Here is a 115343-nt window from a genome sequence, read left to right as displayed (position 1 = left end):
ATGAACAAATCAGCAAAGCAGGCGTGAAACATGTCAACTGATACTCTGACCAACCATAGCGCAGCCCATGCCGAGCATGGGCACCACGACGCAGGAGAAACCAAGGTCTTCGGATTCTGGGTTTACCTGATGAGCGACTGTATTTTGTTTGCGAGCTTGTTCGCAACCTATGCAGTACTGGTGAACGGGACCGCGGGCGGTCCCACTGGGAAAGATATCTTCGACCTGAATTTTGTACTGGTTGAAACTTTCCTCCTGCTGTTCAGCTCCATCACCTACGGTATGGCGATGATCGGCATGAACAAGGGTAAGGTAAGCAGCGTTAACACCTGGCTGTTCCTGACCTTCCTGTTTGGCGTCGGCTTCGTGGCGATGGAGATCTATGAATTCCATCACCTGATCGCCGAAGGTTACGGCCCAGACCGCAGTGCGTTCCTCTCCAGCTTCTTTGCCCTGGTAGGTACTCACGGTCTGCACGTAACCACCGGTCTGATCTGGATCATCATCATGATGATTCAGGTGAGCAAGCGTGGCCTGAACCCAACCAATAAAACCCGTCTGATGTGTCTGAGCCTGTTCTGGCACTTCCTGGACGTGGTCTGGATCTGCGTATTTACCGTTGTCTACCTGCTGGGGGTAATGTAAATGAGCCATTCATCCCATGATACCTCTCACGGCGGCGCAAGCCACGGTAGCGTGAAGTCATATCTGACCGGCTTTATCCTGTCGGTCATCCTGACGGTAATTCCATTTGCGATGGTGATGAGCGGCAGCGCCTCTCACTCCACCATCCTGGCGGTCGTGGTCGGCATGGCAGTTATCCAGGTGATCGTTCACCTGGTTTACTTCCTGCATATGAACACCTCATCGGAAGAGCGCTGGAACCTGGTGGCATTGCTGTTCACCGCTATGATCATCGGTATCGTTGTTGTGGGTTCACTCTGGATTATGTACAACCTCAACATCAACATGATGGTCGATTAAGAGCAGAGCTGGACGTGATGATTAAGCAATACCTGCAAGTAACTAAACCAGGAATTATTTTCGGTAATTTAATTTCTGTCGTCGGGGGATTCCTGCTCGCTTCCAAAGGGAGCATCGACTATCCCCTGTTTCTCGCCACCCTGTTAGGGGTCTCGTTGGTGGTTGCCTCGGGCTGTGTATTTAACAACTACATTGACCGCGACATCGACAAGAAAATGGAGAGAACGAAGAACCGGGTGCTGGTAAAAGGCCTGATCGCGCCGAGTGTGAGCCTGGTTTACGCTACCTTGCTGGGTATTGCTGGTTTTGCACTGCTGTATATCGCGGCCAACCCGCTGGCCATGTGGCTGGCGGTGATGGGCTTTGTGGTTTATGTCGGCGTTTACAGCCTGTACATGAAACGCCACTCGGTATACGGCACGCTGATCGGCAGCCTGTCTGGAGCTGCGCCACCGGTTATTGGCTACTGCGCGGTCACTAACGAGTTTGATGCTGGTGCATTGATCCTGCTGGCTATCTTTAGCCTGTGGCAGATGCCGCATTCTTATGCGATTGCCATCTTCCGATTTAAAGATTACCAGGCAGCCAATATCCCGGTGCTGCCGGTGGTGAAAGGCATCTCCGTTGCCAAAAACCACATTACGCTCTACATCCTGGCGTTTATGATCGCCACGCTGATGTTGACCCTGGGCGGTTATGCCGGCTACAAATACCTGATCGTCGCAGCGGCGGTGAGCGTGTGGTGGTTAGGCATGGCGTTACGCGGCTACAAAGCGGAAAATGACAGCGTCTGGGCGCGCAAACTGTTTGTGTTCTCAATCGTGGCCATTACTTCACTCAGCGTAATGATGTCGATCGATTTCAGTGCCAGTGCCACACCGGAAACCCTGTTAACCTACGCTTGGTAAAACAGCGGTTATCTGCGAATGGGCCGCTTAGCGGCCCATTTTATTTGTTTCGGAGAAAAGCACGCCAACTGTAATATCTGTTAAACAACATTCGATTTACCCTCCCTGCCCTACGCACTAGAATGACGCAACTTTGCCGAGGCTATTCCAACTGGCTAAGTCCCCCGCTTAACCTGTTGGAATAGGTTCGATACCCTATGAATTTCAAGTTGCAGCTAGGCGACAAGCTTGCTCATCCCCAGGAGCTTACTTTTGTAAGTGACTGGGGTGAGCAAGTGCAGCTAACAACGCTGCAACTTGAAAGGCGACGGGTTAACTGAGGTTTACATGAACGACAATATTATGACGCCCCAAGAACGCCGCGCAACCTGGGGCTTGGGTACCGTCTTTTCCCTACGCATGCTCGGCATGTTTATGGTGTTACCAGTCCTGACCACCTATGGGATGGCGCTGCACGGTGCCAGCGAGGCACTGATCGGCCTGGCTATCGGTATTTATGGTCTGGCGCAGGCGGTATTTCAGATCCCCTTCGGCCTGATTTCCGACCGCGTTGGCCGTAAGCCACTGATCGTCGGCGGGCTGTTGATCTTCGCCCTTGGCAGCGTTATCGCGGCCTTAAGTGACTCCATTTGGGGCATCATTCTTGGGCGTGCATTGCAAGGTTCCGGGGCGATAGCTGCTGCGGTAATGGCGCTGCTGTCGGATTTGACTCGCGAGCAGAACCGAACCAAGGCGATGGCGTTTATCGGCGTCAGCTTCGGTATCACTTTTGCTATCGCCATGGTGGTGGGCCCGATAGTGACCCATGCCTTCGGTTTGCATGCGTTGTTCTGGATGATTGCCGTGCTGTCATTAGCCGGTATCGCGATTACCTTGCTGGTCGTCCCTTCTGCCGACGAACACGTGCTGAACCGGGAATCGAGCATCGTACGGGGCAGTTTCAGCAAGGTGCTGAACAATTCGCGGCTGTTGAAACTCAATTTTGGCATCCTGTGCCTGCATATCCTGCTGATGTCCAGCTTCGTCGCCCTGCCGCTGGCAATGGAAAAAGCTGGGCTGGCCGCTGCGGACCACTGGAAAGTCTATCTGGTCACCATGTTGGTTTCCTTCATTGCCGTAGTGCCATTTATCATCTATGCAGAAAAATATCGCCGCATGAAGCAGGTCTTTATGGGCTGCGTAGCGGTTCTGTTTTGCGCCGAGGTGGTGCTGTGGTTTTCTGGCCAGCATCTATGGGGCATCATTGCCGGGGTGCAGCTGTTCTTTATGGCGTTTAACGTCATGGAAGCCATCCTGCCTTCGCTGATCAGCAAAGAGTCCCCTGCGGGTTATAAAGGCACGGCGATGGGCGTTTACTCCACCAGCCAGTTTATTGGCGTGGCCATCGGCGGCAGCGTGGGCGGCTGGTTATATGGTTTTCAGGGAGCAGGATTGGTCTTTATCGCCGGTGCGGTACTTGCCGCCGTCTGGTTTGTGGTCAGCAGCACCATGAAAGAACCCCCTTACGTCAGCAGCCTGCGTATCACGTTGTCTGAACTGGCGGTAAAAGATTCGGCGTTACAAAGCCGCTTGCTGGCTCAGCCGGGCGTAGCGGAAGCGGTTGTGGTTCCCGAGGAGCGCAGCGCTTACGTGAAGGTAGATACCAAACAGACCAATCGCGGTCAGTTGGAAGCCCTGATCGCAGCGCTTTAAGGATACCCATCTACTTTGGCTTGATCGTCTGTTGTTCCCCCTCACCCCAAAAGGAGAGGGAGCTGGTACGGCATTATAGTCAGGCACAACACTCTGCCTGTAGCATGTTCAGTAGAATATTTGACGCGGGGCTGCAGACAGGAACAGACGTAAAGTTGTAGCACGATCGGTCCCCTCTCCCTGTGGGAGAGGGTTAGGGTGAGGGGCTATCCCCCCAGATCGGCACTACTTAATCGCGGAAGTTTTTAAACTGGAACGGCTGCCCCAGATCGGCACCACGGATCAGCGCCATCACGCTTTGCAGATCGTCACGCGCCTTACCGGTAACGCGGATTTCATCACCCTGGATCTGCGCCTGTACCTTCAGCTTGCTGTCTTTGATCAGCTTGACGATCTTCTTCGCCATTGAGCTTTCGATCCCCTGCTTGAGCTTGGCATCCACGCTGTAGGTTTTGCCACTGTGGGTCAGTTCTTCCGGGATCTCCAGCGCGCCGCCTTCAATGCTGCGTTTCATCAGTTTTTCGCGCAGGATATCCAGCAGTTGCTGCACCTGGAAGTCAGACTCGCTGGCGACCTTAATGCTTTCGTCTTTCTCGTTCAGCTCAAAGCTGGCCGGTACGTTACGGAAATCCCAACGGGTGCTGAGATCGCGGGTAGCGTTATCAACGGCGTTGCGAACTTCCTGCATATCAATTTCGGAAACGATGTCGAAAGATGGCATACTTCTCTTCCTCCTGAATGGGTGCTGTATGATTTCGTTGCCGTGCATGATACCCGCTTTGCGGTTTCAGGCAAAATTCAGATATACGCCTGAACAAGACGTTCAACAACAGAAAAGCCTATAATCAAAAGGATGCATCAGTGGTCTTTCCGAAAACCAGGGAGATGAAATGAAAATAACCATTCTTGGTTGCGGCGCGCTCGGACAACTGTGGCTAGCCAAACTCTATCAGCAGGGCCACGATGTACAGGGATGGTTACGGGTGCCCCAGCCATTTTGCGCGGTCAACGTCATTGAACCCGACGGCACATCATTTAACCGTAATTTGCCCACCAACGATCCCGAACACCTGCGACACAGTGAGTTACTGCTGGTCACGCTGAAAGCCTGGCAGGTTTCCAGCGCGGTGACGGCATTGCTGCCCAAATTAAACCCTCGCTGTGCCATTTTGCTGCTGCATAACGGCATAGGGACTCAAGAGGAGTTGCCACCGCACAGCCAGCCGGTGCTACAGGGCATCACCACCCATGCTGCACGCCATGATGGTAACACCATTGTGCACGTCGCCAACGGCACCACCCATATCGGCCCAACAACCCAGCAAGCGACCCATCTCAGCCATCTGGCAGAGATTCTGCATCAAGCCCTGCCAGACGTTGCCTGGCATAACAATATTGCTTCGGCCAGTTGGCGCAAGCTGGCGGTCAACTGCGTCATCAACCCGCTAACCGTACTGTATGACTGCCGTAATGGCGATCTGCAACGCTATCCTGAGCAGATAGAGCTTATCTGCCGTGAAGTGGCTAGCGTGATGGAGATGGAAGGTCACCACACCTCGTGCGAAAGCCTGATGTTCTATGTGATGCAGGTGATCCAGTCAACGGCGGACAACACCTCCTCGATGCTGCAGGATATCCGTTCTCAACGGCACACCGAAATCGACTACATTACCGGTTATTTGCTGCGTCGCGGACGCAGCCACGGCATTCCCCTGCCAGAAAATACCCGGCTGTTCGAAATCATTAAACGCAAGGAAAATAGCTATGAGCGCATCGGCATTGGTCTGCCTCGCACCTGGTAGTGAAGAAACCGAGGCAGTAACCACCATCGACCTGCTGGTTCGCGCCGGAGTCAAAGTAACGACCGCCAGCGTTGCCAGTGACGGTGACCTGACCATCGTCTGCTCACGCGGCGTGAAACTGCTGGCAGACGCCCCCTTGGTGGCGATTGTTGACGACCACTTTGACGCCATCGTCTTACCTGGCGGTATCAAGGGTGCTGAATGTTTTCGCGATAGCCCATTGCTGGTGGAAAAAGTCCGCCAGATGCATCTGCAAGGCAATATTGTCGCCGCCATCTGTGCAGCACCGGCCTTGGTATTGCAGCATCACCAACTGTTCCCGATCGGCAACATGACCGGCTTCCCCGGCCTGAAAGAGCAGATCCCGGAAGGGCAATGGATGGAAAGACGCGTCGTGTTCGATCCACGCGTCAACCTGCTCACCAGTCAAGGGCCTGGCACCTCGATGGAGTTTGCCCTGAAACTGATCGATTTGCTGTTGGGTAAGGCCAAAGCGGCTGAGATAGCGGCACAGCTGGTACTGATCCCCGGCATGTACGACTTCCGCGATTGAATCAATATCGGCAGGCCGGCTGGCCTGCCAATGGCTTATTCGCTGATGGTAAAGGTCAGCGTTGAAAGCAACACGGATTCATCACATTTCGCCTTATCCACATAAGGCAGTTTATGTTCGGTTTCGACAACCCAATATCCCGCTTTCAGCGGGTAAACATTGACTTTGCCCTTGCCGTCGGTCTGATTCAAAAAGGCTTTGGCATGACTATGAGTATGCCCGTGGTGCTCATGTTGGTCGCCAAAACCGGCAAACGTCGCCGTCACATCGGCATTCTTTAGCGGTTTCCCGTCATACAATACCTGTATTGGCAACGGCTGCCCTGCCTTGATGGTGGCCGGGTTGGCTAACGGGATAATTTCCAGCTGCAACCCCTGCGGCTGGCTGATGACGGCGGTCTCTGTCGCACCATCGATATTCACAATGGTTTTGCCAAACATGGAAGCCCGCTCGCAGTAGAGCGCGTCTGGCATTTCCGTCCTGCTCTGCTGTTGCCATCCCGCTTTATTTTTCGACCAATAGGTGGGTTTATAGATAGCGATAGCGGCATAGCTGCCCTTGGCTAACGGTTTTTCCGTCACGAACTGGTAATTCTCTTTACCAGGCTTCAGCAACAGATCCCCATTTTTTCCGATCAGCTGTGCTGGCGCGAAAATGTGCAGGCGATCTTCAGGGATCGCTTCTGCGGTAGGGAACTCATCTCCATAACCGAGCTCTATCGTGCTCTGTCCACCCGCAGCGGGTAGCGCATTAACCCATAAAGAATGGGCCTGAGAATGGCTGACAAACCAAAAAGGCAGTATCACCACCAACTTTTTTAACTGCATTAACCTGCTCCTTTCCCAACCAATAAAAAGATATGTTATAACGTAACAATAAATAAACCAAAGTAAGCCACTCTGTCAAAGTTATTCGAGGGGAAAGAGAAAAAAGGAGGGTCAAACAGGGGAAGTGGTTAAGGATAGCAACACCAGAGAAACGGCATTGCTACCCTGCAACACAGATTACGGGCGGTAGACTTTAACGTTAGCGTAGCCCTGCTCCAGCAGGTACAGCGCTTGCAAACGGCTCATCACTCCGCGCTCACAGTACAGCAGATAGGTTTTGCTCTGATCGAGATCGGCAAACTGCGTGCCTAACTTGTAGAACGGCAGCAGTTTGACTTCCACCTGCGCCAGTTGCAGCGGCTTCTCTTCCTGCTCGTCCGCCGAGCGGATATCCAGGATCACTTCGTCAGCGCTGAATTCAGCCACGGTTTCTACTTCGGCGACCTGCTGACTGGTTTCTTCTGCGATTGTGCGGATATCGACGTTACGCGCTTCGCGCACCACGCGATCGAGGATCTCGAAGTCAAAGTGCCCTTCTTCCTCTTCAATCCTGGTTTTGATTGCCTTGACCGTCGGGCTTTTTGAGATCACGCCACAATACTCTGGCATGGTCTTGGCGAAGTCTTCAGTGCCGATTTCACGCGCCACGTTGATGATGTGCTCTTTATCATGCGAGATCAGCGGACGCAGGATCAGGGTATCGGAGGCGTTATCAATCAGGCGCAGGTTGGTCAGGGTCTGGCTGGAAACCTGGCCCAGCGCTTCGCCGGTCACCAAAGCCTGTACGCCATAACGTTCAGCAACCTGGGAAGCGGCACGCACCATCATACGCTTGAGCACCACGCCCATCTGGCCGTCATCGACCTTTTCCAGGATCTCACCGACTACCGGTTCGAAATCGATCGCCACAAAGCGCACCTTGTGTGAGCTGCCGAAGCGGTTCCACAGATAGTAGGCAACCTGCTTGACGCCAATTTCATGCGCCGCGCCACCCAGATTAAAGAAGCAATAATGTACGCGACAGCCACGGCGCATCAGCATATAGCTGGAAACACCGGAGTCAAAACCGCCGGAAATCAGTGACAGCACATCTTCCTGGGTGCCGATCGGGTAGCCGCCAATGCCTTCGCGGCGCGCCTTGACCAACATCAGCTTGTCGTCATCGATCTCCAGGTTCACCGTGACCTGAGGGCGAGAAAGTTTGACGCGTGCGCTTTCAATATGCTGGTTCAAACCGCCACCTACGTAGCGCTCAACATCCTGCGAGCTGAACTCATGCTTGCCACGGCGTTTCACCCGTACGCAGAAGGTCTTGCCTTCCAGTTGCTCGCGGTAGGTTTCCAGCGTCTGCTCAAAGATGTGGTGGACATCGGTATAGGCGCGATCTTCCACCTCCAGGATATGGTGAATGCCGGGAATACGCGTCAGGGCATCGGCAATCACCGGGCGCTGATCTTCATCTTTGGCACGCACCTCGATAAAATCCCAGTGACGGACAACCGCCAGAGTTTCATCATACTGCTTCAGGACGTTACGGATGTTGGTAGTCAGGATCTTAATAAAGCGCAAGCGCACAGATTGACTCTTGATGGTGATTTCCGGGAACAATTTAATGATAAACTTCATGGCGGTCTTTATAGTCTGATGAAAATTAGGCAATACCTCTGCCCTACGGGGTTCAGCGGCGGCGGTTAGCTGCCACTGCAAGGCTATTAGGTATACAATGGCGATAAGATTGATAAAATCGCGGGCTGGCCGGGCTTTTATCAATCTTATCTGGGCGCGAAGTATATCACTATCTGCACGCGCGCCGTGCACAAAACCACATAGACGTGCCATGATTTGCTAATCAAGATCCGCTAGGATAGGCTCGGGCCCCACTGTTCACATGATGATGTAAAAAGAAAACTATGGCGAAAAAACCTGCACAATCAGACAGTAAAGAGCAAAGCATCAGCTTTGAGAATTCTCTGAGCGAACTTGAGAGTATCGTAACCCGTTTGGAATCCGGCGAGCTGCCGCTGGAAGATGCGCTCAATGAGTTTGAACGTGGCGTCCAATTGGCTCGCCAAGGCCAACAAAAGCTTCAACAGGCTGAGCAGCGCGTACAGATCCTGCTCAACGACCATAACGACGATGCTGCACTGACCCCTTTTACCCCGGACGCTGAGTAATTACGATGTCTGAGTTCCACGATCAGTTACAGGCCTTCCATCAGCGCAGCGATCGCGCACTGCTTGGTTATATCGCTCCGCTGCCGTTCAATGATGGCAAAATGGTTGAGGCGATGCGTCACGGTGCCTTGCTGGGCGGTAAACGGCTACGGCCTTTCCTGGTTTACGCCACCGGGCAAATGTTTGGCCTGAGCCTGGAGAATCTGGATGCCCCAGCGGCAGCGGTGGAGTGCATCCATGCCTATTCGCTGATCCATGACGACCTGCCAGCGATGGATGACGACGATCTGCGCCGTGGCCAGCCAACCTGCCATATCAAATTTGGCGAAGCCAACGCGATTCTGGCGGGCGATGCCCTGCAAACGCTGGCTTTCTCGATCCTGGCTGACGCCGACATGCCCGATGTGGCACTGCGCGATCGGCTGGCGATGATTTCCGAACTGGCCAAAGCCAGCGGCGTTGCCGGTATGTGCGGTGGCCAGTCGCTGGATCTGGAAGCCGAAGGCAAGCAGATCGATCTACAGGCACTAGAACAGATCCATCGCCATAAAACCGGCGCGCTGATCCGTGCTGCGGTTCGCTTGGGGGCATTGGCCGCCGGTGAACCGGGCCGTGCTGCACTCCCTGAACTTGACCGTTACGCGGCCGCCATTGGCCTGGCGTTTCAGGTGCAGGACGATATTCTTGACGTCGTGGGCGAAACCGAAAAAATCGGTAAACGCCAAGGCTCCGACCAACAGCTTGGCAAGAGTACCTACCCGGCCCTACTTGGGCTTGACAGCGCCAAGTTAAAAGCGTGGGATCTCTATCAGGAAGCCTTGGCCGCATTAGACTCGTTGGCCACACAATCTTATAACACCGCACCATTACGTGCATTGGCCAACTTCATTATTGAACGCGACAATTAACTCCTCTGATATGAGTACTGAATGAGTCTTGATATAGCCAAATACCCGACCTTGGCCTTAGCGGAAAATCCTGAAGAACTCCGCTCGTTGCCAAAAGAAAGCCTGCCGAAGTTGTGTGATGAACTGCGGCAATACCTGCTGGACAGCGTCAGCCGCTCCAGTGGCCACTTTGCGTCTGGGCTGGGTACCGTCGAGCTGACGGTGGCACTGCATTACGTCTACAACACCCCTTTCGATCACCTGGTTTGGGACGTTGGCCATCAGGCTTACCCACACAAAATCCTGACAGGTCGGCGTGACCGCATCTCGACCATTCGCCAGAAAAACGGCCTGCATCCATTCCCGTGGCGCGCCGAAAGTGAATATGACGTGTTGTCCGTTGGCCACTCTTCAACCTCGATCAGCGCGGGTCTTGGCATGGCCGTGGCCGCCGCCCGTGAGGGCAAAAACCGCCGCACCGTATGCGTGATTGGCGACGGTGCCATCACCGCAGGCATGGCGTTCGAAGCCATGAACCATGCCGGCGACATCACCCCGGATATGCTGGTGGTGCTGAACGACAACGAAATGTCGATCTCCGAAAACGTCGGGGCGTTGAATAATCATCTGGCGCAACTGCTGTCTGGCAAGCTCTACTCCACGCTGCGTGAAGGCGGCAAGAAGGTGCTCTCCGGCGTACCTCCGATCAAAGAACTGCTCAAGCGTACCGAAGAACACCTCAAAGGCATGGTAGTCCCCGGCACGCTGTTTGAAGAGCTGGGCTTTAACTACATTGGCCCGGTAGACGGGCACGACGTGCAGGGATTGGCCGCTACGCTAAAAAACATGCGTGACCTGAAAGGCCCACAGTTACTGCATATCATGACCAAAAAAGGCCGTGGTTATGCTCCGGCAGAAAAGGATCCGATCAGCTTCCACGCGGTGCCGAAATTCGATCCGGCCAGCGGCACCCTGCCAAAAAGTGCTGGCGGCCTGCCAACCTATTCCAAGATCTTTGGTGAATGGCTGTGTGAAACGGCGGCCAAAGACAGCCAACTGATGGCGATCACCCCAGCCATGCGCGAAGGTTCCGGCATGGTGCAGTTCTCACGCGACTATCCGCAGCAATATTTCGACGTGGCGATCGCCGAGCAGCATGCGGTGACTTTCGCCGCCGGGTTGGCGATCGGCGGTTACAAGCCGGTGGTGGCAATCTACTCCACCTTCCTGCAGCGCGCCTACGATCAGGTGATCCACGACGTGGCGATCCAGCAGTTGCCGGTGATGTTTGCCATCGATCGCGGCGGCATTGTCGGTGCCGACGGCCAGACCCACCAGGGCGCCTTTGATATTTCGTTCCTGCGCTGTATCCCGAACATGGTGATCATGACGCCGAGCGACGAAAACGAATGCCGCCAGATGCTGTACACCGGTTATCACCATAACGCTGGCCCAAGTGCGGTACGCTACCCACGGGGCAACGGTACGGGGGCAACGCTGGAACCTCTGGCCGCACTGCCGCTCGGTAAGGGCATCGTACGCCGCGAAGGGGAAAAGATTGCCATCCTCAACTTTGGTACCCTGTTGGCGGAAGCCGCTCAGGTCGCCGAAGCGATGAACGCTACGCTGGTGGACATGCGCTTTGTCAAACCACTGGACGAACAGCTGGTGCTGGAAATGGCCGCCAGCCACGAAGTGTTGGTGACGCTGGAAGAAAACGCCATTATGGGCGGCGCTGGCAGTGGGGTTAACGAATTGCTGATGGCCAAACGCCGTGTAGTGCCCGTACTGAACATTGGCCTGCCGGATTACTTTATCCCACAGGGCGGCCAGGAAGAGATCCGCAGCGATCTGGGCCTGGATGCGGCCGGTATTCAGCGCCAGATCGAAACCTGGTTGGCATAAACTAGCTAGGGGCGCCGCACTGGGCGCCCTTATCAATCCCACCCTTCAACGCCACGCCCATCATTTCTGCATCATTTTCCGCTACAGTTATTTTTTGAACGGTACACAGGAGAGAGGCATGAAATATCTACAGCTAGGTAACACCGATCTCAACATTTCCCGCATCTGTTTGGGTTGCATGACCTATGGTGAGCCCTCACGTGGCAACCATGCCTGGACGCTGCCGGAGGAAAGCAGCCGTCCGTTGATCAAGCAGGCGCTGGATGCGGGCATCAACTTCTTTGATACCTCCAACAACTATTCCGATGGCAGCAGCGAGGAGATCGTTGGCCGGGCACTGCGCGACTATGCTCGCCGCGACGAGGTGGTGATCGCCACCAAAGTCTATAACGCCATGAGCAACTTGGAACGTGGCCTGTCACGGCCCAAGATCATGCAGTCGATCGACGACAGTCTGCGGCGTTTGGGTACCGACTACGTCGATTTACTGCAAATCCACCGTTGGGACTATGAAACCCCGATCGAAGAGACGCTGGAAGCCCTGCATGACGTAGTAAAATCGGGTAAGGCACGCTATATCGGGGCTTCCTCTATGTACGCCTGGCAGTTTGCCAAGGCGCTGTACACCGCCGATCTGCACGGCTGGACACGCTTTGCCAGCATGCAGGATCAGTACAACCTGATCCAACGGGAAGAAGAGCGCGAAATGCACCCGCTCTGCGTCGCCGAAGGGATTGCGGTACTTCCCTGGAGCCCGCTGGCACGTGGCAGGCTGACACGCCCCTGGGGCGAAACCACAGCGCGTCTGGTCAGCGACCAATATGGCAAAACCTTGTATGACGCTACCGAAGGGGTTGATGCTCTGATTGCCGAGCGAGTAGCTACTATTGCTGAAGAGCGCGGCGTTTCGCGAGCGCAAATCGCCCTCGCATGGCTGCTGAGTAAACCGGTGGTTACCGCGCCGATTATTGGTGCTTCACGCAGCGAACATTTGATCGATGCCGTAGCCGCCATTGATCTGGAGCTTACATCACAGGAAATTGCAGAATTAGAAACGGCCTATGTGCCGCATCATGTGGTCGGCTTTGAATAGCAGCCAAGCGTAGCCAAAAATACAAAAACCCGACTGCTGAGGTCGGGTTTTTAGGTTTCGGCCAATAACTCAGGCCGGAATAGAGCCATCTCTTACTAGCAGGATCAGTATGAGCCCAAAAAGACTCATACCGCCATACTGATGGCTATTGAGCGCTCCCGAAGTGATCGTAACCACTCCAAGGCAGTTCAACTTCTTGCTGATCGCGGTAGAACTTCATCCCTTCAGACTGCGGGCCAATCTGGCCAATACAGGTGTAATCCGCACCTAAATGGCTTAATGCCACTTCCAGTGCACCCCGATTGATCTCTGGCACGGTGAAGCACAGTTCATAATCTTCACCGCCGGTCAGCGCCCAACGCAGCGCCTGATCAGCCTCGGTATTGCTGGTCAGCGTCTGCGACAGCGGCAACTCATCCAGTTCAATACGGGCACCGCACTCAGAGGCGTTCAGCACGTGTCTCAGATCGGAAATCAGACCGTCGGAGATATCGATCGCCGAACTGGCCAAATCACGCAGCGCCTGGCCTTGCAGCACACGCGGATGCGGACGCAGATGGCGCCCCAATAGATATTCTTGAGCAGCCCGATCGCTCACTTGCAAACGATCCTGCAGGATTGCCAGCCCGGCGGCGCTGTCGCCCAGCGTACCGGTCACGTAAATCCAGTCGCCAATGCGTGCACCGCTGCGGGTTAGCGCCCGACCGACCGGGATATGGCCGTGGATCGTCAACGTCATGCTCAGCGGGCCACGGGTGGTGTCGCCGCCAATCAGCTGCATGCCGTAGTAATTCATCTGTTCGAACAGGCTATCGCTGAACGCCTTGAGCCACTCTTCGTTCACTTCCGGCAACGTCAACGCCAGCGAAAGCCACGCGGGATCGGCGCCCATTGCAGCGAGGTCGCTCAGGTTAACCGCTAGGGCCTTATAGCCGAGATCGGCGGGATCGATATCCGCCAGGAAGTGAATACCCGAAACCAGGGTATCGGTACTGATGGCTAAAAGCTGTTTTTCCGGCACTGTAAGCAGTGCGCAGTCATCGCCAATGCCGAGCTGTACGTCGCGGCGCACACTTTTGAACCGGTCAAAATAGCGGGCAATGAGATCAAATTCGCCACATGCCATAATTCGTCTTCCAAAGAAGTAAGGCCGGTTTCCCGGCCTTATATTTTATTTTTTCCTACGGATGCTGGGGGCTGCTTTATCCAGCACGCCATTTACAAACTTGTGGCTATCTTCTGCGCCGAAGGTTTTCGCCAGTTCGATCGCTTCGTTGATGGCCACTTTGTAAGGGACGTCTTCACGCATTTTCAGCTCGAACAGCGCAATGCGCAGCACGGCTCTTTCCACCTGGCCCAATTCTTCGAGCTGGCGCGACAGGAAGGGGGCCATCAGGCCATCCAGCATACCTGCGTTGACTGCCACACCGGACAGCAGCTCACGAAAATAGGCGACGTCAACATCTTTGACATCCTGCTCCGTCAGGAACTGGTGTTCAACATCGGCAATGTCATTTTTAGACAACTGCCAAGAGTAAATCGCTTGAACAGCGCACTCACGAGCGCGACGACGAGCAGCAGGTTTCACGGAATTCCCCTTAAACTAAATTCAGGCTTTAATAGCTTTGATTACATTAATCATTTCAAGTGCGGTCAGGGCGGCTTCTGCGCCTTTGTTGCCCGCTTTGGTGCCAGCACGCTCGATCGCTTGTTCGATGCTTTCGGTGGTCAGCACGCCAAAGGCAACCGGGATCTCGGTATTCATAGAGACTTGGCCCAGACCGGAGCTGGCTTCGCCCGCCACATATTCGAAGTGCGCGGTGCCCCCACGGATCACCGTACCCAGAGCAATCACCGCATCGTATTTACCGGTGTTAGCCAGCACGCGTGCGGTTAATGGCAGCTCGTAAGCGCCTGGGACCCAAACAACGGTGATGTTGTCATCAGCAACCTGGCCGATACGCTTCAGTGCATCAATGGCACCTTGCAGCAGGCTGTCGTTGATGAAATTGTTAAAACGTGCAATTGCGATCGCCACACGGGCATTTGGAGTAGCAACAACACCTTCGATAACTTTCATGGGCTTTCCTTAAAAATGGGTTCAATACCCCGCAGGGGGGCGGATTCTATCATATTCTTTGCCCGGCTGCGCGGCGCTTTTGTAAAACGCGGCTGCACCGGCAGGCAAAGGTTACATTCTCTATTTGGCGGTTAACCGCAGGCGCAGATCGGGGCCAATCTGGCGTACCTCGCTAAAGACAAACTCAGGCGCATCGGCCAAGTGCGTCAGCCCCGGTAGCTGGCACAGCCCACGGGCATTATCCCCCAATAGTTTGGGCGCGATGTACAAGACGAGCTCATCCACCAGCCCGGCCTGCAGCAGCGCACCGGCAAGCTGTGCGCCAGCCTCGACCCAGATGCTGTTCACCTGGCGCTTGGCCAGTTGCATCATCATTACCACCAGATCGATACCGCCGCCGTGCAGTGGGAAAGATAATTGCTCCACCCCTGCTGGCCAAACCCGATCGTCTGGCTGCTGGCGTGCCAACCAAGTCATACCCGGTTGCTGCACAACCCGGTGCTGAGGCGTGACCCGGTTCTGGCTGTCCAGAATAATCCGTAGCGGCTGGCGCAGGCTGTCACGCGGGTAAATCTGCTGGGTTTCACTGCTCAGTTCATCCCAGCGCACCGTTAGCGAAGGATCGTCGGCCAACACGGTTGCACTGGTGCTGAGGATCGCCGAACTGGCCGCCCGCAACTCCTGCACATCCCGCCGGGCCTGCGGTGAGGTGATCCACTGGCTTTCCCCTGAGGCCATCGCCGTACGGCCATCCAGTGAAGCGCCCAGCTTGAGCTGCACATAGGGAAACCCGGTGCGCATACGCTTGAGGAACCCCAGATTGACCGCTTCCGCCTCTGCCAGCATGACGCCGTGGCGCACTTCGATGCCCGCCTGTTGCAGCTTGTATAGCCCACGCCCGGCAACCTGTGGATTGGGATCTTGCATGGCAGCCACCACGCGGCTGACACCAGCCTCGATCAAAGCGTCCGCGCAGGGTGGCGTACGGCCATGGTGGCTACAAGGTTCCAGCGTGACATAAGCCGTTGCCCCTCGCGCCTTTTCCCCCGCCATGCGCAAAGCGTGTACTTCCGCATGAGGCTCACCGGCCCGCAAATGGAAACCTTCACCCACGATGCTACCATCGCGCACGATCACGCAGCCCACGTTCGGGTTCGGCGTGGTAGTGAAACGCCCCAGACGCGCTAGCTCAAAGGCGCGCGCCATATAAAATTCGTCGTTTTGCATGCGGATCCCGTTAATCCTGCAGTTTGGCGATCTCTTCGCCGAATTCGCGAATGTCTTCAAAACTGCGATACACCGAAGCGAAGCGGATATACGCGACCTTATCCAGCTTTTTCAACGCATCCATCACCAGATTGCCGACCATTTTGGTGGGTACTTCACGCTCGCCGGTGGCGCGCAACTGGGACTTGATGTGGTTGATGGCGTTTTCTACGTCGTCGGAGCTGACCGGGCGTTTTTCCAGCGCTTTCAGCATGCCACGGCGCAGTTTATCTTCGTTGAACGGTTCGCGAACCTCATCACTTTTGATCACCCGCGGCATCACCAGCTCGGCCACTTCAAAAGTGGTAAAACGTTCATTACAGACCAGACATTGGCGACGACGGCGCACCTGCGATCCATCACCCACCAGGCGGGAATCAATCACTTTGGTATCAACGGCAGCGCAGAAAGGGCAATGCATAACTCGTCCTGATAAGCGTTTACATAGTTGGGCACAGTTTACCCCGAACTAACGCCACAACAAAGACCGCCGGGCATTTGTTGCGAATTGCTTCCACGATTGCGCAATAAAGCAGCCATACTTAGTGGTAGACATGACTTTGGCCAGCGATCGGGCTAAGCTGGGAGCCAGTGTTATTGAAGAGGAAATTGCCGTTATGACAATCCGTTATCGCCAGGTTTGTCTGCTCACCGCCATGATCCTGCTGGCCGGTTGCGCACAGAACCGCGAAGTGCCGAAACTCACCAACCAGGTGGTTGAGCTGAAACAGGTGCTGGGGGAGTTGACCGAGCAGGCTACCGCCCTGGAGCGCCAAAACAGGCTTAACCAAAGCTCAACCAGCGGCGTCTACCTGCTGCCCGCAGCCAATAACGCCGCCAGATTACACAGCAGCGTGGGTGAACTGAGCCTATCGCTCAACTATGTGAAGAGCGAGGCCAACGGCAGCCAGGCAATACTGTATGTGCGCACGCTCTCAGGCCAATATCTGCCAGGCTTTACCGCTACGTTGGAGTGGGGCCAGTTGGATGCCGCGACCGGTATGCCTCTGACCGCGCAGGCGCAGTCGCAACAAATTCAGAGCGCCAGCTCACTGCTGCCAAAAACCGAGCAAATCTTTGAACTGCGACTGAGTGGCGTAACGCCATCGCAGCTGGGCTATGTCCGTGTGCATAGCGTCGAGCCCATCGCTCAACGTTGATGCGCTGAATGCTCCCCCCCGGTGTCAGGATTGGGGAATCAGATTGCTGACAAACCAGCCACTTGAGATCGCACATATTCCACCGTAGGGGCGCCGCATGCTGCGCCCGTTTTAAAGGATCTCAGCTATCCCAAGCGCTGCAACTTCGCTGGTAACCCCTGCCGTACCGCCGCCCCGCTAACCCAGTCCAGCCAGCTATTGCCGACTTCGCGAGTCGGATCGGCCAGCCCCAGATCGTTGAGGTTGATCCCTGCGGCAATGCGTGGATCCGCCGCCAAAGCCTGCCCATCCAGCGAATGAACCCGAGCCCCCATTTCACGATGCCCATAGCCGTGTTCAATGGCAATTACGCCCGGCATGACCCCATCGAGCAAGCTGATTTGCGCTTCCACGCTGCCGCCTGGCGTCTGCAACCTGACACGGTCACCATGTTGTAGACCATAGCGCTCGGCATCTATCGGGTTGAGTGCGACCAGATTAACCGCCTTCACGGCCCGCAAACGCTCGATAGGGGCGGTAGAGCTGCTCATCAGGTGCGACTTGAACGACATCAGCCGGAACGGCCACGCTTCGCTCGGATAGTGCTGCGCCACGTCGGAACCGTCGGCAAAACGCGGTGGATAATAGGTTGGGCAGCCGCTATAGCGCTCCCCGGTCATAGCATGGCGGTGGCGTGCTACCTCCTCGTTCCAGATATTCAGCCCCTGCTTCCACTGCGGGCCGGTCGCCTCCCCTTGCCAAGCCTGCTCATGGGGCGCGAAACGACCACCACGCGCCAGCATATAGCCCACCCGCAGCCGCTCATCCGGTTTTAATACCTGATTCAGCGCCGGTTGCAGACGATCGACACCGGTCAGGCGTAACTCACTCTCCGTCGCCTCAGGCACTGGCTCACCGGCAAATGCCACGTTGGCTGCTGCGCGCAGGTAGTAATCTTCGGCACAATGCAGCCCGCAAGGGTTACCTTGCGCATCCTGCAACGCCCCGTCGCCGAAGCCCGGCAACCCCATGGCCTTCGAGAGCGCAATAACAAAGCTCTCCAGCGCGATCGGCTGCCCATCCGCCGTCTTGGCTGTGCGCGCCGGCACCACTGGCCAACGAGCGGTACTTGCCTTGACCATTACGCCAGACCAGGGGGAGGTGAATCCCCAGCTTTCAAAGTTGTGGGTATCCGGCACGATATAGTCCGCCAACGCGCTGGTTTCGTTAATAAAGGCGTCAACGGAAATAAACAGCGGCAGATGCTGCGGATCCTTCAGCCTGCTCTCCACCACGTCACGCAACCCAGCGACACCGTAGAGCGGGTTGCCCATGTGATTGATCCAGGCTTTCAGCGGATAAGGGTATCCCATCAGCGCCGGAGCCAGCTGCTCGGTAAACTGACCAGCCACAAAGGGATACCACGGTCCCCGCGCCGGATAAGGATTGACACCTTGTTCCACCTTGCGACGATATTCGTCTGACTTTTCATACGCCTGCTTACTACGCGACAGCACCAATCCTTTCGGCTTCACCATCTCAGGGAAGGTCGCGAGGTTATAGCGTGGCCCTTCGGCAAACTCCTTGAACTTGCCGCCGCCAACCGAGACGCCTCCCTTGAGATTAAGGTTACCGATCAGCGCATTGAGCATCATCACCGCCCAGCTACTGTAGAAACCGTTGCCACTCATCATGCCGCCATGGGAGATCACTGCCGCCTGCCGCTGGTAGGACGTAAACTCCTTAGCCAGCGCCGCAATGGTTTCAGCACTGACGCCACATTGGGCGCTGTATTCCGCCAGCGTAAAGCGTTGTGCTGCCAGTTGCAGACAACGGAAGCTTGAGCGCACCTGCACCGGTGAGCCATCCGCCAGTTGAACCCGCTGCTCAACCAGCAGTTGCCCACGCATGGCCTCGGTGGCGGGCAGTGGTTCGCCTCGCTGTGCGTCCCACACCAAAGCAGGGCTTTCCTCATCACCGCCAGCCCCACCTAACAGATGTGACTTACGCAGGAACTGCCCACAGAGGGGATGATCGTCATCGATCACCACCAGATGGGTGGCATTCGACCAGCTTTTTTCACCGGCCGCCTGCATGGCCGCCTCGCCAGGTAACGCCAGATAATCGGCGTTATAACGCTCCTGGTCGATAATCCAGCGGATCATACCCATCGCCAGCGCGGAGTCCGTTCCCGGCAGTACCGGCACCCAGCGGTTGTGATCGTTGGCCAGCGTGGTGGTTAACGGCAATGCAGGGGCCACCACAACGTAGCGGAACTCATCGCGCAGGCGGGCATTGGCTAACTGACGCCCCTGCCGTTTGAACGGATTACCGGACTGTGCGGGTGACGTCCCCAGAAACAGTGCAAAACGCAGATGATCCCAGTCGGGTTTCACATGGGCGTTTTTGTCCAGATCGCCCATCAGCGCCCCGGAACCTGCCCGGTAGGCTAGACCACAGTAAGCGCCGTGATGGCCGAAGTTGCGCGTGCCGAAGGCGTTTTGCGCAAAACGTTTGATAAAGGTATCCCGCCCCTCATCACCTGCGTTGGTGACCAGCAGCTGGTTAGCCTTAGGCCCAAGCGTTGGCTGTGCCGGATCGAGCGGCGTTTGCAGATCGCGGATGGCCCGTAATCCCTCCACTGGCCCTTCACCAAACAGATCGCCGCCTTCAACCACTTCCGTGATCAGTTGTTCAAAACTGATGCGCTGCCACTGCCCGCTACCGCGCGGCCCTACCCGCTTCATCGGTTCAAGCACCCGGTACGGGCTGGTCAGCCCTTCCAGCAGAGTAGCACCGCGAGCACAGGCGGTTGAGCGCTGTTCCAAACCGGCATCACCGCCTAGGCGGTTGAGTGCATCACTCACTGGCAAACAATAAGGAAAATGGTGATCGTGCGACAGCGGGTGATAAGGGTTGCCCGCCACGCGCAGTATCTGATTGCTGTCACGATCGACCCGCACCCGCAGGCCGCACAGCGTCCAGCAGCCAAAACATTGCGTCATGGAAACGGCCTGCTGCGGATTGGCCTGCCAGCCTTCGGGATGTTGGCGGCCTTCTGGCGGTAACGCATTGGCACTGATCCGATCCAGCGTCAGTTTTCCACTGCTGCCATCACGCAGGCCGGTAAACACCTTCTGCACCATTTCGCTGTAGCTGGCACCAAACACGGCCAGCCCACCCAAAGCGAGCCCGCCTTTCAACCACTGACGACGCGTTGACTTAGCCATAGCGTTTTTTCTCCATCAACCCATGCTGTAATTCACGAACCCCGATGATTAATGCCAGCCACAGCCCAAAAGTGCCGAGAATGGCCAATAGCCCCTCGCTGCCGAGCGGTAACACATAGGGGTTGAGCAATATAGTGAACTTGGGCAGCGTCTGGGTTTGCATCAGCAGCATCCAGCGCACGCCCCAACAGAGCAGCAACGCAGCCAAGCATTGTGCTAACAGGCCTGTCGCCCCTAGCGCCCTACGACGCGATCGCCAAGCCGAAACTATCAACAGCAGGATCAAAACGGCAAATGCGCTGCCAACCAGAGACCAGGCGCTCCCCTGAACAGGCAACTGACGCAGCGCAGCGGCGGAGTCACTGCCGTCCAACCACCAGCCCAGGCTGGAGAGGCACAACAGCAGCAGAGAGATCCCTTGATAGCGTGCCAAGCGCGATTGCCAGTGAGGTTCATGGCGTAACCAATAGGCCAGCATTGGCGGAACGGCCTGCATAGCAGTAAGCAGCAATAGCCAAGGTAACCACAGGCTGTGCCACAGCGGTTGTGAACGCAGCACGGACACTTCGCGGCCGGTATAGAGCAAGATGCTGACGGCTGAAAGCAGCGTGGCTAATGCCACCCAACGTAACCATTTCTGCTCTTGCCATGCGGGCCAGATTTGTAACCAGCGCGCCCAGAATGGCAGGGCTTTTGCCCTCAGTTGGCAACGCAGCAGCAAAATGAAATAGGCCACTACCAGCAGGGTAAACAGCGGTAAAAACAGCGAGCCAAGAGACATCCACGACCAAGGTGCGAAATGGGCATAGAAGTGCCAGATTCGAGCGGGCTGATGTAAATCCGCACTCAGGGCCAACGGGGCCACGGTGCCGCTCACCACCGCCAGCGAAACGGCTGCCAGCTCCAGCCTAGATGCCTCAGACGCTGAACGCCAGCGTAGCCAGGCCGCAATAGCAACACTGCTACATGCCAGACCGATGAAAAAGAAATACTGTACCGCCCAGGGCAACCAGGCGATCTCCTGCGGGCGAGCCATCACTTCGCGGATCATGAGTGTACCTCCTGCCACAGCGCCGGTTGTCCCCGGACATGGCTGACAAATGCCTCATCCAGCCCCAGATAAAACACCTGTGGGTGCGTCCCCTGCTCGGGTTTCAGCACCTTTAGCTCCCCACGATGCTGCTCCAGCGTGCGCCTCAAGGTGCCTTGTTCATCGTTAAGATCGCCGATCATGCGCGCACCGCCGACACAGGATTCAACGCAGGCAGGCAACAGCCCGGCATCCAGGCGGTGGACGCAGAAGGTGCATTTATCCGCGGTTTGGGTTTCATGGTTAATAAAGCGCGCCTCATAGGGGCAGGCTTGCACACAGTAGGCGCAGCCGACGCAGCGGGTGTTATCAATCACCACAATGCCGTCCTGACGCTGGAAGGTCGCCTGAACCGGGCAGACCGGTACGCAAGGCGGGTTATCGCAGTGATTGCACAGGCGCGGTAGCAGCACGTTGGTGGGGATGCGCTGGCTATCCGTGACGACCTGATACTGCAGTACAGTGGTGCGAAACTGCCCCTGCGGCAGCTGATTCTCTACCGCGCAGCTAACCGTGCAGGCCTGGCAGCCAATACAGCGGCGCAGATCGATCAACATCGCCATACGCTTTTTGCCGTCGCCTTCACGCCGCTCGGGTTGCAGCTGCCAGCCGGAGTGCGCCAGCGGCACCAACGCGGCACCCGCCGTCAGGACACCGAGGCGTTGTAAAAATTGCCGTTTTCCACTATCCATTGATTTCTCCCAAAAAGTATCAACCGGGGAGCTGATACAAAGGAGTGTAAAAGTGGCGTACGACCGCCCATATTGTGGTTTACCACATTCCCTACTGCGGCTTGATCCAGGACAATTCTGGCGGGCGATCGAGATCATAAAAATGGAGATGATGTGAAAAAAGCAGTGCTGATGATCTTGCTATGCGGCTGGTTGAGCCCGGTCTGGGCAGGGCAATGGACCATCGCCGTGCTGGCATTACGCGGCGATACACATGCCCTGGCCCAATGGCAGCCGTTAATTAACCATCTCAATCGTCAGTTCCCAGACGAAAGCTTTCAACTGTTGCCGCTGAACCTGGCCGATATGGGGGAAGCCGTCAGCAACGGCCAGGTCGATTTTCTGCTCACCAACCCGGCGCAGTATATTCAGTTGGATAATAGTTACCCGTTACGCTGGTTAGTATCCTTACGCTCCAGCAAAAATCAGCAGAATGCCTCAAACAACGTGATAGGCAGCGTGATATTGGTACGCCGCGATAGCACCGTAACCAAGGCTACTCAGCTCACCGGTAAAAAAGTGGGCGCGGTCTCCCCTGACGCTTTTGGCGGCTATCTGCTGGGCTATAAGGAGCTACTGGCCGCTGGCGTACATCCGGAAAAAGATCTGCAATTGCACTTCAGCGGTTATCCCGTGGACGCCCTGCTTTATCTGCTGCGCGATCGGGCGCTGGACGCGGCCATAGTGCCGGTTTGCCTGCTGGAAGAGATGGAGAAAGAGGGATTACTAAAGGCCAGTGATTACCGTGCCCTGCTGGCCAAACCCAGCACGCAGCCCTGCCTGACCAGCAGCGTGCTTTATCCCAACTGGTCATTTGCCGCCTTGAACCACGTGCCCGATCCCCTGGTCGATGAGCTGACCCGCCAACTGTTGCAAATGAATACCCCAGATCTCCCAGCCTGGGGCGCTCCCGCCTCATCCCGCCAGGTGGACCTTCTGCTGCGCGATCTGGATCGCCATCCAGCACAGCGTTCACTCTGGCAAGAGATACACAGTTGGGCATTGCAACATCTGCTCCTGCTTGGCGCGCTCGCCGGGGGCATGCTACTACTTGGCGCTAACCATCTGTGGATCGGCCACCTGGTACGCCAGCGTGGGCGCGAGCTAGAACAAATGCATATGACGTTGCGGGCCAGAGAATCGGCGCTAGCCCGGGCGCAACGCCTCAGCACCCTGGGAGAGATGGCTTCCGGCTTTGCTCACGAACTTAACCAGCCTCTGGCGGCAATACGCCACTACGCCGAAGGCTGCCGTATTCGCCTTGAGCGCAGCGATCCGCAGCACGAGCTGTTACCGATCCTCGAACAGATTGGCCAGCAGGCGCAGCGAGGGGCTGAAACCATCGTCAATCTGCGCCAATGGGTCAGCAAAACGCCACACCATGAAAGCGCACAATGGCTAATGCTGCGCCCCCTGGTGGAAAACGTTATCAAGCTGATGCGCATCGAACAGCATTACCCTCAGTGCCGTTTGGTCGTCATCATCGCCCCGAAAAGCCAGTTGTATAGCCAGGCCACGCTGTTGGAGCAGGTGCTCACCAACTTGTTAAGTAACAGCCTGCAGGCCGGTTCCCAGCAGATCACCCTGCGGCTGGAAACCGATGGCGATCGGCAGACGCTGATACTGGAAGACGATGGCGGCGGCCTCAGCGCCGAACAGCTAGCGCAGCCGTTCGTGCCTTTTCGCAGCACTAAATCGGAGGGACTTGGCCTGGGACTGGTGATCTGCCAGCGGCTGCTAAGGAGCCAACAGGGTGAACTGACGCTGGAAAATTATTCGATATCGCCACAACGGCAGGGGCTACGCGTTACCCTGCACTTCCCTGGGATCAAGAAGGAAACAAGCCATGGCGCTGATACATCTGGTCGATGACGATCTGGCGGTCACCGACGCCAGCCGCTTTTTACTTGAAGGGCTGGACTATCGGGTGAAGATCTGGAACGACAGCCAAACCTTTATCGACCAAGTCGCCCCTTACCAATGCGGCGTCGTAATGCTGGATATTCGCATGCCGGGAATCGATGGGCAGCAAATCCATCAGCGGCTACGCGAGTGTGAAAGTACGCTGGCAGTAGTGATCGTTACCGGTCATGGCGATATCGCTATGGCGGTAGCGGAGATGAAATTGGGAGCGTTGGATTTCCTGCAAAAGCCGATTGCTACCGCACCGCTGATCGACGCACTGGAACGGGGGATCGCCCATTCTCAACGTCAGGTGGAGCGCTACCAGTTACAACAGCGTTTCAGTACGCTGACCTCACGCGAGCGTGATATCGCCTGCGCCGTTGCCGCCGGTATGACCAACAAGGCCATCGCCGATCGTTACTTCGTCGCCGTACGTACCGTAGAGGTACACCGCTCTAAAGTGATGGAGAAGATGCAGGCCACCAGCCTGGCGGAATTGGTAAGCTCGCTGAACCTGTTGGCGGCGCAGGAGCAAAAAAAATGCCGGGCAGAGTAAACTGACCGGCATCTGGTTCAGACGGTGCGTGGCTTATTCAGCCACACACAGGGCAATCACGGCAGGATCGAAGGCTGATCGGCGCCCTCTTTCTCCACTTTCTGCTGCAGCATGTGTTCGCGTTTCATACCCAGTTTCAACGCCAGCGCAGAGGCGACGTAGATAGAGGATATGGTACCGATAGACACACCGATCAGCATGGTCAGGGAGAAGCCCTGCAGCATCGCGCCGCCGAAGATGTACAGCATCAGAACCACCATCAGCGTAGTGGCGGAGGTCATGATGGTACGGCTCAGCGTCTGCGTCAGCGAGACGTTCATGATTTCATAAGGCGTACCGCGGCGGATCTTGCGGAAGTTCTCACGAATACGGTCAGATACCACGATACTGTCGTTCAGCGAGTAACCGATCACCGACATCAAGGATGCCACGATGGTCAGGTCAATCTCGATATGGAACAGCGACAGCACGCCCATGGTGATGACCACGTCGTGCGCCAGAGCGATAACGGCCCCCGCGGCCAAACGCCATTCAAAACGGAAGCCCACGTAAATCAGGATACAGATCAACGCCACCAGCAGCGCCATGCCGCCGGTTTGTGCCAGTTCTGCCCCTACGCTCGGGCCAACGAATTCAATACGCTTGACGGACGCATTCTTATCGACGGATTCGTTAATCACGCCAATAACTTTGTTACCCAGTTCCTGGCCAGCGGTACCAACCGCTGGTGGCATACGCACCATCACGTCACGGCTGCTGCCAAAGTTCTGGATAATCGGGTCCTGGAACCCGGCTTTTTCCAACGTATCGCGCATCAGGTCCAGATTCGCGGGTTGTTCCAGAGTAATTTCAATCACCGTACCACCGGTGAAATCCAGGCCCCAGTTAAACCCACGCACGGACATGGTGGCGATCGACGCTACCAACAGCAACAAAGAGATGCCGAAGGCCACGTAATCCCAGCGCATAAAGTCATAGACTTTACGGCCGTAGTTGAGTTGTTCAACAGTATAATCCTGTGCCACAACGCACTCCTCAGATAGACAGCTTGTTAATGCGCTTGCCGCCGTAAAGCAGGTTGACGATGGCACGGGTACCGACAATCGCGGTGAACATGGACGTCGCCACACCGATTGCGGTGGTAATTGCAAAGCCCTTGATCGAACCGGTACCGACTGCGTACAGAATGATCGCGGTGATCAACGTCGTGACGTTGGCATCAACGATACTGGAGAACGCGCCTTTATAGCCCTCATGGATCGCCTGCTGAATGGATCGTCCATTCTTCAGTTCCTCCTTGATACGTTCGTTTATCAGTACGTTGGCGTCAACCGCCACCGCCAGCGTCAGCACGATCCCGGCAATCCCCGGCATGGTTAGCGTCGCCCCTGGTAGCAGAGACATCACGCCAACGATCAACACCAGGTTAGCCATCAGCGCGGTAGAGGCGATCAGGCCAAACTTGCGGTACCAGACCACCATAAAGACGATCGAAGCCACCAGGCCCCACAGGCAAGCTTCCAGGCCCTGGGTGATGTTCTGTTGCCCCAAGGTTGGACCAATGGTCCGCTCTTCCACGATCTGGATAGGCGCAATCAACGCACCGGCACGCAGCAGCAGCGACAGCTGACGTGCTTCGTTCGGGTTGCTGATACCGGTGATACGGAAGCTGTTACCCAGACGTGACTGAATGTTCGCCACGTTGATCACTTCTTCCTGCTTCACCAGCACGGAACGGCCGTTGGCATCTTTCTTGCCGCTGTCTTTATACTCCACGAACAGCGTTGCCATTGGCTTGCCAATGCTGTCTTTGGTGAAGTTGGACATGGCAGTACCACCAGCGCTGTCCAGCGAGATATTCACCTGCGGCTGGTTGTACTCATCGGTGCTGGAGGTGGAGTCTGTAATGTGGTCACCGGTCAGGATGACGCGCTTGTACAGCACAACCGGTTGGCCTTCACGGGTGTATTTCACCTCGGAGTCACCCGGTACACGGCCATTGGCCGCAGCGGTCGCATCCGCGTTGGTATTTACCAGACGGAATTCCAGCGTAGCGGTCGCACCCAAAATTTCTTTGGCGCGTGCCGTATCCTGGATACCCGGCAACTCAACAACGATACGATCGGCACCCTGGCGCTGTACTAACGGTTCGGCAACGCCGAGTTGGTTAACACGATTACGCAGGATGGTGATGTTCTGCTGCACCGCATACTCGCGCGCTTCGCTCAGGCGAGCGTCGGTCATCGTTGCTTTCAGGGTGTTGCTGCCATTGGCAGAAAGCACCAGATCGCGCTGACGTGGCGTCATGTAGCTGATGGCCTGGTCGCGAGCGGCGTCGTCACGGAAGCGGACTTCCACGCCGTTGTTGTCCAACTTGCGGATCGCAGCGTAAGGAATGCCCTTTTCACGCAATTCGCTGCGCAGGGTATCCATAGTTTGTTCTTGCAACTTGCTCAGCGCGGTGTCCATGTCGACTTCCATCAGGAAGTGCACACCACCACGTAAATCCAGACCCAGCTTCATCGGCTCGGCGTTGAGCATCGCCAGCCAGGCAGGTGTTGCCGGGGCGAGGTTCAATGCGACGACATATTTGTCACCCAGTTCCGCCATCAAGGCTTCACGGGCGCGCAGCTGAACGTCAGGATCTTTAAAGCGAGCCAGGATGGCGCCGTTTTCCAGCGCAATCGACTTGCTCGCAATGTTGTCTTTTTCTAACACAGTACGGACTTGGTCCAGCGTAGTTTCACTGGCGGCGACTCCGCGCGCGCCAGTGATCTGTACGGCCGGATCCTCTCCGTAAATGTTGGGAAGCGCATATAGCAGTCCGACGAGGATCACCACGATCAGCATCAGATACTTCCACAGAGGATAACGGTTTAGCACGGCAGTTCCCTTAGGGAAAACAAAATTACAGGGCCTTCATAGTACCTTTCGGCAGAACGGCCGCCACGAAGTCACGCTTGATCATCACTTCCGTGGTGTCATTCAGCGCGATGGCAATAATACCGGTATCTGCCACTTTAGTGACACGGCCAATCAGGCCACCGGTGGTCAACACTTCATCACCCTTGCCGATGGAGTCCATCAGTTTTTTGTGCTCTTTAGCGCGTTTCTGCTGTGGGCGCAGGATCATGAAATAGAAAATCAGACCAAACACCACCAGCATAATGATCAAAGAGTACGGGCTACCCTGAGACGGAGCCCCTGCTGCTGCCACTGCATCGGAAATGAAAAAGCTCATTAAAATTCCCTCATTAAATTTTCAATTATTAATTCAAGCGTTTAAAGGTGGTATCGGTTTACCGATCCGACCATAAAAATCCGCCACAAACAGCTCTAATTTACCCTCTTCAATGGCCTGGCGTAAACCCGCCATCAAACGTTGGTAATAGCGCAAGTTATGGATGGTGTTCAATCGCGCACCGAGAATTTCGTTGCAGCGATCGAGATGATGCAAATAGGCACGACTATAATGGCGACAAGTATAGCAGTCGCACTCACTGTCCAGCGTGGAGGTATCATCCTTGTGCTTGGCATTACGGATTTTTACCACACCGTCCGTCACGAACAAATGGCCGTTACGGGCATTACGCGTTGGCATCACGCAGTCGAACATGTCGATGCCGCGACGCACGCCTTCAACCAGATCTTCCGGCTTGCCAACCCCCATCAAATAGCGTGGCTTATCTTCTGGAATTTGTGGGCAAACGTGTTCAAGAATGCGATGCATATCCTCTTTTGGCTCACCTACCGCCAAACCGCCCACAGCGTAACCATCAAAGCCGATCTCCACCAGCCCTTTTACCGATACATCACGTAAATCTTCGTAAACACCGCCTTGGATAATACCGAATAACGCATTGTTGTTATTCAGTTCATCAAAACGCTGGCGGCTGCGCTGCGCCCAACGCAGAGACATTTCCATCGAACGCTTGGCATAGTCCCAATCCGCCGGGTAAGGCGTGCATTCGTCGAAAATCATCACGATGTCAGACCCCAGATCGTACTGGATCTCCATCGATTTTTCCGGGCTGAGGAACACCTTATCGCCGTTGATTGGGTTACGGAAATAAACGCCTTCCTCTTTAATCTTGCGCATCGCCCCCAGGCTGAACACCTGGAAACCACCGGAGTCGGTCAGGATCGGCCCGTGCCACTGCATAAAGTCATGCAGATCGCCGTGCAACTTCATGATCTCCTGCCCTGGGCGCAGCCACAGGTGGAAGGTGTTACCCAACAGGATCTGCGCACCGGTATCTTTCACTTCTTCCGGCGTCATGCCTTTGACCGTGCCATAAGTACCCACCGGCATAAAGGCCGGGGTTTCCACTACGCCACGCTCAAAGACCAGGCGGCCGCGACGAGCACGGCCATCGGTTGTCTGTAATTCGTACTTCACAAAACCTCCAGCGTCAGAGATACAGTCTGACGTGATTAAAACAGGGCCACGCATTGTGCGTAACCCGGGAATTTATTCCCCGACGGATTCGCTTTCCGCCAGTGGATTACGGCTGATAAACATGGCGTCGCCGTAGCTGAAGAAACGGTACTGCTCGGCCACCGCCTGATGATAGGCGTTCATGGTGTTTTTATAGCCGGCAAACGCCGAAACCAGCATGATCAGGGTGGACTCCGGCAGGTGGAAGTTGGTCACCAGCGCATCGATCACCTGATAGTGATATCCCGGATAGATAAAGATGCTGGTGTCGCCGAAGAAGGGCGCGATCAGCGCATCCTGGCAAGCATTGGCCGCGCTTTCCAGCGAACGTACCGAAGTGGTGCCCACGGCAACCACCCTTTTGCCCCGCGCCTTACAGGCTAACACCGCATCCACCACATCCTGCGGCACTTCGGCGTATTCCGCATGCATCACATGCTCTTCAATGGTTTCCACCCGCACCGGCTGGAAGGTGCCAGCGCCAACGTGCAAGGTGACAAACGCCATCTCAATGCCCTTGGCGCGCAGCGCAGCCAACAGCGGCTCATCAAAATGCAGGCCCGCAGTCGGAGCCGCTACGGCACCCGGCTTTTCGCTGTAGACGGTCTGATACAGTTCGCGGTCGGCGTCTTCATCCGGGCGATCGATATATGGCGGCAGCGGCATATGGCCCACCGCGTTGAGGATGGTGAACACGTCACGATCGTCGTTAAAGCGCAGTTCGAACAGCGTGTCATGGCGCGCGACCATGGTGGCGGCAATGCTTTCGTCATCACCCAGTAGCAGTTCTGTGCCCGGCTTGGGGGCTTTGGAGGCACGCACATGGGCCAGTACCCGATGATCGTCCAACACCCGCTCGACCAGCACTTCTATCTTGCCGCCGCTGACCTTGCGGCCAAACAGGCGCGCAGGGATCACGCGGGTATTGTTGAACACCAGCAGATCGCCCGCTTCCAGGTTATCCAGCAGATCGGTGAACACGCCGTGCGTCAGGCCTCCGCTTGGCCCGTCCAACTGCAGCAAACGGCAACCGCTACGCTCAGGCTGTGGATAGCGGGCAATTAAAGACTCGGGGAGCTCAAAAGAAAAATCGGCGACGCGCATGGGTATTCACTTCTTCAGCTAGCTAATTGGGAAAAAACAGGCGGTACAGTCTAAAGCCGCGGGCGACAAGCAGCAAGGAATAAGGAGGAATTGCATGACTTGGGTTATAGTTGGCGGATGAATTTTCTCGCTCATCTCCATTTGGCCCAGCTTGCGGAAAGCTCGCTGCTTGGCAACCTGCTCGCCGATTTCGTGCGCGGCAACCCCGCAGGTGATTACGACCCGGCGGTCGTGGCTGGCATCATGATGCATCGGCGCGTCGATGTTTTGACCGATATCCAACCGGAAGTCAAAGCCTGTCGCGACTATTTCAGCCCACAATTCCGCCGCGTCGCCCCCATTACGCTCGACGTGGTCTGGGATCACTTTCTGGCCCGCCACTGGCAACAGCTTGAGCCGACGTGCAGCTTACAGAGCTTCACCCAACAAGCTCGTAGCCTGATCGTGCCGCATCTGCCGCAGACGCCACAGCGTTTCCAGAACCTGAACAGCTATCTTTGGCCCGAACGCTGGCTGGAGCGTTACGCCGAGCTACCGTTTATCGGCGATGTATTGGCAGGCATGGCTAGCCGCCGCCCACGGCTGGCCGCACTGGCTGGCTCCTTTACCGACGTGGAACGCCAGTATCATCAGCTTGAAACACAGTTCTGGCAGTTTTATCCCCGTATGATGGAACAGGCGAGAAACAAGACATTGTGATGGCGGGATAAAAAACCCTATTACTCATTTAGTTAACGGAATGTGGCTTTTTGTCCTTGCCCTTTTGTACGAAAAGGTTATTTTGAAAGACTGCTGAATTTATTCTCTCGGTTTGATAGGTGGAAGCTATCTCATTGATTGGTCTTTCACCCTTCCCTCACCGAGTGGTGGCCCTTATACTGGCCCCTGCTTTTACATCAACCCATTGAACTACTATTACAGGAGTAATTATGGTCCTGGTAACTCGTCAAGCCCCTGACTTCACCGCTGCAGCCGTTTTAGGCAATGGCGAAATCGTAGAAAACTTCAACCTGAAGAAGCACCTGAACGGCAAACCAGCCGTACTGTTCTTCTGGCCGATGGACTTCACCTTCGTATGTCCTTCTGAGCTGATCGCTTTCGATCACCGCTATGAAGAGTTCCAGAAGCGCGGCGTTGAAGTTGTAGGCGTTTCCTTCGACTCAGAATTCGTCCATAACGCATGGCGTAAAACCCCTGTCGACAAAGGCGGCATCGGTGAAGTGAAATACGCAATGGTTGCTGACGTTAAGCGCGAAATTCAGAAAGCTTACGGCATCGAACACCCAGAAGCGGGCGTTGCCCTGCGTGGTTCTTTCCTGATCGACAAGAACGGCGTTGTTCGTTCCCAGATCGTGAACGACCTGCCAATCGGCCGTAACATCGACGAAATGATCCGTACCGTTGACGCGCTGCAATTCCACGAAGAGCACGGCGAAGTGTGCCCAGCTCAGTGGGAAAAAGGCAAAGCAGGTATGGGCGCATCTCCAGACGGCGTAGCTAAATACCTGTCTGAGAACGCTTCCAAGCTGTAATTTCAGCCTGTAAGTGTCAGAACCGGTCAGCCCTGCTGGCCGGTTTTTTTATGCCCAAAATCGGTGCAACCGCCCCCCTCCAGTGCAATATTCCCCTGTTTCGCTTCACATTTTTCACTCCTCCTACCGCCGTATTCCCTATCCATGGCTACTCTTCATAGGTTGGCCTGCGCTTTGCAGCACCTGCGGGACAAATAAAAAAACAGGGATCAACACAGGAGTCGTTATGTTTTTGCAAAAATGGAGTCAACCGCTGACCTTGGCAGCCTTGCTGGTCAGCAGCCAACTGTATGCCGCCTCTAACCCGGCGGTGGAAGCGCAAAATGGCATGGTGGTCACCTCGCAGCATCTTGCCTCACAGGTCGGCGTAGATATTCTCAAGATGGGGGGCAACGCGGTGGATGCTGCGGTCGCGGTTGGCTATGCCCAGGCGGTAGTTAACCCTTGCTGCGGCAATATCGGCGGCGGCGGTTTCATGACCCTGCATCTGGCCGATGGCACCGATACCTTTATCAACTTCCGTGAAACCGCTCCGGCGGCGGCCAGTGCCGACATGTATCTGGATGCGCAAGGCAAGGTGAAAAAAGACGCCAGCCTGTACGGTTATCTGGCCGCTGGCGTGCCGGGAACGGTGCTGGGGATGGAGACCGCACGTAAAAAGTACGGCAAGCTGAGCCGCGAACAGGTGATGGAACCGGCCATCAGGCTGGCCCGTGAGGGCTTTATCCTGACGCGGGCCGATACCGATATTCTCGACACCACCGTCGCACGCTTCAAGCAAGACCCGGAGTCAGCCAAAATCTTCCTGCGTAAAGACGGTTCTGCGCTGCAACCGGGCGATCGCCTGGTGCAAACTGACCTGGCTAACACGCTGGAAGCCATCGCCAAAGAAGGCCCTTCCGCGTTCTATCAGGGAAAAATCCCGCAGGCGGTTGAAGCCGCTGCCAAACAGGGGGGAGGCATTCTCACCGCCGCCGACTTCGCCAACTACAAAGTGACCGAGGCTACGCCGATAACCTGTAGCTATCGCGGTTATAAATTCGTCTCTGCGCCACCGCCTAGCTCCGGCGGCGTCACGCTGTGCGAGATCCTCAATATCGTTGAGGGTTACGATCTGAAAAGCATGGGTTTTAACTCGGCTGCGACGATCCACACCATGACCGAGGCGATGCGCCATGCTTATATGGACCGCAATACCTATCTCGGCGACCCTGAATTTATCAAGAATCCGATCGATCGGCTGGTGAGCAAAAGCTACGCCGATGAGATCCGCAAGAAAATCGTCGCCAATCAGGCTACGCCTTCTGTCAATGTACAACCGGGGATGGAGCCGCACGAAAAACCGGAAACCACCCACTATTCGATTGTCGATCATGAAGGGAATGCGGTGTCGACCACCTATACCGTCAACGGCCGTTTTGGTGCCGTGGTGATCGCACCGGGTACCGGCTTCTTCCTCAACGACGAAATGGATGACTTTACCGTCAAGGTCGGTGAGAAGAACCTCTATGGCCTGGTGCAGGGAACGGCCAACGCCATCGCCCCCGGTAAGCGCCCACTATCCTCCATGAGCCCTACGCTGGTGACCAAAGACAACAAAATCTTTATGGTGCTCGGCTCGCCAGGCGGTTCACGCATCATTACCATCACGCTGCAAACCGCGCTGAACGTGATCGATCATGGCATGGCCCCGCAGGAAGCCGTGGATGCCCCGAGGATCCATCATCAATGGTTGCCGGATGAGGTCTATTACGAGCAACGCGGTGTCTCTGCCGATACGCTGAAAATCCTCAAGGAAATGGGCTACAAGATGGTTGAGCAAACCCCTTGGGGCGCTGCAGAGCTGATTATGGTGGGATTGCCAGGCGCGGCGGGTGTCAGCCCGGCCAACTCGGGTAATGATTCTGCCGTTTCTGGACGCGTACGTGAAGGCTACCTGTACGGAGCCAATGACGTACGCCGCCCGGCAGGATCTGCGGTGGGATACTGACGAATCTGGTTTACCCGCCGATTGACGGGTAAACCTTTAGCAAACTTCAGCTACGTAGCCGCCACACGCTGGCCGACTCGGCTGCCAACTGCAACCGCAAGCCACCTTCTTGCGCAACCCGTTCGCCTTCCCCTTCCACTAGCTGCCATTTACCCTCTCGCAACAGCGGGCTATAAGGCAGTTCAACGTCTCCACTATCGCTGCGCTGCAACGCCACCAGTACCTGCTCCCGCTGGTAAGTACGCACAAACACCAGCGTCTCCCCTTGCGCATACAACACCTGGCAGCCGCCACGGCGTAGCGCCTTACTCTGCTTACGCAGTGCCGTCAGGCGGCTAAACAAGGCCAACAGTGGCCGATCCCATTGGCTTTCGTCCCAAGGAAACGTCTTGCGGCAGAAGGGATCGTTGCCGCCATCCAGACCAATTTCATCACCGTAATACAGGCAAGGCACGCCAATCCACGCCAGCAGCCACACCGCCGCCATCTGCATACGGCGCGGATTGTTATCCAGCAAGGTCAAGAAACGCGCCGTGTCGTGGCTATCTAACTGATTGAACTGGATCAGTTGTCGGTTATGGGGCAATCCGGCCCGGTAATCGTCCATCCACTGCGCACAGTCTGCCGCATCCAGCAGCACCGGATGATAAGCCACGTCGACACCGGCCAGAAACGCCCTAACCGGCAAGGCAAAGCCCATATAGTTCATGGCGGCGTCTTCAACCCCGGCATGCAGCCAGCGACGCGCGTCACCAAAATGTTCGCCCAGCACATAGGCATCTGGGTTCTCTTGCTTGATTGCCTGATACATTCCGGCCAGGTGATGTAGGTTCCCCGCTGCACCGCCGTTTTCCCCCAGCATATGCACCACGTCCAACCGCCAGCCGTCGATGCTGTACGGCGGGCGTAACCAATGGCGTACCACGCTGTTGTCCGCCCGATAAATAGTATCGACCACCTGCGGTTCGGCAAAGTTGAGCTTGGGCAGATTGGTATTGCCCTTCCAGCTCAGCACGTTACCGTCCGGGTAGAAGTTGAACCAGCCACGATAAGGGGAATCGGGATGATGGCACGCCCCCCCCTCTGCCTGTTGATAACGATCAAACCAGGGATGGGAATCTCCGGTGTGGTTAAATACGCCGTCCAGCACCAGTTTCATTCCCACCTTGTGAGTGCTTACTCGCAAACGCAGCAAGGCGTCATTACCGCCAAAATAGGGGTCGACCTGATAGTAATCTTCGGTATCGTACTTATGGACGCTGGGTGAGGTGAAAATCGGGTTCAGATACAGGGCGGTGACACCAAGCCGCTGCAAGTAGGGCAGCTTCTCGCTGATGCCATCCAGATCGCCACCATAGAAAGTCGAAGCAGCGTGCTCATCCTCAAGCGGATGTTGCCAGTCACGACGTATCACATCACTTCCGGCGGCATGATGGTGATAACTGCCACTCTGGATGCCATGCTCCCCGCCGCTGCTGGCAAAGCGATCGGGGAAAATCTGATAAAACACCTGATCGGCCACCCAGCCTGGGCTGCTATCTGGCTCATCTACGGCAAACTGTGCCAGTTGCCCCGGAGGGGTCAGCGACCAGCCCTGCGGGCCAAACCATTGCTGACGATCGGCCCATAGCAGTTTAAAACAGTAGCGCCGTACCGGCTCCCCTTCGTGCAGCGTCAGGCTGGCCTGGTAGCGCCAGAGCCCCTCTACCGCCTTAGGCTTCATGATCAGCAACCACTCTTCATTGTCCGGCTCGACGCGAAGAAAGACCTGTTCAGGCAACTCATCACTTTGCAACCACAAAGCGATCTCCAGACGCTGCCCCTTATTCACCACGAAAGGTGGAACCGGCTGATGCCAGGCATTTAGCATGAATTTTCTCCTGATGTAGCAAACCAAATCGACGACGAATGCAATGCCACGCACCATGCCACGTTGAGCGCCGTTCTCCCTCCTCTTTCAGTGATAAACTCGGGGATGAGCCGAGGGGTGGAGATGCTGATTTACAATGTAAAAGTGGGTAAACAGACACATATCATGCCCGATAACCTTTAGGCTAACGGGTTTTAGATTTATTGGATGTTTTTTAAGTACTTTGGAGGGAGCGAGCATGCAACAACAAATAAGGCAATGGCTGGAAAGCATTGGGCTGGAATTCACCGACATGATGTCACTGGCGATGGTGCTTGGGCTGATTGCACTGATTTCCGTGGTGATCCATCTGGTGCTGCACCGCGTGGTGCTGACCGCTATCCAGCGCCGTGGCCAGCATTCACAACGTCTCTGGCAGCAGGCTATCACCCAACATAAACTCTTCCAGCGTGCCGCCCTACTGCTGCAAGGGGTGATCATCAACGTGCAGGCGGTGCTGTGGCTGCATAATGGCAGCCAGACTCAGGCAATTATCGTCACTGCGGCGCAGGTGTGGATCCTGTTATTCTCCCTGCTGACGTTGTTCTCACTGCTCGACACGCTGTTGGCTCTGATGCGCCAAAGCCCGCTTGCCAATCAGCTCCCGCTGCGTGGCATTTTTCAGGGTGTGAAACTGGTCGCCGCCATTTTTATCGGCATCATGATCATCTCACTGCTGATGGGCCGTTCACCGCTACTGTTACTCAGCGGTTTAGGGGCCATGACGGCCGTCTTGATGTTGGTGTTTAAAGATCCCATTCTTGGCCTGGTCGCCGGGATCCAGCTTTCCGCCAACGATATGTTGAAAATCGGCGATTGGCTGGAGATGCCTAAATACGGTGCCGACGGCGCGGTCACCGATATCGGCCTGACCACGGTCAAGGTCAGAAACTGGGACAACACCGTCACCACCATTCCCACCTATGCGCTGATCTCTGATTCGTTCAAGAACTGGCGTTCGATGTCTGAATCCGGTGGCCGCCGCATCAAGCGCAGCATCAATATCGACACCACCAGCGTCCACTTCCTGACGTCGGAGGAACAGGAACGCCTCAACCGCAACCCCCTGTTGCAACGCTATCTGAACGATAAAACCCAGGAGCTGGGTAAATACAACCAGCAGAGCGAGGTGGATCTCAGTTCGCCGCTGAATGGCCGCCGCCTGACTAACGTTGGTACTTTGCGCGCCTATCTGGTGGCTTATTTACGTTCGCACCCGGGTATCCACCAGAATATGACGCTGATGGTACGCCAACTGGCCCCAACGCCGGAAGGGCTGCCGCTGGAGATTTACGCCTTTACCAACACCACGGTGTGGGCCGAGTACGAAGGTATTCAATCGGATATCTTCGATCATCTGCTGGCGGCGATCGGCGAATTTGATCTGCGCATCCACCAGACACCAAGCGGCAATGACATGCGCAGCATGCTGGCAAACCTGCAGCCCGCGCCCAACAATCCCTGACGTAACCTGACGAAATTATTTCTGTTGGTAATTATCTTCAACCGATTGCCAACAGATATCTCCTGCGACTTTCTTTCTGCCGTCGAATGGCTATTAATACCCACACGCCATTTTATCGTTCGGAGCAGGCATCTTGTTAACATCGTCAAAACACCGTCTGATCACCCTCTTGGCCACGCTGATGTTTGCTGGCTACCTGCACAGCGCCACGCTGGACGAAAGCCAGATGAGCCGCACATTGCAACCGGAGCTCAGCGCCTTGAGCAGCAGCATGATGGATATTCGTGAAGTGCTTGTGCGCTGTTCCGGAGAAGGGAAGGAAGAACGGTTATGCGAAAGCAATCTGGTGATGGAGGCCAGAGCGGCCGGTGATGGCGATACGGAAGAGGAAAACATATTAATACGGTAGTGAGGAGCGTTGGCTTCAGTCCACTCCTCTCACCCTCTCCCAATGGGACCGACAGAGCTAGTTGATTGCTTTGCGTAATATCTTGCCTTTCTTGTTCTTACCCTCTGCTTTCCGAAACCGCACGGGCTAACTACGCGCTCAGGACAGCTCCCTCTCCCTGTGGGAGAGGGTTGGCGTGAGGGACAATCTTACTGCGTCAATACGGCTCGCTTTTTCTGGCGGTTCACCTTGATGTAGTAGCCGAGCAACAGCACCGCGACCCACACCAGACCGGCATACAGGGAAATACGCGTCGTTGGGAAGTAGCCGATCAGGCCGATGATAAACACCAGGAAGATGATGGCAACCACCGAGGTGAATACCCCACCGCGCAGTGGGAACGCCAGCTTGCTGACCTGATCCTTGCTCAAGCTGCGGCGGAAAGCGATCTGCGAGAACAGGATCATGATCCACACCCACACGGTGGCAAAGGTCGCCAGTGAAGCAATCACCAGGAACACGCTTTCCGGCATGATGTAGTTGAGATACACGGCGATCAGCATGGCCGCCATCATCACCACTACAGTCACCCACGGAATACCACGTTTGGAGATTTTGCTGAACACCTGCGGGGCATGCCCCTGCTCCGCCAAGCCATGCATCATACGGCCAACGCCGAACACGTCGCTGTTAATCGCCGACAGTGAGGCGGTGATCACCACGAAGTTAAGGATACCTGCCGCAATGGTGATCCCCATATGCTGGAAGGTCAGCACAAACGGGCTACCGTTGGTCCCCACCTGGTTCCACGGATAGATAGACATGATGACGAACAGCGTCCCGACGTAGAACACCAGGATACGCCAAGGTACCGAGTTGATGGCCTTGGGGATCGACACTTTAGGATCTTTGGCTTCACCGGCGGTAATGCCGATAATTTCAATCCCACCGTAGGCAAACATCACCAGCTGTAGCGATAGGATCATGCCAATAAAGCCGTTGCTGAAGAAGCCGCCGTTAACCCACAGGTTGTGTATCCCGGTCGGTTGCCCCCCGTTGCCGATGCCCCAGACGATGATACCGATACCGGCGACGATCATGATGATAATGGTCGCCACCTTGAAGAACGAGAACCAGAACTCCAGTTCACCGAACACCTTCACGCTCATCAGGTTGATGGCACCGATAATCAGCACCACGCTCAACACCCAGATCCAATGCGGCACTTCCGGGAACCAGACGCCCATGTAGATGCCGAAGGCCGTCACGTCGGCAATGGCAACAATCAGGATTTCAAAGCAATAGGTCCAACCGGTAATGTAACCTGCCATCGGCCCAAGATAATCCTGGGCATAGCGCGAGAACGAGCTGGCCTGCGGGTTATTCACCGACATTTCGCCCAGCGCGCGCATGATGATAAAGGCAATGATACCGCCGATCAGGTAAGCCAACAGGACGCTGGGGCCAGCCATTCTGATGGCCTCTGCGGAGCCGTAAAACAAACCGGTACCAATGGCCGAACCTAGGGCCATAAAACGAATGTGGCGCGTGCTGAGGCCGCGCTTGAGCTTATTGGCTGGAGCTGCGGTGGGTGACTGTTGTTGCATGAAAATGACCCGTCTTTATTTAAACGTAAAAAAGCCACGGACAAGTCCGTGGCCTAAAATTCAGACCGTAGGTTTAAGGGTGAGCAGTCACTTGGCTGCGTGCAAAAACCCGATCATAAATCGCGACCAGTACCAGCATCAGCAGCGAAGGTGGCAACCATGCCAGCCCCTGCGCCGCCAGCGGCAGGTGATTGGTCCATTCTGGCATCAAATGCTGGAAGTTGGACGCTTTCACCGCATCAAGGATACCAAACAACAGGCTGACTAACATCACCGGCGCAACAATACGTGATACACTGCTCCACCAACGCAGGGTGAAACTCAGCAGCACCAGCACGATGCAAGGCGGATAGATCGCAGTCAGCACCGGGATCGAAATCTGGATCAGGTGGCTCAGGCCGAGGTTGGACACCACCATCGAGAACAGGCCGAGAATGAATACCAGCGTTTTATAAGAGAACGGCAGGTATTGCTCGAAGAACTCCGCACAGGCACAGGTCAGGCCCACCGCGGTCACCATACAGGCGATGAAGATCAGCGCCGCCAGGAAGAAGCTGCCCAGGCCGCCGAAGGTATTTTGCACGTAGGCATGCAGCACTACCGCGCCATTAGTCGCATCCGGCGTCAACACGCCGCTGCCGGAGCCCAGCTTGAACAGGCTCAGGTAGACCAGCGTCAGACCCACACCGGCGATCAAACCGGCCAAGATGGTATAACGAGTCAGCAGACCAGCGTCCTTCACCCCACGAGAACGTGCGGCGTTAACGATCACGATACCGAACACCATGGCGCCCAGCGTATCCATCGTCAGATAGCCGTTAACAAAGCCGGAAGAGAACGGCACGGTTTGGTAGGCATCTACCGCAGGGATTGGTGCCCCTGCTGGCCACATCACTGCGGCAATACCCAGCACGGCCAGCGCCACGATCTTCAACGGTGCCAGAATATGGCCCACGGTATCAAGCAGGCGGCCCGGATAGAGCGAGATGCCAATCACCAGCGCAAAATAGACCAGGCTATAGATGAACAGCGGCATGGCACCGTCACCGGTCAACGGCGCAATACCAACTTCAAAGGAAACGGTCGCGGTGCGCGGGGTGGCAAACAGCGGGCCAACGGCCAGGTAGCATACCGTTGCCAGCAACAGACCGGCGCTACGGCCAATCGGTGAGCTTAATGCATCAACGCCGCCCCCAACGCGAGCCAGGGCAATCACGGTCAGAACCGGTAGACCCACGGCGGTGATCAGGAAACCAATTGCCGCAATCCAGACGTGTTCGCCAGATTGCAAACCCACCATCGGCGGGAAGATGATGTTCCCGGCTCCGACGAATAAGGCAAAGGTCATAAAACCCAAAGCCAGAATATCTTTTGACGCTAAACGATGACTCATAATCTGTTGTGCTGCCTGTTGAAATAAAAAATTGCCGATAAGCATGGTGGCAAAAGTGCCCCACTTCGGTTCGGTTGCCGGCCTGCTCTCTCATCGTGATCCCCATAGGCAACAGACAGCGCGCAATAGCAGCGTCTGACCTTGATAAAGGTGAATACTCATGATGACGAGCAGATTTTTAGACGTTTTTTCCCCTGCTGAATTCCTGGTCGCAATCACCGCAGAAAGCTGGGGAAAATGGAGGTTTAGTCCGGCAATAGGGGGATAGTTAAACGTTTATAGTGCCAAAAGGCAATACGCAGGACGGAAAGCAGAGTGATCGTCCAGATAATATCTCTCATCCAGTCGAACATAGGGGTTATCAATAAATATGCACTACATGATTTGTATTATTTTTTAGCACATCACTCACGAAATGTGAAACAAATGGTTACACAGTGCGTGAAAACACCAATAACCAGATGCTAAACGCGTGTCATGTGCTCATTTTACTGGCGCTTACCAGACCGACGCTGCGATATTGACCACGCTACGCAGCTTATCCCACTGCTGCTGCTCACTCAGGCTGTTGCCCTCTTCGGTAGAGGCAAAGCCACACTGCGTGCTCAGGCATAGCTGTTTAATATCGACGAACTGCGTTGCTTCCTTGATGCGTTGTTGCACCACCGCCGGATCTTCCAGCTCACCGGTCTTGGTGGTGATCAACCCCAGCACCACCTGCTGCTTGCCCGGCTTGATAAAACGCAGTGGCTCAAAACCGCCAGATCGTTCGTTATCATATTCCAGGAAGAAGGCATCAATATTCACCTGGCCAAACAGGATTTCCGCCACTGGCTCATAACCGCCTTCCGAGATCCAGGTGGAACGGAAGTTACCACGGCAAACGTGCAGACCAATGGTTAAGTCTTCCGGTTTACCGGCGATGGCTTTATTCAGAACCTCTGCGTAGGTACGGGCCAATTGCTCAGGATCTTCACCCCGCTCACGGATCTGGCGCTTCTGATCGTCGGAGCACAGATAGGCCCAGACGGTATCGTCGAGCTGCAGGTAGCGGCAGCCGGCGTCGTAAAAGGCTTTGATCGCATCGCGGTAGGTTTGTGCCAGATCGTCAAAGTAGCTATCCAGATCTGGGTACACCAGCGGGTCGATCGCCTTACGGCCACCGCGGAAATGCAGCACGCTCGGGCTCGGGATGGTCATCTTCGGTACTGCATCACCGGCTACGCTTTTCAGGAAACGGAAATCCTCCAGCATCGGATGGTTGCTAAAGCCCAGTTTGCCGGTCACCTTGATGCTGCGGGCCTTGGTTTGCACTCCGTTAAACTGAATGCCCTGCTCCACGTCGTAGCCTTCTACACCATCAAGCCCCTCAAGGAAGTCGAAGTGCCACCAGGCACGGCGGAACTCGCCATCGGTCACGACCTGTAAGCCGATCTCTTGCTGTTTGCCGACAATATGGCGGATTTGCTCGTTTTCTACTGCGCGCAGCTGGGCCGCGTCGATCTCACCATTCTGAAACTGCTGACGGGCCGTTTTCAGCGCCGCAGGGCGCAACAGGCTACCGACAACGTCGGCGTGAAAGGCATGGCTGGCTTTGGACATGTTCTGCTCCGATGATGCACTGAGGGCTAGCCGCCATCAGTTCCAATCATTGACAAGTTGAATTATTACGCTGGGTTACAAATAGACATCCAGACGTCTACACCGCTTAAGTGCATCCTTTCATGTCACCGGTTACTCGGCAATGGAGAAATTTTCATTGGTGTTGAATTAAATTCAAGTTGGCCGGACTAATCCAGCCCCAGAAGCGTGCGGGTTTTGCGCAGCGTAGCTGGCGGCAGCGGCAAATAACCGTCGTGATTAACCAGATCCTGCCCCTGAGCAGACAGTACACGGTCGAGGAATGCCGCCGTCAGGGGTTCCAGCGGCTGGTTGGGAGCTTTGTTGATGTAGATATACAGGTAGCGCGCCAACGGATAGCTGCCGTTACGCACGTTGGTTTCGCTAGGTTCAATATAACGGTCACCCGTTTCTGCCAGGGGCAACAGCCGCACCCCGCTGGCACGAAAACCGATGCTGGCATAGCCAATGCCGTTTAACGATCCGGCCACCGCCTGCACCACCGAGGCCGACCCCGGAAGTTCATTCACTCGCGCCATAAAATCACCACCGCATAACGCACGCAGTTTGAAATACCCATAGGTACCCGAGGCGGAATTGCGGCCAAAGCGTTGCAAGGCACGTTGCTGCCAACTGCCCTGCAGCCCCAGCTCTCCCCAGCGGTTAATCGGCGTATTTTCCCCGCAGCGGCGGGTAGCGGAAAAGATTTGATCCAGCTGTTGCAGGTTCAAGCCACCTAGCGGATTGTCCTGATGCACCAGCACCACCAGCGCATCAACCGCGACCGGCACCGCCAGCGGCGCATAGCCATAGCGGTGCTCAAACGCCGATACTTCCGCCGCCTTCATTGGCCGGCTCATTGGCCCAAGCTGCGCCGCTCCTGCCGCCAATGCGGTGGGTGCCGTCGAGGAACCGGCAGCCTGCAGTTGCAGGTTCACGTTGGGATAGTGTCGGCTGAAATCCTGCCCCCATAGCGCCATCAGGTTGGCAAGGGTATCGGAGCCCACGCTGGACAGGTTGCCGGAAAGCATGCCATCCGGAGCAGCCACGGCCCCGCGGCCAACCGACAACAGTAGGCAAAGCAGCAAAGCTTGGGTAAATCGATTCATGGCGGGCTACCTGTTAATTTTTCACCGCATTCTCTGCTAAAGCCGCGGGAACAATCAACCGGTTAGGCAAGGTAAAAATAAAACGGGTACCAATGCCTGGCTCGCTGAGGATCTCCAGCCGTGAATCATGATGGCTGAGCGCATGCTTCACGATGGCCAACCCGAGCCCACTGCCGCCGGTCTGGCGCGAACGCGCTTTATCCACGCGATAGAAACGCTCGGTCAGACGCGGGATATGTTCGGCACCAATGCCCGGCCCGTTATCACTGACCTGGAACTGAGCCCCCTGCGGCGTCTGCTGCCAACTCACTTCGATATTGGTGCCCACCGGAGTATGGTTGACGGCGTTGTACACCAGATTGGAAACCGCACTACGCAGTTGATCCTCGTTACCGAACACCTGCAGATTTTCATTCACCCGGAAATTGATCTGGTGATTACCACCGCTGAGCGACTGCGCCTCACGCTGCAACACCCGCAGCATTAACGGAATATCCACCTTCTCGTTCATATCCACGTTTGGTGCAGCCTCGATCCTGGAGAGCGTGAGCAACTGTTTAACCAACCCATCCATGCGCTTGGTCTGCTCTTGCATGGTGCCCAAGGCTTTGCCACGCAGCGAACCATCCAGCTCTTCATCGCTCATCATCTCCAGGTAGCCTTGCAACACCGTTAACGGCGTACGCAACTCATGGCTGACGTTGGCGAAGAAGTTGCGTCTGGCCCCTTCCAGTTGGCGCATCTGGGTCACATCACGTGCCACCATCAGCAGTTGGCCTTCGGAATAGGGCATGATACGGAATTCGACAAAGTGCTCGTTATTCAGCTGTAGCGTCAGCGGCCGGGTAAATTCTTGCTGTTGCAGATAATGGCTGAATTCCGGATAGCGCAGCAGGTTGAGAATGTGTTGGCCGTTATCTTCCGGCCAGCGAAAGCCCAGCAGATGCTGTGCCAGGCCGTTACACCAGAAGATATTGCCCTCAACGGTGGTCATCACTACCGCATCCGGTAAGGATTCGGCCCCGCTGCGAAAGCGTTTGATCAACAGCGCCAGCTCACGGCGGCGGCGGCGGTTACGCTGCTGCATCTGATACAGGCCATAGAACAGCGGTTCCCAGCTCCAGCGGCCCGGCGGCGGCGTCATGCTGCGATCCACCCACAGCCAGTGGGAAAGTTTGAGTTGGTTATAGAAGTTCCAGGCCAGCGCAGCCAGCACCGAAACCAACAGCAGCCAGGGCAGATAACCGAAAATCAGCCCCAGCAATAAGGCAGGCAGGCAAAAAAGGGCCAGCTCCAGCGCCAGCCTCTTCCACGATAAACGTTCTAGCACGGTAACCTCTCCAGCGCAGTGCGATCAGTAGCGCGTTGAGAACCGATAACCGGTGCCGCGAACGGTTTGAACCATCTTGTCATGACCACTGGTCTCCAGCGCCTTACGCAGCCGGCGGATATGCACATCAACGGTGCGGTCTTCCACATAAACGTTAGTGCCCCAGACGTGATTAAGCAACTGTTCGCGGCTATAAACACGCTCCGGATGAGTCATAAAGAAGTGCAGCAGTTTGAACTCGGTCGGCCCCATCTCCAGCGCCTGCTCATTGGCCATCACCCGGTGCGAGGAAGGATCCAGGCTTAGCCCCTGCATTTCAATCACTTCTTCTACTGCCATTGGTGAAATACGGCGCATCACCGCCTTGATACGTGCCACCAGCTCCTTGGGCGAGAACGGTTTGGTGATGTAATCATCCGCGCCAACCTCCAGGCCACGTACCCGATCTTCTTCTTCACCGCGCGCGGTCAGCATCATCACCGGGATATCCCGGGTCATCGCCTCGCGCTTCATATGCTTGATAAACTGAATGCCGGAACCCCCCGGTAACATCCAGTCCAGTAACACCAAATCAGGGAACGGCTCAGACAGGCGCGTAACGGCACTGTCATAATCCTCGGCTTCCAACGGTTGGTAACCATTCTGTTCCAACACAAAGCACACCATCTCACGGATCGGCGCTTCGTCTTCCACCACCAGTATGCGTCTTGCCATCGTCAATCCTGCCAATGTGTTAGCGATCTCAGTTGATTGCGGTCGCCATTATGCGTCAGTTTTGTGACACTTTTATGAAAAAAAAGCCCGGTCGATCGCAGTAAGCATAGCGATTATTCCTGACGTTAAAGAAATATCATCATGCTTGAGTTACGATAAGGCCCATTTACGCCCTTATCCTCCTGTTAGCGATGGAAGACCTATGCGCCTGATCCATACCTCCGACTGGCATTTGGGCCAGTACTTTTTCACCAAAAGCCGCGCCGCCGAGCATCAGGCCTTCTTACGTTGGCTGATCGAACAGGTGGAACAGCAGCGGGTGGATGCGCTGATCGTCGCAGGCGATTTATTCGATACCGGCTCCCCGCCCAGCTACGCCCGTGAACTGTACAACCGCTTTGTGGTGGAGCTGCAACGCACCGGCTGCCAACTGGTGGTGCTAGGCGGCAACCACGACTCCGTGGCCACGCTGAACGAATCACGTGAGCTGCTTTCCTGCCTGAATACCACCGTGATTGCCAACGCGCAAAGCGAGCTTGAGCAGCAAATCGTGGTGCTCAATCAGCTTGATGGCCAACCAGGTGCGGTACTTTGCGCCATTCCGTTCTTGCGCCCACGGGATCTGCTCACCAGCCGCGCCGGTGAGTCTGGCAACCAAAAGCAGCAAGCTCTGCAAGAGGCCATCGCCGAACATTACCAAAACCTGTATCAGGCGGCCTGTACGCGCCGCGATGCGTTGGGTTTGCCACTGCCGATCGTCGCCACAGGCCATTTAACCACCGTGGGCGTCACCACCTCGGATTCGGTACGGGATATCTATATCGGTACGCTAGACGCCTTTCCGGCCCAGGCATTCCCCCCTGCCGATTACATTGCGTTGGGGCATATCCATCGCGCGCAGAACGTCGCCAAATCCGAGCATATCCGCTACAGCGGTTCGCCAATCCCATTGAGTTTTGACGAGTTAGGCAAAGCCAAAAGCGTGTTTCTGGTCGATTTTGCCGACGGTGCGCTGCAACAGATCACACCATTGGAGATCCCCATCTTCCAGCCCATGCAGCTGATCAAAGGTGATTTGCAGCAAATAGAGGCTCAATTACAGCAGTTTGCCGATTATCAGGGCGAACTCCCGGTTTGGTTGGATATCGAAGTAGCCACTCAGGATTACCTCAGCGATATTCAGCGCCGCATCCAACAGCTGGCGGAAGATTTACCGGTTGAAGTGGTGCTGCTGCGGCGCAGTAAAGAGCAACGTAGCCAGACCATTGCCCAGCAGGATAAAGAAACCTTGAATGAATTAAGCGTCAGCGAAGTCTTCGAGCGCCGGTTGGCGTTGGAAGCCGAGATGGCCGAACCGCGCCAACAGCAGATGCGGCAGATGTTCCAGCAGGTGGTGGAAACCTTGCATCAGCATGAGGAGCCATCGGCATGAAGATCCTGAGCCTAAGGCTGAAAAACCTCAACTCGCTACAGGGCGAGTGGAAAATCGACTTCACGGCGGAACCCTTCGCCAGCAACGGCCTGTTTGCCATCACCGGCCCCACAGGAGCAGGTAAAACCACCCTGCTGGATGCCATCTGCCTGGCACTTTATCACCAGACGCCGCGCCTGGAAGTCAGCGCCAGCCAGAACGAATTGATGACCCGCCACACCGCCGAATCGCTGGCCGAAGTGGAGTTTGAGGTCAAAGGCATCGGCTATCGCGCCTTCTGGAGCCAACGCCGGGCGAAAAACGATCCGGACGGCAACCTGCAGGCTCCCAAGGTGGAGCTGGCACTGCGGGCAGACGGCAAAATCCTGGCGGATAAAATTTCCGATAAAAAAGAGCTGATTGCCGCAATCACCGGGCTGGATTTTGGCCGCTTCACCAAATCGATGATGCTGTCGCAGGGCCAGTTCGCCGCCTTCCTGAACGCCAAGGCCAACGAGCGTGCCGAACTGCTGGAAGAACTGACCGGCACCGAAATTTATGGGCGGCTATCGGCACAGGTCTTCGAACAGCACAAACAGGCGAAAAGCGATCTGGACGCTTTACATCACCGCGCCAGCGGGATTGAACTGCTCAATGATGAGCAGCGCCAGGTGCTGGAAAACCAGCTAGGGGAACTGGGGGCTGAAGAGCAGCTTCTTAACCAACAATCACAGCAGCAACAGCATCAGTTGAGCTGGCTACAACGCTGGCAAACCATCCAGCAACAGACACAGGATTATCAGCAACAGCTGGCTGGTGTGCAGCAGGAGTTCCAACTTTCCGAACCGCAGTTGCAACAGTTAGCTCGCAGTGAGCCTGCCGAGAAACTGCGCCCGTTGCTCAATGAGCGTAATCGTTGTCAGCGGGATCGTTTGGCGTTGCAGCAACAGATCGAACAGTTGGCTCAGCAGCAAGAGCGGCAATTGGCCGAACTAATCCCGTTACAGCAGCAGTTGGATCAGGCGCAAAAGGCCAGGCAAGCCCAGGCGGCACATCAGCAACAGCAGCAAACGCTGATAGATGACAAGGTGTTGCCGCTCGATCATCAGATTGCTCAGTCACAAAACCAACTGGCAGAAGCGCGTAAACAGCATGCGGAGAGCCAGCGGCAGAGCGAAGAGCTGCGGCGCACGCTGGAACAACTCACCGAAAGACGCGGCCAACTGGCTACCCTGGCGGGTCACTATCAGACCAGGCAGCTTGAACTCACGGCGGCGCTGGATAGCCAACTCCAGCAGCAAGCCACGTTAGAGGCGCAATCCCCACAGGAGAAACTGCGTCACCGCCAGACCGAACTGAGTGGCTTGCGCCCGGTTCGTCAACAGTTGTCCAAACTGGCCTTACTGTTCCAGCAGAACCAACAGCGCCTTGAGCAGCAGCGGCTCGAATTCACTACGCGCCAAAAACAGCTGACCGAAGTAGAAACCCAGCTCGATGCGGTGCGCCAGCAGTATAAACAGCAAAAAGCGCATCTGACAGACGTTGAGAAGACGCTCGAACTGGAAAAGCGCATCGTCAGTCTGGAAGCCGAACGGGCGCGTCTGCAAACCGATGCCCCCTGCCCGCTGTGCGGCTCCACGCAGCATCCGGCGATCGAGCAATATCAGGCCGTCAAACCGTCAGAAACGGAACAGCGCGTCGCTCAATTGCGCACCCAAACCGAAGAGCTGCACACTAAAGGAACAGAGCTGCGCGCACGCAGTGAAAGCCTGAAAGAGCAGCAGCAACGCCTGCAAACGCAGTTGAACCAGGAACTTGAGCAGCAGGAAAGCTATCTGCAAAGCTGGCAAACCCTCAGCGCGCCCTTGGCCTTCGACTTTACGCTGCAAGACAGCGCCCGGTTAACCGCCTGGCTGGAGACTTGCGATAGTGAGGAACAGGCCGGTCAGCAACTGCTGTTGCAGCACGAACGGCTCGCCAAGGCCGTACAGCTTGCGAAGGATGCCCTGAATGCCCTGCAAACTGAACAGCAGAGTTCGCAACAGGAAACGGCGCGGCTGAATGAGCGCTTTGAGCTACTGCAGAAAAGCCAGCAGGAAACCCAGCGCCAATTGGCACAGTGGCAACAGCAGTGCCTGACGAATGAAACTCAGCTGCTGGCACAGCGTAACGAACGCATCGCGCTGTTTGGTGAGAGAACGGTGGCTGAAGCCCGTGAGCAGTTACGCACGGCACAAATCGCCGCAGAGCACGCCTTACAACAGGCTACTGAGCTATTGCACAAAGCCCAGGAGCAGCGCGATCGCCTGGCTGGCCAGTGGGTCGGTTTGCAGCAACAACAGCAACAGCAAGCCGAACGGGGACAACAGGCCGAGCAACAGTGGCAGCAGGCCTTGGCTAGCAGTACCTTCGACGATGAGGCCGCATTCAACGCCGCGCTACTGGATGACGACGTACGCCAGCGCTTACAGCAGCACAAAGAGCAGTTGCAGGAGCGCCAGGTGCGGGCCACAACGCTGTTGGCGCAGGCCGTACAAGCTCTGGAACAGCACCGGCTAGATCGCCCTGCGGAACTGGATGAAACCCAGGTTAATATTGAGCAACTCACCACCGCGCTCAGCGAACTGGCAGAGCGGCTGAAAACACTACAGCTGCGCCAAGGTGAGGTGCGCAACCAACTGAGCAGCGATGCCGAGCGCCGCCTCAATCAACAGTCCCTGTTCGAACAGATCGCCCAAAGCCAACAGCAGTATGACGACTGGAGCCTGCTCAACCAGCTTATCGGCTCCAAGGAGGGCGACAAGTTCCGCAAGTTCGCTCAGGGCCTGACCCTGGATCACCTGGTGTATCTGGCCAACAACCAGCTTGGCCGCCTGCACGGGCGCTATCTGTTGCAGCGCAAAACCAGTGATGCGCTGGAGCTACAGGTGGTTGATACCTGGCAGGCCGATGCCCTGCGCGACACCCGTACCCTTTCCGGCGGTGAAAGCTTCCTGGTGAGTCTGGCGCTAGCGCTGGCCTTGTCCGATCTGGTCAGCCACAAGACCAGCATCGATTCGCTGTTCCTGGACGAGGGCTTCGGCACGCTGGACGCCGAGACGCTGGATACCGCGCTAGACGCCTTGGACAGCCTTAACGCCACCGGCAAAACCATCGGCGTGATCAGCCACGTGGAGGCGATGAAGGAGCGTATCCCGGTACAGATTAAGGTGAAAAAGGTCAATGGGCTGGGGGTCAGCCGACTGGACGCGCAGTTTCGCTGCGAATGACCGCGACTGAGGTTTACGTCAAGAGGTAACTACGACCAGAAATGTGATCGCGGCGACAGTACAGGCTGAAAAGCATTGAGCCAGAGCCGACAACGGTTATCATGATAATGATTACAGGATTGTCACTGTGCATACAGGCAAAACCTGACCTCCGGGATCGCTCCTGGACGTCGGGTTTTTTCGTTTTCAGCGGGCCGGGAATAGCCATGAAAATCGCTAAAATACTCAATAATAACGTAGTGATTACGCTGAATGACCATCAGGAGGAAACGGTGGTTATGGGGCGTGGCATTGGCTTTCAAAAGAAAGCCGGGGAAAGTGTGGATGAAAGCCTGATTGAAAAGGTGTTCACCCTCAACAGTGGCGAAATGAGCGAACGCTACAAAGAACTGCTGGCGGAGATCCCGCTGGCATGTGTCACCACCGCAGACAAGATCATCACCCTCGCCCGCGAGCGGTTGCCGGGGAAACTGCATAACATTGTCTATATCACGCTGACCGACCATATCCATTTTGCGCTGCAACGCCACGCGCAAGGGCTGGATATCAAGAACGCACTGCTGTGGGAGATCAAGAAACTCTATCCAAACGAGTTTGCCATCGGGCTTGAGGCGTTAACCATCATCGCCCAGCGCCTGGAAACTACGTTGCCGGAAGACGAGGCTGGGTTTATCGCCTTGCACCTGGTCAACGCGCAGCTCAATGACGAAATGCACAACACCCTGCATATCACCCGCGTGATGCAGGAGATCCTCAATATCGTCAAATATCATTTCCGTTTTGACTACAACGAGGAAACCCTCAGCTACCATCGTTTTGTCACCCACCTGAAATTCTTTGCCCAGCGCCTGCTAGGCAAGAATTACGTCAACAGCGAGGACGATTCGCTGTATCAGGTAGTGAAGGAGAAATACCGCGAGTCATTCGCCTGTGCTGGCAAGATCAACCAGCATATCGAGAAGAACTACCAGCACCAGTTGACCAGCGAAGAGATGCTGTTTCTGACCATCCATATCGAGCGGGTACGCAGCGAAAGCGAAAAAGACTACGCACCAAAGGATTAGGGTTCTCAACGTAGGGGGCTGCAAACTGCCCCCCTACGGAGTAAGGCGCTTGAGGTTTGTTACACCTGAGGCCATAACCAGGCTGCACCGCGTACACCGCTGGAATCACCGTGTATTGCCTTACGGATTGGCGTTTCGCACTCGCCGCCAAATACCCAAGGTTTCACCAGTGACGGCACCGTTTGATACAGCCGCTCCACGTTGCTCATGCCGCCGCCCAGGACGATCACATCGGGATCAAAGAGATTGATCACGTGAGCCAGAGACTTCGCCAGCCGCATTTCGTAACGCTGAATAGCCAACTCTGCCACCGCATCCTGTTGTGCAGCCAGCGCCATAATTTCGTGGCCTTTCAGGGCTTGACCACTCAACCGTGCATAGTCGGTAGCGAAACCGGTACCGGAGATAAAGGTTTCTATACAGCCTTGCTTGCCGCAGTAACAGGGCACTTCGGCGCGAAAACGCAGTTCGTCCTCATCCAACCACGGCAACGGGTTGTGGCCCCACTCGCCGGAAATGCCATTGCCCCCGGAATGCACCTGGCCGCTTATCGCAACTCCAGCCCCACAACCGGTGCCAATGATCACCGCAAACACGGTTTTTTTTCCCGCAGCGGCACCATCAGTGGCTTCCGATACAGCCAGGCAGTTGGCATCGTTAGCCAGTCGCACTTCACGTTGCAACATTGCGGAAAGATCTTTATCCATCGGCTGACCATTCAGCCAGGTAGAGTTGGCATTTTTTACCAGGCCGGTAAAGGGCGACAGCGTCCCAGGGATCCCCACACCCACCGAGCCTTTCTGGCCGGTTTTTTCCTCCGCCAGCGTCACCAGCCCGCAGATAGCCTCAAGCGTCAGCTGATAATCATGACGAGGGGTGGCAATGCGATGACGGAACAGCTCCGCTCCATCGTTAGCCAATGCAATCACTTCAATTTTAGTGCCACCCAGATCGATACCAATACGCACAATTTCTCTCCCCAATTCAGCGCGACAACAAACTTGCCGCCCAGTGTAGCGCATAGCCCGGCTCACGCCACGCTCACCGAATGTGACGCCAATGGCAATTCCCCTATCTGGCTGTGTGAAACGCGGCAGTGGACGCAAATCAGCGGGAATGAGGCGATTTTTCAGCGTCAATTCGTTATTATGCCGCCCTGCTTTTGATGAATCTGCGTGCCAAATGCACGCCCAGCCTGGGATAACATTATGCTGTGGTTTAAGAATTTGATGGTTTACCGTTTGAGCCGCGACGTTGCGCTAACTGCGGATGAAATGGAAAAACAGCTCAGCGCCTTTGCCTTCACCCCGTGTGGCAGCCAGGACATGGCGAAAACCGGCTGGGTTTCCCCGATGGGTTCTCACAGCGACGCACTGACGCACGCGGTTAACGGCCAGATCATGATTTGCGCCCGTAAAGAAGAGAAGATCCTGCCCTCTCCGGTACTGAAACAAGAGCTACAGGCCAAGATCGAAAAACTGGAAGGCGAGCAGCACCGCAAGCTGAAAAAAACCGAGAAAGACTCCCTGAAAGATGAAGTGCTGCACAGCCTGCTGCCACGCGCCTTCAGCCGCTTCAACCAGACCTATATGTGGATCGATACCGTTAACGGTCTGATTATGGTCGATGCCGCCAGCGCCAAACGCGCCGAAGATATGCTGGCGCTGCTGCGTAAGAGCCTGGGCTCTCTGCCGGTGGTACCTTTGACCATGGAAAGCCCGATCGAGCTGACGCTGACCGAATGGGTCCGCTCCGGCGAACTGCCAGCCGGTTTTATCATTCAGGATGAGGCCGAACTGAAGGCCATTCTGGAAGAAGGCGGGGTGATCCGCTGTAAGAAGCAGAACCTGATCAGCGACGAGATTGCCGTACATATCGAAGCTGGCAAGCTGGTAACCAAGCTGGCGGTAGATTGGCAGGAACGCATCCAACTGGTGCTGGCCGACGACGGCTCACTCAAGCGCCTGAAGTTTGCCGATACGCTGCGCGATCAGAACGATGATATCGAACGTGAGGATTTTGCCCAGCGTTTCGATGCCGACTTCATCCTGATGACCAGCGAACTGGCGGCCTTGATCAGCAACACCATCGAAGCCTTGGGTGGCGAAGCACAGCGCTAAAACAGAAGGGGCGCAACAAGTTGCGCCCTCTGAGGAGTGCCGGGGAAAATCTTCATCCCCGGCCAAACTGTACTGATTACTTACTCAGATAACGACACAGGTAGGCCGTCGCATCGGCAACCTGAACGTTGAATTCACTCTGCGCAGGCACAAAGAACTTCTCGCCTGGCGTAAACACCTGCCAATCTGGTGCGCCCGGTAACAGCACTTTCAATGCCCCGGTGATCACCGTCATCTCTTCCGGTTGTGCGGTACCGAAGGTGTACTCACCCTCTTCCATCACCCCGACGCTGGTACGACCGATGCTGCTACTATCGTAACCGATAGACTTCACTTTCCCGGCAAAATACTCGTTCACTTTCAGCATAGACTGGCACCTGCGTAATCATCTTTGAGGGATCTCCATATTGGGGGATGAATCCGGGTCTGTCACTGGTTTTTGATGCGAAATGCGATCGTTACGCACGGCAAAACATGAGCGGGATCAAACAATGAGTTCGGTAACCAACGTTCGGTGTTCTATTGCTCATTCAATCTGGCAGGCGTCACGGTTATTTCCGCTGTTGAAAATGGCTCAGGCTGCCATAAAGCGCCAGCAGACGGTCATATTCAGCAGGATCGTAGAAGCTGCAGGTACCACGCCCAAACTCTTTGGCCACTTCCACGGCAAATTTCACCGCCAGCGCGATATCCACTTCATGGCTGGCACCGGTGCCACAGCCCGGCACTACCGACTCAGTACAAATTGCCACACCGACCACTGGCGCTGCCGTAGCCGTTGAAGGTTGCAGGATACTGTTGAGATGATGAACACCATTACCATAGGGCGTAATGTCCTGCATGGTGATCGGGAAGGTCACTGCCGGGCGGCCACTGGTCATTTCCATGATACGCAAAAGGTCTTCCGACACCCGCAGGATGTAGCCCTGTTTCACCGTCGGTGACAGCGCATAGCCCTTGTGGTTGATAATGCGATTGCCCTTGGTGGTATCGATCGACAAAATGGCATCGGCTTGCGGCACCACTTCGTTATCATTCATCGTGACGTCATCGATGGGTGAATCCATAAAATCGACCGGATCGTGTGGGCGAGTGGGTGCGTTCGGGCAAATATGCGTAGTGATCACCACGTCACCAGGCAGAACGTCACCTTTGCGCTGCATTTCTGCCAGCTTTAGTGCACTGGCGATCGCCGCAATCGCCCCGTCACCGTCTGACACCAATCCTATGCGCGTGGGGCGAGCTCCAATACCGCCCAACCGGCCAATAATTCCCAACGTTGGCGCATCACCACCGGATTGCTTGCCTGCACTGCCAGGGATCTCGATGCGGACAAAATCCGTGGTGCCCTTCTCACCGTTGACACGATGAGTGCTGGCCTTGACCGACGGGTAGTGGGCAAACAGATCGACCACGTCCTGCCCTTTGACATAGGCATTATCAATCAGCTCAAAGACCTGCAGCGTTTGTTGCAAACTCATGTTAATCCCTCGCAAATGTTGCCTGATAGGTTTATGCCTCCCGCAATTGCAGGCACGGCGTTATTTTCCCTTGCTGGAAAAGATCGAGTTGAAGAAGTTGTATAGCGCATCACCGGCAATAAACCCGGCAGCCATGATCTCCATCGGCGCGCGGCCTTTATCCCCCCAGCGTTTGATGATCAGAATGCGCAGCGCGATACCGGCAAGCACCGCCCATCCTGCCAAGGCGTTATTAATCAGCAAACCTGTCGCAAGTAGCACGCCGAGCTGGCGTTTAGGCCCCCCAATAAACTGCACTATCGCGCCTGGTATAGCCCAAATCAGCAGGCTGGACGCAATACCGGGCTGGGCTCCTGCCTCAATGGTTTTGGCGTATACCCGGGCCACCGGTGGGATCAACTCCTGCAGGAAATAGCTGGTGTAAGAGAGATAAACCACGGGAATGGCGATCACAAAAGCAATCATGGCGGCAATCAGCTGAATACGCCGCCCCAGCAGTTCCTGCTGTAAATCTTTACCGTAACCCCGCAGGATAAAACCGGCTTTAAGATCAAAGCCCATATCGGCAAACGCCGGCCCGGTCGCTGCGGTAAATCCGGTGAGAATGCACAGCGCCAGAGGAGGGAAACCAAGCATGATCCCAACGATCAGCGTGATCAGCGCCACCGCAAATGCTGGAAACCAGCCGGAATGCATCGCCGCAATGCCGACGATCAATTCATGTACAAAGGCAGCAAACGCGGCATAGATGACAAACAGCACCAGCATGGTCAGCGACATTTCGCTGTATAGCCCGCCCCCCAAAGCCAGCATCCCGGCAATCACGACATATCCGACAGCCCCCAGACCCAAGGCTTTGCGTACTTCGCTGTCAGGTTGGGTATAGGTAGATGTCGAACTTTGATTTTTGTTGCGGATCACCTGCACCACCTGGATCAATGCCACCAGCCCGGCACCGACCATCACGCCATGCGGAATATAGTGCGCATTGATGTCGACACCGGTCAGCGGCTGGCCGTAAGCACGCAGCAGCAGGCCAACACCGAACATGCTCAGCGCCCAGATATTGCCAATAAATGCAGTACCGAAGGCCGCCATGGGGATCTTCAACATCGAGCCTGCAATCCCCACAACAACGCCGACAACCAGCAACCAGGCCTGTTTACCACCACGGTCACCAGCCTTGATAGCCTCCGCCGCCGCGACTCCCGGGGGCCAGGCATTCGCCGCCGGGAACACTTTAGTGTCAAACATCCGGTACAGCAGGTAAGCATCCAGCAGCATCGCCGCCGCTACGCCGCAAAACATCGGCAGGATCAATTGCGGTTGTCCCATGACATAAGGCACGGCAATCGGCATCAGCAGGCTATTGGCCGCCCCGAAGGTGGCTGAGGAAATTACCGTTTGGGCCAGATTCTGAGTGTGTATCGAACGATAGCGTTGGAACATGCGCAGCGGGATCCGGGCCAGCAGCATGGCGATCAGCGCACCGATAATCGAAGTATTAGGCGTCACGCCCAATGTGGTGATCAACTGTACGCCAATTATCGCCCCGACGACGGATAACAGCACCATCACCAGTAACGTACCGATATCTTTCAATGGATTACTCGTTATATCTGGTTTCATAAATCCACCCTGTGAATATCCCTGCTAAATGGCAAAAATAATATTTCGGACACAGATTGCCGATAGAGTTCCATTATTCGAAACCCTATGCAGTGAAATAAATTATTTAGTGCCTGCCTTGGCCACGTTAATGGTAGAACGACGCTCTCTACCATTAACTCATCAGCGATATGCCCTGGTGTTGGCGCGCTAATCAAGCCGGTTTACGGTGAGCTATTTGATCTGTTGCCAATAGTCATCACCGAGTTTTTCTGCCAGTTGCCGGGAAACCGTCATTAATGCCTCAAGCACTTGGGGAGAATAAGGCTGGTCCTCGGTCTGCGAGGGGAAAGAGAGGCATAACCCCACCGTCTCGCTGCGGTGCTTATTCATCACCGAGGTTGCCAATGAACTGATCCCCGGCAGCGTTTCGTTACGGGCCAATGACCAGCCCTGTTGCCTGATGGTTGCCAACTTTTGCAGCAATGCCTCCAGCGTTTTTGGAGAGTTTGCCGAAGCGACCTGGTAGCCAGCAGCAAAACGCTCACGCACCTGCTCATCACTCTCGCGCGCAAGTATCGCGCGCCCCACAGAAGTTTCTGCCGCTGGCGAACTGGCCCCCACCGGTGTCACCACCTGCAAAAAATGGCGGCCAGGCAGCGTACGCATCACCCAATTCTCCCGCCCCTCCAACACCGATATATAGCCGGTACAGAAGGTTAACTGATTAAGCTGCATCATCGCCGCCGTAGCACTTTCCACCAACGGAGTGGAAAGATAATGGCTAGCCACCCCAAGCAGCAGATAGCCAATATGGTACTGACGGCTTTGCGGATCCCGCTCTAACAGCCCCTGGCTTTCCATCGTTTGTAGCAGGCGCGATACGGTACTTTTTGGCAGCCTCAACCTTTCGACGACATCAGTAAAAGAAATCCCCCCTTGGCCATGCGTTATCTGCCGTTGAGAAAATAGTTTTAATACCGCAGCCGCATTTTCCAAGGTAGTCATGGCTCGCCTTGTTCCACTATATGGAACCCAGTTCCCAATCAATATTTAGAAACCTAAAACCCATTCCACTTATCGTCAAGCAGTTTATTTTTATCACACAGCGAAATTACAGCGAATGATGCTTTAACATTGAGAATACTGCACAGATAGCAAAGTCATTTTCCGAGATAATTGGCATATGTCCGTCTTTCAGCGTCAATATCAGCATAAGCTACCAATATTCGCTAAGTCGTCAGCGCGGTTGATACCGCTATTAAAAGATGGCGTAAGATATAAATGGCGAGAGAAGTCTCGGACAGAATGATGGAGATGGAACCAAATGCGGGGAAAAACCGATCGGGGATAGCACAACGCAGTTGAAAAAATGAAGCCGGTTTATACCGGCCACTTGTTGTTACTCCACAGGCTATTCACCCAGGCTTTCATCCTCGTAACGCCGCTTGGCGTCTAACGCTTCCCGTTCGGTTTCATGCTCGCTGATCAGCGTATCGGGTTTGGGGTGATCGGCCCGTAGCTCATACCAACGAACCTGCTTGCCCACTTCGCCCTTGTCTACGGCCTTGATACGCGCCGTTCTCGGGTAGGGAGGTTTACTCGGCATAGTGCTCTCCAATGTGATGACCTGTTGTTAAGTATAGACAACCACACTGAAATGCCAGTTATCGGCGCGACCCCAAATCCCGGTCCTGGTGTTCACCGGCCAGCAACTGTGTCAGTTCAACACAGGATTGGATCTGGCCATCACGCACGGTGAAATGGGCTAACACCCTAATCTGGCTCTGGCTGCCATCACGTTTTTCAATATTCACCCAATGATGGGTGAAGACATTTTCCCCGGCGGCGGCGATGGCGAGGATCTGAAGCTGCATGCTGCAGGTGATCTGTTTAAGCAAGGCCATATGCTGGATAAACTGCGGGTAATCTAGCGTATGACCATCCACCGTCTGGTGATAGTGGCGGCTGAACAGATTGGCAATCAGCTCGGGCTGGTGTTCAGGATTAGCTACAATTTGCTGTAAAGCCGTAAGGACAAGAGTTTGGTGAATCATGCTGTTCTCTCCGGTGTGATAGCGTCCAAAGAGCATAAAGGCAATCAGCAATGGCATAATAACCGTATCAAGATATTCAATAACGCTAATCGGCCAACCTGATGAAACTGCACAGCGAACGTTTGTTGCACGCTAAAAAACACCTGACGCCTTGGCATCAGCATCAACAGGGGCAGGTCTATCTGTTGACCCACGGCATGATGATGTTAGAAACCGCGGGGCAGCAGTGGGCAATGACTGCCGGTAACCTTGGCTGGCTTCCGCCCCACTGCCCTCATCAGGCACTGGCCTGCGGCAAGGTGATCGGCTGGATCATTTATTTACCCGAGACCTGCTGCAACACATTGGCGGCAACGCCACGCCTGACCGCCGCCAACGCCTTAAGCTCGGCGCTGGTTGAACGCATTGCACAGTTTTCTGCGCCGCTCGACATGGCGCAACAACGTTTGGTGGAGGTTCTGCTCGATGAGATGCGAAGCGAGGAGGCCGAACCGCTGCAACTACCGCTGCCACAAGATGCCCGGTTGCTGAGAATTGCCTATGGCTTATTGAACGATCCCGCCAATGATCGCCAACAAGGTGAATGGGCTGCATGGGCGGGCTTAAGCCCCCGCACCCTTAGCCGACGCTTTATGCAGGAAACCGGCATGAGTTTTTCCCGCTGGCGTCAACAAGCCAGGGTGATCCGTTCGTTAGAGGCGCTATCGGCCGGTATGCCCGTTGCTAACGTAGCCAACGAATGTGGCTATGAGAACGTCAGCGCCTATATTGCCGCCTTCCGTCAGCGATTTGGCATAACGCCAGGGCTTTATTTTACTTAGTTAATCGGCTGCAGCTAAGCGGGCGCAGCATGCGGCGCCCCTACAGCACATAGCGAGTTGGTTGGGATTGGTCAGTGATATCGTGGCACAAGATGTGGCCTGGGAAAATTACTTTACCGCCTCGCCTTGCAAGACCGCCAAGATTTGCTCGACTACCTGCTGGGGATTAGCGGTGCCATCCATAACATGGTGCGCAGCCTCCTGATAGAGAGCCTCACGTACCGCCAATACTTCCAGCATTTCTTCGGCAATGGGACGGCCAGTGAGCGTTGGGCGCTGCCCCTCCTCCGGAAACTCTGCCAGCCGTTGCGCCAATACGCTGGCTGGGGCACGTAGGTATATCACTGTGCCATGCTGACGCATAAAACGCCGGTTCTCTTCGGCCAGGATCGCCCCACCGCCAGTGGCAACTATGGTTGACGGTTGAGTTACCGCTTGCAGGGTCTGGGTTTCGCGCTGACGAAATCCCTGCCAACCCACCTGTGCGACCATTTCCGCTACGCTCATTTGCGTGGTTTGCTGCATAAACAGATCGGTGTCGATAAACCGATAGCCCAGCGCCTGCGCCAATGCACTGCCGACCGTGGTTTTACCTGCTCCACGAGCTCCTACCATAAAAATGGCTTGTGTCATTACGGGTTGTCCCTTTTGCGGTGACTGAATGCATTAGATTGCCTGCGAACCTGTCCGCAGGTCGATCGAGCGTTGGCGTTGTAACTGCATCATACCGCCCTGAATCTGTATTTCAATCTTTACGATAGTGTAAATTCCATAGCACAGCGGCTATTGGCAGTAAACCCATGCTCTACCTCCTGCGCCAGAAGATGCTGTAGATACGCATCCAACCGTGCAACAGGAATGGTGCGAAAGCCAAGGCGCTGGTAATAAGGTGCATTCCATGCCACTTGCACGAACGTCGTTAGCGTTAACCGTTGGATGCCTTGGCGCAAGGCCAGCCGGGCAATCTCTTCGATCAGGCGCTTGCCCACGCCTTGCCGCTGCCAATTGGCCGCAACCGAAAGCTCGGCGATATGCCAGCTGTGCGGAAATGGCTGCACCGCGATAAAACCGGCGATCTGCTCAGTTGGGCTAGCCATCACCCACTCCTGCTGCTGCTCGATAAAATCGACGTGCTGCCGCGGGCTCATCACCTCACCTTCGGCAATAAACTGTAACTCTGGCTGCTGGCGAAACAGCTGGGCGGCGGAACGTTCAACCGCGACCAACTGCGGGATATCCTGCGGTTGTGCCAAGCGTAGCTTCAGGCTCATGTCTGGCTCCTGGTTAGCGGCCGGCTATTTAAACAGATTTTGCCGCAGGCAGAAATCACCAATAGCGCCACAAAGTGCTATATGATAATTACTCTCATTTAAATATTCAATCAACAGCGAAGATACGCCCTGAACAATCTCAGCAGATAAAAAACCAAAAGCAGTCGCCACGCTGCGGCCTTGCAGGCTAAATTGGTATCACAACACCGGGGGATAAATATGGCTCAACAGATCGTTACGCTGACAGACTACCCACACTTTGCCGATGTCTGTGCCGCTTGGGCATTCGGCCAATGGGGTTCACAACGAGGCGGCACGCTAGAACGTACCCGCCAACGCTTTGCTTTGTGCAGTAAACCCAGCGAAGATTTCCTGACGCTGCTGCTGATTGATGGCGAGCGCCCCCTGGGGATGGCCAGCCTGTGGCCAAGTGACGACCATCATCGCATGGATCTCTCCCCCTGGCTGGCCGGTGTCTTTGTACACCCGGATCATCGTCGGCAGGGTATTGCCCAGCGCCTGGAGCAGGCGATCGTCAGCGCGGCACAACAACGCAGCCATCCCGTTCTGCATCTGATCACCGATCACAGCGAAGGGTTGTACGCCGGTTGGGGCTGGCAGACTATCGAACGCCGCCAGCAATATGGCGACGAAGTGGTGGTGATGGAAAAGCGGCTGTGATCAGCGCGGGGTACACACATACACCAACGCAGGGGGGAAGTTACGCACCTCCAACCGCCGCTGCCAATGAAAATAGCGCGAGAGCAGCTTTTCCGAGAGATGGCTGTATTGGAACAGCACCAACGTGCCGTTGTTGGCCCGTAAACGCTGCTGCGCCTGCTGCAAGATACGCACTCTTATCCTGAGCGGGATCGACAGCAGCGGCAGGCAGGAAAAAATAACGTCGTAATCGCGCTCCAGCCTTTCCGCCGAATAGGCCATCACCCGCAGGCGGCCATCATCAATCTGTTGCAGCTTGTGGACGAAGCTGGTTTGAATTTCATAGGCATCCAGTTGAGCATCGGCCCGCATGCGGCCCAGGATCCGTTTGGTCAGCACACCGTCCGCCGCCCCAAGCTCGGCCACCGTCAAGGCTTGCGTCCACTCGATCTGGTGCAACATAGCCTGGCAGAGCCATTGGGAGGAAGGTGCCAATGTGCCCACGGTTCGGGGGGAGACCATAAACTGCTGAAGGTAGGAAAAGTGATGCTTTAGTTGCAGCCGTGTCGCATTTAACATTGAGGCCTCCATCGTATGAGTTCCCCAATGTGGACTGAATTTCTTAAGGTTTCATTAACCCCATTCCGAAAACTGCCCTGATAGTTGTAATCAAATGCAACCAGGCATCATAAAATAAAAATCCAAAAGGCTGCGATAATAATCAACCAACAAAGTATTGGACAGATTATTATCCGCAGCCGTCTATTATATTGGCCAACCTCATTGGCCACTCAGCTATTTATCGTTGATTAATTAGCGATAAACTTCCGCAGTACCACGCCAAGCGCTGGAATCCCCTGGATTATCCAGGCCAATGATTCGATAGTGCGTTGCACCGTCTTCAGTCGCTTTTTGTTTCAACGCATGGATAGCGTCATCCGGTGAGCCGTTAATACCGGAAACCGACACCACGCCGATGCTCTGCATGCTGCTGGCTTGAGTGCTATCAACCTGTTTGGCACCCATGGTTGCGGCCATGGTGGAGAATGAAGCGGTGGCGATCAATGCTGCTGCGATGCATGGTAATAGTTTCATGATTGACTCCGTTATTTTCATTTGAACTCGTTCTCAGTGAGGTTAATTATGAGTTAACCATTGAAAACAGACGTCATCCAATGTAAAGAAGCTCAATCATTGTGAGCAAAATAAGGAGAAAGTGAGAGTGGGTATTTCCTGATAGCGCATAACTTTATTTATAGCGCAAATTTTACGCTCTATTTGAAAAAATTAATAATTATATTTAGTCAACAGAGATAACCCGGTTTATTTTAAAGCAATTTTCTTTCTCCCTGCCCCCGCTCAGCGGATAATTGGGCCAAACCTGGCCCAATTATCCGGCAGACATTCTTCTATCAACTTACTGCACCTGTTCAGCGCAATGGTTCTGGCAGGGTCAGCACCCACAGTTCGCTCAAGGACTCTGGCTGTACCAATGGCCGCAATTCAATCGTCGTGTTTACCGGTTTACCTGCCAAACTCAGCTTTCCTTGCTGATCCAGCTGATAGTCGCCAATCTTCTTCCCTTCAGGCTCAGCGTTGACCAGCTTGGCCTGCAAACCAAAGTCGTTGTCGTTAATCACCGCCAGTGTGCGATTGTCGATCAGCGCCAATCCTTCCACCTTCTCCTGCTGCCAACCCAGTTTACGCAGATCGACCACTTCACGTTTCTGGGCCAGCTTCACCCCACGCTTGGCCAGTTCGCTGGTATCAGCAAATTCCAACGCCTTGCCCTGGCCATCGAACGACGTCAGATCGCTGGCCTGGCTAAGATCAACCAAATAGATCTTGTTCATCATTTGCTTGTCTTTGTCACTGCCCTGTTCGATCAGCAGGATATGTTGATTATCAACCGCCACGATATCGCCAATCTTGGCATCTTTGGCTTTCTGGTAACGGGCGATATCGATCGGATAACCATACATGGCCGTTTTGCCACTGGCAGGGTCAAAGCTGACTAAACGGGTAAACTGCGCCTGGTTCTTGCTCTTGCCATCGATATCCAGCGTGCTCTGCACCGCGGCCAGGATCCGCCCATCCGGCAACCGGGTTACGCCTTCAAAACCCCGGTTCGGTTGACGCCATTTAATAATGTTTGGCAGACCGCTAGCAACCGCTTGCTCCCCCGCTAACGGCGTTGGGCCATATTTCGCCAGAATTTTACCCTGGCCATCGATATGGATCAGGAAGGGGCCATATTCGTCACACAGCCAATAGCCCCCTTTGCCGTCTGGCGTGATCCCCTCGGTATCCAACCCGCGTTTGTCACTCGCCAGCGGCTTGAGCGTATCCGTCAATGCCACTTCATTCGTTGAGCCAATCAGGTTGCCAGGCAACGGCAAGCCGCTAACAGAGCCGTTATCATCGTGCAAAGGACGGGCTTGGGTGGCAATGGCCTTACCGCCACCAATACGGATTTCCATCAATAGGGGAACAAAGGCCGGGTTGGCAAAAATCTTGGCCTCCTGTTTGCCGACTGCTGGCGCATCGGCGTTCGGGCCACGATCGGTCACGGTGGTCAGCAGTAGATCCCCCCCTTCCTGGCCATTAAATACCAGCCCGGAACCAATCCCTACCGGTAGCCCATTGGGAAACTGGCTGGCAAAAGCGCCGGAATAGCCCACTCGATCGCCATCAGGAAAGCTGACGTTGTAACGAGCAACGCCAATATCGGCAGCATGGGACAACAGCGGTAATAAAGAGGCCAACAACACGCCAAGCGGTTTGATTCTCATAGCATTAACTCTTTGTAAGGGAAAGTAACAGCCTGAAAGCCTAACCACCAACGGTGACACTTTCATGACAGCTGAGTCTAATTCAGCAGATAACAAATAGAAATAAACAATCAGCCCTTCATTATTGAGTGATAAAAACCAATTGAAAAATAAGAATTTACCCATACGAAAAATAAAACACGGAATTAATCCTATATAAAATAGGAAAATTACCCATAAGCAAGATAAAAAAACAGCAAAAAATAAGATAATTTCTTAAAATATTCGCTTTAACATAGACAAAATAAAAAGATAGGGCTTTAATACCGGCCGTAATCGAAGGTGTGCGCGAAAATTTATGCTATAGGCCACTACAATATTAAAAAGGTGCTCTATAGTTTTAATGCTAACGTCCGTTAGTTTGTTCCCCCAGCAGGATGGAATCTATGTCAAAGCGACTTTTTGCCGAATTTTTCGGTACTTTTTGGTTGGTGTTCGGTGGTTGTGGTAGCGCAGTGCTGGCCGCAGCCTTTCCTCAATTAGGTATTGGTTTTGCTGGAGTTGCTTTAGCGTTCGGCCTTACCGTGGTCACCATGGCCTATGCTGTTGGCCATATTTCTGGTGGGCACTTTAACCCAGCGGTCACAATGGGATTATTTGCAGGCGGCCGTTTCCCTGCCAAAGATGTTATTCCCTATGTGGTTGCCCAGGTGATTGGTGGTATTGCCGCCGCCGCGGTGCTTTATTTAGTTGCCAGCGGTAAAACCGGCTTTGATGCAACTACCAGCGGTTTTGCTTCTAACGGCTATGGCGAGCATTCACCGGGTGGTTATTCTTTGCAGGCCGCCATCGTTATTGAATTAGTACTGACCGCATTCTTCCTGATCGTTATCCATGGTGCGACAGATAAACGCGCACCGGCAGGCTTTGCGCCTTTGGCCATCGGCCTGGCGTTGACACTGATCCACCTGATCAGTATTCCTGTTACCAATACCTCAGTTAACCCGGCACGTAGTACCGCCGTGGCAATCTTCCAGGGGACCTGGGCGTTGCAACAGCTGTGGGTATTCTGGCTGGTACCGCTGATCGGCGGTGTTATCGGTGGCTTGATCTACCGTTGCCTGTTGGAAGACAAGAAGTAAGTATGGATTTTCAGGGCAGCCCGCAACGGCTGCCCTGAAATTTTAACCTTTTACCGCTTCGAACATCATGATGTCACTGGTAAATGAGCCATCGGTCTGAATGGCAAAGTGTTGGCGAACATCTTCTGCCACCCCCTGCTGTAACGCACGGATCGCCGTGACAAAATGCTCAGGCGTACGCATCCGGGCCACCCAACTGCTGAACTCCAAATCCAGACGATCGGCCGTGACTTCCCGCACCAGCAACCCAGACTCAGTAAACATGCTCAACCACTCACCCGGTGCATAGTTACGCACGTGCGAAGTATCCCGCAGCACTTCGACCGTTTGCAGATAGATATCCAATAACGGATGCCCAGGGGAAACCACATCCATAAAGATGGCTCGCCCGCCTGATTTCAATACCCGTTTAACTTCACGCAATGCCCGACCCACATCGTGCCAATGGTGTGCCGAGTAGCGGCTGATCACCACGTCAAAGCTGGCGTCATCAAAGGGTAAGTACTCCGCCACGCCCTGCTGCACCTGAATATTCGCCAATCCCTTTTCCTGTGCCGCGTTGCCGACCACCGTCAGCATCTGCGCCGACAGATCGTACGCCACCACCTGCCCAACATGGGCCGCAGCGGTAAAGCTGGCATGCCCTGCCCCACACCCCAGATCGAGCAAGCGGGCATCGGTACTCCCTGCCAACAGCTTGGCCAGGCGTTGCAGGTCTTTCCCTTGCGCATGTACCGCACTGGTCAGGTAGGCATTGGCCTGTTCGCCAAACTGGCGGTCGACCGCATTTTTATGGCTGTTGCTGATGCTCATAGCTGCTCCCATTATTATCTGGCTTACGCCTGTGCCGAGATGGCTGGTAATGACTATAATCAAGCAGCTATACGGGTACAATATGAGCAGTTATCCTAGTATAAACAGGTACCACCCTAATGGAATCAGACGCAATTTCCAGCCAGAAAGCCCTTGGTGCCTTTTTACGTGCGCACCGCGAGCGGGTCACGCCAGAAATGCTGGGCCTGCCCACCGCCACACGTCGCCGCACCAGTGGTTTACGCCGTGAAGAGTTGGCACAAATCAGTGGCATCAGCGCCACCTGGTATACCTGGATAGAACAGGGGCGCGAGGTGTCGATTTCCCCCTATACGCTGGCACGCATCGCCACCGCGTTACGGCTGGGACATGCCGAGCGGCACTATCTGTTCACCCTGGCACATATCACCGATCCTGAAAAAGAACAGCCGCAGGAAACGATTAATGCCGCCGTACTGCAAAGCGTGCATCAAATGACCGTGCCCTGTTATCTGCTCGATCTCACCTGGAATATGGTGGCCTGGAACCCACAGGCGGAGGAGCTGTTCTGCGATTGGCTTAAGCAGGCAAAAACCCCCAACCTGCTGCACTTCATGTTTTTTCACCCTCAGGCGAAGATGCTGGTCAGTGACTGGGAAAATCGGGCTCGACGAGTGGTGGCCGAGTTTCGTGCAGAAACCAGCCATCATCAGGGAACGGAAGAGATACGTGCCTTTGTGCGCAATATGACCCACAACAGCGACGCTTTTCATCATTGGTGGAAACAGCAGGACGTGATGGCCCGTGAAGGCGGCGAACGTACCTTCAGCCACCCACAGCAGGGGGAGCGGCATTTTCAGCAAGTAACGTTCTACCCGGCGGAACACAGCGGGTTGAAGTTGGTTATGTTAATGCCGTTACGCTAGCCCGCTAAAAAATTAATGCGCCTGGCAAACGGCGTTAGGGGGTTTGGTCACTGTCAATCTTCGCCAGAACCTGGCGGTAAGCTTTGACTTTCTGGCGTTTTTTCAGCCAGGTAGTGGTTGAAACGACAAAAATGGCGCCGGACATGGCCAATACGCCGGTGGGATGGCCATAAAACGCCATCAGAGCAAAGTAAGCGGCTGAAACAATTGCCACCCATTTCGCCGAATTGCCGACGGCATTTTTTTCTAGACTCAACCGACGGAGTGCTTCTTCTTCACTGATTCCCATACGCGCTCCTTGTGAAATTAACACTCCATTATATGTGGAAATACCGCTGAATTTTCAATCGGTTTATCAGTAAAGAAGCGTAAATTTCAATATGTTGCCCGTTGAGCAAAGAGCGGGGGATGGGATTTGGGGAGACGTTTTATTGGAACAGGGCGCAGCCTGGCAGCTGCGCCACACCGATCACTTGCCTGAGGTCAGCGCACTGTAGCTGGTCATCAGGTTACGATAGTCTGGAATATGGTTGGCAAACAGCGTCCCCAAGCCTTCGATATCATTACGCCAGTCACGGTGCAATTCGCAAGCCACGCCGAACCAGGTCATTAACTGCGCGCCTTCGGCTTCCATACGGCTCCATGCGGACTGCCGCGTCAACTCGTTAAAGGTACCGGAGGCATCAGTCACCACAAAGACCTCAAAACCTTCAGCCAATGCCGACAATGCCGGGAACGCCACGCAGACCTCCGTCACCACGCCAGCGATGATCAACTGTTTGCGACCAGTGGCTTTAACCGCCTTAACGAAGTCTTCATTGTCCCAGGCGTTAATCTGACCAGGGCGTGCAATATAAGGCGCATCTGGGAACTGGGCCTTTAACTCGGGCACCAAAGGACCATTGGGGCCAGTTTCAAAACTGGTGGTCAGGATTGTCGGCAGATTGAAGTATTTCGCCAGATCGCCCAGAGCCAATACGTTGTTCTTGAAACGATCGGGATCGATATCGCGTACCAGTGATAGCAGCCCAGCTTGATGATCCACCAGCAGCACGGCGGCCTGGTCTTTATCGAGACGCTTGTAATTTGCTGTCATGTTACAACTCCTTCCTATGGGTAAGTTAAGTAGGTGCCCGATACGGAGAACGTTTTCCGTACCGGGACACAGAGGTTATTGATTGCTGCCTGCGGTAGTCAGCGGCATCGCGCCAAACTGACCGCTGTTGAAATCACGGAAAGCCTGTTGGATCTCCGCCTCGCTGTTCATCACGAAGGGGCCGTAACCGACGATGGGCTCATCGATAGGTTCACCACTCAGCACCAGCAAGCTGACGTCGCCATTTGCCTCAAGGGTGATTGAGTCGCCAGCGCGATCCAGCAGCACCATTTGCGTTTCCCGCACAATCTGCTCGCCGTTGACCAGAATCGCCCCATGCAGCATTACCACGGCCAGCGTATGCCCTTCCTCCACCTGCAAAGTGGTGGTATGCCCGGCGTTCAGCTTCATATCCCACACGTTGATCGGGCTGAAGGTACGCGCTGGGCCAGCATGACCGCCGTAGTTCCCAGCAATCACCCTGACCTGCCCGGCGTTATCTGCCAGAGGCACGACAGGAATATCCTGGTTCAGCAAAGTCTGGTAACCCGGTGCCGCCATTTTGTCTTTGGCTGGCAGGTTGACCCAAAGTTGCACCATTTCTATGGTGCCCCCTTTCTGCGAAAAGTCTTTGGAATGAAACTCTTCGTGCAAGATGCCAGACGCTGCCGTCATCCACTGCACATCGCCAGGGCCGATCACCCCTCCGCTGCCGGTGGAATCGCGATGCTCTACTTCGCCCTGATAGACGATAGTGACCGTTTCAAACCCGCGATGGGGATGCTGCCCCACGCCACGTCGGCCACTGTGCGAACGGAATTTGGTTGGCGCAGCGTGATCCAGCAGCAGGAACGGGCTCATCTCTGCACCCAGTTCGTTATATGAGAACAGGGAGTTCACCAGGAAACCGTTGCCGACCCAGTGAGCTTCCGGGCTGTTATAAACACCAAGGATCTTTTTCATCTTAAACTCCTGTTGCAGGCCTCGCGGCCTAACGTTGATGACAGAAGTTTAGTCCAGGGCGATTTGCCGCAGTAGTCGGCAAGATATACACTCAGTGTTCTATAAATAGAACGATAGGGGAACCGATGCAGACAGACCTGAACGATCTGTATTTCTTCGCCAGCGTGGTAGACCATCAAGGATTTGCCCCGGCAGGGCGTGCGCTGGGCATTCCCAAATCGAAGCTCAGCCGCCGCGTGGCGCAGTTGGAAGAACGTCTCGGCGTACGCCTGATCCAGCGTTCAACCCGGCGTTTCTCGGTGACCGATTTAGGGCAAAGCTATTATGTGCACTGCAAGGCGATGCTGGTTGAGGCCGAAGCGGCACAGCAGGCAATCGAACAGACCCGGGCGGAGCCTTGCGGCACGGTACGCATGTCTTGCCCGGTGGCGATGTTGCATACGCGTATCGGTAGCATGGTGGCCAGGTTTATGGCGGATTATCCACGAGTGACGGTGCATCTGGAGGCGACCAACCGCCGGGTCGATGTGGTGGGTGAAGGGTTGGATCTGGCGGTTCGAGTCAGGCCACCGCCGTTAGAAGACAGCGACCTGGTATTGAAAATCCTGGCTCAGCGCAGCTGGTGCATCGCAGCCAGCCCGGCATTGGTACGCACCATCGGCGCTATCGATTCACCCGCTGGGTTGCAGAACTACCCAACGCTCGATCTCGGCCCGGCCAGAACACAGCATCAATGGCAACTTAGCGGCCCGGAGGGGCAGACGTTCCAGTGGGAGCATCAGCCCAGACTGGTCACCGACGACATGCTGATGCTGCGTACCGCGGCGATTGCCGGGGCCGGTATCGTTCAACTGCCGACCATGATGATGCACGACGAGATCCTGCGGGGCGATCTGGTGCAACTGTTGCCCGGCTGGCAACCTCAGGGCGGCGTGATCCATATTGTCTATCCCTCACGCCGTGGCATGCTGCCAGCGGTACGGCTACTGATCGATTTTCTGGCTCAGCAGTTTGCCGCCCTGGAGGAAGCGTGATCAGGCGGTGATTTCGATCGCGTTGCCGTCTGGATCGCGAATGATGGCCTCATAAAAGCCATCACCGGTCCAGCGCGGTGCCGCCTGCAAAATCCCCTCTTGCTTGGCCCGCTGTGCAAGTTCGTCCACCAACGCCTCGCTGCCAAGCGACAGCGCAATATGGGCCCAACCCACGCGTTCCTCACCTTTCCCCCCCGGCAACAGTCCAGGGACGCACATGATCTCCAACGCGGGGCCATCCGCCAATTGAACAAAGCGTGAGATAAAGCCTGGGCGATTCTTGCTTACATACTCCTCCCCCGCTACGCCATTGAAATAGCGCTGCCAGAAGCCGACCTGAGCCTCAATATCCTGTGTCCATAGGGCAACATGGGCGATTTTCATCATCACTCTCCATCATCTGCGGGAATATACAGCACGCTGCCACCGCTGAGAGTGACCTGCTGTTCGAGTTGCGCATGGCCGCCACGGGCAATCACCAGATAATCGACCTGGCTGGCGGGCAGTAGCGTATAAGGCGCGTAGGTATTGAACTTGTCACGGGTACACAGCACCGCGACGTTGCCAGCGCGTGCCAGCATCTGCTTCTTGAACTGCGCCTCCTGATAGCGCAGCGCGGTGAAGCCACTGTCGGGATCGTAAGCACAGACGCCGGTAAAGGCGATATCGAAACGAAACGAGGCAATCTCGGCCAATGCCTTGGCATCGACGCTGCCGCCGATTTCTGCATCTACCTCACCGCCTATCAAAATAGTACGGATCCCGGGGCGTTCCAGCAGGCGGCTGGCCACGCTTAGCGCATTGGTCACCACGGTGAGTTGCCGATCGCGGGGCAGCAGATCGGCCAGATAAAGGTAGGTGCTGCCCGCATCAAGAAAGATCACCTGCCCGGTCTGGATCAGGGGCAAGGCTGCTTGAGCCAGCCGCTGTTTTTCATCGCCACTTATCTCAACCCGCTCGGCCATGTAGCCACCGGCAGGCGTGAGCGCCAACGCCCCACCATAGATCCGTTTGCACAGGTTTTGCGCCGCCAGTTGGCGCAGATCGCGGCGGATGGTGGCCTCTGTGGTATGCAGCTGCGCCGCCATTTCGATCGCCAGCACTCGCCCCTGCTGTTGCAAGGTGGCAAGGATGGCCTGGTGGCGCTCATTGGGCAGCAGTTTTGACATTCTGAAGGTCCAGCGACGTAACAATGAACATAAATGTATACAAACGAACACAAACGTACAATGGTTTTCTATAAAAAGCGCTTTTGGCGGTTTTCGCCGTCAGGATGTTGGCTATACTGGAAAAAGTTACGTTAACGCGGACGTAACGCTCTGATTAAACACCTATTGAAAGGCAAGTTGCGGCTTGAAAGACAGGCGGCCATAAAGGAAAAACAATGCTATTGAGAGTTGCAAGCTGGCTGTTTCAACTACCGGGCAGGCTATTGGCACCGATCTTCCGCAATCGGCTGACCCTGTTGATCTTCTTTATGCTGCTTGCTGCCGGGGTTTTGCTGGCTAAGCATCACTTCAGTGAAGGAGTACAGGAGGAGAGTTTTACCCTTGCCGCGCCACAGAATTACGTGATCCAACGGGAAGCCCCGTTACGGGAAGCACGCCAACACTGCGTTGGGCCGTTGCCAGATAATCAGGGCAGCCCGTGGCCCGCTTCGGCAGGTTATCTCCATGAGCCAGATTGGCAAACCGGCAGCAAATTGCAGACGTTAACGCTGGATAATCAGCACAATGAGTTTGCCGTATTGGTCAAACTGGAGAACGCCACCAAGCAACTGCTGGCCGAGGTGTTCCTCCCCGCCGCCAGCAGTTTCAATATCAAGCTGGAGCCCAACGGCCACTATGTGATGAAGGTGAAAAACATCCACAGCGGTTGTAGCTTCCGTACGGCTCTCTCGGTGGCAGATCGGCCCGATGGCAGGCTACCATTGACCTTTTCAGAGGAGGGGCCAGGCCAATATCATCCGATAAGTGATAGAGAGTTCTAGCAGCGTCCTACCGGGTTATTTTTTCGCCGGATGGTCGCGGCGGAACAGCTCCCAACTTTCAATCTCTTGCCCATCAGGCAAGGTACAGGTGGAATACTGCCCCTGAACATTCTGCTTGGGGTTAAGCTTGCCGCCAATCTGGCCGCAATACACATCTGCCGGATTCGCCATGCCAATTACCTTCGGCGGCACAGGCGCATCATCATTGGTTTTCGCCGTACACCCCTGTAACAAAGCCACACTAGCGAAAAGAGAAAGCATCAGGATCTTGGTCATTGAGATTATCTTCACCGTGAATTGAGCGGGAGCATCGCTCCCCTAAAGGGATCAGGAAATAAAGGACATGCCCTGCTTCAGCACCAGATCGCAGGCTTTCTGCTTCACCTTCTCGGTAATTTGCGAGGTGCCAAGGCTATTCAGATCCAGCGTGTTGCCCTTGCCGGTATTCAGCAGGCCACCCAGTCCTTGCTGATAATCTTCACTGTTGGCATTGGCCGTGCTGGTGATGCCCAGTTTATTCAGCAGTTGGTCTTTCACTGCTTCGGTGCCGTTCGCCGACAGAACGTTATTCTGCACGCAGTATTGCAAGATCCCTGCGGCGTTGGTCATGCTGGAGGAGCTCAACGCGTTATCACCGCCGTTGAGTAATCCGCTAAGCGAAGACAGCGACATGCCACCGTTGCTGGTGCTGCCACCCGATTTGCTCAGTTCTGTGGCAGCATTGCTGAGAGAGTCCATCAACCCGGCGGCCTGGGCGCTGCCCGTAGCCATTACCGTGGTCAAGCTCAGGGCCAACAATAAGCGATGTGTGGTATTCATAACGGTAAGGCTCCTGTGTAACTTCGAAATGACGGCGCAATTAACACCACGCTTAGCTCGGACGCCGTGCCAAGCGACAAGTTCCGTTCATTCGGGCTGTCGCGCATTTTTCAGAATTTCGGCAAGTCATCAGAACTGCCAGCGCAACCAGGCAAAGAACACGTTACCGTTATTGTAGGTACCCGGAATATAGGTGGCCTGGAAGGTCAGTTGCTTATAACCGATCGAGGCCAACGGCAGCGGCGCGGGGATCGGGATATATTTCCAGTTATCACGAGCGGTCACGCTGGCGGTAAACCCCAGCCCCAGACGAAAATCCTCCCCTTCAATCGGCCGCCAGATCTTCTCATAGGCATAACCGCCGATCGGCTCCCACTTGTTGAAGGAGTCCTTGAACGCCATCAGGTAGATCGCGTGCCAATCACCATCGGCATCAAACCGTGAGATGCCATAGCCCGCTCCCCAGGGACGCTCGTTGTACTCGTCGGTCTTTTCCTTATCGTAGGTCCAGCGGTTGTGCCAGGTGATCGCCGGGAGATAGAGCTCCTTATTGGGCGAGTTGTTCCAGGTTTCCGCCACGTTGCCGGTAAAACGCCCCCACCAGCCTGGATCTTCAGCGTGCGCGACATTGCTATTTTCCGCACTAACTTCGGCGTAGGAAGGCAGTGCAGGAAATATCAACGCCAACCCCCCGGCTAACAAGATCCTTTTAACCACCATTTCGCAACTCCTGTAAAAATAAAGCCGGGGATTCTTACCGATCGTCCTATCCTGAGCAAGCCGTATCTCACTGGCCCGATGCTTTTATCCCCCCTCGTTGAGAGACGGTTAAGTTTGGTGCCCATTGGCGTACGCGCCCAAGTTATGCGCCTGTACACGCGTTGTCTGTCAGAAAACTCCGGTTATCCTGCTTGCACCTCAACGACTTATGGAGGAACCTTAGGTTTTATTTGCCGAGGGATAGGTATGGTTATTGGTCCATTTATTAATGGTGCAGCAATATTGGCCGGTGGTATTGCAGGGGCAATGTTGGGTCATAGGCTGCCGGAGCGGGTGCGCCTGGCATTGCCAATGACCTTTGGTATTACCTCGATGGGGATGGGCGTAGTGCTGATCGGCAAGGTCGCACATATGCCGGTGATGGTATTGGCACTGGTGCTGGGAGCACTGCTTGGCGAGCTTTGCTACATCGAACGGGGCATCAGCCGCATCGGAGGCTGGGCCCGTAATCTGATGGCCCCCAAAGGCGCTGTCAGAGAGGACCAGAAAGAGTTTCTGGAGGCATATGTCGCCATTATCGTGCTGTTTTGTGCCAGCGGCACCGGCATCTTTGGCTCAATGCACGAAGGGATGACCGGGGATGCCAGCGTGCTGATCGCCAAATCGTTCCTCGATCTGTTCACCGCGCTGATTTTTGCTTCCACGCTTGGCCTGGCCGTGGCGTTGATCGCCGTCCCGCAGTTGGTCATCCAGCTAGCGCTGGCGTTTGGCGCCGTGTTCATTTTGCCGCTGACTACACCGGCGATGCAGGCCGATTTTTCTGCCGTTGGCGGGTTAATGATGTTGGCCACCGGCTTGCGCATCTGCGGCATCAAGCTGTTCCCGGTAGCCAATATGCTGCCAGCATTGGTGTTGGCGATGCCGATTTCGGCGGCCTGGATCATGTTCTTCTGAGCGCCACTCCACCACTTTAAATTATCTTCCTCCTGGCGTAGCGAAAAATTGACGCCCAGCCAGGAGAGCAATGACGATGGCGGAAAGTACCCGTCTGGCGTTTCCTTTCTGCCCTTGCCGCAATTTCCTGCGGCCATCAATGCAAGAAAAGTACCGCCCCCTGCGAAAACCGCTGTTGCTACCCCTTTTGGGTCGTAAACTCCTTGATACGATAGGCAATCCTTCCCCAAACCTGCTCAACTTGAACAAGCCGCCACTTTCACCAACTGTTAATGCTGACGCCCTACAAGCGACTCGCATTTTCAACGATTAACCGCGCGACATCGCCAGCCGTTCCCTGCTGCGCTCGGTTAAATAACAATAAATTGACGTGAATGTGGAGCAATCAATGAGGATCACCATAGGTTCATTCATCCTGCAACAGCTGCGCGCCCTGAAAGTGGATCGCATCTACGGCGTGCCCGGCGATTACAACCTGGCACTGCTGGAAACCATCGAGCATGATCAAGAGTGCGAATTCATTGGCAACTGTAACGAGCTGAACGCCGCTTACGCCGCCGACGGCTATGCCCGCCTCAAAGGCGCCGGGGCGGTGATCACCACCTATGGCGTGGGCGATCTGGCGGCCCTTTCCGGCATTGCCGGAGCCTATGCGGAATCCGCCCCGGTGATTTGCATTGCGGGTACGCCACCGCTGCACGCCATGCAGGGCAATGCGCTGCTGCACCACTCCCTGGCAGACGGCAATTTTGATAACGTGATGAACTGTTTCCGGCAGTTCACCGTGGCGCAGGCGCTCATCACCCCGGAAAATGCCGCCACGGAGATCCCGCGAGTCATCGCCTGCGCCTGGCAACGCAAAAAACCGGTTTACCTGCAGCTCCCTTCAGACATTTGTGAAGTGGAAATTGAGGTTGCCGATAATCCCGCCCCGTATCGCTTGCCAAGCAGCGATGCCAGCCATCTTCAGCTTGCCAGCGCAGCCCTGCTCGAACGAATTAGCCGTGCTAAACGGCCAATCATCCTGATCGATCAGATGGTCGAACGATATCAACTTCAAACGCAGGTGTTAGCGCTGGCGGATAAATTCGCCATCCCGTTAACCAATATGCCTACGGCAAAATGTGCGATCTCAGAGAACACGCCGGGCTGGCAAGGTGGCTACAGCGGCGATCTATCGCGCCCCGAGCTATTCGAGCTGATGGCCCAGTCGGATTGTATTTTAAGCTTTGGCGTACGCCTGGTGGATTCCACTACCGGCTATTTTAGCCAGCAGATCCCAGAGCAGTCGGTGGTGGATATTCAGCCTTTTTCGCTGAAGCTGGATAACCTCTCCTATCCGGCGGTAACGGCAAGCGAGCTGCTGCAAGCTCTACTGGAGAAAGCTCCTGCCACCAGCCTGCCGCCGCTGAAGCCACTATCAGGACCGCAGCAGAAACTGGCGCAGCCAAGCAGCGAACCGCTCGATCAGGACTATTTCTGGCAGCGGATACGGCGCTTTATTCAGGCGGATGACGTGCTGGTTGTTGAAAATGGCACCTCTGGTGCCGCGATCGGCGGCATGCGAATGCCAAACGGCGTTACCGTGGTCAACCAACCGATTTGGGGATCGATCGGCTATACCTTACCGGCATTGCTCGGCACGATGATGGCCGCGCCCGAACGCCGGCAGTTGCTGTTTATTGGTGATGGCTCTTTCCAGCTCACCGCCCAGGAACTCTCAACGCTGTTACGCCATGAGCAAAAGCCGATCGTCTTTCTGATCAATAACGACGGTTACACCATCGAGCGCTATATCCTTGGCGAAACGTCGTCTTATAACGATATCGGCTCGTGGGATTATGCCAAACTCCCGGCGGTGCTAAGCCCGCAGACCCAGGCGTTTTGCGTCGCGGTAGAAACCAGCCAACAGCTGGAGATGGCGCTGGAGCAGGCTTCGCGTCAGGACCAGTTGGCGTTTATCGAGGTGAAGTTGCCAATGATGGATTCCCCACCGGCGATGAAAGAGTTCTGCCGCCGCTGCAACAGCTTTAACTTTGGGCTACACAACCCAAGGCGCATTGCCTGATAAAACCAGGGCCTGGCACAGGGATACCGCCAGGCCAAACTGAACGGGTATACTGTGCTCCTCTCAACGGCTAGGCAAAAGGCCATTAAAGATGTATTTTATATACATCAAATATAGAGGAACATCATGATGGATCAGCAGACCACCCTGCCAGAAAACTACTACACCCAAAAATACTCCCTGACGGCCACCCATTCCGAAGTCCTTGAGGCCGCCAAACTGATCGCGCCCGGCAAGACGCTGGATCTGGGCTGTGGCAGCGGCCGCAATTCGCTGTATCTCAACCTGAAAGGTTTTGATGTTACCGCCTGGGACAAAAACGATGCGTCGATCGCCGCGATAAACCAGATCATAGCTACCGAGCAGCTTACACACATCAGCGCCAGCGAGCAGGATCTCAATACTCATCGCTTTAGCGGCCAGTACGACTTTATCTTGTCTACCGTGGTGTTTATGTTCCTGGATCGCCAGCAGATCCCACACATTGTGCGCAATATGCAAGACAGCACGGTTAAAGGGGGCTACAACCTGATCGTCGCGGCCATGGATACGCCAGATTACCCTTGCACGGTGCCCTTCTCATTCACCTTCAAGCCGGATGAGTTAAAAGAGTATTACCGAGATTGGGACATCATCAAATATAACGAGAACCCCGGCGAGCTGCACCGCGTAGATGCCGAGGGCAACCGCATCAAACTGCGTTTCGCCACCTTGTTGGCGCGTAAATAGTCCGCAAGTGTCACGCAGTACAAACCAAATGTCAGGCAGATGAAAACCGCATTGGGCATAACGCTATAGACTGTTAAGGGTAACGATCCGTTTATTCCCTTAGGAGGGCGTATGCCTAATGTGACCATACTGGACAGCGTAGTCCGTTTCCTCGATCGTCAGCACGGCCTGTATATCAGCGGCCAATGGCAAACCTCACAGGCCGAATCGCGGCTGGCGATCTATAACCCAGCCGACGGCAAAAAAATCTCCTGCACCGCCGATGCCAATGCCGCCGACGTGGAACTGGCCGTCACCTCGGCCCATCAGGCCTTTACCGCTGGCGTGTGGGCACAACGCCTTCCTGCCGAACGTGAGCGCATTTTACTGCGCTTCGCCGATCTGGTTGAGCAACACGCCGAGGAGCTGGCCCAGTTGGAAACCCTGGAACAGGGGAAATCCATCAACATCTCCCGCGCCTTTGAAGTGGGCTGCACGCTGAACTGGATGCGCTATACCGCCGGGCTGACCACCAAGATCGTCGGCCAAACCCTGGATGTCTCCATTCCGATGCCGCCGGGAGCCAAATATCAGGTCTATACCCGCAAGGAGCCGATCGGCGTAGTGGCCGGGATTGTCCCCTGGAATTTCCCGCTGCTGATTGGCATGTGGAAGGTGATGCCAGCGCTGGCTGCGGGCTGTTCTATCGTCATCAAACCGTCTGAAACTACGCCTCTTACCCTGCTGCGTGTAGCTGAGCTAGCCAGCGAGGCAGGCGTACCACCGGGCGTGTTTAACGTGGTGACCGGCAAGGGAACTGTCTGCGGTAAGGCGCTGACGGAACATCCGCTAATCGCCAAAGTGAGCTTTACCGGCTCCACGCCAGTGGGGAAAGGGATCGCACGCGCAGCGGCGGATCGGTTAACCCGAGTCACGTTAGAATTGGGCGGTAAAAACCCGGCCATCGTGCTGAAAGATGCCGATCTGCAACAGGTGATCGAAGGATTGATGGCCGGCAGCTTCCTCAACCAGGGGCAGGTCTGCGCCGCCAGCTCACGTATCTATATCGAAGCACCGATTTACGATCGGCTGGTCGCCGGTTTTGAACAGGCAGTGAAGTCACTTTCTGTCGGGCCGGGGATGGATGGCACCGCCCAGATCAACCCGTTGGTGTCCAAAGAGCACCGCAACAAGGTGGCCGCCTATCTGGATGATGCCCGCAACAAACACGCCGAGTTGATCACCGGTGCCGCCGGGCCAGACTTACAAGGCTTCTATATTCCCCCAACGCTGGTGATCAATCCTGATGACAGCCTGAACCTGGCGCGGGAAGAAGTGTTTGGCCCGGTCGTCAACCTGATCCGCGTGGCGGATGCCGAGGAAGCGCTGCAGAAGGCCAACGATACCGACTATGGCCTGACAGCCAGCCTGTGGACCACCAGCCTGCAAGCGGCGATGGCTTATACGCCACGCATTCAGGCGGGCACGGTGTGGGTCAACACTCATACATTAATCGATGCCAACATGCCGTTTGGTGGTTTCAAGCAGTCTGGCAGCGGCCGTGATTTCGGCCCGGATTGGTTGGATGCTTATACAGAATCCAAATCGGTGTGTATTCGTTACTAACCACGCTGCATCCGTTAATAAGTAGGGGGCGAATTCTCATTCGTCCCCCTGTTTTATGGATAACTCAAAAAACTATTGCTGCTTTTGCCCGTTCAGATTCAGCGTTGGCGTTTCATCGAAGAAGTTCCACGGTTTGAGCAAGGCGTGCACCCACTCGGTTGGCATAATCGGCCACTCTTCCGCTCGCGCCACATGGGTGGTGCCGGTGGTGAGCCAGACCACGTCGTCGGTGTTGTCTATCGGCTGATTATCCGCCGTGTATTGGCCCAGCCCGGTATCGTGGATCGAGCGGTTCGGGTATTTGCCTTCCGGATAACGCTCATTCGGGTTGTAACGGGTTACCCACAGTTGCCGATCCATAAAGCTCAGACGGTGGTAAATCCATTCATCCTTGCCAAAATTGGCTCCCTTGGCGATCGGGTGCGTACCACCCGCATACGGGATCAACTGATAGGAAACCGGATTACCCATCTTGTTCAACCGGCTCGGGTTGCTGAGCAAGCGGATAGTGGAAGGATCGAATTTCTGTGCCGCCTGCTGTTCGGTAGTGACTTTCACCTGATCGACCTGCATGGTGCTGGTACGCGGGCCGACCCGATCGTTAGGCTTCACATCCGGATTTAACTCTACCAGGCTGTTATTTTCGCCATCCACATCCATATCCAGCCGGAAGTTGTATATGTGCTGATGGGTGGTGCCGACAATGTTGTGATCGATCAGCGTGCCGTATTGCGTATCCTGCTTGGCTGTCGGATCCTGCATGGTTCGGGCTTTCACCCCTTTTACCGCTTCAATACCCGTCGCCCCTGCGTCTATGCCGATGGTGCCGTTCTGGTGGAATACCCAGTCGAAGATGTAATCGTAGTTGCCCACCGTACTGATCCAGCGCACCACCAGTTCACGGCGTTCGGTGCTGATATTCGGCTGCCCCATTTCCTGATGCTTGTACTCTGGCCCGGCGTAACGCTCAAAGATGGCGATGGCACGTGGAATAGCGGTCGGCTTACCGGTGTAATCGGCAATGGTCTCATCCAGCAAGACCGCATTTTGCGGCGCATCTTTGCCAAGGGCAATCGGTGAGGTAAGCGTGCCCATGCCGTAATCCCCGGCATCCAGATAGGCTTTGAAATACCAGCCCACGTCCGGATCGCCATAAGGCACGATCATGCCCCCCAACGACCCTTCATACATCACCTTGCGCTTACGGCCATTATCGTTATAGGTCACGGTTGAAATCACCGGCCCGACGCGGGAATTCAGATGCAGGTGGAAATCCCAGTTCTGCCAGTGGATAGTGTTGCCGGTGATGGTGTAGTTTTTGCCTTCCGGCTCTATGATATCCAACGGTTTGATTTTCGGGGCCTTGCGGTCGCGTCCGTCGTACGGCGTTGGCTTCATCGGCACCGGGATCACCGGTCCCTCTTCAATTTTGATGATTTTCTTCTGTTCGAGGTCGACCACTGCTACCAGGTTTTCGATCGGATGAGCCCAGTAGTTGCCATCACCAACGTCGAGATAGCTGACCACTTTCAGCAGGCGTTGGTCCTGCTGCAGGCCATCTTTGCCGTCAAAATAACCCACGGTCAGCGGCGTGGTGATCACTTTGCTCGGGTCCGCAACGCCATGTTTGTTCAGGGCTTCGGCATACTCTTTACTGGCGTTGATAATGCTCTGAACGCTGGCGAAGTCATCCAGCAGCACCATTCCCTGAGCATCTTTGATCGGCTGCCAGGACAGCACCTTTTTCTGTTGCAGATCGACCACGGTTTCAATCACGTGTACCCCGTCGAGCAACGTGATGTCGGCCTGCCGGGGCTGCTGTACGTCACGGCCGCTTAGCACGAACTGCCAGACCTGGCTTTTTTCCGGTTCACGCAGCGAGATTTCGGTAAAGCGCACGTTGTTTTTATACTGTGGAGCCGCCTTGATGATAGCGACCGCCGCGTTAATCTCCGCCGCAATCAACGGATTTAGCGGATGGGCCCGGTGCTCTACCGCAAAGGTCTGATCCAGGCCGGACTGGAACACCTCGTTGATAAACTCGTCGGACATATAGGCCGTTTTACCCTTGAACACCACCGGCACCTGTAATCTCAGCGGCTTGCCGTTAACGATGGCTTCGCGGCTATCCGGTTTGACCTTCACATAGGCGCCATCTTTAACGATCACAAACATGCGGGCGTAGTCATCCCACTGCACACTAGCACCAAACTCCTCCAACGTTTTTTGCAAAGGCACCATATGTGCCGCGGCACCATGAGCCAACACAGTTGGTTGCCAACCCGCGCCGATCAGCAAGCCTAACGCCAGCGCAATCGCCGCTGGCAGGCGTTTGGTTTTGATTCTTGTTGTGTTAGCTACCATCTTTCCCCCGTCACCCATCAAAGAGACATTACCGCCGTTGTTGTTGTGATGAGCCCGTTTTACGGGGCCCCAATTCACCATAGCAACTCTTCACTGGGGATATTTTGTTGTGCTTGCCATCCGATTTGTCACTCCTGACAATCTGCTGGCAAATCATCCAGGCGGGGTTACAGATACTGCTTGCGGTACGCGCTCGGCGAGACGCCAAAACGGGCCTTGAAAGCGGTGGAGAAATGGCTGTGATCGGTAAATCCCCAGTCATAACCAATATTGGCCAGCTTTTGCCGCTCCTTGGCCTGGCGCAAAACCTGGGCGCAGAGATCCAGACGACGGTTTTTAATGTACTGCGCCACCACCAGCCCCTTGCGGGCAAATAGCCGGTACAGGCTACGCACGGAGACGCCTATCTCACTGGCAACCCATTCTGGGCGCAGCTGTTCGGACTGAATATGCTGATCGATAAACGCCAGCGAACGGGTAAAAATGCGCTCGTGGCTATCTTGCCCCTCGTCTTGCTCCATCAAGGCAGGCTGTAACAAGGTGGCCACGGCGTTAAGCACCGCTTCGCTCTCCAGGCGGCTCATCTGCGCATTCTGCATACTGCCCAACACCAACTGCTGGCTGAGCTTAGCCACTGCGTTATCGGCAGCAATACGCCGCGCACCGGGCAGGTCGGTAAAACGCAGTTGCTGCTCGAGATAATTACGCGGCAGCAACAGTGATAATTGTCGGGAACCCTGTTGGTAGGTAAAGCTGCTGGGCTGCGCGGCATCGATCAGGGTGATATCCCCGGCAGACAACACCGCCTGCCGATCGCCCTGCTCCATAACCGACTGGCCACGCAGTTGGAATACGGTAAAAAAGTGGCAACCGTCACTTTGCTCTACTTCGCGGCGGGTGCGATAAAGTCGGGTCTGGGCAGCATCGACTATGCTCAGGCGTAATGCATGGGAGTGGAACTCCTGGATCGCACCGGCAAAACCAGGCGCCAGGGTTTTGGCACAAAACCGGCCACAGGCAGAATTGATTTGGCCTAACCACTGTTCAAAACTGTCATCAGTGAGCCGGGTAGCAACCACCATGATTAACCCCTTGAAACATAAGTAACAAAAGAGAACAGGCTTATCGTACTGAGCAGCATGCCCCGGTAGCTGCGGCAAGTTGGGCATCAGCCAGAAAATTAACATAACAAACCGATAACATACGTTCAACATTGTTCAGGGGGTTTGATGCCGGGATCACAAACTACAAATAGAGGATAACTGTCATCACGGGGATAATTGCTATAAATAATCGCAGAAAAAAGAAGAGACTATGGGGAATAAAGGAAAGGTACAACACCATCCATAGTGCCGTACCTTAACGATTACTTGCGATTAAGCACCGCAGCGAGCCAGATCGGCTGGTTCACGAGTCAAAAATTCACCGAACTTGCCTTGGCAGGTGGCAACGCGACGGCAAACGGTTACCGCAGAAGAACCGCTACCTGTGGTTTGACGCTCATAGGTAATAACACAGCCAAGTACATAACCGCCAACAACATTTGAAACTTCAGATGCGTTTAATTTTTTCATAAATATATCCTTATAGTAATTACCAAAATGAATTTGCAATATTTTGCTAGAAAATAACTTTAATTTGATGAGATATACTCGTCTTAAAGCGATTAAATTATAATAATAGAATAAATCCACAGTCAACATTAAAGCCTTACCTACCCCACGTTATGGATTGGTCTCAATTAAAAACAAGAATAATCCACCATTAAAACCCTAAACATACATTCATTATATGATTAATAAAAAAATATCGGATACAAGATATTACAATATCGGCAATAGCAATAAACCCAGCTGACCAGTTATCATCGTATTGGACTTTATTGAATAGAGTTCATCCTGGTAAGTCCCCAACAGCAGACCAAACACGAGTTGATTACGTGATCTATATCACTGTATAAATAAACAGTGCATGTAACATAAACAATCAGGCACAACAAGAATCAATACCACTGGAGAATACCATGAATAAAAATATCGTTAGCTGGTTTGAAATTTATGTTACTGATATGCCCCGAGCAAAGAAGTTCTATGAGGCAGTATTCAACACGCAGTTAGAAAAACTGGAAACCGAGGGCATGGAATACCTGATGTTCCCTTACCAGGAAGGTGGGGAAGGGTCTGGCGGCGCACTGGTTAAAATGGCTGGTGTGCCAGTTGGAGCGGGCGGCACCATGGTTTATCTGTCATGTGAGGATTGCGCCGAAGAAGAAAGCCGCATTGTGCCAAACGGCGGTGAAATCCTGAAAGAAAAATTTGCCATCGGCGAACATGGTTTTATTTCCATCGCCAAAGATAGTGAAGGCAACGTGATTGGTCTGCACTCCATGAAATAATGCCATCTGGCTATAACAATACGCAAATGATGCCCCTCACCCTAGCCCTCTCCCAGAGGGAGAGGGGATCAGATCGAGTTCATTGATTGCTCTGCATAATCCCCTACCTTGCTTCTTCTTACCCCCTGGTGTGGTTCTGAAAATTCGGCGACATACCAGGGATAAGGGAACGTTCGTGTTTTCTGAGATTATCTATTTACTTCTAAAAGAGCCGTTCGAGTTCATTGATTGCTCTGCATAATCCTCTACCTTGCTTCTTCTTACCCCCTGGGGTGGTTCTGAAAGTTCAGCGACACACCAGGGATAAGGGAGCGATCGAGTTTTCTGAGATTATCTATTTACTTCCAAAAGAGCTGGGGCTATCGGCTCCCTCTCCCTGTGGGAGAGGGTTGGGGTGAGGGGATTAACCAAATAGCGACATTTATTACCCCCTCCTCTGTAGCTTATTAATAAATTTGACAAAAAGTAACTTTTATCATTTATTGAATGCCGCTGATCGCTCAGCCACACCCGCCGTCAAATCAGATATAAAAACTGACTGAGGCCGATAAAAACTATTTTTTATTTCACCAGGAAGGGAATATGCCGCTACATTTACGCCATTTAGTCTTGATACCGATATTAACGTTGGTGGCTTGCCATCAACCCACTGCTACCAACCCCACTCATTCCCTCACCGCTACGGTTAAAAGTTCACCGACGGTGGTAAGCAATGCCCGGTTGGAAATCTCACAAAGCGCGCTGGAATATAACACCCACAAAATTCAGCAACTGTTGGGCGATAAAACGACCCTTTGCGCCATTTTGAAAGGGGATGCCTATGGGCACGACCTTTCGCTGGTAGCACCGGTGATGATCAAGAATCACGTTCAGTGCATTGGCGTGGCCAGTAATCAAGAGCTGCAAACCGTGCGCGAACTCGGCTTTAAAGGCCGCCTGATGCGCGTGCGCAATGCTACAGAAGCAGAGATGCGCCAGGCTACTGACTATGACACCGAAGAGCTGATCGGTAATCTGGAAATGGCGAAGCGCCTGGATGCCATTGCCGCTCAGCAGGGCAAAACCCTACGTTTCCATTTGGCATTGAACTCTGGCGGCATGTCACGTAACGGTCTGGAAGTCGGCGATCGCGCCGGATTGGCAGAAACCAAGGCTATCTCAGTACTACCCCATCTGAAAATGGTCGGCATCATGTCCCACTATCCTGAGGAAGATGCGGCAGCGGTGCGCAAGGATCTCGCCCGCTTCAAGGTTCAATCTCAGCAGGTGCTAGACATTACCGGGATCAAACGCAGCGACGTGACCTTACACGTTGCCAATACCTTCGCTACCCTCACCGTGCCGGAGTCCTGGCTTGATATGGTGCGCGTTGGCGGGGTGTTTTATGGCGATACCATTGCCAGTAACGACTATAAACGCGTGATGACCTTCAAGTCATCCATCGCGGCGCTCAACCATTACCCTAAAGGCAATACCGTCGGTTACGATCGCACCTACACGCTGAAACGTGATTCGGTGTTGGCCAATATCCCGGTGGGCTATGCAGACGGCTATCGCCGAGTGTTCAGCAATGCCGGTCATGTACTGATCCAGGGGCAACGGGTGCCGGTGGTGGGTAAAACCTCGATGAACACCGTAATGGTGGATGTGACCGATGTGAAAGGCGTCATTCCTGGTGATGAGGTGGTGTTCTTCGGCAAGCAGGGTAATGCCGAAATTACTGCAACCGAAGTCGAAGACATCAGCGGGGCGTTGTTTACCGAGATGTCGATCCTGTGGGGCGCGACCAATAAGCGGGTATTGGTAGATTAATTAACGTCCTAGGCAACGGCTTACGCCGTTGCCTAGGGGAAATCTATGCATACTGTCCGTTGCGAATTTAGTAGCACGCTTACTCGTCGAAGAACCAGTACCCCTGATTAACCAGTCCGGTTAACTCGGCAACGAACGCCGGGTTTTGCAGCGCGCTACCCAGTTCTTTTTTGCCAACCAGGGTGTAACGGCATAGGGCATCGGCGGCTTTAGGCTCGACGGTATCCAAGCGTTCGCTGTTGATAAAGAAGTTACCTCCCACCTCCAGCACTCTTAAGCCACTCAGGCGGGTCAGGACGGCACCGTCCATCAACGCTTCGATAACCTCATCCTGCTCGTAAGGCGGTTGCGCTGGGGCGATATCCAACTCGTGGCGTGGCGTGGTCACGAAGCGGCCAAACCACTGTTTGAAATCTTCCGGCTGATTAATCATCTCGGCCATCATGCTGCGCAGGCGATCAAGCTCATATTCTTCAACCCGGCCAGGGTGTTCCCGGCAGGTTAAATCAGGATCGCTGTAGTGCTCTCCCCCGAGATCGTTTTCCAGCGCATAGTCCGCAAAGCTGCTGATGAGGTCCCTGCCGTTAGGGCCACGGAAGCCAACGGAGTAGTTAAGCGCGGTTTGGTGGGTAAAGCCGTCGTGCGGGAAGCCCGGCGGAATATACAAGATATCGCCCGGTTCCAGATCTTCATCGATAATCGGCTCGAAAGGTTCCACGTGCAGCAGCGCCGGATGCGGGCAAAACTGCTTCAACGGCAGTTTGTCACCGACACGCCAGCGGCGGCTCCCCATCCCCTGAATGATGAATACGTCGTACTGATCGATATGTGGCCCTACGCCGCCGCCAGGTACCGAGAAGGAGATCATCAGATCGTCCAACCGCCAATCCGGTAACACGCGGAACGGGGTCACCAACTCCGCTGACGGGGCATGCCAATGGTTAACCGCCTGGGCCAGCAGCGACCAACCGGTTTCTCCCAGGTTATCAAAATGCTCGAACGGCCCGTGGCTGGCCTGCCATTGGCCATTGGTTTGGCTGACCAGACGGCTGTCTACCTCAACCTCCATCGCCAGACCGGCCAACTCGTCCGGCGTGATCGGATCGATAAAGTTCGGGAAGGCATTTTTTAATACCACAGGTTGTTTTTGCCAGTATTTTTCTAAAAATTCGGGCCAGTTAAGATTCAGTTGATAAGCCATGGGTCTACACCAGTGAGAAGACAAACGGGCCTGATTATAAAGAGGCTGACAACGGTGCCGCCTTGTCATTGGTCAATGACTGGGCGTTCAATCAGGCGAAAATAATGACCCTCTCCCAAAGGGAGAGGGTTGGAGTCCGGTGCAGGAAGCAATTTGCAGCATGTTTCGCCCCCCTTAAACGAAAAAAGCAGATTGAAGTGGGTTATTACCCACCGCAACCTGCCTGGTGATTCAGTGCTTGGTCAAATAATGATTAATGCACTTGCTTATCATCGACAAAAATATGGTGCGCGGAGCGTGCACGCGGGTGGATAAAGAAGTGCCCTTCTGGCGCAGAATCCGTGCTTACAGGCACCAGCTTGAGGTTGGTCGCCTTCAAGCGTTTATCATGCAGCGCATAGATAATGAACGGGATAGCCACAACCACCAGGAAACACACCACCAGCATAGTCACATACATATGGTTGGCTTCTACCCCGGCCAGACCTGAAGGCGGGAAGAACGAAACCACAAAGGCAACCGCAGAGATCAGCAAACCAATAGTAGCCACGGCAAGCTTGACCATTTTGCCCCCCGGAATATTGAAGACACGTTCGTTTTCCGGCTGTTTGCGTACCAGTTTGATGTAGCCCAGGAACAGCAGGAAATAGCTGCACAGGTAGATCACCACGGTCAACGCCAGCGCAATCAGGAAGGACATGTTATTGCCGCCCCCGGTGTTGGTCAGGACAATCAGCGCAATCGAGGTAATCACCAACTGAGAAATCACCAGTACGACCGGCACACCATTCTTGTTCATTTTGGCAAAGCGAGCAGGCAAGATCCCTTGTTGTGCGGTAACCAGCATGCCGCGAGACGGCCCAACAATCCAGGCGGCGATTTCTGCCAGCACGCCCAACAGCAGCAGTGCGGCAATGACGCGAACAGCCCATTCAAACTGCGGACCGAAGTGCGAGATCAACACGCTGAAGGTTTGCATTACCCCCGCAGAAAGGTTGATTTCACCATGTGGGATCACCGCTGCGATAGAAAGCCCGCCGACAGAGCTTAAACAAATGGCCGCAACCATCAGCAACAGCATGGCAAGCGGGTAATCCCGGCCTGGGTTTTTCATCTCGTTGACGTGAGTCGCCGAGGCTTCAACGCCCATATAGCTCAGGATAAACGCCACGAACACCACCAGCGTGCCCATTTGGGTAAAGTCTGGGAAGAAGGTAGAGGCGTTCATTTCGATGGCCAACGGCGCACCAGAATGCAGATAGCTGACGGACAGGATCACCAGGACAGCCGCCGGTAACAGGATGCCGGCAAAGAAACCAATCTTGGCAATGCGCGCGGTGTTTTTGGTGCCACCGAACTGGGTGAAAGCCAATCCCCACAAGATAATCAATGCAGCGACGGTTTTAACGATCGGGTCTTCGTTCAGTTCAGGCCACTTGAGGATATAAGACAGCGCCCCCAGCACAAAATAGAGCATAGGGATAAAACCTATGGCAATTTGCAGATAGCCAAAAGAGATGGCGGCAAAGCCCCATTTCTCACCCAGAGTTTTAGACACCCAGGTGAATACCCCGCCTTCCTGCCACCCCTTTACGGTCGCCATCTCGGCCGCGCATAGACCGACGGGAATAAACCATAAGAACCCGCCTAACAACAGGAAGAAGATCAGAGAAAAACCCGAGGTTGCAAAGGTCGGATATTCATAAACCGCCATCACCATAGATGCGGTAATAGCAAAAAAGCCTAACAACGTTAATTGTTTTGGAGCGGCGCTTTTTTCTGTGCTCGCCATAACGATTCTCCTGCAGGAAGAGGTTACTCTTCCCAGCGAATATTGGTGGGGAAAAAAGCGGGGCTGGCATCAACGCCGCCCCGAAATAATAAAGCCGTGGCCTTAGCCGTGATTGAACCCGCTGCCTTGTTGCGCAGACACTGGGTTGATGACAGGGTGATTCTCGAATTCAACCAGCGCCCTTTTGATATCTTCGATCAGCAAGCAACCGAGGTCGTAGCTCACGCCGTGACGTACCAGGATGCGTTGAATAACCAGATCTTCACGGTGTGTCGGCATCGAATAGGCCGGAACCTGCCAACCGCGAGCGCGCAGTTTTTCCGCCAGATCGTAAAGGGTATAACCACCTATCGCCGCACCGTCTTTCAGTTTCCACGCCAGCGCCGGGATGCCTTTATCGCTGTCACCATCAAACAGGATTTCAAACGGCCCTAACTTGCCAATCTCGGCCGCCAAATGCTGAGCCGTGGCGTAGCATGCGCTGTGGATTTTGGCGTAGCCTTCGCGGCCAAGGCGCAGGAAGTTGTAATACTGCGCAACGATCTGGCCACCGGGGCGTGAGAAGTTCAGTGCGAAGGTTGGCATGTTGCCACCAAGATAGTTGACGTTGAAAATCAGCTCTTCGGGCAAATCAGCCGCTTCACGCCATACTACCCAGCCAGCACCCAACGGCGCCAAACCAAATTTATGACCGGATGAGTTAATGGATTTCACCCGTGGCAGACGGAAGTCCCACTCCAGTTCTGGCGAGCAGAATGGAGCCAGGAAAGCACCGCTGGCACCATCGATGTGCATCGGAATATCCAGACCGGTTTCCTGCTGCAAGCGATCCAGCGCATCACTGACCTCTTTCACCGGCTCGTACTGGCAGGTGAACGTCACGCCCAGCGTTGGCACGACACCGATGGTGTTTTCGTCAACGCGCTTGAGCACTTCTTCCGCGTTCATGATCAGACGATCGCCTTCCAGCGGGATTTCACGCAGCTCTACGTCAAAGTAACGAGCAAACTTGTGCCAGCAGATCTGCACCGGGCCACAAATCAGGTTCGGTTTATCGCTAGGCAACCCCTGCTCGGCACGCTTTTTGCGCCACTGCCATTTCAGCGCCAGCCCACCCAGCATGGCGGCTTCTGAGGAACCAATAGTTGAACAGCCAAGGGTGCTTTCCGGCGTTGGCGAATTCCACAGGTCGGCCAGCATTCTGACGCAGCGGGCTTCAATTTCGGCCGTTTGCGGATATTCGTCTTTATCGATCATGTTCTTGTCGATAGACAGATCCATCAGTTCGCGAATTTCGTCATCCACCCAGGTCTGGCAAAATGTCGCCAGGTTTTGGCGGGAATTACCGTCCAGCATCAGCTCATCGCGGATGGCATTAAAGACGTTACGTGGATTGCGCTCGGTAATGGGGAAGGTTGACTTAGGTAATTCACCCGCCAAATCTACTGACGCGTAAACATCATCATTTTCATTATAAGCCGGGGTGTTATTTGCCTTATTCATAATAATAACCTTTTAATATAGACCTATTAATCAAGAATTAAATTCGCGATATCAGGCAGCATAAATAGCGTTATTATTTGAACGCTACGTTCGCCACAAAACTTGATAAGGATATTAAAACAGGACTCATAACGAAGATATCAGAGCGATTGGTAAATACTGTAGGCGCGGGACTACACCCGTAGGCTTGTATCAAGGGGCGCAGCATGTAGCGCCCCTTGGGTATGAATATATCTATGGGCGGGAAAATGCCTCAATGGCTGCATTCAGCCCCTGCAGCAACTGTTCCAGCTCGCGCATGCCCTCTTCGATCACCGCGTCATGCTGTTGTGTCGCCAGCGCATTTTCCAGTTCTTCGCTAAGCAGATGTAATGACGTGGCGCCCAGCAGTTGAGCCGTACCATTAATGCGGTGTAAATGGCTTTGCAGAGTTGGCCAGTCCTGAGAGTGGAGTGCCTTTCTCGCCGCCAGCAAATCTTGGTCATTTTCCAGGCGCGACTGTTCAAGCATCTGGCGCATCAGGGCGTTGTCACCCAGGCTGAGTGCCTGCAGCGTAGCCATATCGATAAACTCGCTGAGTGGATCGGCCTGCGAAGGTCCTGTCACAGCTTGCAATGCCGCTTCCAACTTCGGTAAATCTACTGGCTTAAACAGGCACCGGTTCATGCCCATCGCCAGGCAGCGCTCTTTCTCTTCGGCCTGTGCGTTGGCGGTTAGCCCCCAGATAATGATGTCCTGATTGAACTCACGTACCCGGCGGGTCAGCGTTTTGCCATCCATATTAGGCATGTTGAGATCGGTTATGAGCAGATCGTACGGATTGGCCTCGATCAAGGCCAGGGCCTCCACACCATCAATAGCCTCATCGACCCGATAGCCAAACGTAGCCAACTGACGACGCAGCAACAGCCGGTTCGTGGGGTGATCGTCAGCAATCACAATTCTCAGCGCTTTTGGGCCACTGACGAGCGATTTCGGTGTGAATGAAATGGCGGCAACTTTTTCCAGATCCGCAACCGCAGTGGTGAGCGTCACCGTCATGGTAGTGCCCCTGCCCGGCTGGCTGGCCATGTCTATGGTACCAGCCATGCGTTCAACCAACTCACGACAGATCGTCAGACCCAATCCCGATCCGGTCTGTTGTTTGCCCCACTTGGTCTGACTAAAGGGCTTGAACAGATGTTGCTGCTCCTGCGGGCTAATGCCCGCCCCGCTATCTTTCACGCTAAGCGTCAGGCGAGTTTGATCGGCGCTCTGTGCGTGCGTTTGCGCTATCACCTCGATCCCTCCCTCAACGGTAAATTTGATGGCGTTACTGAGGAGATTGGCCAGCACCTGTTTCACCGCCTGCGGGTCGAGCCATAACGCCTGCGTTTTTTCAAGGCGGTAATCGACCGACAACCGCAGGTTTTTCAGCGTGGCCACCCCTTCAAAACTACTGACCGTCGTAGCTACCAACGAGGCCAGATCCACCCACTCTGGTGCCAGCTCAAAGTTGCCAGACTCAATTTTTTCCATATCCAGCACATCGCCAATCAGGCCGAGTAGTGACTGAGCGGTGGAATAAGCCAGCTGAATAGATTCCTTCTCTGCTGCCGGACTTTGGCTATGGGTGGTCAGTAGCTCAAGGAACCCCATAATCGCACTCACCGGCGTACGGATCTCATGGCTCATGCTGGCAAGGAAAGTGCTCTTGGCCCGATTGGCATCAATGGCCTTGTCTTTCTCCACCTGCAACGCCTCCATCAGTTGCCTGGATTCGGTAATGTCCTGCCAGCCGCAAATCAGCGTAGGCGGTGTGTTGGCGGGTAGTTGGCACAGCGTTAACCAGTGCAAAATCAGGCGCTCTTCCGTGCCATTATTCAGCACCAGTTGATGAGGGATAACCTGGTTGACTTGCAGCCCTTGCTGGATATCGGGTTGAAGCGCTGCGAAAATGTCTGCTAGAGGATGACGGCGATCGAACAATGAATGATGCATCGCGGCATGTAACTCGGGGGTGAAGAAGGCCCCGAAGGCGCTGTTGTAGCTTTCGAGTTCACCTTCCACCGAAATAACGTACACCGGCACGGGGATCGAGTTGAATAAGGTCTGGCGGAAACCGAGCTGATACTCAAGCGCAGCCTGTGCCTCTTTGCTTTTACGGATGGCCCGCAGCAGATAGGCTCCCCACAGCAAACTGCTGACAACCAGCAGCGTAGCCAGAACGATCACCAGGTAAAAAGGCCGGTTATAGAGGTTCCAGGTATCAATTTTCACTTCGGGGGTTTTTACCCACTTCCCGGCCAAATTCATCAGCTCTTTGGGGGGAATATCGTCGATGGCCTTATTTAGAATGCTTTGTAACTCTTGCGAGCCACGTGGAATGGCAAAGGAGATCTGGGCGGTGCGCTCGTCAGGAATACGGAAATAACTCAACCGATTGGGATAATAGTGATCGATGATGTAACGCGAGGCGAGCTGTGTGGACACCACCGCTTCTATTTCCCCCCGATCCAGCATGCTCAGCGCCGCGCCAGTGTTCTCTACCTCGACCCATTGCACACCCGGATATTTGGCTTTTAGCTTTTCCAATAACGTATGGTAGGCCGGAATAGCCACTTTCATGCCCGGCTTCAACGTTTCGATCTGCTTGGCCGCGACGCGGGTGACGATCACAAAAGGAGTAGCCAAAAACGGATGAGTAAAGGCAGCCTGCTCTTCCCGCTCAGGGCTGTACGTGGCCGAGGACAGGATATCCCACTCGCCGCTACGTATAATGCTGGCCATCTCTTCATTGGAATTGGCAATCACCGGCTCAAAGGTCAAACCGGTTTGCAGCTGGATCAGATTGAGGATATCGCCAACTATTCCGCGTATTTCCTGGTTTTCATCCACCATGCTGAACGGGGCATAATAGGGATTAATCACTACGCGCAACTTGCGGTGTTTTTCCAGCCAGCGAGTTTCCTGTGCGGTAAAAGCCAGGTCTTTGGTTAAAAAGGTGAGGTTACCCATATCAATCCAGGACTGAGCAATCTGGCTGTGCTGAGGTTCGGTCAGTGAACTGATAAATCTGTCGACAATGTTGACCAATTGCCGCTGACTATCGAGCGCAATAAGCACGTCGCCGCTTTGCGGTGCTCGCCAGAACTTCACCATTCCCAGCGTCTGGTAGAAATCGCGCGCGATAATAAAACTGGTGGTGATGTTATTGCCGAGAAAGTAGTCACTCTGATGACTGGCAACCGAAGCCAACGCCTGATACTCATCGGCAAAAGAAATGACGCTGGCATTAGGAAATGCCTGTTTAATAAATGATTCTGGGGGAAAATCCCGGGTGATCGCTATCTTGAGCTTGTCGCTATTATCATGAAACGGCTTCATCACCTCGGCAAGCCGCGTCACCAGGGTTGGATAGCCTTGCACCAGCGGCAAGCTGGCAATAAAGGGAGCCTTTTGCGGGCTAATCCTACCGGGTGTGCTGAGGACAAGATCGACGCGGCCCGCAAGAAGTGCCGCCAATCCCTGTTGCTCATCGGCATAGAGTTTGACGTTCACATTGATATTGAGAGCCTTTCCCAACAGCGCAAGATAATCCGCATTCATTCCCCAATAGCGTCCGGTGACGCTATTCATAGTCAACGGTTGGGATTCAACACCATACACCGCAACGGTAAGACTGTGCTTTTGCGCCAGCCAGATAAAGTCGTCATGGCCTAAGTAGATGGCCGGAGGCGTGGCCAGGTGGTTACCCGCCAGCGCTAACGTGATCGGCCCGTTGCTCACTGCCTGCGCAGGCAGCATCAGAAACAGTAAAACCAGCCAAAACCCCAGTACCCGTTTTAGCATGCACTCACCCAATTTTATTACGGTTGGCGAAAGCAAACAGATCGGCCAACGAGCTACAGCCGAGCTTCTCCATTAAACGACTTTTATAGGTGCTGACCGTTTTATTGCTGATAAACATCGCCGCCGCAATCTGCATATTATCTGCACCGCTGAGGAGGGAACGCATCACCTTGATCTCCTGACTGGAGAGCGATCCCAGCATTTCCTGTTCCGAAGAAAGACTGCCGACAAAGCCGTTCAGTGAGAAAGGAAAATAGCTGTAGCCATGCTGGGCAGCATGCACCGCGGCGATGATATTGGTCATACCCTCTTTTTTACTAATAAAGGCATTGGCCCCGGCATCTGCACTACGCTTGCCGTAGAACAGATCGTTTTTGGCGGAGACCACGATAATGATTTGGCTGAACTGCTGCTTTCTGAGCTTTTCAACCACCTCAATGCCGCTCATGATGGGAATGTCGACGTCGACAATCACCACGTCTGGCTGATGCTGCGCCACCTGTAGCAGCGCCTCTGCCCCGTCCCCTGCCTCACCAATGACGCTAATGCCTTCACTTTCCAGCAGGTTCTTGATCGCCATACGAGCCAATGGATGGTCGTCAACAATTACGGCGCTCAAAGACTTGGTTTTACTCATTGTCGTTTCCTGGTCATATAAAAAACACGGGCAGCGTTTGTCAACGATGTTTCTTCGCTTACGAAATATCTTAAGGATTTCAAGCTATCTACGAGCTTATAGCATAACCCTGTTTATAGTTCTAATTCGCTGTTGTCCCCTCACCCCAACACTCCCAAAGGGAGAGGGCGCTGTACGGAGTCGAAATCAGGTGTAGAAGTCAATCTGTGGCATATTCAGCCCTCTCTCCCTGTTCCTGTACTTGCGGGGTGGACTTCACGTGTAGGACGCTGCCTGCAACGATTTCCGATGTCTCTGCTGTGTTACGGCAACGCCCGCTTTTATAATCACTACGAACTTTCAGCGTTTCTTCCCGTAGGCCTATGCCGCTTTAAGCTGAAGGTGATTAACCAAGCCATTCAATGAATAAATTACGCGCTGAGCTTATTGCCCACAGCAGCGTAATGGTTTGCTATTGCTCCTAAAACAGACAAGCAAGGGTTTTCCATGCCACATTTACCGCAGCCAGACAGTAACCCGGTGAAAACACCATTAGAAAAAAGAAAGCAATGGCTGCTCATTTTTCTAATGGTGATTGTTATTGCGGCTATGGCCAGTGCAACCTGGTGGTATTTCAATTCGCGCAATGTGCAAAGCACCGATGATGCCTATGTAATGGGCAACCAAGTCACTATTTCTTCGCAGGTTAACGGCAGCGTGGTCAGCGTGAATTACACCAATACCGATTTAGTCCAGCAAGGGGATGTCTTGGTCAATTTAGATGATACCGATGCCAACCTCAACTTTAAAAAAGTCAAAAATAAGCTGGCGGAAACGGTCAGAAAAACCAAACAGATCTATGTCAACGACGCACAATATAACGCCAATATTGCCCAGGCTAAAATCGCTTATCAGCAAGCGCAGGCCGATTATCAGCGTCGTACCCAATTGATGGGAGCGGGGGCCTTTTCAAAAGAAGACCTGCAACATGCACGTAATGCCGTTAGCAGCAGCAAAGCGGCGCTGGACGTCGCTATCGAGCAATATCGCAGCAATCGTACCCTGATCCAGAACTCCACGCTTGAACAGCAGCCGGCCATCCTGTTGGCGGCAGAACAAATGCGCGAAGCCTGGCTCGCGCTACAGCGCACCAAAATTCGCAGCCCGGTGACCGGCTATGTTGCTCAACGCAATGTGCAGGTGGGCGAAACGCTGAGCGCTGGCCAGGCCTTATTATCCATCGTCCCGGCCGATCAACTGTGGATTGACGCCAACTTCAAGGAAACCCAGCTCAGCGGCGTGCGCATTGGGCAAAAGGTTAGCGTGGTGAGCGATCTGTATGGCAGCAATGTGGTGTTCGACGGCGTGGTTGAAGGGATCAATATGGGGACCGGCGGCGCGTTCTCGGTACTGCCCGCGCAGAATGCCACCGGTAACTGGATCAAAGTGGTTCAACGCCTGCCGGTGCGTATTACCCTGGATGCAGAACAGCTCAAGGCATACCCACTGCGGATTGGCTTATCCACCACGGTGACCTTGCGCGAAAACAATACCAATGGCCCTGCCCTATCTACCACCCAACGCCAGAAACCGGCTTACCAAAGCCAGGCGCTGGTGCTCGATACCTCCAGTATCGACCAGGAAATCCAAGACATCATCAAAGCCAATGCGATGTGACTTATGAGCAACAACACACTGCTGCCGTTAAAAGGCTGGTCATTGATCCTGGTGACGCTGTCGCTATCGATGGCGACCTTTATGCAGATGTTGGATTCCACCATCTCCAACGTCGCCATTCCCACCATTTCCGGGTTCCTGGGTGCCTCTACGGACGAAGGAACCTGGGTGATTACCTCGTTTGGCGTCGCCAATGCGATCTCCATCCCGATAACCGGGCGTCTGGCGCAACGGTTCGGCGAGCGTAAGCTGTTTTTAGCTTCGGTGACATTGTTTGCACTGGCGTCGCTATGCTGCGGGTTCTCCACCAATCTCGATATGCTGATCTTTTTCCGCGTCATTCAGGGATTGGTCGCAGGCCCGTTGATCCCACTATCGCAAAGCCTGCTGCTGCGTAACTACCCGCCGGAGAAGCGTAATATCGCGCTGGCGCTGTGGTCGATGACGGTGATTATCGCCCCGATCTTTGGCCCGATTATTGGTGGCTATATTTGCGATAACTACGACTGGGGCTGGATATTTTTAATCAACGTTCCATTCGGTATCATCGTCGTTGCCATTACCGCATGGATACTGAAAGGAAGAGAAACACCCACCGAGCCGGTAAAAATCAACCTGTTCGCCCTGAGCCTGCTGGTGCTAGGTGTGGGTAGCCTGCAAATCATGTTGGATAAAGGCAAAGACCTCGATTGGTTTAGCTCTACCACCGTGATTGTGCTGGCCGTGATTGCCGTGGTCGCGCTGATTTTGCTGATTATCTGGGAAGCCACCAACGATAACCCGATCATCGATCTGAGCCTGTTCCGCTCACGTAACTTCAGCATCGGCGTCCTGTGTATCAGTTGCGCGTATCTGATTTATGCCGGGGCAATTGTGCTGATGCCGCAGCTGCTACAGACGGTGTTTGATTACACCTCGGTATGGGCAGGGCTGGCCTATGCCCCCATCGGGCTGATGCCGCTGCTGATCGCGCCATTGATTGGCCGCTACGGCGATCGTGTTGATATGAGGGTATTGGTGACCTTTAGCTTTATCGTGTATGCCGGTTGCTACTACTGGCGTGCGATGACGTTTAATCCGGCGATTGATTTTACTGCCGTGGTGCTGCCGCAGCTGATGCAAGGCTTCGCCGTGGCATGCTTCTTCCTGCCGCTGACCACCATTTCATTGTCAGGGCTCGCACCAGAAAAATTCGCTGCGGCCACCAGCCTGAGCAACTTTTTCCGGACGTTATCTGGCTCGATCGGCACGTCACTCACCATGACCCTGTGGAGCCACCGGGAGTCATTTCACCATGCGCAGCTGACGCAGTCAGTGACGCAATTCAACCCCGCTGCGATCAACCTGGATCACCATCTGCAAAATCTGGGGTTCAATCAGCAGCAAGCCGCGACCTATATCAACGATCAAATTACCCAACAGAGCCTGCTGATGTCGGCCAACGATATTTTCTATCTCTCTGCCGGGGTGTTCCTGATGCTGACCCTACTGGTGTGGTTCGCCAAACCCCCGTTTAATACGACAAAGACGGGGTGATAAACGGGAAAATAGAGAGGCGCTGACGCGCCTCCTTATTTACTTAATCCGTTGGCCGGCGCCATCAACAATCTTTTCGCCGTCCTCTTTGGCCAATGCCCCTATTTGCGGATCGGGCAGGATATCAAGCACCGTTTCGGAGGGGCGGCATAGGCGGGTCCCCAGCGGCGTCACTACAATCGGCCGGTTAATCAGAATCGGGTGCTGCAACATAAAATCGATCAGTTGCTCGTCGGTGAAGACGTCTGCTGCCAGCCCTAACTGCTCGTAGGGTTCCACGTTATTACGCAGTAAGGCCCGCACGCTGATCCCCATGTCTGCAATGAGTTTCACCAGTTCAGCGTGGCTGGGTGGAGTCTCCAGATAATGGACGATCGTTGGCTCTGTACCGCTGTTGCGAATGAGCGCCAGCGTATTACGCGAAGTGCCGCAGGCAGGGTTGTGGTAAATCGTGATCATGGATGTTCCTCGCTACAAAGTGATGGATAGACGTAACGCCAAGGCCGCCAGCGTGACCAACAACACGGGCACGGTCATGATGATTCCGGTACGGAAATAATATCCCCAGGTGATCGTCATGTTTTTCTGCGACAACACGTGCAGCCAGAGCAGCGTTGCCAAGCTGCCAATCGGCGTGATTTTGGGCCCCAGATCGCAACCAATAACGTTGGCGTAAATCATGGCCTCCTTAATCACCCCAGACGCAGCACTCCCCTCAATGGACAGCGCGCCAATCAACACCGTTGGCATATTGTTCATAATGGATGACAGGAATGCGGTCAGGAGGCCAGTGCCAAGCGTGGCAGCCCATAAACCATTCTCCGCCAGTAGGTTCAGCACGCCGGAAAGGTATTCCGTTAATCCGGCATTGCGTAGGCCATAAACCACCAGATACATCCCCAGCGAGAAAATGACGATCTGCCAAGGCGCACCGCGCAGCACCTTCCCGGTGTTGATGGCATGACCTCTTTTGGCCACCGCAAACAGGATCAGCGCCCCCACGGCAGCAATAGCGCTGACCGGAATGCCGAGCGGCTCCAGCACGAAGAAACCCGCCAACAGCAGGATTAATACCACCCAGCCAGTTTTGAACGTGGCCGGATCTTTAATGGCTTGCGCCGGTTGTTTCAGTCGTTCGAGATCATAGGTCGGCGGAATGTCCTTGCGAAAGAACAGGTGCAGCATCACCAGCGTCGCGATAATCGCAGCAATATCAACAGGCACCATCACCGAAGCATATTGCGTGAACCCCAGATCAAAGAAGTCTGCCGAAACGATATTGACCAGATTGGACACAATCAGCGGCAGACTGGCGGTATCAGCAATAAACCCGGCAGCCATGACAAACGCCAACGTGGTGCCTTTGCTGAATCCCAGTGCCAGCAGCATGGCTATTACTATGGGGGTAAGGATTAGCGCTGCACCATCGTTGGCAAACAAAGCCGCCACGGCTGCGCCTAGTAAAACGATGTAAGTGAACAGCAGACGCCCCCGCCCGTTTCCCCAACGGGAGACATGCAGCGCAGCCCATTCGAAAAAACCAGACTCATCAAGCAACAGGCTGATAATGATCACGGCGATGAAGGTCGCCGTAGCATTCCAGACAATATTCCATACCACCGGGATATCGGCAATCTGCACCACGCCGGTGAGCAGGGCCAACCCCGCGCCAAGTGTGGCACTCCACCCAATCCCTAACCCTTTCGGCTGCCAGATCACCAGCACAATGGTCAGGATAAATATCGCCCCAGCCAATAACATACTTATCACCTCACATTTATATATGTATTTTCATATGTATTTGCGCAAAAAATTTAGCTACACAGGGTTTTACCCTCGCTGGAGCAATTCGCCGCTGCCAGCTTACGTGCCATAGTGCGGACTTCGTCCTGTTGACTCAACCAGGCTTGTTCAACAACCAGGGCTGCCCAGGCAGGAATATGCGGGGAAAGACGATAATGCACCCACTTCCCCTGCTTACGATCCAGCAGCAACCCACACTCTCTGAGCATTGCCAAGTGGCGTGAGATCTTGGGTTGCGACTTTTCCAGCCCAGTACAAAGATCGCACACGCACAGTTCACCCAACTGTTTGAGCAGCAACACGATACCCAGGCGAGTTTCGTCCGACAGGATTTTGAACAGTTGCAAGGAAGTCAGGGTCATCGGTCTCTCCATTACGATCGGTGGATAAATCATACCCGCAGGCGCTTTCAAGTCAATGACACATTTGAATTTTCATATATGTAATTTCTCTCTTCCCTTGATCCAGAAAGCGGTCAACGTTGTGTCGATACGTCGCTGGCCAGAAAGCCCCCCTGGCCACCAGGTGCATCCGGCAATACGGCTTTACATTTAAGCCAATTAAAAAGCCATAATGCGGTAATATATTCACACCCCGGCAACAAATAATATTGCACCCAATAGTGTGAGCCTGTTCAAGACGAAAAATGCCCAATAATGCTATTTATTCTGCATGGTTTTCTCTAACGTGGATCTGCGTCATCATGAATCATTTAGAACTGCAGGCACTGCGTCAGCTTTTTTTTATGACGGTCGAAGAATGTGCGACCTATATTTCACCTGACAACACTTTAGCGACATGGCAACAATGGGAGCGTGGTGAAAGTGAAATACCGGCCGCTATTATTGATACATTCACAAAAATGATTAAAAAAAGAAAAAACCACATCAACGCCATCATCGACAAGATCAACAATCGCATTGGTAATAACACCATGCGCTTCTTCCCCGATTATGCGTCCTTCCTGGCTGTCTACGCCCAAGGTGATTATCTGGAATGGAAAGTTTATCAGTCGGTCGCCGCACAGCTTTATGCTTATGATCTAGAGCGGCTATGTTAATCCAAACTAATAGGACACATCGCGCTCGTTAACCTGGACGGGATTTTATAAGGACGGCTTATCAACACCGCCTGCCAATAGTTTTGACTGACTATCACTCCTGACAGCAGGCTAACGCCTGTAACAATCTCGTGCCCAGCCGTTTTTCCCGGCACGAATTATTTATTATGAACGAGTTTCTGAGCAACAACCTATGGAAAACAAGTATGTACCAACGGCCTTGGGGCTGTATCTGAATTATCTGGTGCACGGTATGGGGGTGATATTAATCAGCTTGAATATGCCTTATCTGGCAGAACAATGGCACACCGATGCCGCAGGCATCTCGATCGTCATCTCTTCTTTGGGCATTGGCAGGCTCAGTGTGTTATTAATCACCGGCATGTTATCCGATCGTTTTGGCCGCAGGCCCTTTATTTTTCTGGGGATCCTGTGCTATTTAGGCTTCTTTTTCGGCATTCTTCTCAGCCCCACGATTATTATCGCTTATGTATTTGGTTTTTTAGCTGGCGTCGCCAACAGTTTTCTCGACTCGGGCACCTATCCTACGCTGATGGAAGCATTCCCCAAGTCGCCCGGCACCGCCAATATCCTGATTAAAGCCTTTGTCTCCGGCGGCCAGTTTCTGTTGCCGATGGTAATCAGCCTACTGGTCTGGGCTGAGGTCTGGTTTGGCTGGTCCTTCCTGATCGCTGCTGGCATTATGCTGCTCAACGGCCTGTTCCTGCTGCGCTGCCCATTCCCCGCTCACCCGGTGCAACGCATGGCCGCCAAGGCCGATAACAATGCAGATGAGAACCGTCGCTGTTCCACCGTTGATCTCATCAGCTATACCTTATATGGCTATATCGCCATGGCCACCTTTTACCTGATCAGCCAGTGGCTGGCGCAGTATGGCCAGTTTGTGGCGGGTATGAGTTATACGATGTCGATCAAGCTGCTGAGCATCTACACCATCGGATCATTGATGTGCGTGTTCATCACCGCCGGGCTGGTAAAGAAAAGGTTTAAATCAACCACCTTTCTGATGCTGTATACCTTTATCTCCTTCATTACCTTACTCACCGTTTGCCTGTATCCCAACATGTACGTCGTGATGGTTTTCGCCTTTGTTATCGGCTTCTCTGCCGCAGGTGGGGTCATGCAACTAGGGCTGACGCTGATGGCGACCCGCCTTCCCCACGCGAAAGGCAAAGCCACCGGCATTTATTACAGCGCCGGCAGCCTGGCAACGTTCACCATTCCTTTGATTACCGCCAAGATTTCCGAAACCAGTATCGCCAACATTATGTGGTTCGATACCGGTATCGCGGCCTGTGGCTTTCTGTTGGCGCTGTTCATTGGCTACCGTAGCCATAAAGAGGCCAATAATCCCTTCAAGATAGCCCAAGTGATCAACTGATCCTACAGTTTTAACCTCACCCCAAACATGTCGTTAAACGGGCGCTGCATGCAGCGCCCCTACGTATAGTGAGCCGGTTGAGGAATGTGCTGTTATTCCTCTAATCCACACCAGATACAATATTATTATGCCCCCGTGCAATATGAGACAGTATTCCGCTAGCGGCTGCCACCCAGACAAAGTAAAGAGCTTGTTAATTACCGTAGGTATACGTCGTTCCTAAATGGCCATCCCCTGATAACAGCCCTCCAGACCTAATTTAGCAGGCGAAATTTCGGCACAATTCAGTAACACCATCAAACGCCGCCTCAGCATCTTTGTCTGCAATAAAGTTGAAAACTAAAACGGCATATTACGTATTTATCACTTACTGCATTACCTATACTCAGCACACGTCAGGTTGCCGGTGTATTGGCGGTTATCCATGACCCAAGTTATTTACCGCAGTGTGACTTATCGGGATATTTTCACCCATTACTTTCCCGCAATGATTAATGATTGATGAAAAAGAAAGGCCACCAGAACAACAAGTCCCCTGGATCTAGATAACGTAAAAAATTAGCGACAAGCGGAGAACAGTATGAGCCAGAGCAAGGCCTTCAAAGCGCCATTTTTGTTAGCGGTCATCAGTATCTATTTGAGTTATTTTCTCCACGGTGCCAGCGTCATTACGCTGGCGCAAAACATGACCCCACTGGCCGAGAAGTTCGGCACCGACAACGCGGGCATTGCCTACCTGATATCCGGTATTGGGTTGGGTCGACTAGTCAGCATTCTGTTCTTTGGCGTGATATCGGATAAGTTTGGCCGCCGCGCCGCCATTTTAATCGGCGTCGCCCTGTATATTCTGTTCTTCTTTGGTATCCCGGCCAGCCCTAATCTGATTGTCGCCTTTGGCCTGGCGGTTTGCGTTGGCGTTGCCAATGCGGCGCTTGATACCGGCGGCTATCCTGCCCTGATGGAGAGCTATCCCAAGACTTCCGGCTCGGCGGTGATCCTGGTGAAAGCCATGGTCTCTTTCGGCCAGATGTTCTATCCGATGCTGGTCAGCTACCTGCTGGTCAGCCACATCTGGTACGGCTACGCGATGGTTATCCCGGGGATCCTGTTCGTCCTGATCACGTTACTGCTGCTTAAAAGCAAGTTCCCCAGCCAGCTGGTTGATGCCTCCGTGGCTAAAGAATTGCCGCAGATGAACAGCAAGCCGCTGGCCTGGTTGGAGGGTGTCTCCTCAGTTATCTTTGGCGTGGCCGCGTTCTCTACCTTCTACGTGATCGTGGTCTGGATGCCGAAATACGCAATGGCATTTGCCGGTATGGCGGAGGCCGATGCGCTGAAAACCATCTCCTGGTATAGCCTTGGCTCGCTGATGTGCGTGTTTATCTTCGCCCTGCTGTTAAAAAGCACCGTGCGCCCGGTATGGGCCAATGTGTTTAACGCCGGTGTCTCGGTGATCGCGGCAACCATTATCTATCTGTATCCCTCATCGCTGGTTTGTAACCTTGGCGCCTTTGCGATTGGTTTCTCTGCCGCCGGTGGGATATTGCAGCTTGGCGTCTCCGTCATGTCGGAGTTTTTCCCGAAAAGCAAAGCCAAGGTCACCAGCGTTTATATGATGATGGGCGGGTTAGCCAACTTCTTGATCCCGTTGATTACCGGCTACCTCTCCAATATTGGCTTGCAATACATCATCCTGCTGGATATTGCCTTTGCCCTGCTGGCATTTGTTACCGCCATCATCGTCTTCATTCGCTATTACAGAGTATTCAAAGTCCCGCAAAGTGACCTGCGATTGGGCGAGCGCTTTTTCCAATAACCCAAAACAACGATTACGCAGGTTTGCGCCCCACACGAACATGGTTAGACAAGGAGTTTAGAATGGATGTAACCGCAAAATATGAGCTTATCGGGCTGATGGCCTATCCGATCAGACACAGCTTATCGCCAGAGATGCAAAATAAAGCGTTGGAAAAAGTCGGGCTACCTTTTACCTACATGGCTTTCGAAGTCGATACCACCACCTTCGCCAGCGCGATTGAAGGGCTGAAGGCGTTAAAAATGCGCGGCACCGGCGTCTCGATGCCTAACAAGCAGTTTGCCTGTCAGTATGTTGATGAATTAACGCCAGCGGCCAAACTGGTTGGTGCTATCAACACCATCGTCAACGACGACGGCTACCTGCGCGGCTATAACACCGACGGCACCGGGCATATTCGGGCCATCAAGGAAACCGGTTTTGATATTAAGGGTAAAACCATGGTGCTGGTCGGCGCGGGTGGCGCATCTACCGCTATCGGCGCGCAGGCGGCCGTTGAAGGCATCAAAGAGATCAAGCTGTTTAATCGTAAGGACGAGTTCTTTGATCAGGCGCTCGCCTTTGCCAAACGGGTCAACGACAACACCGATTGTAAGGTGACCGTGACCGATCTGGCAGACCAGCAAGCGTTTGCCCGCGCCATCGCCAGCGCGGACATCCTGACTAACGGCACCAAGGTCGGGATGAAGCCGCTGGAAAACGAGAGTATCGTCAGCGACATCACCCTGCTGCGCCCGGAACTGCTGGTGACGGAGTGCGTATATAACCCGCACATGACCAAGTTGCTGCAAATGGCCCAACAGGCAGGTTGCAAAACGGTGGACGGTTACGGCATGTTGTTATGGCAAGGCGCCGAACAGTTCAAGCTGTGGACTGGCAAGGATTTCCCACTGGAATACGTTAAGCAGGTGATGGGATTCGAGGCGTAGCATTCCCGTAGCGCGTGGTGATGGGCTTGAATCACCACCTTATTGATTGCGGCAAAAGAGCATGCAAAAGGTAAAAATGAAAACCATAACCGTAAAAAACATTGTGTTCGGCGAAGGCGCGCCAAAAATCATTGTCTCGCTGATGGGTAAAGATATCCCTAGTGTGGTGGCTGAAGCGCAGGATTATCGTCACGCCGATTTCGATATTCTGGAGTGGCGCGTCGATCATTTTGAGGATGTCGCCACGCTCAGCAACGTGATAGCCGCCGCACGTCAGATCAAAGAGATCATTGCCGACAAGCCGCTGCTGTTCACTTTCCGCAGCGCCCAGGAAGGCGGTGAGCAGGCGTTGCCCCCACAGGCCTATATCGCGCTCAATCTGGCTGCGGTGGACAGCGGCCTGGTCGATATGATCGATCTGGAGCTGTTTACCGGTGACGAACTGATCAAAGAGGCCGTGGCCCATGCCCACGACAAGAACGTTAAAGTCATCATGTCGAATCATGATTTCCATAAAACGCCGCCGCAGGAGGAAATCGTCAAGCGCCTGTGCAAAATGCAGGAATTGGGAGCCGATATTCCGAAAATCGCCCTGATGCCGCAAAACAAGAGTGACGTATTGACGTTGCTGGCCGCGACGCTGGAAATGCATGAAAAACATGCCAACAGGCCGATAATCACCATGTCGATGGCCAAAACCGGCATTGTGTCCCGGTTAGCGGGCGAAACCTTCGGCTCAGCGGCCACCTTTGGCGCAGTCAAGAAAGCCTCCGCGCCAGGGCAAATCTCTGTCACGGATTTACGCACCATATTAACGATACTGCATTAATTCAGTGGTGCACTGATATTACTGTCGGTGGGAATAATAGTATTCCCGCCGAATAATACAAGTCACTAAAAAAAGCATTCAATTTTAATACAGCTTAATTGCGGTATCCGCACGCCTGCGTGCGGGTTGAGTTGCCCGCAAAATAAAATAAATGCATCGGTCATCAACAGGAGTAGTTATGGATCTGGTAAAACCGAAAAGAATCAATGGCAGAGTCCCGGTATTATCGGCACAAGAGGCGGTAAATTATATTCCTGACGAAGCCACCTTGTGCGTATTAGGGGCCGGTGGCGGTATTCTGGAGGCCACCACCTTAATTACCGCGCTGGCAGAAAAATATCAAACTACGCAAACCCCGCGTGACCTGTCTTTAATCAGCCCGACAGGGTTAGGTGACCGAGCCGATCGCGGCATCAGCCCGCTGGCACAGGTTGGACTGGTGAAATGGGCATTGTGCGGGCATTGGGGACAGTCCCCACGCATCTCCGATCTGGCCGAGCAGAACAAAATTGCGGCCTACAACTATCCCCAAGGCGTGTTAACCCAGACTCTACGGGCCGCAGCGGCGCACCAGCCGGGGATTTTAACCGATATCGGTATTGGTACCTTCGTCGATCCGCGCCAGCAAGGCGGCAAACTCAATGAGGTGACCACAGAAGATCTTATCAAGCTGGTCGAGATCGATAACCAGGAATATCTCTACTACAAGGCCATTGCGCCCAATGTCGCCTTTATTCGCGCCACCACCTGCGACAGCGAAGGTTATGCCTCGTTCGAAGACGAAGTGATGTATCTGGATGCGCTGGTGATTGCCCAAGCGGTGCACAACAACGGCGGCATCGTGATGATGCAGGTGCAAAAGATGGTCAAGAAGGCGACGCTGCACCCGAAATCGGTGCGTATCCCTGGCTATCTGGTTGATATCGTGGTGGTCGATCCACAGCAGACGCAGTTGTATGGCGGCGCCCCGGTAAACCGCTTTATTTCCGGCGATTTCGTGCTCGATGACAGCACCCAAATCGCCCTGCCCCTTAACCAGCGCAAACTGGTAGCGAGACGTGCACTATTTGAGATGCGTAAAGGGGCGGTGGGCAACGTTGGGGTGGGCATTGCCGACGGCATCGGCCTGGTCGCCCGCGAAGAGGGGTGTGCCGATGATTTCGTGCTGACGGTCGAAACCGGCCCCATCGGCGGCATTACCTCTCAGGGTGTGGCCTTCGGCGCGAACGTCAACACCCGAGCCATCCTGGATATGACCTCCCAATTCGATTTCTACCACGGAGGTGGGCTGGATGTCTGTTACCTGAGCTTTGCCGAGGTAGATCAACAGGGCAACGTTGGTGTGCATAAATTCAACGGCAAAATCATGGGGACCGGTGGCTTTATCGATATCAGCGCGACGTCAAAAAAGATTGTGTTCTGCGGCACCCTCACCGCCGGCAGTTTAAAAACCGACATCACCGACGGCAAGCTGAATATTGTGCAGGAAGGACGCGTCAAAAAATTTATCAAGCAATTACCGGAAATCACCTTTAGCGGCAAAATCGCGCTCGAGCGGGGATTAGACGTGCGCTACATCACCGAACGTGCCGTTTTTACGCTCAAAGCTGATGGCCTGCACCTGGTTGAAATTGCCCCCGGTGTGGATCTGGAAAAAGACATTCTGGCAAAAATGGATTTCGCCCCGGTTATTTCCCCACAGTTAACACTGATGGACAAGAGACTGTTTATCGACGGCGTAATGGGTTTCACTTTACCTGAAGCGGTATATTAAAAGGAGTAAGGCTATGGACTTTTCTTTAACTGAAGAGCAGGAACTGCTGCTTGCCAGTATTCGGGAACTGATCGGCAATAACTTTTCGGAAGAGTATTTCCGCACCTGCGATCAGACCTCAACCTACCCTACCGAGTTTATGCGCGCGCTCGCCGATAGCGGTATTTCTCTGTTAGGTGTGCCAGAAGAGTTCGGCGGCATACCGGCGGACTATGTCACCCAGATGCTGGCGCTGATGGAAGTCTCCAAATGTGGCGCACCGGCGTTCCTGATCACCAACGGCCAATGTATTCACAGCATGCGCCGTTTCGGTTCGGCCGAACAGTTGCGCAAGACGGCAGAAAGCACGCTGGCCACCGGCGATCCGGCCTATGCGCTGGCCCTGACCGAACCGGGCGCAGGCTCGGACAATAGCGCCGCGACCACCACTTACACCCGTAAAAACGGCAAGGTGTATCTGAACGGGCAAAAAACCTTTATCACCGGTGCGAAAGAATACCCGTACATGCTGGTACTGGCACGCGACCCTGAGCCCAAAGATCCGAAGAAGGCCTTCACCCTGTGGTGGATGGAATCCAACAAGCCGGGCATTAAGGTCAATCCGCTGCACAAGATCGGCTGGCACATGCTGAGCACCTGCGAAGTTTACCTCGATAACGTTGAGGTGGATGAGAGCGATATGGTGGGTGAAGAAGGCATGGGGTTCCTCAATGTGATGTACAACTTTGAAATGGAACGCCTGATCAACGCCGCACGCAGCGCCGGTTTCGCCGAGTGCGCGTTTGAAGATGCCGCCCGTTATGCCAACCAGCGTATCGCCTTCGGCAAGCCGATCGGCCATAACCAGATGATCCAGGAAAAGTTGGCGCTGATGGCAATCAAGGTCGACAACATGCGTAATATGGTGATGAAAGTCGCTTGGCAAGCGGATCAAAAACAGTCACTGCGCACCAGCGCCGCGCTGTGTAAGCTCCACTGCGCCCGTACGGCGATGGAAGTGATTGATGACGCCATCCAGATCATGGGCGGGCTGGGCTATACGGATGAGGCTCGCGTTTCCCGCTTCTGGCGTGACGTGCGCTGCGAAAGGATTGGCGGTGGCACTGATGAAATCATGATTTATATTGCTGGCCGCCAGATCCTGAAAGACTACCAGAGCAAATAAGGTAATAAAACGCCAGGAGGCAGTCAATAAGCCAACCTCCTGGCGAGTTATCAATAAACCACCAGCGAATTCAACCCGGTAAACACGCCGGTTCTGCCAAGTTATTATTGAACTGTTTACGATAATCACTTGGGGAACAACCGACATGGCGCATAAATAATTTGGCAAAATGGTCGACGTTTTCGTACCCTACCCGCCATGCGATCTCATTGAGGCTATTATCGGTATTGGTCAGCGTAAACTTGGCCTCGGTGATCCGGCGCTGAATAACGTAATTAATCGGTGATATATGATATTCGCGGGCAAACTCATGGCAAATATAGCTGACACTGGCGCGAAACTTTTTAGCTAACTGCTCGAGAGTAATCTTTTCACGATAGTTATTATTCAAATAAACCAGTACATCCTTCACCAGCACATCTTTCTTTATGTATCCCAACTCTGAACGGTAAGCGTTTTTAAAGTTCTCATAAAACAGCGCGGTGAGGGCATAACCATAAGCATCGTAAATCGAAGAGGTTAACTCGTTTTTCTGCTGGGGTAGCCTCACACCGAGTTCATGAAGGATCGTTTTTATCACCTCTCCCCCTTGCCCAACGGAAACTACCGGGCAGGAGTGAGGCTGTAAAATCTGATTCTCTTCCCAGTCCTGAAACTTGAAGCCATGGACGGCACAGGTATAGGTGGTAGCCGGAGAGGTGCAGTCTGATGCTACCGCATGGAGTCGGCCAGGCTCAATAACCACGATATCACCAGCGTGTGCCACGTAGTAAGAGGAGTCGATGACCAGCCTGGCCACCCCCTGCTTAACGTAAATCAGCTCGCTCTCATCATTATGCACATGATGCCCAGACTCCCAGTTGGGATCGTCACTGATGACGAACCGTGAGAGTTTTGGCGTCATCCCCTGCGCAAAAAGGGCTTCTTTTTTATTATCGAAACAGCGCTGAAACATGGCAACCTCCACACAATACAGTTGGCTTTGGCAAAATGATCAGTGGCTAAAATAGAGCGACAGAAAACAATATACAATATGAGCCCAGACGACTAAAACAAGATAGTTTGCCCCGCATGCAAGATGGCACGAAAATTAAATCACGACGTTCGCGCTGCCGGCTTACCTTACTCACTGGCAAACCATTTTCCCGCACGGCAATCCATCCGTTGTTAGCCGTTTTTTTGCAAGATTGTTAGCAACAAAAACAGATTATCCAGTCGTAAATCCCCCTGCGCACTCGCAATATATTGTCATGCTTTTTGTCCTTTCCGCTGATAGAACGCTCTCTGCCGCCAGCGAGCGACCCACAGGAGATATCATGAAAATAATAACCTGCTTTAAGCTGGTCCCCGAAGAGCAAGATATTGTGGTTACCGCACAACGTACGCTCGATTTCGATCACGCCGAAGCCAAAATCAGCCAGTTCGATTTGAATGCGATCGAGGCCGCCACCCAACTGGCCACCGAGAACGACCAGATTACCGCGCTCTGCGTGGGCGGCTCGCTGCTGCAAAACTCCAAGGTGCGTAAGGACGTGCTGTCGCGCGGCCCTCATGAGCTTTATCTGGTGCAGGATGCACAACTGGAAAACGCGCTGCCGATGGATACCGCACACGCACTGGCCGCCGCCGCAGATAAAATCGGCTTTGACCTGATGCTGTTTGGTGAAGGTTCCGGGGATTTGTATGCACAACAGGTGGGCCTGTTGGTTGGGGAGATCTTACAGCTCCCTACCGTTAATGCCGTCAGCCAAATCCAGTTTGCCGGTGACCGTGTGCTGGTTGAGCGCACGCTCGAAGAAGAAGTAGAAGTGCTTGAACTGCCGCTTCCAGCGGTGATCTGCGTAACCTCAGATATTAACGTTCCCCGCATTCCGACAATGAAGGCGATCCTCGGCGCCGGGAAAAAACCGGTCAATCAGTGGCAAGCCAATGATATCGCCTGGAGCCAGACGCCACCTTTGGCCGAGCTGGTCGAGATCACCGTACCGCCACAGAAACAGCGTCAACGCATCATTCTGGAAAACGACTCGCCGGAAGCTATTGCCGAGCTGGCGGACCATCTGAAAAAAGCGCTGAACTAACCCACGACTGGAGAAAATCATCATGAGTAAACTGACAAACGTATGGGTGTTCAGCGACAACGTTGAGCGCTACGGCGAACTGATGGCAGGTGCACGCCAGTGGGGCGAGCATGTTTATGCCCTCGTGCAGGACAGCGAACAGGTTGCCCGGCTCAAGTCTCTGGGTGCAGACGGCATCTACGTGCTGGAGAAAACCTCCGCGCTGCAGCGCATTGAAAATTATGCTGAGACCCTGGCGGATATCCTGAAAGAGGTGAACGGCGAACAAACTCCGGCCTTGGTGCTGATGGCTGCCACCAAACGTGGTAAAGCACTCACCGCCCGCCTGGGCGTACTGCTGAACGCTGCGGTGGTGAACGATGTGACCGCCGTGCACGTCGACGGGGCTGATTTCATCGCCGAACACCGTATGTATGGTGGATTGGCCTTTGGTAAAGAAAAGATCAACTCCACCACCGCTATCATCACCCTGGCTCCCGGTGTGGTGGAGCCTGCCGCTGCCGACCCGGCGCATGACTGTCTGGTCACTCAGCTCAGCTATGTTGCCCCGCGTCAGGAAATCCTCTGCAAGGAGCGCCGTGCCAAAGCGCTGAGCAGCGTCGATCTCAGCAAGGCCAAACGCGTGGTTGGTGTCGGACGTGGGCTGGCTGCACAGGACGACCTGAAAATGGTCCATGAGCTGGCAGCCTTGTTAGGAGCAGAAGTTGGCTGCTCTCGTCCTATCGCCGAGGGCGAAAACTGGATGGAACGCGAGCGCTATATCGGGGTATCTGGCGTGCAGTTGAAATCCGATCTCTACCTGATGTTGGGCATTTCCGGGCAGATCCAGCATATGGTCGGCGGCAACGGTGCCAAGATCATTGTCGCGGTCAACAAGGACAAAAACGCCCCGATCTTCAACTATGCCGACTACGGCCTGGTGGGCGACATTTACAAAGTGGTCCCAGCCCTGATCGACCAATTAGGTCATTAACCCTTTGATTCACCGCACGCATCCCGCCGCACACCCGCGGCGGGATAGGGAGCATAAGCATGTCGGATGATAAATTTGATGCCATCGTGGTCGGTGCTGGCGTCGCTGGTGCCGTAGCCAGCTACGTGATGGCGCAGGCCGGGTTGGATGTGCTGGTCATCGAACGCGGCAACAGCGCTGGCAGTAAGAACATGACCGGGGGGCGCTTGTATGCCCATAGCCTGGAACGCATTATGCCCGGGTTCGCTGAGGAAGCGCCGGTAGAACGTAAAGTCACCCGCGAAAAGATCTCATTCATGACGGAAGAAAGCGCCGTCACGCTCGATTTCCACAGCGAGAAACCGGACATTGCCGCCCAGGCGTCATATACCGTGCTGCGCAACCGGTTCGATCCCTGGCTGATGGAAAAAGCCGAACAGGCCGGAGCACAGTTTATCTCGGGTGTCCGCGTCGACGCGCTGATACGGGAAGGTAATCAAGTCACCGGTGTGCAGGCGGGCGACGATATCCTGAAGGCTGACATAGTGATCCTGGCTGACGGCGTGAATTCCATGCTCGGCCGCTCGATTAACCTGGTGCCCCCCCCTTCACCACATCACTATGCGGTAGGCGTCAAAGAGCTGATCGGGTTATCCCCCTCGGTGATCGAAGATCGCTTTAACCTCTCTGGCAATGACGGGGCCGCCTGGCTGTTTGCCGGTTCCCCGTCCAATGGCCTGATGGGGGGCGGATTTCTCTATACCAACCGGGACTCCGTTTCTTTAGGGCTGGTATGCGGCCTGGGGGAGATTGGCCACGCGGGGAAAAGCGTACCCCAGATGCTGGAGGACTTTAAACAGCACCCCTCCATTCGTCCACTGATCCAGGGAGGAAAACTGCTGGAGTACGGCGCGCATCTGGTTCCGGAAGGCGGCAAGGCCATGGTGCCAACGCTGGCTGACGGCGGCGTGATGATCGTCGGCGACGCGGCAGGATTCTGCCTGAACCTGGGCTTTACCATACGCGGCATGGATCTTGCCATTGCATCGGCACAGGCCGCCGCCAATACGGCCATCGCGGCCAAGCAGCGGCAGAACTTTTCCGCCAGCAGCCTGGGGGAATATAAGCACGCCCTGGAGCAAAACTGTGTGATGCATGAGGTACACCACTTTCGCAAAATCCCTGCGCTCATGGAAAACCCGCGCCTGTTTACCCAGTATCCGCGCATGGTTGCGGACATCATGGGGGATATGTTCACCATCGATGGCAGCCCTACTCAGCCCGTGCGTAAGGCTCTGATGAAAAGGGTGAAACAGATTGGGCTGATGAATTTATTGAAAGACGGCATCAAGGGGGCAACAGCGCTATGAGCAGCGAAAATCCGGTCAACGTAGACGTCAAACTGGGCATCAACAAGTTCCATGTCAATGAAGGCCATCCGCACATCATTCTGGTGGATAACCCCAATATGGACGAGTTCCGTAAGCTGATGCTGGCCTGCCCTGCCGGGCTGTATAAGCAAGACAGCGCAGGCAATATCCATTTCGATTCCGCCGGTTGTCTGGAATGCGGGACCTGCCGCGTGCTGTGCGGCGACACTATTCTTAAGCAGTGGGAATATCCTCTGGGGACGTTTGGCGTTGAGTTTCGCTACGGGTGAGCGTCTGCCTGAAAGAGCGTGCCAGCCCCTCACTCCAACCCTCTCCCGTAGGGATAGGGAGCTGATAGCCCTTGCACTTTTGGCAGTAAAGAGACCCTCTCAGCAAACCGCTCGCCACTCATCAAAGGTGAGTCACTACAATTTCAAACACGCTCGATCGGTCCCCTCTCCCTACGGGAGAGGGTTAGGGTGAGGGGCAATGTTTACCGGACCAGAACAGTTCAACATCCCCCCAGAAATAATGAATAGAGATAAACAATGAGTGTCACGATAAAACTCAATCCCGAACGCCGGGCCAAATACCGGCAGCAAGGTTTTTGGGGCGATGCCTCGCTTGCCGATTACTGGCATCAAACCCTGCAGGCCATGCCGGAAAAGATTGCCGTGATCGACAATCGGGGAACATCCTACACCTATGCCACCCTCGACCGCGCGGCAAGTAGCTTGGCAACATGGCTGATCTCCTGCGGTATCGAACCGGGTGACCGCATCGCATTTCAGCTTCCCGGCTGGTGTGAGTTTACCGTGATCTACCTGGCCTGCCTGAAAACGGGGGCAGTTTCCGTTCCCCTGCTCCCCTCCTGGCGAGAGGCCGAGTTGGTCTGGGTGCTGAACAAATGCCAGGCTAAGGTGCTGTTCGCGCCGACCTCGTTCAGAAACACCCGCCCAATTGACCTCATATTGCCGCTACGCGATCAAATACCGGGCCTGCTTGAGGTGGTGGCCGTCGATAAGCTTTCTCCCGCAACTACCGCCCCCGCACTGAGCCAGTTGCTGCGAGACACTCCGCCACTGACCAAGCAGGTCAACGTGCATGGCGATGAATTGGCCGCCGTGCTGTTCACCTCCGGCACCGAAGGCAAACCCAAAGGCGTGATGCTGACGCACAACAATATTCTGTCCAGCGAGCGTGCCTACTGCGCACGACTCAATCTTACCTGGTTGGATACCTTCCTGATGCCCGCTCCGCTAGGGCATGCGACCGGTTTCTTGCATGGCGTGACGGCCCCCTTTCTGATTGGCGCACGCAGCGTCCTGCTCGATATCTTTAATCCGCTCGATTGCCTTGCCCTGCTGCAACAAGAGCGCTGCACTTGCGTGCTCGGAGCAACGCCTTTTGTCTATGACTTGTTATGCACCCTGCAACAGCAGCCGCACGACATCTCATCGCTACGCTTCTTCCTGTGCGGCGGCACCACCATCCCGAAAAAAATTGCCCAGGACTGCCTGCAAATGGGCATTAAACTGCTCAGCGTCTATGGCTCGACGGAAAGTTCGCCCCACGCGGTGGTCAACCTGGACGATCCCCTTTCCCGCGTGCTCAACACCGACGGTTTTGCCGCACCTGGGGTAGAAATCAAAGTGGTAGATAAAGAGCGCAATCCACTCCCCTACGGCGAAGAAGGTGAAGAAGCCTCACGTGGCCCCAACGTATTTATGGGGTATCTGGATGAGCCCGAGCTGAGCGCCCGTGCGCTGGATGAGGATGGCTGGTACTACAGCGGTGACCTGTGCCGCATGGACGCTGACGGCTACATTAAAATTACTGGCCGCAAGAAGGATATTATCGTGCGTGGCGGGGAAAATATCAGCAGCCGCGAAGTGGAGGATATCCTGATGCAACATCCTCGTATCCATGATGCCGCTATTGTTGCCATGCCGGATGAACGATTAGGGGAAAGATCCTGCGCCTACGTGGTGCTAAAGGCCGCTTACGGTTCACTCACCCTGGAGGAGGTCATCGCGTTCTTCGGGCGCAAGCGGGTCGCCAAATACAAATACCCGGAACATCTGGTGGTGGTGGACAGCCTGCCGCGTAACGCCTCGGGCAAGATACAAAAATTCCTGCTACGTCAGGATATTATCCAGCGTCTTGGCGAAGAGGTCGCTCATTGCTAATCTATGCGGGCGCAGTATGCTGCGCCCCAAGGTAGGAAACCGGTTAAGGCTTTATCAATCTTACTTCTTTGTGTGATCAGCACGTATATCAAGCAAATCTGTATAGGTCACTACGACGCTCTGATTCACTTTCAGATCTTTCAGGCGCGCCTGGATAGCAGGATCTTCTACAGAAACGACCTTCTTACGCCCCGCAGGCCCTTCAAAGGTGATCTCGTGCTTTTTCACATCAATATGAGTGATTTTCAAGGTCAGATTGACCTGATGCACGGCATTGACGTTAGGATTTGGATTGTTCTTGGTGGCATCGCTTTCTTCATAAAGGCTAGTGATCGCCGGTGCAGCCTTATCCAGATCGGTATCAAGTTTAACGATACGCGAGCGCACTATCGTGGCTTGAATCGTATCCCCCGCCTTTAAATGGGTTAAATCCTTTGCCTGATCGGTCAGTTTA

General features: G+C 54.4%; 107 protein-coding genes (2 of these 107 only partly in view). 50 read left to right on the top strand and 57 right to left on the bottom strand.

The window, feature by feature from the left end; translation table 11 throughout:
• The 5 genes from cyoB to A6U95_RS06620 all read left to right on the top strand — a co-directional run.
• A protein-coding gene (gene cyoB / locus A6U95_RS06640) for a cytochrome o ubiquinol oxidase subunit I (protein ID WP_021180174.1) crosses the window boundary here: on the top strand, window positions 1–41 show its 3' portion. 1951 nt of this gene lie to the left of the window's left edge; the window shows 41 of its 1992 coding nt (coding positions 1952–1992); its start codon lies beyond the left edge, outside the window; its stop codon occupies window positions 39–41.
• Complete coding sequence (locus tag A6U95_RS06635; RefSeq protein WP_024483940.1) at window positions 31–645, top strand: cytochrome o ubiquinol oxidase subunit III; 615 nt, start codon at window positions 31–33, stop codon at window positions 643–645. Before cyoB ends, A6U95_RS06635 begins: the two co-directional genes overlap by 11 nt.
• Window positions 646–984, top strand: coding sequence for a cytochrome o ubiquinol oxidase subunit IV (locus tag A6U95_RS06630; RefSeq protein WP_024483939.1), 339 nt, complete (start codon window positions 646–648; stop codon window positions 982–984).
• A 17-nt stretch (window positions 985–1001) separates the two neighbouring features.
• The gene (gene cyoE / locus A6U95_RS06625; protein ID WP_021180177.1) at window positions 1002–1892 is read left to right on the top strand and encodes a heme o synthase; all 891 of its coding nucleotides are present in this window, start codon (window positions 1002–1004) and stop codon (window positions 1890–1892) included.
• Window positions 1893–2219: 327 nt separating this feature from the next.
• Window positions 2220–3584, top strand: a complete 1365-nt coding sequence (locus tag A6U95_RS06620; protein WP_065683924.1) for an MFS transporter — start codon at window positions 2220–2222, stop codon at window positions 3582–3584.
• 229 nt (window positions 3585–3813) lie between these two features.
• Here the strand turns inward: A6U95_RS06620 and A6U95_RS06615 are convergent, their stop codons facing one another.
• Window positions 3814–4305: a YajQ family cyclic di-GMP-binding protein gene (locus tag A6U95_RS06615; protein ID WP_024483937.1), complete on the bottom strand. Its 492-nt coding sequence runs from the start codon at window positions 4303–4305 to the stop codon at window positions 3814–3816.
• A 169-nt stretch (window positions 4306–4474) separates the two neighbouring features.
• Between A6U95_RS06615 and panE the strand changes: the two genes are divergently transcribed.
• On the top strand, window positions 4475–5386 hold the full coding sequence (gene panE / locus A6U95_RS06610; protein ID WP_065683923.1) for a 2-dehydropantoate 2-reductase: 912 nt from the start codon (window positions 4475–4477) through the stop codon (window positions 5384–5386).
• Window positions 5349–5939, top strand: coding sequence for a protein deglycase YajL (gene yajL, locus A6U95_RS06605; RefSeq protein WP_065683922.1), 591 nt, complete (start codon window positions 5349–5351; stop codon window positions 5937–5939). The genes panE and yajL overlap by 38 nt, the downstream gene beginning before the upstream one ends.
• A 35-nt stretch (window positions 5940–5974) precedes the next feature.
• Here the strand turns inward: yajL and A6U95_RS06600 are convergent, their stop codons facing one another.
• Together A6U95_RS06600 and thiI are read right to left on the bottom strand one after the other, a co-directional pair.
• The gene (locus tag A6U95_RS06600; RefSeq protein ID WP_065683921.1) at window positions 5975–6766 is read right to left on the bottom strand and encodes a DUF4198 domain-containing protein; all 792 of its coding nucleotides are present in this window, start codon (window positions 6764–6766) and stop codon (window positions 5975–5977) included.
• Window positions 6767–6943: 177 nt separating this feature from the next.
• Window positions 6944–8392: a tRNA uracil 4-sulfurtransferase ThiI gene (gene thiI, locus A6U95_RS06595; RefSeq protein ID WP_024528642.1), complete on the bottom strand. Its 1449-nt coding sequence runs from the start codon at window positions 8390–8392 to the stop codon at window positions 6944–6946.
• A gap of 284 nt (window positions 8393–8676) precedes the next feature.
• On the opposite strand from thiI, the gene xseB reads away from it, so the two are divergent.
• The 4 genes from xseB (at window position 8677) to A6U95_RS06575 (ending at window position 12825) form a co-directional block, all read left to right on the top strand.
• A complete protein-coding gene (gene xseB, locus A6U95_RS06590) occupies window positions 8677–8940 on the top strand; it encodes an exodeoxyribonuclease VII small subunit (RefSeq protein WP_021180184.1) in 264 nt (87 codons plus the stop codon).
• A 5-nt stretch (window positions 8941–8945) separates the two neighbouring features.
• The gene (gene ispA, locus A6U95_RS06585) at window positions 8946–9848 is read left to right on the top strand and encodes a (2E,6E)-farnesyl diphosphate synthase (protein ID WP_059200010.1); all 903 of its coding nucleotides are present in this window, start codon (window positions 8946–8948) and stop codon (window positions 9846–9848) included.
• Window positions 9849–9869: 21 nt separating this feature from the next.
• Window positions 9870–11732 (top strand): 1-deoxy-D-xylulose-5-phosphate synthase, encoded by a 1863-nt coding sequence (gene dxs / locus A6U95_RS06580; RefSeq protein WP_065683920.1) that lies wholly within the window; start codon window positions 9870–9872, stop codon window positions 11730–11732.
• A gap of 118 nt (window positions 11733–11850) precedes the next feature.
• Complete coding sequence (locus A6U95_RS06575; protein WP_065683919.1) at window positions 11851–12825, top strand: aldo/keto reductase; 975 nt, start codon at window positions 11851–11853, stop codon at window positions 12823–12825.
• A gap of 145 nt (window positions 12826–12970) precedes the next feature.
• On the opposite strand, the gene thiL is transcribed toward A6U95_RS06575, so the two are convergent.
• The 5 genes from thiL to nrdR all read right to left on the bottom strand — a co-directional run bounded on the left by thiL (window position 12971) and on the right by nrdR (window position 16592).
• Window positions 12971–13951: a thiamine-phosphate kinase gene (gene thiL, locus A6U95_RS06570; RefSeq protein WP_065683918.1), complete on the bottom strand. Its 981-nt coding sequence runs from the start codon at window positions 13949–13951 to the stop codon at window positions 12971–12973.
• A 45-nt stretch (window positions 13952–13996) separates the two neighbouring features.
• The gene (gene nusB, locus A6U95_RS06565; protein ID WP_021180188.1) at window positions 13997–14413 is read right to left on the bottom strand and encodes a transcription antitermination factor NusB; all 417 of its coding nucleotides are present in this window, start codon (window positions 14411–14413) and stop codon (window positions 13997–13999) included.
• Window positions 14414–14434: 21 nt separating this feature from the next.
• The gene (gene ribE, locus A6U95_RS06560) at window positions 14435–14905 is read right to left on the bottom strand and encodes a 6,7-dimethyl-8-ribityllumazine synthase (protein ID WP_021805495.1); all 471 of its coding nucleotides are present in this window, start codon (window positions 14903–14905) and stop codon (window positions 14435–14437) included.
• Window positions 14906–15025: 120 nt separating this feature from the next.
• Window positions 15026–16132, bottom strand: coding sequence for a bifunctional diaminohydroxyphosphoribosylaminopyrimidine deaminase/5-amino-6-(5-phosphoribosylamino)uracil reductase RibD (gene ribD / locus A6U95_RS06555; protein ID WP_065683917.1), 1107 nt, complete (start codon window positions 16130–16132; stop codon window positions 15026–15028).
• A 10-nt stretch (window positions 16133–16142) separates the two neighbouring features.
• A complete protein-coding gene (gene nrdR / locus A6U95_RS06550; RefSeq protein WP_021180191.1) occupies window positions 16143–16592 on the bottom strand; it encodes a transcriptional regulator NrdR in 450 nt (149 codons plus the stop codon).
• Window positions 16593–16788: 196 nt separating this feature from the next.
• Here nrdR and A6U95_RS06545 point away from each other — a divergent pair, with 196 nt between their 5' ends.
• Window positions 16789–17331, top strand: a complete 543-nt coding sequence (locus A6U95_RS06545) for a DUF3251 domain-containing protein (RefSeq protein WP_065683938.1) — start codon at window positions 16789–16791, stop codon at window positions 17329–17331.
• Between the two features lie 125 nt (window positions 17332–17456).
• On the opposite strand, the gene ttrA is transcribed toward A6U95_RS06545, so the two are convergent.
• From ttrA to ttrB, 3 genes are read right to left on the bottom strand one after another with little or no spacing between them, the layout of a single operon-like run.
• The gene (gene ttrA / locus A6U95_RS06540) at window positions 17457–20540 is read right to left on the bottom strand and encodes a tetrathionate reductase subunit TtrA (RefSeq protein WP_065683916.1); all 3084 of its coding nucleotides are present in this window, start codon (window positions 20538–20540) and stop codon (window positions 17457–17459) included.
• Entirely contained in the window at window positions 20533–21591 is a 1059-nt protein-coding gene (ttrC, locus tag A6U95_RS06535; RefSeq protein ID WP_065683915.1) for a tetrathionate reductase subunit TtrC, read from the bottom strand. The genes ttrA and ttrC overlap by 8 nt, the downstream gene beginning before the upstream one ends.
• Entirely contained in the window at window positions 21588–22322 is a 735-nt protein-coding gene (gene ttrB / locus A6U95_RS06530; RefSeq protein ID WP_024528652.1) for a tetrathionate reductase subunit TtrB, read from the bottom strand. The genes ttrC and ttrB overlap by 4 nt, the downstream gene beginning before the upstream one ends.
• Before the next feature lie 153 nt (window positions 22323–22475).
• Between ttrB and ttrS the strand changes: the two genes are divergently transcribed.
• On the top strand, window positions 22476–24233 hold the full coding sequence (gene ttrS, locus A6U95_RS06525; protein ID WP_139102339.1) for a tetrathionate respiration histidine kinase TtrS: 1758 nt from the start codon (window positions 22476–22478) through the stop codon (window positions 24231–24233).
• The gene (ttrR, locus tag A6U95_RS06520) at window positions 24208–24822 is read left to right on the top strand and encodes a tetrathionate respiration response regulator TtrR (RefSeq protein ID WP_065683914.1); all 615 of its coding nucleotides are present in this window, start codon (window positions 24208–24210) and stop codon (window positions 24820–24822) included. Before ttrS ends, ttrR begins: the two co-directional genes overlap by 26 nt.
• 56 nt (window positions 24823–24878) lie before the next feature.
• On the opposite strand, the gene secF is transcribed toward ttrR, so the two are convergent.
• The 5 genes from secF to queA all read right to left on the bottom strand — a co-directional run bounded on the left by secF (window position 24879) and on the right by queA (window position 30364).
• Window positions 24879–25847 (bottom strand): protein translocase subunit SecF, encoded by a 969-nt coding sequence (gene secF, locus A6U95_RS06515; RefSeq protein WP_065683913.1) that lies wholly within the window; start codon window positions 25845–25847, stop codon window positions 24879–24881.
• A 10-nt stretch (window positions 25848–25857) separates the two neighbouring features.
• A complete protein-coding gene (gene secD, locus A6U95_RS06510; RefSeq protein WP_024528656.1) occupies window positions 25858–27705 on the bottom strand; it encodes a protein translocase subunit SecD in 1848 nt (615 codons plus the stop codon).
• Window positions 27706–27730: 25 nt separating this feature from the next.
• Window positions 27731–28063: a preprotein translocase subunit YajC gene (yajC, locus tag A6U95_RS06505; RefSeq protein WP_021180200.1), complete on the bottom strand. Its 333-nt coding sequence runs from the start codon at window positions 28061–28063 to the stop codon at window positions 27731–27733.
• A 33-nt stretch (window positions 28064–28096) separates the two neighbouring features.
• Window positions 28097–29221, bottom strand: a complete 1125-nt coding sequence (gene tgt / locus A6U95_RS06500; protein WP_021805505.1) for a tRNA guanosine(34) transglycosylase Tgt — start codon at window positions 29219–29221, stop codon at window positions 28097–28099.
• Between the two features lie 72 nt (window positions 29222–29293).
• Entirely contained in the window at window positions 29294–30364 is a 1071-nt protein-coding gene (gene queA, locus A6U95_RS06495) for a tRNA preQ1(34) S-adenosylmethionine ribosyltransferase-isomerase QueA (RefSeq protein WP_065683911.1), read from the bottom strand.
• A gap of 117 nt (window positions 30365–30481) precedes the next feature.
• Here queA and A6U95_RS06490 point away from each other — a divergent pair, with 117 nt between their 5' ends.
• The 3 genes from A6U95_RS06490 to ggt all read left to right on the top strand — a co-directional run bounded on the left by A6U95_RS06490 (window position 30482) and on the right by ggt (window position 33886).
• Window positions 30482–31063 (top strand): ACP phosphodiesterase, encoded by a 582-nt coding sequence (locus A6U95_RS06490; RefSeq protein ID WP_065683910.1) that lies wholly within the window; start codon window positions 30482–30484, stop codon window positions 31061–31063.
• 230 nt (window positions 31064–31293) lie between these two features.
• Window positions 31294–31896: a peroxiredoxin C gene (locus tag A6U95_RS06485; RefSeq protein WP_037375265.1), complete on the top strand. Its 603-nt coding sequence runs from the start codon at window positions 31294–31296 to the stop codon at window positions 31894–31896.
• A 226-nt stretch (window positions 31897–32122) separates the two neighbouring features.
• Complete coding sequence (ggt, locus tag A6U95_RS06480) at window positions 32123–33886, top strand: gamma-glutamyltransferase (RefSeq protein ID WP_065683909.1); 1764 nt, start codon at window positions 32123–32125, stop codon at window positions 33884–33886.
• Window positions 33887–33932: 46 nt separating this feature from the next.
• Here ggt and malZ read toward each other — a convergent pair whose 3' ends face one another.
• Window positions 33933–35756, bottom strand: a complete 1824-nt coding sequence (malZ, locus tag A6U95_RS06475; RefSeq protein ID WP_065683908.1) for a maltodextrin glucosidase — start codon at window positions 35754–35756, stop codon at window positions 33933–33935.
• Window positions 35757–35994: 238 nt separating this feature from the next.
• Here malZ and A6U95_RS06470 point away from each other — a divergent pair, with 238 nt between their 5' ends.
• Together A6U95_RS06470 and A6U95_RS06465 are read left to right on the top strand one after the other, a co-directional pair.
• Complete coding sequence (locus tag A6U95_RS06470) at window positions 35995–37260, top strand: mechanosensitive ion channel domain-containing protein (RefSeq protein ID WP_065683907.1); 1266 nt, start codon at window positions 35995–35997, stop codon at window positions 37258–37260.
• Window positions 37261–37393: 133 nt separating this feature from the next.
• Window positions 37394–37669: a hypothetical protein gene (locus tag A6U95_RS06465; protein ID WP_065683906.1), complete on the top strand. Its 276-nt coding sequence runs from the start codon at window positions 37394–37396 to the stop codon at window positions 37667–37669.
• 188 nt (window positions 37670–37857) lie between these two features.
• On the opposite strand, the gene proY is transcribed toward A6U95_RS06465, so the two are convergent.
• The 6 genes from proY to phoB all read right to left on the bottom strand — a co-directional run bounded on the left by proY (window position 37858) and on the right by phoB (window position 45421).
• Window positions 37858–39255, bottom strand: coding sequence for a proline-specific permease ProY (gene proY / locus A6U95_RS06460; RefSeq protein ID WP_024528662.1), 1398 nt, complete (start codon window positions 39253–39255; stop codon window positions 37858–37860).
• A gap of 73 nt (window positions 39256–39328) precedes the next feature.
• The gene (brnQ, locus tag A6U95_RS06455; protein WP_065683936.1) at window positions 39329–40648 is read right to left on the bottom strand and encodes a branched-chain amino acid transport system II carrier protein; all 1320 of its coding nucleotides are present in this window, start codon (window positions 40646–40648) and stop codon (window positions 39329–39331) included.
• 498 nt (window positions 40649–41146) lie between these two features.
• Window positions 41147–42250 carry a cobalamin-independent methionine synthase II family protein gene (locus A6U95_RS06450; RefSeq protein ID WP_065683905.1) on the bottom strand — a complete coding sequence of 368 codons (1104 nt, stop codon included), beginning with the start codon at window positions 42248–42250 and terminating at the stop codon, window positions 41147–41149.
• Between the two features lie 188 nt (window positions 42251–42438).
• The gene (locus A6U95_RS06445) at window positions 42439–43377 is read right to left on the bottom strand and encodes a phosphate ABC transporter substrate-binding protein PstS family protein (RefSeq protein ID WP_065683904.1); all 939 of its coding nucleotides are present in this window, start codon (window positions 43375–43377) and stop codon (window positions 42439–42441) included.
• A gap of 13 nt (window positions 43378–43390) precedes the next feature.
• On the bottom strand, window positions 43391–44707 hold the full coding sequence (gene phoR / locus A6U95_RS06440; protein ID WP_024528666.1) for a phosphate regulon sensor histidine kinase PhoR: 1317 nt from the start codon (window positions 44705–44707) through the stop codon (window positions 43391–43393).
• A gap of 24 nt (window positions 44708–44731) precedes the next feature.
• The gene (gene phoB, locus A6U95_RS06435; protein WP_021180214.1) at window positions 44732–45421 is read right to left on the bottom strand and encodes a phosphate response regulator transcription factor PhoB; all 690 of its coding nucleotides are present in this window, start codon (window positions 45419–45421) and stop codon (window positions 44732–44734) included.
• 202 nt (window positions 45422–45623) lie between these two features.
• Here phoB and sbcD point away from each other — a divergent pair, with 202 nt between their 5' ends.
• The 3 genes from sbcD (at window position 45624) to A6U95_RS06420 (ending at window position 51165) form a co-directional block, all read left to right on the top strand.
• Entirely contained in the window at window positions 45624–46853 is a 1230-nt protein-coding gene (sbcD, locus tag A6U95_RS06430; RefSeq protein ID WP_065683903.1) for an exonuclease subunit SbcD, read from the top strand.
• Window positions 46850–50101 (top strand): exonuclease subunit SbcC, encoded by a 3252-nt coding sequence (gene sbcC, locus A6U95_RS06425; RefSeq protein ID WP_065683902.1) that lies wholly within the window; start codon window positions 46850–46852, stop codon window positions 50099–50101. The genes sbcD and sbcC overlap by 4 nt, the downstream gene beginning before the upstream one ends.
• Before the next feature lie 206 nt (window positions 50102–50307).
• Entirely contained in the window at window positions 50308–51165 is an 858-nt protein-coding gene (locus A6U95_RS06420; RefSeq protein WP_065683901.1) for a PRD domain-containing protein, read from the top strand.
• Window positions 51166–51224: 59 nt separating this feature from the next.
• Here the strand turns inward: A6U95_RS06420 and mak are convergent, their stop codons facing one another.
• Complete coding sequence (gene mak, locus A6U95_RS06415) at window positions 51225–52133, bottom strand: fructokinase (protein ID WP_065683900.1); 909 nt, start codon at window positions 52131–52133, stop codon at window positions 51225–51227.
• 240 nt (window positions 52134–52373) lie between these two features.
• Between mak and rdgC the strand changes: the two genes are divergently transcribed.
• The gene (gene rdgC, locus A6U95_RS06410) at window positions 52374–53285 is read left to right on the top strand and encodes a recombination-associated protein RdgC (RefSeq protein WP_065683899.1); all 912 of its coding nucleotides are present in this window, start codon (window positions 52374–52376) and stop codon (window positions 53283–53285) included.
• 76 nt (window positions 53286–53361) lie between these two features.
• On the opposite strand, the gene ppnP is transcribed toward rdgC, so the two are convergent.
• The 6 genes from ppnP to A6U95_RS06380 all read right to left on the bottom strand — a co-directional run bounded on the left by ppnP (window position 53362) and on the right by A6U95_RS06380 (window position 58431).
• Window positions 53362–53652 carry a pyrimidine/purine nucleoside phosphorylase gene (gene ppnP, locus A6U95_RS06405; RefSeq protein ID WP_021180225.1) on the bottom strand — a complete coding sequence of 97 codons (291 nt, stop codon included), beginning with the start codon at window positions 53650–53652 and terminating at the stop codon, window positions 53362–53364.
• A gap of 184 nt (window positions 53653–53836) precedes the next feature.
• Window positions 53837–54766, bottom strand: a complete 930-nt coding sequence (locus A6U95_RS06400; RefSeq protein WP_065683898.1) for a DUF1177 domain-containing protein — start codon at window positions 54764–54766, stop codon at window positions 53837–53839.
• A 60-nt stretch (window positions 54767–54826) separates the two neighbouring features.
• The gene (locus A6U95_RS06395; protein ID WP_021805522.1) at window positions 54827–56395 is read right to left on the bottom strand and encodes an OPT/YSL family transporter; all 1569 of its coding nucleotides are present in this window, start codon (window positions 56393–56395) and stop codon (window positions 54827–54829) included.
• A gap of 213 nt (window positions 56396–56608) precedes the next feature.
• Window positions 56609–57382, bottom strand: coding sequence for an IclR family transcriptional regulator (locus A6U95_RS06390; protein WP_065683897.1), 774 nt, complete (start codon window positions 57380–57382; stop codon window positions 56609–56611).
• 406 nt (window positions 57383–57788) lie between these two features.
• Complete coding sequence (locus tag A6U95_RS06385) at window positions 57789–57983, bottom strand: YaiA family protein (RefSeq protein ID WP_021180227.1); 195 nt, start codon at window positions 57981–57983, stop codon at window positions 57789–57791.
• A gap of 58 nt (window positions 57984–58041) precedes the next feature.
• Window positions 58042–58431: a nuclear transport factor 2 family protein gene (locus tag A6U95_RS06380; RefSeq protein WP_065683935.1), complete on the bottom strand. Its 390-nt coding sequence runs from the start codon at window positions 58429–58431 to the stop codon at window positions 58042–58044.
• Window positions 58432–58529: 98 nt separating this feature from the next.
• On the opposite strand from A6U95_RS06380, the gene A6U95_RS06375 reads away from it, so the two are divergent.
• Window positions 58530–59252, top strand: a complete 723-nt coding sequence (locus A6U95_RS06375) for a helix-turn-helix transcriptional regulator (protein ID WP_065683896.1) — start codon at window positions 58530–58532, stop codon at window positions 59250–59252.
• Between the two features lie 108 nt (window positions 59253–59360).
• On the opposite strand, the gene aroL is transcribed toward A6U95_RS06375, so the two are convergent.
• Window positions 59361–59885, bottom strand: a complete 525-nt coding sequence (aroL, locus tag A6U95_RS06370) for a shikimate kinase AroL (RefSeq protein ID WP_065683895.1) — start codon at window positions 59883–59885, stop codon at window positions 59361–59363.
• A gap of 119 nt (window positions 59886–60004) precedes the next feature.
• Window positions 60005–60523, bottom strand: coding sequence for a GNAT family N-acetyltransferase (locus tag A6U95_RS06365; RefSeq protein ID WP_065683894.1), 519 nt, complete (start codon window positions 60521–60523; stop codon window positions 60005–60007).
• A 219-nt stretch (window positions 60524–60742) separates the two neighbouring features.
• Here A6U95_RS06365 and A6U95_RS06360 point away from each other — a divergent pair, with 219 nt between their 5' ends.
• Window positions 60743–61204 (top strand): GNAT family N-acetyltransferase, encoded by a 462-nt coding sequence (locus tag A6U95_RS06360; protein ID WP_065683893.1) that lies wholly within the window; start codon window positions 60743–60745, stop codon window positions 61202–61204.
• On the opposite strand, the gene A6U95_RS06355 is transcribed toward A6U95_RS06360, so the two are convergent.
• The 3 genes from A6U95_RS06355 to A6U95_RS06345 all read right to left on the bottom strand — a co-directional run bounded on the left by A6U95_RS06355 (window position 61205) and on the right by A6U95_RS06345 (window position 63975).
• Window positions 61205–61762: a methyltransferase gene (locus A6U95_RS06355; RefSeq protein WP_065683892.1), complete on the bottom strand. Its 558-nt coding sequence runs from the start codon at window positions 61760–61762 to the stop codon at window positions 61205–61207.
• Between the two features lie 234 nt (window positions 61763–61996).
• On the bottom strand, window positions 61997–62278 hold the full coding sequence (locus A6U95_RS06350) for a DUF1471 domain-containing protein (protein WP_065683891.1): 282 nt from the start codon (window positions 62276–62278) through the stop codon (window positions 61997–61999).
• Between the two features lie 335 nt (window positions 62279–62613).
• Window positions 62614–63975, bottom strand: a complete 1362-nt coding sequence (locus tag A6U95_RS06345; protein WP_065683890.1) for an esterase-like activity of phytase family protein — start codon at window positions 63973–63975, stop codon at window positions 62614–62616.
• Window positions 63976–64400: 425 nt separating this feature from the next.
• Here A6U95_RS06345 and aqpZ point away from each other — a divergent pair, with 425 nt between their 5' ends.
• Window positions 64401–65096, top strand: coding sequence for an aquaporin Z (gene aqpZ, locus A6U95_RS06340; protein ID WP_065683889.1), 696 nt, complete (start codon window positions 64401–64403; stop codon window positions 65094–65096).
• Between the two features lie 42 nt (window positions 65097–65138).
• Here the strand turns inward: aqpZ and A6U95_RS06335 are convergent, their stop codons facing one another.
• The gene (locus tag A6U95_RS06335) at window positions 65139–65909 is read right to left on the bottom strand and encodes a class I SAM-dependent methyltransferase (RefSeq protein ID WP_065683888.1); all 771 of its coding nucleotides are present in this window, start codon (window positions 65907–65909) and stop codon (window positions 65139–65141) included.
• Between the two features lie 119 nt (window positions 65910–66028).
• On the opposite strand from A6U95_RS06335, the gene A6U95_RS06330 reads away from it, so the two are divergent.
• Window positions 66029–66814: a helix-turn-helix transcriptional regulator gene (locus A6U95_RS06330; protein ID WP_065683887.1), complete on the top strand. Its 786-nt coding sequence runs from the start codon at window positions 66029–66031 to the stop codon at window positions 66812–66814.
• Window positions 66815–66848: 34 nt separating this feature from the next.
• Here A6U95_RS06330 and A6U95_RS06325 read toward each other — a convergent pair whose 3' ends face one another.
• The 3 genes from A6U95_RS06325 to A6U95_RS06315 all read right to left on the bottom strand — a co-directional run bounded on the left by A6U95_RS06325 (window position 66849) and on the right by A6U95_RS06315 (window position 68873).
• Entirely contained in the window at window positions 66849–67103 is a 255-nt protein-coding gene (locus A6U95_RS06325) for a hypothetical protein (RefSeq protein WP_021180237.1), read from the bottom strand.
• 180 nt (window positions 67104–67283) lie between these two features.
• The gene (gene ycaC, locus A6U95_RS06320) at window positions 67284–67910 is read right to left on the bottom strand and encodes an isochorismate family cysteine hydrolase YcaC (protein ID WP_065683886.1); all 627 of its coding nucleotides are present in this window, start codon (window positions 67908–67910) and stop codon (window positions 67284–67286) included.
• 75 nt (window positions 67911–67985) lie between these two features.
• The gene (locus A6U95_RS06315; RefSeq protein WP_024483887.1) at window positions 67986–68873 is read right to left on the bottom strand and encodes a pirin family protein; all 888 of its coding nucleotides are present in this window, start codon (window positions 68871–68873) and stop codon (window positions 67986–67988) included.
• Window positions 68874–68998: 125 nt separating this feature from the next.
• On the opposite strand from A6U95_RS06315, the gene A6U95_RS06310 reads away from it, so the two are divergent.
• Complete coding sequence (locus A6U95_RS06310; protein WP_065683885.1) at window positions 68999–69907, top strand: LysR family transcriptional regulator; 909 nt, start codon at window positions 68999–69001, stop codon at window positions 69905–69907.
• On the opposite strand, the gene A6U95_RS06305 is transcribed toward A6U95_RS06310, so the two are convergent.
• Both A6U95_RS06305 and A6U95_RS06300 read right to left on the bottom strand, forming a co-directional pair.
• Window positions 69908–70291 carry a VOC family protein gene (locus tag A6U95_RS06305; RefSeq protein ID WP_065683884.1) on the bottom strand — a complete coding sequence of 128 codons (384 nt, stop codon included), beginning with the start codon at window positions 70289–70291 and terminating at the stop codon, window positions 69908–69910.
• 2 nt (window positions 70292–70293) lie between these two features.
• Entirely contained in the window at window positions 70294–71076 is a 783-nt protein-coding gene (locus A6U95_RS06300) for a DeoR/GlpR family DNA-binding transcription regulator (protein WP_065683883.1), read from the bottom strand.
• Window positions 71077–71291: 215 nt separating this feature from the next.
• Between A6U95_RS06300 and A6U95_RS06295 the strand changes: the two genes are divergently transcribed.
• Window positions 71292–71897 (top strand): hypothetical protein, encoded by a 606-nt coding sequence (locus A6U95_RS06295; RefSeq protein ID WP_065683882.1) that lies wholly within the window; start codon window positions 71292–71294, stop codon window positions 71895–71897.
• A gap of 15 nt (window positions 71898–71912) precedes the next feature.
• On the opposite strand, the gene A6U95_RS06290 is transcribed toward A6U95_RS06295, so the two are convergent.
• The 3 genes from A6U95_RS06290 to pagP form a co-directional block, all read right to left on the bottom strand.
• On the bottom strand, window positions 71913–72173 hold the full coding sequence (locus A6U95_RS06290; RefSeq protein ID WP_065683881.1) for a DUF333 domain-containing protein: 261 nt from the start codon (window positions 72171–72173) through the stop codon (window positions 71913–71915).
• Window positions 72174–72224: 51 nt separating this feature from the next.
• Window positions 72225–72716: a DUF2501 domain-containing protein gene (locus A6U95_RS06285; protein WP_065683880.1), complete on the bottom strand. Its 492-nt coding sequence runs from the start codon at window positions 72714–72716 to the stop codon at window positions 72225–72227.
• Between the two features lie 129 nt (window positions 72717–72845).
• Complete coding sequence (gene pagP / locus A6U95_RS06280; protein WP_065683879.1) at window positions 72846–73436, bottom strand: lipid IV(A) palmitoyltransferase PagP; 591 nt, start codon at window positions 73434–73436, stop codon at window positions 72846–72848.
• Between the two features lie 246 nt (window positions 73437–73682).
• Here pagP and A6U95_RS06275 point away from each other — a divergent pair, with 246 nt between their 5' ends.
• The 5 genes from A6U95_RS06275 to A6U95_RS06260 all read left to right on the top strand — a co-directional run bounded on the left by A6U95_RS06275 (window position 73683) and on the right by A6U95_RS06260 (window position 78792).
• Window positions 73683–74390 (top strand): DUF554 domain-containing protein, encoded by a 708-nt coding sequence (locus tag A6U95_RS06275; RefSeq protein WP_024483879.1) that lies wholly within the window; start codon window positions 73683–73685, stop codon window positions 74388–74390.
• Window positions 74391–74460: 70 nt separating this feature from the next.
• A complete protein-coding gene (locus tag A6U95_RS30600) occupies window positions 74461–74703 on the top strand; it encodes a hypothetical protein (protein WP_139102338.1) in 243 nt (80 codons plus the stop codon).
• 75 nt (window positions 74704–74778) lie between these two features.
• Entirely contained in the window at window positions 74779–76458 is a 1680-nt protein-coding gene (locus A6U95_RS06270; RefSeq protein ID WP_065683878.1) for a thiamine pyrophosphate-binding protein, read from the top strand.
• Between the two features lie 126 nt (window positions 76459–76584).
• Window positions 76585–77187: a tellurite resistance methyltransferase TehB gene (gene tehB, locus A6U95_RS06265; protein WP_139102337.1), complete on the top strand. Its 603-nt coding sequence runs from the start codon at window positions 76585–76587 to the stop codon at window positions 77185–77187.
• Between the two features lie 111 nt (window positions 77188–77298).
• Entirely contained in the window at window positions 77299–78792 is a 1494-nt protein-coding gene (locus tag A6U95_RS06260; protein WP_065683876.1) for an aldehyde dehydrogenase family protein, read from the top strand.
• A 72-nt stretch (window positions 78793–78864) separates the two neighbouring features.
• Here the strand turns inward: A6U95_RS06260 and tynA are convergent, their stop codons facing one another.
• The 3 genes from tynA to A6U95_RS30595 all read right to left on the bottom strand — a co-directional run bounded on the left by tynA (window position 78865) and on the right by A6U95_RS30595 (window position 82859).
• On the bottom strand, window positions 78865–81156 hold the full coding sequence (gene tynA / locus A6U95_RS06255; RefSeq protein WP_065683934.1) for a primary-amine oxidase: 2292 nt from the start codon (window positions 81154–81156) through the stop codon (window positions 78865–78867).
• A 167-nt stretch (window positions 81157–81323) separates the two neighbouring features.
• The gene (gene feaR, locus A6U95_RS06250; protein WP_065683875.1) at window positions 81324–82238 is read right to left on the bottom strand and encodes a transcriptional regulator FeaR; all 915 of its coding nucleotides are present in this window, start codon (window positions 82236–82238) and stop codon (window positions 81324–81326) included.
• Between the two features lie 294 nt (window positions 82239–82532).
• Window positions 82533–82859, bottom strand: coding sequence for a DUF4762 family protein (locus A6U95_RS30595; protein ID WP_139102336.1), 327 nt, complete (start codon window positions 82857–82859; stop codon window positions 82533–82535).
• Window positions 82860–83179: 320 nt separating this feature from the next.
• On the opposite strand from A6U95_RS30595, the gene A6U95_RS06240 reads away from it, so the two are divergent.
• Together A6U95_RS06240 and alr are read left to right on the top strand one after the other, a co-directional pair.
• Window positions 83180–83551, top strand: coding sequence for a VOC family protein (locus A6U95_RS06240; RefSeq protein ID WP_065683874.1), 372 nt, complete (start codon window positions 83180–83182; stop codon window positions 83549–83551).
• A 582-nt stretch (window positions 83552–84133) separates the two neighbouring features.
• Window positions 84134–85363 (top strand): alanine racemase, encoded by a 1230-nt coding sequence (gene alr, locus A6U95_RS06235; protein ID WP_065683873.1) that lies wholly within the window; start codon window positions 84134–84136, stop codon window positions 85361–85363.
• A 79-nt stretch (window positions 85364–85442) separates the two neighbouring features.
• Here the strand turns inward: alr and A6U95_RS06230 are convergent, their stop codons facing one another.
• The 5 genes from A6U95_RS06230 to evgA all read right to left on the bottom strand — a co-directional run bounded on the left by A6U95_RS06230 (window position 85443) and on the right by evgA (window position 94309).
• Window positions 85443–86564 carry a cupin domain-containing protein gene (locus A6U95_RS06230; RefSeq protein ID WP_065683872.1) on the bottom strand — a complete coding sequence of 374 codons (1122 nt, stop codon included), beginning with the start codon at window positions 86562–86564 and terminating at the stop codon, window positions 85443–85445.
• Window positions 86565–86817: 253 nt separating this feature from the next.
• Window positions 86818–88356 (bottom strand): glutamate:gamma-aminobutyrate antiporter, encoded by a 1539-nt coding sequence (gene gadC, locus A6U95_RS06225; RefSeq protein WP_065683871.1) that lies wholly within the window; start codon window positions 88354–88356, stop codon window positions 86818–86820.
• Window positions 88357–88458: 102 nt separating this feature from the next.
• The gene (locus tag A6U95_RS06220; protein ID WP_065683870.1) at window positions 88459–89859 is read right to left on the bottom strand and encodes a glutamate decarboxylase; all 1401 of its coding nucleotides are present in this window, start codon (window positions 89857–89859) and stop codon (window positions 88459–88461) included.
• 234 nt (window positions 89860–90093) lie between these two features.
• Window positions 90094–93690 carry a transporter substrate-binding domain-containing protein gene (locus A6U95_RS06215; protein ID WP_065683869.1) on the bottom strand — a complete coding sequence of 1199 codons (3597 nt, stop codon included), beginning with the start codon at window positions 93688–93690 and terminating at the stop codon, window positions 90094–90096.
• A 4-nt stretch (window positions 93691–93694) separates the two neighbouring features.
• Entirely contained in the window at window positions 93695–94309 is a 615-nt protein-coding gene (gene evgA, locus A6U95_RS06210; protein ID WP_065683933.1) for an acid-sensing system DNA-binding response regulator EvgA, read from the bottom strand.
• Between the two features lie 504 nt (window positions 94310–94813).
• Here evgA and A6U95_RS06205 point away from each other — a divergent pair.
• Entirely contained in the window at window positions 94814–95983 is a 1170-nt protein-coding gene (locus A6U95_RS06205) for an EmrA/EmrK family multidrug efflux transporter periplasmic adaptor subunit (RefSeq protein WP_065683868.1), read from the top strand.
• A 3-nt stretch (window positions 95984–95986) separates the two neighbouring features.
• The gene (locus A6U95_RS06200) at window positions 95987–97519 is read left to right on the top strand and encodes a DHA2 family efflux MFS transporter permease subunit (protein WP_065683867.1); all 1533 of its coding nucleotides are present in this window, start codon (window positions 95987–95989) and stop codon (window positions 97517–97519) included.
• 39 nt (window positions 97520–97558) lie between these two features.
• Here A6U95_RS06200 and arsC read toward each other — a convergent pair whose 3' ends face one another.
• Genes arsC through A6U95_RS06185 form a run of 3 tightly spaced genes read right to left on the bottom strand, consistent with a single transcriptional unit; the run spans window position 97559 to window position 99684 of the window.
• Entirely contained in the window at window positions 97559–97978 is a 420-nt protein-coding gene (gene arsC, locus A6U95_RS06195) for a glutaredoxin-dependent arsenate reductase (RefSeq protein ID WP_065683866.1), read from the bottom strand.
• A 12-nt stretch (window positions 97979–97990) separates the two neighbouring features.
• A complete protein-coding gene (locus A6U95_RS06190; RefSeq protein WP_065683865.1) occupies window positions 97991–99280 on the bottom strand; it encodes an arsenic transporter in 1290 nt (429 codons plus the stop codon).
• Between the two features lie 53 nt (window positions 99281–99333).
• Window positions 99334–99684, bottom strand: coding sequence for a transcriptional regulator (locus A6U95_RS06185; protein WP_065683864.1), 351 nt, complete (start codon window positions 99682–99684; stop codon window positions 99334–99336).
• Window positions 99685–100025: 341 nt separating this feature from the next.
• On the opposite strand from A6U95_RS06185, the gene A6U95_RS06180 reads away from it, so the two are divergent.
• From A6U95_RS06180 to A6U95_RS06150, 7 genes are all read left to right on the top strand, one after another.
• A complete protein-coding gene (locus A6U95_RS06180; protein ID WP_065683863.1) occupies window positions 100026–100382 on the top strand; it encodes a YdiL family protein in 357 nt (118 codons plus the stop codon).
• A 193-nt stretch (window positions 100383–100575) separates the two neighbouring features.
• The gene (locus A6U95_RS06175) at window positions 100576–101784 is read left to right on the top strand and encodes an MFS transporter (RefSeq protein WP_065683862.1); all 1209 of its coding nucleotides are present in this window, start codon (window positions 100576–100578) and stop codon (window positions 101782–101784) included.
• Between the two features lie 580 nt (window positions 101785–102364).
• Window positions 102365–103600: an MFS transporter gene (locus A6U95_RS06170; RefSeq protein ID WP_065683861.1), complete on the top strand. Its 1236-nt coding sequence runs from the start codon at window positions 102365–102367 to the stop codon at window positions 103598–103600.
• A gap of 62 nt (window positions 103601–103662) precedes the next feature.
• On the top strand, window positions 103663–104529 hold the full coding sequence (gene ydiB, locus A6U95_RS06165; protein ID WP_065683860.1) for a quinate/shikimate dehydrogenase: 867 nt from the start codon (window positions 103663–103665) through the stop codon (window positions 104527–104529).
• A gap of 76 nt (window positions 104530–104605) precedes the next feature.
• The gene (gene aroD, locus A6U95_RS06160) at window positions 104606–105358 is read left to right on the top strand and encodes a type I 3-dehydroquinate dehydratase (protein WP_065683932.1); all 753 of its coding nucleotides are present in this window, start codon (window positions 104606–104608) and stop codon (window positions 105356–105358) included.
• 178 nt (window positions 105359–105536) lie between these two features.
• A complete protein-coding gene (locus tag A6U95_RS06155; RefSeq protein ID WP_065683859.1) occupies window positions 105537–107132 on the top strand; it encodes an acyl CoA:acetate/3-ketoacid CoA transferase in 1596 nt (531 codons plus the stop codon).
• A gap of 13 nt (window positions 107133–107145) precedes the next feature.
• Window positions 107146–108297, top strand: coding sequence for an acyl-CoA dehydrogenase (locus A6U95_RS06150; RefSeq protein ID WP_024483672.1), 1152 nt, complete (start codon window positions 107146–107148; stop codon window positions 108295–108297).
• A 70-nt stretch (window positions 108298–108367) separates the two neighbouring features.
• Here the strand turns inward: A6U95_RS06150 and A6U95_RS06145 are convergent, their stop codons facing one another.
• The gene (locus tag A6U95_RS06145; RefSeq protein ID WP_065683858.1) at window positions 108368–109252 is read right to left on the bottom strand and encodes an AraC family transcriptional regulator; all 885 of its coding nucleotides are present in this window, start codon (window positions 109250–109252) and stop codon (window positions 108368–108370) included.
• A 361-nt stretch (window positions 109253–109613) separates the two neighbouring features.
• On the opposite strand from A6U95_RS06145, the gene A6U95_RS06140 reads away from it, so the two are divergent.
• From A6U95_RS06140 to fadK, 5 genes are all read left to right on the top strand, one after another.
• A complete protein-coding gene (locus A6U95_RS06140) occupies window positions 109614–110378 on the top strand; it encodes an electron transfer flavoprotein (RefSeq protein ID WP_024483670.1) in 765 nt (254 codons plus the stop codon).
• 22 nt (window positions 110379–110400) lie between these two features.
• The gene (locus A6U95_RS06135; protein ID WP_065683857.1) at window positions 110401–111351 is read left to right on the top strand and encodes an electron transfer flavoprotein subunit alpha; all 951 of its coding nucleotides are present in this window, start codon (window positions 110401–110403) and stop codon (window positions 111349–111351) included.
• A gap of 59 nt (window positions 111352–111410) precedes the next feature.
• Complete coding sequence (locus A6U95_RS06130) at window positions 111411–112700, top strand: FAD-dependent oxidoreductase (protein WP_065683856.1); 1290 nt, start codon at window positions 111411–111413, stop codon at window positions 112698–112700.
• Window positions 112697–112990: a ferredoxin gene (locus A6U95_RS06125; RefSeq protein WP_024483667.1), complete on the top strand. Its 294-nt coding sequence runs from the start codon at window positions 112697–112699 to the stop codon at window positions 112988–112990. Before A6U95_RS06130 ends, A6U95_RS06125 begins: the two co-directional genes overlap by 4 nt.
• 258 nt (window positions 112991–113248) lie before the next feature.
• Entirely contained in the window at window positions 113249–114889 is a 1641-nt protein-coding gene (gene fadK / locus A6U95_RS06120) for a medium-chain fatty-acid--CoA ligase (RefSeq protein ID WP_065683855.1), read from the top strand.
• Window positions 114890–114949: 60 nt separating this feature from the next.
• On the opposite strand, the gene A6U95_RS06115 is transcribed toward fadK, so the two are convergent.
• Window positions 114950–115343: the 3' portion of a hypothetical protein gene (locus A6U95_RS06115; protein ID WP_065683854.1), read on the bottom strand. Its footprint extends 197 nt past the window's final position; only the last 394 of its 591 coding nucleotides appear in the window; the start codon falls outside the window, past its right edge — the gene reads right to left on this strand; it ends in the stop codon at window positions 114950–114952.

Origin of the sequence: Serratia sp. 14-2641, from assembly GCF_001692375.1 — a bacterium.
Classification (GTDB): Bacteria; Pseudomonadota; Gammaproteobacteria; order Enterobacterales; family Enterobacteriaceae; genus Chania; species Chania fonticola_C.
Note: the sequence above shows the minus strand (reverse complement) of the source record. Positions and strands in the feature narration are given on the sequence as shown.

Coding starts and splice junctions, on each gene's coding strand:
- ttrA (WP_065683916.1), bottom strand. CDS start 20,540: ATGGCTAAGTCAACGCGTCGTCAGTGGTTGAAAGGCGGGCTCGCTTTG.
- A6U95_RS06490 (WP_065683910.1), top strand. CDS start 30,482: ATGAATTTTCTCGCTCATCTCCATTTGGCCCAGCTTGCGGAAAGCTCG.
- A6U95_RS06450 (WP_065683905.1), bottom strand. CDS start 42,250: ATGTCCAAAGCCAGCCATGCCTTTCACGCCGACGTTGTCGGTAGCCTG.
- A6U95_RS06385 (WP_021180227.1), bottom strand. CDS start 57,983: ATGCCGAGTAAACCTCCCTACCCGAGAACGGCGCGTATCAAGGCCGTA.
- fadK (WP_065683855.1), top strand. CDS start 113,249: ATGAGTGTCACGATAAAACTCAATCCCGAACGCCGGGCCAAATACCGG.
- ydiB (WP_065683860.1), top strand. CDS start 103,663: ATGGATGTAACCGCAAAATATGAGCTTATCGGGCTGATGGCCTATCCG.
- A6U95_RS06380 (WP_065683935.1), bottom strand. CDS start 58,431: ATGATTCACCAAACTCTTGTCCTTACGGCTTTACAGCAAATTGTAGCT.
- A6U95_RS06145 (WP_065683858.1), bottom strand. CDS start 109,252: ATGTTTCAGCGCTGTTTCGATAATAAAAAAGAAGCCCTTTTTGCGCAG.
- A6U95_RS06220 (WP_065683870.1), bottom strand. CDS start 89,859: ATGAATAAGGCAAATAACACCCCGGCTTATAATGAAAATGATGATGTT.
- A6U95_RS06175 (WP_065683862.1), top strand. CDS start 100,576: ATGGAAAACAAGTATGTACCAACGGCCTTGGGGCTGTATCTGAATTAT.
- A6U95_RS06330 (WP_065683887.1), top strand. CDS start 66,029: ATGGAATCAGACGCAATTTCCAGCCAGAAAGCCCTTGGTGCCTTTTTA.
- ribD (WP_065683917.1), bottom strand. CDS start 16,132: ATGCAAAACGACGAATTTTATATGGCGCGCGCCTTTGAGCTAGCGCGT.
- A6U95_RS06170 (WP_065683861.1), top strand. CDS start 102,365: ATGAGCCAGAGCAAGGCCTTCAAAGCGCCATTTTTGTTAGCGGTCATC.
- phoB (WP_021180214.1), bottom strand. CDS start 45,421: ATGGCAAGACGCATACTGGTGGTGGAAGACGAAGCGCCGATCCGTGAG.
- A6U95_RS06240 (WP_065683874.1), top strand. CDS start 83,180: ATGAATAAAAATATCGTTAGCTGGTTTGAAATTTATGTTACTGATATG.
- A6U95_RS06310 (WP_065683885.1), top strand. CDS start 68,999: ATGCAGACAGACCTGAACGATCTGTATTTCTTCGCCAGCGTGGTAGAC.
- malZ (WP_065683908.1), bottom strand. CDS start 35,756: ATGCTAAATGCCTGGCATCAGCCGGTTCCACCTTTCGTGGTGAATAAG.
- A6U95_RS06150 (WP_024483672.1), top strand. CDS start 107,146: ATGGACTTTTCTTTAACTGAAGAGCAGGAACTGCTGCTTGCCAGTATT.
- queA (WP_065683911.1), bottom strand. CDS start 30,364: ATGCGCGTCGCCGATTTTTCTTTTGAGCTCCCCGAGTCTTTAATTGCC.
- panE (WP_065683923.1), top strand. CDS start 4,475: ATGAAAATAACCATTCTTGGTTGCGGCGCGCTCGGACAACTGTGGCTA.
- A6U95_RS06615 (WP_024483937.1), bottom strand. CDS start 4,305: ATGCCATCTTTCGACATCGTTTCCGAAATTGATATGCAGGAAGTTCGC.
- nrdR (WP_021180191.1), bottom strand. CDS start 16,592: ATGCATTGCCCTTTCTGCGCTGCCGTTGATACCAAAGTGATTGATTCC.
- A6U95_RS30595 (WP_139102336.1), bottom strand. CDS start 82,859: ATGTTGACTGTGGATTTATTCTATTATTATAATTTAATCGCTTTAAGA.
- proY (WP_024528662.1), bottom strand. CDS start 39,255: ATGCAACAACAGTCACCCACCGCAGCTCCAGCCAATAAGCTCAAGCGC.
- cyoE (WP_021180177.1), top strand. CDS start 1,002: ATGATTAAGCAATACCTGCAAGTAACTAAACCAGGAATTATTTTCGGT.
- A6U95_RS06185 (WP_065683864.1), bottom strand. CDS start 99,684: ATGACCCTGACTTCCTTGCAACTGTTCAAAATCCTGTCGGACGAAACT.
- xseB (WP_021180184.1), top strand. CDS start 8,677: ATGGCGAAAAAACCTGCACAATCAGACAGTAAAGAGCAAAGCATCAGC.
- rdgC (WP_065683899.1), top strand. CDS start 52,374: ATGCTGTGGTTTAAGAATTTGATGGTTTACCGTTTGAGCCGCGACGTT.
- arsC (WP_065683866.1), bottom strand. CDS start 97,978: ATGATCACGATTTACCACAACCCTGCCTGCGGCACTTCGCGTAATACG.
- ttrR (WP_065683914.1), top strand. CDS start 24,208: ATGGCGCTGATACATCTGGTCGATGACGATCTGGCGGTCACCGACGCC.
- A6U95_RS06275 (WP_024483879.1), top strand. CDS start 73,683: ATGGTTATTGGTCCATTTATTAATGGTGCAGCAATATTGGCCGGTGGT.
- A6U95_RS30600 (WP_139102338.1), top strand. CDS start 74,461: ATGACGATGGCGGAAAGTACCCGTCTGGCGTTTCCTTTCTGCCCTTGC.
- A6U95_RS06295 (WP_065683882.1), top strand. CDS start 71,292: ATGCTATTGAGAGTTGCAAGCTGGCTGTTTCAACTACCGGGCAGGCTA.
- aqpZ (WP_065683889.1), top strand. CDS start 64,401: ATGTCAAAGCGACTTTTTGCCGAATTTTTCGGTACTTTTTGGTTGGTG.
- A6U95_RS06180 (WP_065683863.1), top strand. CDS start 100,026: ATGAATCATTTAGAACTGCAGGCACTGCGTCAGCTTTTTTTTATGACG.
- sbcC (WP_065683902.1), top strand. CDS start 46,850: ATGAAGATCCTGAGCCTAAGGCTGAAAAACCTCAACTCGCTACAGGGC.
- sbcD (WP_065683903.1), top strand. CDS start 45,624: ATGCGCCTGATCCATACCTCCGACTGGCATTTGGGCCAGTACTTTTTC.
- aroL (WP_065683895.1), bottom strand. CDS start 59,885: ATGACACAAGCCATTTTTATGGTAGGAGCTCGTGGAGCAGGTAAAACC.
- A6U95_RS06205 (WP_065683868.1), top strand. CDS start 94,814: ATGCCACATTTACCGCAGCCAGACAGTAACCCGGTGAAAACACCATTA.
- A6U95_RS06260 (WP_065683876.1), top strand. CDS start 77,299: ATGCCTAATGTGACCATACTGGACAGCGTAGTCCGTTTCCTCGATCGT.
- ttrC (WP_065683915.1), bottom strand. CDS start 21,591: ATGATCCGCGAAGTGATGGCTCGCCCGCAGGAGATCGCCTGGTTGCCC.
- A6U95_RS06395 (WP_021805522.1), bottom strand. CDS start 56,395: ATGAAACCAGATATAACGAGTAATCCATTGAAAGATATCGGTACGTTA.
- A6U95_RS06355 (WP_065683892.1), bottom strand. CDS start 61,762: ATGTTAAATGCGACACGGCTGCAACTAAAGCATCACTTTTCCTACCTT.
- A6U95_RS06315 (WP_024483887.1), bottom strand. CDS start 68,873: ATGAAAAAGATCCTTGGTGTTTATAACAGCCCGGAAGCTCACTGGGTC.
- thiI (WP_024528642.1), bottom strand. CDS start 8,392: ATGAAGTTTATCATTAAATTGTTCCCGGAAATCACCATCAAGAGTCAA.
- A6U95_RS06470 (WP_065683907.1), top strand. CDS start 35,995: ATGCAACAACAAATAAGGCAATGGCTGGAAAGCATTGGGCTGGAATTC.
- A6U95_RS06325 (WP_021180237.1), bottom strand. CDS start 67,103: ATGGGAATCAGTGAAGAAGAAGCACTCCGTCGGTTGAGTCTAGAAAAA.
- ppnP (WP_021180225.1), bottom strand. CDS start 53,652: ATGCTGAAAGTGAACGAGTATTTTGCCGGGAAAGTGAAGTCTATCGGT.
- dxs (WP_065683920.1), top strand. CDS start 9,870: ATGAGTCTTGATATAGCCAAATACCCGACCTTGGCCTTAGCGGAAAAT.
- thiL (WP_065683918.1), bottom strand. CDS start 13,951: ATGGCATGTGGCGAATTTGATCTCATTGCCCGCTATTTTGACCGGTTC.
- ggt (WP_065683909.1), top strand. CDS start 32,123: ATGTTTTTGCAAAAATGGAGTCAACCGCTGACCTTGGCAGCCTTGCTG.
- A6U95_RS06305 (WP_065683884.1), bottom strand. CDS start 70,291: ATGAAAATCGCCCATGTTGCCCTATGGACACAGGATATTGAGGCTCAG.
- A6U95_RS06300 (WP_065683883.1), bottom strand. CDS start 71,076: ATGTCAAAACTGCTGCCCAATGAGCGCCACCAGGCCATCCTTGCCACC.
- A6U95_RS06230 (WP_065683872.1), bottom strand. CDS start 86,564: ATGGCTTATCAACTGAATCTTAACTGGCCCGAATTTTTAGAAAAATAC.
- A6U95_RS06420 (WP_065683901.1), top strand. CDS start 50,308: ATGAAAATCGCTAAAATACTCAATAATAACGTAGTGATTACGCTGAAT.
- feaR (WP_065683875.1), bottom strand. CDS start 82,238: ATGGTGGTTGCTACCCGGCTCACTGATGACAGTTTTGAACAGTGGTTA.
- ribE (WP_021805495.1), bottom strand. CDS start 14,905: ATGAAAGTTATCGAAGGTGTTGTTGCTACTCCAAATGCCCGTGTGGCG.
- A6U95_RS06125 (WP_024483667.1), top strand. CDS start 112,697: ATGAGCAGCGAAAATCCGGTCAACGTAGACGTCAAACTGGGCATCAAC.
- A6U95_RS06155 (WP_065683859.1), top strand. CDS start 105,537: ATGGATCTGGTAAAACCGAAAAGAATCAATGGCAGAGTCCCGGTATTA.
- gadC (WP_065683871.1), bottom strand. CDS start 88,356: ATGGCGAGCACAGAAAAAAGCGCCGCTCCAAAACAATTAACGTTGTTA.
- A6U95_RS06575 (WP_065683919.1), top strand. CDS start 11,851: ATGAAATATCTACAGCTAGGTAACACCGATCTCAACATTTCCCGCATC.
- ispA (WP_059200010.1), top strand. CDS start 8,946: ATGTCTGAGTTCCACGATCAGTTACAGGCCTTCCATCAGCGCAGCGAT.
- A6U95_RS06445 (WP_065683904.1), bottom strand. CDS start 43,377: ATGAATCGATTTACCCAAGCTTTGCTGCTTTGCCTACTGTTGTCGGTT.
- A6U95_RS06365 (WP_065683894.1), bottom strand. CDS start 60,523: ATGAGCCTGAAGCTACGCTTGGCACAACCGCAGGATATCCCGCAGTTG.
- tynA (WP_065683934.1), bottom strand. CDS start 81,156: ATGGTAGCTAACACAACAAGAATCAAAACCAAACGCCTGCCAGCGGCG.
- alr (WP_065683873.1), top strand. CDS start 84,134: ATGCCGCTACATTTACGCCATTTAGTCTTGATACCGATATTAACGTTG.
- A6U95_RS06190 (WP_065683865.1), bottom strand. CDS start 99,280: ATGTTATTGGCTGGGGCGATATTTATCCTGACCATTGTGCTGGTGATC.
- A6U95_RS06270 (WP_065683878.1), top strand. CDS start 74,779: ATGAGGATCACCATAGGTTCATTCATCCTGCAACAGCTGCGCGCCCTG.
- A6U95_RS06285 (WP_065683880.1), bottom strand. CDS start 72,716: ATGAATACCACACATCGCTTATTGTTGGCCCTGAGCTTGACCACGGTA.
- aroD (WP_065683932.1), top strand. CDS start 104,606: ATGAAAACCATAACCGTAAAAAACATTGTGTTCGGCGAAGGCGCGCCA.
- A6U95_RS06215 (WP_065683869.1), bottom strand. CDS start 93,690: ATGCTAAAACGGGTACTGGGGTTTTGGCTGGTTTTACTGTTTCTGATG.
- ycaC (WP_065683886.1), bottom strand. CDS start 67,910: ATGACAGCAAATTACAAGCGTCTCGATAAAGACCAGGCCGCCGTGCTG.
- A6U95_RS06140 (WP_024483670.1), top strand. CDS start 109,614: ATGAAAATAATAACCTGCTTTAAGCTGGTCCCCGAAGAGCAAGATATT.
- A6U95_RS06390 (WP_065683897.1), bottom strand. CDS start 57,382: ATGACTACCTTGGAAAATGCGGCTGCGGTATTAAAACTATTTTCTCAA.
- yajC (WP_021180200.1), bottom strand. CDS start 28,063: ATGAGCTTTTTCATTTCCGATGCAGTGGCAGCAGCAGGGGCTCCGTCT.
- A6U95_RS06335 (WP_065683888.1), bottom strand. CDS start 65,909: ATGAGCATCAGCAACAGCCATAAAAATGCGGTCGACCGCCAGTTTGGC.
- A6U95_RS06345 (WP_065683890.1), bottom strand. CDS start 63,975: ATGAGAATCAAACCGCTTGGCGTGTTGTTGGCCTCTTTATTACCGCTG.
- A6U95_RS06360 (WP_065683893.1), top strand. CDS start 60,743: ATGGCTCAACAGATCGTTACGCTGACAGACTACCCACACTTTGCCGAT.
- brnQ (WP_065683936.1), bottom strand. CDS start 40,648: ATGAGTCATCGTTTAGCGTCAAAAGATATTCTGGCTTTGGGTTTTATG.
- ttrB (WP_024528652.1), bottom strand. CDS start 22,322: ATGGATAGTGGAAAACGGCAATTTTTACAACGCCTCGGTGTCCTGACG.
- A6U95_RS06635 (WP_024483940.1), top strand. CDS start 31: ATGTCAACTGATACTCTGACCAACCATAGCGCAGCCCATGCCGAGCAT.
- A6U95_RS06130 (WP_065683856.1), top strand. CDS start 111,411: ATGTCGGATGATAAATTTGATGCCATCGTGGTCGGTGCTGGCGTCGCT.
- yajL (WP_065683922.1), top strand. CDS start 5,349: ATGAGCGCATCGGCATTGGTCTGCCTCGCACCTGGTAGTGAAGAAACC.
- tehB (WP_139102337.1), top strand. CDS start 76,585: ATGATGGATCAGCAGACCACCCTGCCAGAAAACTACTACACCCAAAAA.
- A6U95_RS06630 (WP_024483939.1), top strand. CDS start 646: ATGAGCCATTCATCCCATGATACCTCTCACGGCGGCGCAAGCCACGGT.
- A6U95_RS06620 (WP_065683924.1), top strand. CDS start 2,220: ATGAACGACAATATTATGACGCCCCAAGAACGCCGCGCAACCTGGGGC.
- A6U95_RS06290 (WP_065683881.1), bottom strand. CDS start 72,173: ATGACCAAGATCCTGATGCTTTCTCTTTTCGCTAGTGTGGCTTTGTTA.
- A6U95_RS06135 (WP_065683857.1), top strand. CDS start 110,401: ATGAGTAAACTGACAAACGTATGGGTGTTCAGCGACAACGTTGAGCGC.
- A6U95_RS06545 (WP_065683938.1), top strand. CDS start 16,789: ATGACAATCCGTTATCGCCAGGTTTGTCTGCTCACCGCCATGATCCTG.
- pagP (WP_065683879.1), bottom strand. CDS start 73,436: ATGGTGGTTAAAAGGATCTTGTTAGCCGGGGGGTTGGCGTTGATATTT.
- A6U95_RS06200 (WP_065683867.1), top strand. CDS start 95,987: ATGAGCAACAACACACTGCTGCCGTTAAAAGGCTGGTCATTGATCCTG.
- A6U95_RS06485 (WP_037375265.1), top strand. CDS start 31,294: ATGGTCCTGGTAACTCGTCAAGCCCCTGACTTCACCGCTGCAGCCGTT.
- A6U95_RS06400 (WP_065683898.1), bottom strand. CDS start 54,766: ATGAGTTTGCAACAAACGCTGCAGGTCTTTGAGCTGATTGATAATGCC.
- A6U95_RS06350 (WP_065683891.1), bottom strand. CDS start 62,278: ATGAAACTATTACCATGCATCGCAGCAGCATTGATCGCCACCGCTTCA.
- A6U95_RS06600 (WP_065683921.1), bottom strand. CDS start 6,766: ATGCAGTTAAAAAAGTTGGTGGTGATACTGCCTTTTTGGTTTGTCAGC.